This window comes from Streptomyces sp. NRRL B-24484, assembly GCF_000717715.1.
Classification (GTDB): domain Bacteria; phylum Actinomycetota; class Actinomycetes; order Streptomycetales; family Streptomycetaceae; genus Kitasatospora.
In genome coordinates this window covers 1-109,498 of the sequence record NZ_JOAI01000037.1, presented here as the reverse complement: position 1 = coordinate 109,498, position 109,498 = coordinate 1, and the positions used below count along the sequence as shown (strand labels likewise).

115 protein-coding genes and 8 pseudogenes (1 of these 123 cut by a window edge) are annotated in these 109,498 nt (G+C 74.8%); 71 read left to right on the top strand and 52 right to left on the bottom strand.

Going from position 1 to position 109,498, the window contains the following annotated elements; translation table 11 throughout:
* From IE98_RS45170 to IE98_RS0128655, 4 genes are all read right to left on the bottom strand, one after another.
* On the bottom strand, positions 1–1,701 hold the 5' portion of the coding sequence (locus tag IE98_RS45170) for an Hsp70 family protein (RefSeq protein WP_052391083.1). The gene continues 843 nt to the left of window position 1, outside the view; the window shows 1,701 of its 2,544 coding nt (coding positions 1–1,701); it begins with the start codon at positions 1,699–1,701; its stop codon lies beyond the left edge, outside the window.
* A gap of 27 nt (positions 1,702–1,728) precedes the next feature.
* The gene (locus IE98_RS0128665; protein WP_030273877.1) at positions 1,729–2,451 is read right to left on the bottom strand and encodes a nucleotide exchange factor GrpE; all 723 of its coding nucleotides are present in this window, start codon (positions 2,449–2,451) and stop codon (positions 1,729–1,731) included.
* 5 nt (positions 2,452–2,456) lie between these two features.
* Complete coding sequence (locus IE98_RS0128660; RefSeq protein ID WP_030273876.1) at positions 2,457–2,879, bottom strand: hypothetical protein; 423 nt, start codon at positions 2,877–2,879, stop codon at positions 2,457–2,459.
* Positions 2,880–3,050: 171 nt separating this feature from the next.
* The gene (locus tag IE98_RS0128655) at positions 3,051–7,265 is read right to left on the bottom strand and encodes a hypothetical protein (RefSeq protein WP_030273873.1); all 4,215 of its coding nucleotides are present in this window, start codon (positions 7,263–7,265) and stop codon (positions 3,051–3,053) included.
* Between the two features lie 188 nt (positions 7,266–7,453).
* Between IE98_RS0128655 and IE98_RS0128650 the strand changes: the two genes are divergently transcribed.
* A complete protein-coding gene (locus IE98_RS0128650) occupies positions 7,454–9,247 on the top strand; it encodes a serine/threonine protein kinase (protein WP_159401102.1) in 1,794 nt (597 codons plus the stop codon).
* A 96-nt stretch (positions 9,248–9,343) separates the two neighbouring features.
* Here the strand turns inward: IE98_RS0128650 and IE98_RS0128645 are convergent, their stop codons facing one another.
* Positions 9,344–10,069, bottom strand: a complete 726-nt coding sequence (locus IE98_RS0128645; RefSeq protein WP_030273870.1) for a class I SAM-dependent methyltransferase — start codon at positions 10,067–10,069, stop codon at positions 9,344–9,346.
* 226 nt (positions 10,070–10,295) lie between these two features.
* Here IE98_RS0128645 and IE98_RS49505 point away from each other — a divergent pair, with 226 nt between their 5' ends.
* Positions 10,296–10,655: a hypothetical protein gene (locus IE98_RS49505; RefSeq protein ID WP_159401101.1), complete on the top strand. Its 360-nt coding sequence runs from the start codon at positions 10,296–10,298 to the stop codon at positions 10,653–10,655.
* On the opposite strand, the gene IE98_RS0128640 is transcribed toward IE98_RS49505, so the two are convergent.
* Entirely contained in the window at positions 10,621–11,157 is a 537-nt protein-coding gene (locus IE98_RS0128640; protein ID WP_030273868.1) for a hypothetical protein, read from the bottom strand. The genes IE98_RS49505 and IE98_RS0128640 overlap by 35 nt on opposite strands.
* Positions 11,158–11,289: 132 nt before the next feature.
* On the bottom strand, positions 11,290–11,865 hold the full coding sequence (locus IE98_RS0128635; protein ID WP_234443711.1) for a DUF6529 family protein: 576 nt from the start codon (positions 11,863–11,865) through the stop codon (positions 11,290–11,292).
* 925 nt (positions 11,866–12,790) lie between these two features.
* On the opposite strand from IE98_RS0128635, the gene IE98_RS0128625 reads away from it, so the two are divergent.
* The 5 genes from IE98_RS0128625 (at position 12,791) to IE98_RS0128595 (ending at position 19,605) form a co-directional block, all read left to right on the top strand.
* Complete coding sequence (locus tag IE98_RS0128625; protein WP_030273863.1) at positions 12,791–15,478, top strand: hypothetical protein; 2,688 nt, start codon at positions 12,791–12,793, stop codon at positions 15,476–15,478.
* A 232-nt stretch (positions 15,479–15,710) separates the two neighbouring features.
* The gene (locus IE98_RS49500; RefSeq protein WP_030273861.1) at positions 15,711–15,941 is read left to right on the top strand and encodes a hypothetical protein; all 231 of its coding nucleotides are present in this window, start codon (positions 15,711–15,713) and stop codon (positions 15,939–15,941) included.
* A 306-nt stretch (positions 15,942–16,247) separates the two neighbouring features.
* The gene (locus IE98_RS43240; RefSeq protein ID WP_052391082.1) at positions 16,248–16,457 is read left to right on the top strand and encodes a hypothetical protein; all 210 of its coding nucleotides are present in this window, start codon (positions 16,248–16,250) and stop codon (positions 16,455–16,457) included.
* A 1,173-nt stretch (positions 16,458–17,630) separates the two neighbouring features.
* Positions 17,631–18,236: a lipopolysaccharide biosynthesis protein gene (locus IE98_RS0128600; protein WP_030273855.1), complete on the top strand. Its 606-nt coding sequence runs from the start codon at positions 17,631–17,633 to the stop codon at positions 18,234–18,236.
* 130 nt (positions 18,237–18,366) lie between these two features.
* Complete coding sequence (locus IE98_RS0128595; protein ID WP_234443710.1) at positions 18,367–19,605, top strand: acyl-CoA thioesterase/BAAT N-terminal domain-containing protein; 1,239 nt, start codon at positions 18,367–18,369, stop codon at positions 19,603–19,605.
* Positions 19,606–19,647: 42 nt separating this feature from the next.
* Here IE98_RS0128595 and IE98_RS0128590 read toward each other — a convergent pair whose 3' ends face one another.
* Entirely contained in the window at positions 19,648–19,866 is a 219-nt protein-coding gene (locus IE98_RS0128590) for a hypothetical protein (RefSeq protein ID WP_030273851.1), read from the bottom strand.
* A gap of 206 nt (positions 19,867–20,072) precedes the next feature.
* Between IE98_RS0128590 and IE98_RS0128585 the strand changes: the two genes are divergently transcribed.
* Together IE98_RS0128585 and IE98_RS0128580 are read left to right on the top strand one after the other, a co-directional pair.
* On the top strand, positions 20,073–21,242 hold the full coding sequence (locus IE98_RS0128585; protein WP_030273849.1) for an alpha/beta hydrolase: 1,170 nt from the start codon (positions 20,073–20,075) through the stop codon (positions 21,240–21,242).
* A 191-nt stretch (positions 21,243–21,433) separates the two neighbouring features.
* A complete protein-coding gene (locus IE98_RS0128580; protein ID WP_030273847.1) occupies positions 21,434–21,739 on the top strand; it encodes a DUF3040 domain-containing protein in 306 nt (101 codons plus the stop codon).
* Between the two features lie 27 nt (positions 21,740–21,766).
* On the opposite strand, the gene IE98_RS0128575 is transcribed toward IE98_RS0128580, so the two are convergent.
* Positions 21,767–22,201: a DUF5959 family protein gene (locus IE98_RS0128575; protein ID WP_052391081.1), complete on the bottom strand. Its 435-nt coding sequence runs from the start codon at positions 22,199–22,201 to the stop codon at positions 21,767–21,769.
* A 169-nt stretch (positions 22,202–22,370) separates the two neighbouring features.
* Between IE98_RS0128575 and IE98_RS0128570 the strand changes: the two genes are divergently transcribed.
* A complete protein-coding gene (locus IE98_RS0128570; protein WP_063749019.1) occupies positions 22,371–22,907 on the top strand; it encodes a hypothetical protein in 537 nt (178 codons plus the stop codon).
* 171 nt (positions 22,908–23,078) lie between these two features.
* Here IE98_RS0128570 and IE98_RS52320 read toward each other — a convergent pair.
* Positions 23,079–23,204, bottom strand: a pseudogene (locus IE98_RS52320) (cold-shock protein); the annotation flags it as partial.
* A gap of 628 nt (positions 23,205–23,832) precedes the next feature.
* Here IE98_RS52320 and IE98_RS0128565 point away from each other — a divergent pair.
* Positions 23,833–24,195 carry a hypothetical protein gene (locus tag IE98_RS0128565; RefSeq protein WP_030273841.1) on the top strand — a complete coding sequence of 121 codons (363 nt, stop codon included), beginning with the start codon at positions 23,833–23,835 and terminating at the stop codon, positions 24,193–24,195.
* A gap of 213 nt (positions 24,196–24,408) precedes the next feature.
* Here the strand turns inward: IE98_RS0128565 and IE98_RS51210 are convergent.
* Positions 24,409–24,623: pseudogene (locus tag IE98_RS51210) on the bottom strand (alpha/beta hydrolase); the annotation flags it as partial.
* On the opposite strand from IE98_RS51210, the pseudogene IE98_RS46880 reads away from it, so the two are divergent.
* Positions 24,558–24,704: pseudogene (locus IE98_RS46880) on the top strand (alpha/beta hydrolase); the annotation flags it as partial. The pseudogenes IE98_RS51210 and IE98_RS46880 sit on opposite strands and share 66 nt — an antisense overlap.
* A 136-nt stretch (positions 24,705–24,840) precedes the next feature.
* Here IE98_RS46880 and IE98_RS50205 read toward each other — a convergent pair.
* The 7 genes from IE98_RS50205 to IE98_RS0128525 all read right to left on the bottom strand — a co-directional run bounded on the left by IE98_RS50205 (position 24,841) and on the right by IE98_RS0128525 (position 30,128).
* A complete protein-coding gene (locus IE98_RS50205; RefSeq protein WP_199922981.1) occupies positions 24,841–24,996 on the bottom strand; it encodes a DUF6131 family protein in 156 nt (51 codons plus the stop codon).
* 205 nt (positions 24,997–25,201) lie between these two features.
* Positions 25,202–26,413 (bottom strand): globin domain-containing protein, encoded by a 1,212-nt coding sequence (locus IE98_RS0128550; protein WP_030273839.1) that lies wholly within the window; start codon positions 26,411–26,413, stop codon positions 25,202–25,204.
* A 203-nt stretch (positions 26,414–26,616) separates the two neighbouring features.
* Complete coding sequence (locus IE98_RS49495; protein ID WP_052391079.1) at positions 26,617–27,174, bottom strand: nitroreductase family protein; 558 nt, start codon at positions 27,172–27,174, stop codon at positions 26,617–26,619.
* Complete coding sequence (locus IE98_RS49490; protein ID WP_030273835.1) at positions 27,171–27,527, bottom strand: DUF6092 family protein; 357 nt, start codon at positions 27,525–27,527, stop codon at positions 27,171–27,173. Before IE98_RS49490 ends, IE98_RS49495 begins: the two co-directional genes overlap by 4 nt.
* 174 nt (positions 27,528–27,701) lie before the next feature.
* Positions 27,702–28,892, bottom strand: a complete 1,191-nt coding sequence (locus tag IE98_RS0128535) for an MFS transporter (RefSeq protein ID WP_234443718.1) — start codon at positions 28,890–28,892, stop codon at positions 27,702–27,704.
* A 160-nt stretch (positions 28,893–29,052) separates the two neighbouring features.
* On the bottom strand, positions 29,053–29,424 hold the full coding sequence (locus tag IE98_RS0128530) for a hypothetical protein (protein WP_030273832.1): 372 nt from the start codon (positions 29,422–29,424) through the stop codon (positions 29,053–29,055).
* A 284-nt stretch (positions 29,425–29,708) separates the two neighbouring features.
* Positions 29,709–30,128, bottom strand: a complete 420-nt coding sequence (locus tag IE98_RS0128525) for a winged helix-turn-helix transcriptional regulator (RefSeq protein WP_030273831.1) — start codon at positions 30,126–30,128, stop codon at positions 29,709–29,711.
* 87 nt (positions 30,129–30,215) lie between these two features.
* Here IE98_RS0128525 and IE98_RS0128520 point away from each other — a divergent pair, with 87 nt between their 5' ends.
* Positions 30,216–31,058 (top strand): NAD(P)H-binding protein, encoded by an 843-nt coding sequence (locus IE98_RS0128520; RefSeq protein WP_052391078.1) that lies wholly within the window; start codon positions 30,216–30,218, stop codon positions 31,056–31,058.
* A gap of 38 nt (positions 31,059–31,096) precedes the next feature.
* Here IE98_RS0128520 and IE98_RS0128515 read toward each other — a convergent pair whose 3' ends face one another.
* Complete coding sequence (locus IE98_RS0128515) at positions 31,097–31,423, bottom strand: hypothetical protein (protein WP_159401100.1); 327 nt, start codon at positions 31,421–31,423, stop codon at positions 31,097–31,099.
* Between the two features lie 142 nt (positions 31,424–31,565).
* Here IE98_RS0128515 and IE98_RS0128510 point away from each other — a divergent pair, with 142 nt between their 5' ends.
* Together IE98_RS0128510 and IE98_RS0128505 are read left to right on the top strand one after the other, a co-directional pair.
* Positions 31,566–32,474: an aminoglycoside phosphotransferase family protein gene (locus tag IE98_RS0128510; RefSeq protein ID WP_043175325.1), complete on the top strand. Its 909-nt coding sequence runs from the start codon at positions 31,566–31,568 to the stop codon at positions 32,472–32,474.
* Between the two features lie 174 nt (positions 32,475–32,648).
* Positions 32,649–32,936 carry a hypothetical protein gene (locus IE98_RS0128505; protein WP_030273826.1) on the top strand — a complete coding sequence of 96 codons (288 nt, stop codon included), beginning with the start codon at positions 32,649–32,651 and terminating at the stop codon, positions 32,934–32,936.
* A 39-nt stretch (positions 32,937–32,975) separates the two neighbouring features.
* On the opposite strand, the gene IE98_RS0128500 is transcribed toward IE98_RS0128505, so the two are convergent.
* Together IE98_RS0128500 and IE98_RS50200 are read right to left on the bottom strand one after the other, a co-directional pair.
* The gene (locus IE98_RS0128500; protein WP_030273824.1) at positions 32,976–33,332 is read right to left on the bottom strand and encodes a PRC-barrel domain-containing protein; all 357 of its coding nucleotides are present in this window, start codon (positions 33,330–33,332) and stop codon (positions 32,976–32,978) included.
* A gap of 113 nt (positions 33,333–33,445) precedes the next feature.
* The gene (locus tag IE98_RS50200) at positions 33,446–33,613 is read right to left on the bottom strand and encodes a hypothetical protein (protein WP_199922980.1); all 168 of its coding nucleotides are present in this window, start codon (positions 33,611–33,613) and stop codon (positions 33,446–33,448) included.
* 729 nt (positions 33,614–34,342) lie between these two features.
* Here IE98_RS50200 and gvpJ (IE98_RS0128490) point away from each other — a divergent pair.
* Positions 34,343–34,792, top strand: coding sequence for a gas vesicle protein GvpJ (gene gvpJ / locus IE98_RS0128490; protein WP_030273822.1), 450 nt, complete (start codon positions 34,343–34,345; stop codon positions 34,790–34,792).
* A 31-nt stretch (positions 34,793–34,823) separates the two neighbouring features.
* Here gvpJ (IE98_RS0128490) and IE98_RS49485 read toward each other — a convergent pair whose 3' ends face one another.
* Positions 34,824–35,015 carry a hypothetical protein gene (locus IE98_RS49485; RefSeq protein WP_159401099.1) on the bottom strand — a complete coding sequence of 64 codons (192 nt, stop codon included), beginning with the start codon at positions 35,013–35,015 and terminating at the stop codon, positions 34,824–34,826.
* Positions 35,016–35,293: 278 nt separating this feature from the next.
* Here IE98_RS49485 and IE98_RS0128480 point away from each other — a divergent pair, with 278 nt between their 5' ends.
* From IE98_RS0128480 to IE98_RS49480, 5 genes are all read left to right on the top strand, one after another.
* On the top strand, positions 35,294–36,049 hold the full coding sequence (locus IE98_RS0128480; RefSeq protein ID WP_030273818.1) for a nucleotidyltransferase domain-containing protein: 756 nt from the start codon (positions 35,294–35,296) through the stop codon (positions 36,047–36,049).
* A 268-nt stretch (positions 36,050–36,317) separates the two neighbouring features.
* Entirely contained in the window at positions 36,318–37,472 is a 1,155-nt protein-coding gene (locus IE98_RS0128475; protein WP_030273816.1) for an inorganic phosphate transporter, read from the top strand.
* Positions 37,469–37,717, top strand: a complete 249-nt coding sequence (locus tag IE98_RS0128470; RefSeq protein ID WP_030273814.1) for a hypothetical protein — start codon at positions 37,469–37,471, stop codon at positions 37,715–37,717. Before IE98_RS0128475 ends, IE98_RS0128470 begins: the two co-directional genes overlap by 4 nt.
* Positions 37,718–37,849: 132 nt before the next feature.
* Positions 37,850–38,344, top strand: coding sequence for a hypothetical protein (locus tag IE98_RS0128465; protein WP_030273812.1), 495 nt, complete (start codon positions 37,850–37,852; stop codon positions 38,342–38,344).
* A 320-nt stretch (positions 38,345–38,664) separates the two neighbouring features.
* Entirely contained in the window at positions 38,665–38,805 is a 141-nt protein-coding gene (locus IE98_RS49480; RefSeq protein ID WP_159401098.1) for a hypothetical protein, read from the top strand.
* 88 nt (positions 38,806–38,893) lie between these two features.
* On the opposite strand, the gene IE98_RS0128445 is transcribed toward IE98_RS49480, so the two are convergent.
* Positions 38,894–39,259 (bottom strand): PRC-barrel domain-containing protein, encoded by a 366-nt coding sequence (locus tag IE98_RS0128445; RefSeq protein ID WP_043175323.1) that lies wholly within the window; start codon positions 39,257–39,259, stop codon positions 38,894–38,896.
* A 212-nt stretch (positions 39,260–39,471) separates the two neighbouring features.
* Between IE98_RS0128445 and IE98_RS0128440 the strand changes: the two genes are divergently transcribed.
* A complete protein-coding gene (locus IE98_RS0128440; RefSeq protein WP_030273808.1) occupies positions 39,472–40,056 on the top strand; it encodes an AMIN-like domain-containing (lipo)protein in 585 nt (194 codons plus the stop codon).
* 111 nt (positions 40,057–40,167) lie between these two features.
* Positions 40,168–40,569, top strand: coding sequence for a hypothetical protein (locus tag IE98_RS0128435; RefSeq protein WP_030273806.1), 402 nt, complete (start codon positions 40,168–40,170; stop codon positions 40,567–40,569).
* Between the two features lie 82 nt (positions 40,570–40,651).
* Here the strand turns inward: IE98_RS0128435 and IE98_RS0128430 are convergent, their stop codons facing one another.
* Positions 40,652–40,960: a DUF1905 domain-containing protein gene (locus IE98_RS0128430; protein ID WP_030273804.1), complete on the bottom strand. Its 309-nt coding sequence runs from the start codon at positions 40,958–40,960 to the stop codon at positions 40,652–40,654.
* A 259-nt stretch (positions 40,961–41,219) separates the two neighbouring features.
* On the opposite strand from IE98_RS0128430, the gene IE98_RS0128425 reads away from it, so the two are divergent.
* The 5 genes from IE98_RS0128425 (at position 41,220) to pip (ending at position 45,875) form a co-directional block, all read left to right on the top strand.
* Positions 41,220–42,842 (top strand): family 43 glycosylhydrolase, encoded by a 1,623-nt coding sequence (locus IE98_RS0128425; RefSeq protein WP_324605808.1) that lies wholly within the window; start codon positions 41,220–41,222, stop codon positions 42,840–42,842.
* Positions 42,843–43,055: 213 nt separating this feature from the next.
* A complete protein-coding gene (locus IE98_RS0128420) occupies positions 43,056–43,343 on the top strand; it encodes a DUF190 domain-containing protein (RefSeq protein ID WP_052391076.1) in 288 nt (95 codons plus the stop codon).
* Positions 43,343–43,711 (top strand): fluoride efflux transporter CrcB, encoded by a 369-nt coding sequence (crcB, locus tag IE98_RS0128415; RefSeq protein WP_030273798.1) that lies wholly within the window; start codon positions 43,343–43,345, stop codon positions 43,709–43,711. The genes IE98_RS0128420 and crcB overlap by 1 nt, the downstream gene beginning before the upstream one ends.
* Before the next feature lie 472 nt (positions 43,712–44,183).
* On the top strand, positions 44,184–44,624 hold the full coding sequence (locus IE98_RS0128410; RefSeq protein WP_052391075.1) for a hypothetical protein: 441 nt from the start codon (positions 44,184–44,186) through the stop codon (positions 44,622–44,624).
* 291 nt (positions 44,625–44,915) lie between these two features.
* Positions 44,916–45,875, top strand: a complete 960-nt coding sequence (pip, locus tag IE98_RS0128405) for a prolyl aminopeptidase (protein ID WP_030273794.1) — start codon at positions 44,916–44,918, stop codon at positions 45,873–45,875.
* A gap of 70 nt (positions 45,876–45,945) precedes the next feature.
* Here the strand turns inward: pip and IE98_RS0128400 are convergent, their stop codons facing one another.
* The gene (locus IE98_RS0128400) at positions 45,946–46,401 is read right to left on the bottom strand and encodes a hypothetical protein (protein WP_052391074.1); all 456 of its coding nucleotides are present in this window, start codon (positions 46,399–46,401) and stop codon (positions 45,946–45,948) included.
* 287 nt (positions 46,402–46,688) lie between these two features.
* Here IE98_RS0128400 and IE98_RS0128395 point away from each other — a divergent pair, with 287 nt between their 5' ends.
* Positions 46,689–47,150, top strand: a complete 462-nt coding sequence (locus IE98_RS0128395) for a phage holin family protein (protein ID WP_234443708.1) — start codon at positions 46,689–46,691, stop codon at positions 47,148–47,150.
* Positions 47,147–47,647 (top strand): DUF3618 domain-containing protein, encoded by a 501-nt coding sequence (locus IE98_RS45165; protein WP_052391073.1) that lies wholly within the window; start codon positions 47,147–47,149, stop codon positions 47,645–47,647. The genes IE98_RS0128395 and IE98_RS45165 overlap by 4 nt, the downstream gene beginning before the upstream one ends.
* A 271-nt stretch (positions 47,648–47,918) precedes the next feature.
* On the opposite strand, the gene IE98_RS0128385 is transcribed toward IE98_RS45165, so the two are convergent.
* From IE98_RS0128385 to IE98_RS0128375, 3 genes are read right to left on the bottom strand one after another with little or no spacing between them, the layout of a single operon-like run.
* On the bottom strand, positions 47,919–48,716 hold the full coding sequence (locus IE98_RS0128385) for a phosphatase PAP2 family protein (protein ID WP_052391072.1): 798 nt from the start codon (positions 48,714–48,716) through the stop codon (positions 47,919–47,921).
* Positions 48,713–49,681, bottom strand: coding sequence for a YihY/virulence factor BrkB family protein (locus IE98_RS0128380; protein WP_052391071.1), 969 nt, complete (start codon positions 49,679–49,681; stop codon positions 48,713–48,715). Before IE98_RS0128380 ends, IE98_RS0128385 begins: the two co-directional genes overlap by 4 nt.
* Positions 49,681–51,366 (bottom strand): diacylglycerol kinase family protein, encoded by a 1,686-nt coding sequence (locus IE98_RS0128375; RefSeq protein WP_159401097.1) that lies wholly within the window; start codon positions 51,364–51,366, stop codon positions 49,681–49,683. The genes IE98_RS0128380 and IE98_RS0128375 overlap by 1 nt, the downstream gene beginning before the upstream one ends.
* Positions 51,367–51,511: 145 nt before the next feature.
* On the opposite strand from IE98_RS0128375, the gene IE98_RS0128370 reads away from it, so the two are divergent.
* The 3 genes from IE98_RS0128370 to IE98_RS0128360 all read left to right on the top strand — a co-directional run bounded on the left by IE98_RS0128370 (position 51,512) and on the right by IE98_RS0128360 (position 54,644).
* On the top strand, positions 51,512–52,177 hold the full coding sequence (locus tag IE98_RS0128370) for an ATP-binding cassette domain-containing protein (protein ID WP_234443707.1): 666 nt from the start codon (positions 51,512–51,514) through the stop codon (positions 52,175–52,177).
* A complete protein-coding gene (locus IE98_RS52050; protein WP_267882368.1) occupies positions 52,174–54,177 on the top strand; it encodes a YhgE/Pip domain-containing protein in 2,004 nt (667 codons plus the stop codon). Before IE98_RS0128370 ends, IE98_RS52050 begins: the two co-directional genes overlap by 4 nt.
* 116 nt (positions 54,178–54,293) lie before the next feature.
* The gene (locus IE98_RS0128360) at positions 54,294–54,644 is read left to right on the top strand and encodes a WhiB family transcriptional regulator (protein ID WP_030273776.1); all 351 of its coding nucleotides are present in this window, start codon (positions 54,294–54,296) and stop codon (positions 54,642–54,644) included.
* 62 nt (positions 54,645–54,706) lie between these two features.
* Here the strand turns inward: IE98_RS0128360 and IE98_RS0128355 are convergent, their stop codons facing one another.
* The 3 genes from IE98_RS0128355 to IE98_RS0128345 form a co-directional block, all read right to left on the bottom strand.
* Complete coding sequence (locus IE98_RS0128355; RefSeq protein WP_030273774.1) at positions 54,707–55,603, bottom strand: winged helix-turn-helix transcriptional regulator; 897 nt, start codon at positions 55,601–55,603, stop codon at positions 54,707–54,709.
* Positions 55,581–56,237 carry a hypothetical protein gene (locus IE98_RS0128350; RefSeq protein ID WP_063749017.1) on the bottom strand — a complete coding sequence of 219 codons (657 nt, stop codon included), beginning with the start codon at positions 56,235–56,237 and terminating at the stop codon, positions 55,581–55,583. Before IE98_RS0128350 ends, IE98_RS0128355 begins: the two co-directional genes overlap by 23 nt.
* 150 nt (positions 56,238–56,387) lie before the next feature.
* Complete coding sequence (locus tag IE98_RS0128345; protein ID WP_030273770.1) at positions 56,388–57,317, bottom strand: SMP-30/gluconolactonase/LRE family protein; 930 nt, start codon at positions 57,315–57,317, stop codon at positions 56,388–56,390.
* Between the two features lie 76 nt (positions 57,318–57,393).
* Here IE98_RS0128345 and IE98_RS0128340 point away from each other — a divergent pair, with 76 nt between their 5' ends.
* The 4 genes from IE98_RS0128340 (at position 57,394) to IE98_RS0128320 (ending at position 59,670) form a co-directional block, all read left to right on the top strand.
* A complete protein-coding gene (locus tag IE98_RS0128340) occupies positions 57,394–57,870 on the top strand; it encodes an Lrp/AsnC family transcriptional regulator (RefSeq protein WP_030273768.1) in 477 nt (158 codons plus the stop codon).
* Positions 57,871–58,082: 212 nt separating this feature from the next.
* Positions 58,083–58,352: a hypothetical protein gene (locus IE98_RS0128335; protein ID WP_030273765.1), complete on the top strand. Its 270-nt coding sequence runs from the start codon at positions 58,083–58,085 to the stop codon at positions 58,350–58,352.
* Between the two features lie 716 nt (positions 58,353–59,068).
* Positions 59,069–59,401 (top strand): acyl carrier protein, encoded by a 333-nt coding sequence (locus IE98_RS51190; protein WP_234443704.1) that lies wholly within the window; start codon positions 59,069–59,071, stop codon positions 59,399–59,401.
* Positions 59,398–59,670, top strand: a complete 273-nt coding sequence (locus tag IE98_RS0128320; protein WP_030273760.1) for a DUF4235 domain-containing protein — start codon at positions 59,398–59,400, stop codon at positions 59,668–59,670. The genes IE98_RS51190 and IE98_RS0128320 overlap by 4 nt, the downstream gene beginning before the upstream one ends.
* Before the next feature lie 50 nt (positions 59,671–59,720).
* On the opposite strand, the gene IE98_RS49475 is transcribed toward IE98_RS0128320, so the two are convergent.
* On the bottom strand, positions 59,721–60,188 hold the full coding sequence (locus IE98_RS49475) for an STAS domain-containing protein (protein ID WP_052391069.1): 468 nt from the start codon (positions 60,186–60,188) through the stop codon (positions 59,721–59,723).
* 609 nt (positions 60,189–60,797) lie between these two features.
* Here IE98_RS49475 and IE98_RS0128300 point away from each other — a divergent pair.
* On the top strand, positions 60,798–61,661 hold the full coding sequence (locus IE98_RS0128300) for a glutathione S-transferase C-terminal domain-containing protein (RefSeq protein WP_043175321.1): 864 nt from the start codon (positions 60,798–60,800) through the stop codon (positions 61,659–61,661).
* A gap of 135 nt (positions 61,662–61,796) precedes the next feature.
* On the opposite strand, the gene IE98_RS0128295 is transcribed toward IE98_RS0128300, so the two are convergent.
* Positions 61,797–62,927 (bottom strand): NAD(P)-dependent oxidoreductase, encoded by a 1,131-nt coding sequence (locus IE98_RS0128295; protein WP_234443703.1) that lies wholly within the window; start codon positions 62,925–62,927, stop codon positions 61,797–61,799.
* A gap of 216 nt (positions 62,928–63,143) precedes the next feature.
* On the opposite strand from IE98_RS0128295, the gene IE98_RS46865 reads away from it, so the two are divergent.
* Entirely contained in the window at positions 63,144–63,476 is a 333-nt protein-coding gene (locus IE98_RS46865; protein ID WP_052391068.1) for an STAS domain-containing protein, read from the top strand.
* A gap of 120 nt (positions 63,477–63,596) precedes the next feature.
* Positions 63,597–64,037 carry an SRPBCC family protein gene (locus tag IE98_RS0128285; protein ID WP_030273751.1) on the top strand — a complete coding sequence of 147 codons (441 nt, stop codon included), beginning with the start codon at positions 63,597–63,599 and terminating at the stop codon, positions 64,035–64,037.
* A 42-nt stretch (positions 64,038–64,079) separates the two neighbouring features.
* On the opposite strand, the gene IE98_RS0128280 is transcribed toward IE98_RS0128285, so the two are convergent.
* Positions 64,080–64,700 carry an L-threonylcarbamoyladenylate synthase gene (locus IE98_RS0128280; protein ID WP_030273749.1) on the bottom strand — a complete coding sequence of 207 codons (621 nt, stop codon included), beginning with the start codon at positions 64,698–64,700 and terminating at the stop codon, positions 64,080–64,082.
* A gap of 492 nt (positions 64,701–65,192) precedes the next feature.
* On the opposite strand from IE98_RS0128280, the gene IE98_RS49470 reads away from it, so the two are divergent.
* From IE98_RS49470 to IE98_RS0128250, 6 genes are all read left to right on the top strand, one after another.
* Entirely contained in the window at positions 65,193–65,354 is a 162-nt protein-coding gene (locus tag IE98_RS49470; RefSeq protein WP_159401096.1) for a hypothetical protein, read from the top strand.
* Positions 65,355–65,503: 149 nt separating this feature from the next.
* A complete protein-coding gene (locus IE98_RS0128270) occupies positions 65,504–65,881 on the top strand; it encodes a gas vesicle protein (protein ID WP_043175320.1) in 378 nt (125 codons plus the stop codon).
* A 65-nt stretch (positions 65,882–65,946) separates the two neighbouring features.
* The gene (gvpJ, locus tag IE98_RS0128265; protein ID WP_030273746.1) at positions 65,947–66,393 is read left to right on the top strand and encodes a gas vesicle protein GvpJ; all 447 of its coding nucleotides are present in this window, start codon (positions 65,947–65,949) and stop codon (positions 66,391–66,393) included.
* Between the two features lie 3 nt (positions 66,394–66,396).
* Complete coding sequence (locus IE98_RS0128260) at positions 66,397–67,110, top strand: GvpL/GvpF family gas vesicle protein (RefSeq protein ID WP_030273743.1); 714 nt, start codon at positions 66,397–66,399, stop codon at positions 67,108–67,110.
* Between the two features lie 10 nt (positions 67,111–67,120).
* A complete protein-coding gene (locus IE98_RS0128255) occupies positions 67,121–67,384 on the top strand; it encodes a gas vesicle protein GvpG (protein ID WP_030273741.1) in 264 nt (87 codons plus the stop codon).
* A 165-nt stretch (positions 67,385–67,549) separates the two neighbouring features.
* Positions 67,550–69,835 carry a catalase gene (locus IE98_RS0128250; RefSeq protein WP_030273739.1) on the top strand — a complete coding sequence of 762 codons (2,286 nt, stop codon included), beginning with the start codon at positions 67,550–67,552 and terminating at the stop codon, positions 69,833–69,835.
* A 124-nt stretch (positions 69,836–69,959) separates the two neighbouring features.
* Here IE98_RS0128250 and IE98_RS0128245 read toward each other — a convergent pair whose 3' ends face one another.
* Complete coding sequence (locus tag IE98_RS0128245; protein WP_043175318.1) at positions 69,960–70,460, bottom strand: DUF5709 domain-containing protein; 501 nt, start codon at positions 70,458–70,460, stop codon at positions 69,960–69,962.
* Positions 70,461–70,953: 493 nt separating this feature from the next.
* On the opposite strand from IE98_RS0128245, the gene IE98_RS52655 reads away from it, so the two are divergent.
* On the top strand, positions 70,954–71,940 hold the full coding sequence (locus tag IE98_RS52655) for a GNAT family N-acetyltransferase (protein ID WP_420706226.1): 987 nt from the start codon (positions 70,954–70,956) through the stop codon (positions 71,938–71,940).
* A gap of 136 nt (positions 71,941–72,076) precedes the next feature.
* On the opposite strand, the gene IE98_RS0128230 is transcribed toward IE98_RS52655, so the two are convergent.
* From IE98_RS0128230 to IE98_RS0128215, 4 genes are all read right to left on the bottom strand, one after another.
* Positions 72,077–72,745: an O-methyltransferase gene (locus tag IE98_RS0128230; protein WP_030273735.1), complete on the bottom strand. Its 669-nt coding sequence runs from the start codon at positions 72,743–72,745 to the stop codon at positions 72,077–72,079.
* 100 nt (positions 72,746–72,845) lie between these two features.
* On the bottom strand, positions 72,846–73,013 hold the full coding sequence (locus tag IE98_RS49465; RefSeq protein WP_159401095.1) for a hypothetical protein: 168 nt from the start codon (positions 73,011–73,013) through the stop codon (positions 72,846–72,848).
* A gap of 113 nt (positions 73,014–73,126) precedes the next feature.
* Positions 73,127–73,663: a DUF6193 family natural product biosynthesis protein gene (locus IE98_RS45155; protein WP_159401094.1), complete on the bottom strand. Its 537-nt coding sequence runs from the start codon at positions 73,661–73,663 to the stop codon at positions 73,127–73,129.
* A gap of 384 nt (positions 73,664–74,047) precedes the next feature.
* Positions 74,048–74,668: a GPP34 family phosphoprotein gene (locus IE98_RS0128215; protein WP_030273732.1), complete on the bottom strand. Its 621-nt coding sequence runs from the start codon at positions 74,666–74,668 to the stop codon at positions 74,048–74,050.
* Between the two features lie 213 nt (positions 74,669–74,881).
* Between IE98_RS0128215 and IE98_RS0128210 the strand changes: the two genes are divergently transcribed.
* Positions 74,882–75,382, top strand: coding sequence for a DUF1203 domain-containing protein (locus IE98_RS0128210; protein ID WP_030273730.1), 501 nt, complete (start codon positions 74,882–74,884; stop codon positions 75,380–75,382).
* Between the two features lie 72 nt (positions 75,383–75,454).
* Here IE98_RS0128210 and IE98_RS0128205 read toward each other — a convergent pair whose 3' ends face one another.
* Together IE98_RS0128205 and IE98_RS0128200 are read right to left on the bottom strand one after the other, a co-directional pair.
* Positions 75,455–76,825, bottom strand: coding sequence for an MFS transporter (locus IE98_RS0128205; RefSeq protein WP_030273728.1), 1,371 nt, complete (start codon positions 76,823–76,825; stop codon positions 75,455–75,457).
* 111 nt (positions 76,826–76,936) lie between these two features.
* Positions 76,937–77,293 (bottom strand): ArsR/SmtB family transcription factor, encoded by a 357-nt coding sequence (locus IE98_RS0128200; protein ID WP_030273725.1) that lies wholly within the window; start codon positions 77,291–77,293, stop codon positions 76,937–76,939.
* 403 nt (positions 77,294–77,696) lie between these two features.
* Here IE98_RS0128200 and IE98_RS51185 point away from each other — a divergent pair.
* The 5 genes and pseudogenes from IE98_RS51185 to IE98_RS0128180 all read left to right on the top strand — a co-directional run.
* A pseudogene (locus IE98_RS51185) lies at positions 77,697–77,894 on the top strand (NUDIX domain-containing protein); the annotation flags it as partial.
* Positions 77,895–77,941: 47 nt separating this feature from the next.
* A complete protein-coding gene (locus IE98_RS51180; RefSeq protein WP_052391067.1) occupies positions 77,942–78,181 on the top strand; it encodes a hypothetical protein in 240 nt (79 codons plus the stop codon).
* A 200-nt stretch (positions 78,182–78,381) separates the two neighbouring features.
* Positions 78,382–78,681 carry a hypothetical protein gene (locus IE98_RS0128190; RefSeq protein WP_030273723.1) on the top strand — a complete coding sequence of 100 codons (300 nt, stop codon included), beginning with the start codon at positions 78,382–78,384 and terminating at the stop codon, positions 78,679–78,681.
* Between the two features lie 126 nt (positions 78,682–78,807).
* The gene (locus IE98_RS48385) at positions 78,808–79,278 is read left to right on the top strand and encodes a hypothetical protein (protein ID WP_030273721.1); all 471 of its coding nucleotides are present in this window, start codon (positions 78,808–78,810) and stop codon (positions 79,276–79,278) included.
* A 47-nt stretch (positions 79,279–79,325) separates the two neighbouring features.
* Entirely contained in the window at positions 79,326–79,913 is a 588-nt protein-coding gene (locus IE98_RS0128180) for a histidine phosphatase family protein (RefSeq protein ID WP_030273719.1), read from the top strand.
* Here the strand turns inward: IE98_RS0128180 and IE98_RS49460 are convergent.
* The gene (locus tag IE98_RS49460) at positions 79,888–80,172 is read right to left on the bottom strand and encodes a hypothetical protein (RefSeq protein ID WP_159401093.1); all 285 of its coding nucleotides are present in this window, start codon (positions 80,170–80,172) and stop codon (positions 79,888–79,890) included. The two genes, IE98_RS0128180 and IE98_RS49460, sit on opposite strands and share 26 nt — an antisense overlap.
* 72 nt (positions 80,173–80,244) lie before the next feature.
* Here IE98_RS49460 and IE98_RS43220 point away from each other — a divergent pair.
* The 6 genes and pseudogenes from IE98_RS43220 to coaD form a co-directional block, all read left to right on the top strand.
* Positions 80,245–83,213 (top strand): annotated as a pseudogene (locus IE98_RS43220) (Tn3 family transposase).
* Between the two features lie 123 nt (positions 83,214–83,336).
* Positions 83,337–83,813 carry a hypothetical protein gene (locus tag IE98_RS0128170; protein ID WP_030273717.1) on the top strand — a complete coding sequence of 159 codons (477 nt, stop codon included), beginning with the start codon at positions 83,337–83,339 and terminating at the stop codon, positions 83,811–83,813.
* A 71-nt stretch (positions 83,814–83,884) separates the two neighbouring features.
* Entirely contained in the window at positions 83,885–86,146 is a 2,262-nt protein-coding gene (locus IE98_RS0128165; protein WP_052391066.1) for a tetratricopeptide repeat protein, read from the top strand.
* 113 nt (positions 86,147–86,259) lie between these two features.
* Complete coding sequence (locus IE98_RS0128160) at positions 86,260–86,829, top strand: recombinase family protein (RefSeq protein ID WP_030273713.1); 570 nt, start codon at positions 86,260–86,262, stop codon at positions 86,827–86,829.
* 409 nt (positions 86,830–87,238) lie between these two features.
* Positions 87,239–87,979 (top strand): hypothetical protein, encoded by a 741-nt coding sequence (locus IE98_RS0128150; protein WP_159401092.1) that lies wholly within the window; start codon positions 87,239–87,241, stop codon positions 87,977–87,979.
* A 75-nt stretch (positions 87,980–88,054) separates the two neighbouring features.
* A pseudogene (gene coaD / locus IE98_RS46845) lies at positions 88,055–88,432 on the top strand (pantetheine-phosphate adenylyltransferase); the annotation flags it as partial.
* 10 nt (positions 88,433–88,442) lie between these two features.
* Here the strand turns inward: coaD and IE98_RS51175 are convergent.
* The 4 genes and pseudogenes from IE98_RS51175 to IE98_RS46840 all read right to left on the bottom strand — a co-directional run.
* The gene (locus tag IE98_RS51175; protein ID WP_234443701.1) at positions 88,443–88,604 is read right to left on the bottom strand and encodes a hypothetical protein; all 162 of its coding nucleotides are present in this window, start codon (positions 88,602–88,604) and stop codon (positions 88,443–88,445) included.
* A gap of 74 nt (positions 88,605–88,678) precedes the next feature.
* Positions 88,679–90,151: an MFS transporter gene (locus IE98_RS0128140; protein ID WP_106976731.1), complete on the bottom strand. Its 1,473-nt coding sequence runs from the start codon at positions 90,149–90,151 to the stop codon at positions 88,679–88,681.
* Between the two features lie 49 nt (positions 90,152–90,200).
* Complete coding sequence (locus tag IE98_RS0128135; protein ID WP_267882370.1) at positions 90,201–90,875, bottom strand: AvrD family protein; 675 nt, start codon at positions 90,873–90,875, stop codon at positions 90,201–90,203.
* A 49-nt stretch (positions 90,876–90,924) separates the two neighbouring features.
* A pseudogene (locus IE98_RS46840) lies at positions 90,925–91,316 on the bottom strand (carboxyl transferase domain-containing protein); the annotation flags it as partial.
* Between the two features lie 303 nt (positions 91,317–91,619).
* Here IE98_RS46840 and IE98_RS52315 point away from each other — a divergent pair.
* Both IE98_RS52315 and IE98_RS0128125 read left to right on the top strand, forming a co-directional pair.
* Positions 91,620–91,868: a TetR/AcrR family transcriptional regulator gene (locus IE98_RS52315; RefSeq protein WP_078661366.1), complete on the top strand. Its 249-nt coding sequence runs from the start codon at positions 91,620–91,622 to the stop codon at positions 91,866–91,868.
* Positions 91,865–92,524 (top strand): TetR/AcrR family transcriptional regulator, encoded by a 660-nt coding sequence (locus IE98_RS0128125; RefSeq protein WP_043175315.1) that lies wholly within the window; start codon positions 91,865–91,867, stop codon positions 92,522–92,524. The genes IE98_RS52315 and IE98_RS0128125 overlap by 4 nt, the downstream gene beginning before the upstream one ends.
* A gap of 30 nt (positions 92,525–92,554) precedes the next feature.
* Here IE98_RS0128125 and IE98_RS0128120 read toward each other — a convergent pair whose 3' ends face one another.
* The 3 genes from IE98_RS0128120 to IE98_RS0128110 form a co-directional block, all read right to left on the bottom strand.
* Complete coding sequence (locus tag IE98_RS0128120) at positions 92,555–92,917, bottom strand: hypothetical protein (RefSeq protein WP_030273702.1); 363 nt, start codon at positions 92,915–92,917, stop codon at positions 92,555–92,557.
* 476 nt (positions 92,918–93,393) lie between these two features.
* Positions 93,394–95,991 carry a rifamycin-inactivating phosphotransferase gene (rph, locus tag IE98_RS0128115; RefSeq protein WP_030273700.1) on the bottom strand — a complete coding sequence of 866 codons (2,598 nt, stop codon included), beginning with the start codon at positions 95,989–95,991 and terminating at the stop codon, positions 93,394–93,396.
* A 401-nt stretch (positions 95,992–96,392) separates the two neighbouring features.
* Positions 96,393–96,818 (bottom strand): VOC family protein, encoded by a 426-nt coding sequence (locus tag IE98_RS0128110; RefSeq protein WP_030273699.1) that lies wholly within the window; start codon positions 96,816–96,818, stop codon positions 96,393–96,395.
* 230 nt (positions 96,819–97,048) lie between these two features.
* Here IE98_RS0128110 and IE98_RS0128105 point away from each other — a divergent pair, with 230 nt between their 5' ends.
* From IE98_RS0128105 to IE98_RS52045, 4 genes are all read left to right on the top strand, one after another.
* Positions 97,049–98,080, top strand: a complete 1,032-nt coding sequence (locus IE98_RS0128105; protein WP_030273698.1) for a DUF6881 domain-containing protein — start codon at positions 97,049–97,051, stop codon at positions 98,078–98,080.
* A gap of 116 nt (positions 98,081–98,196) precedes the next feature.
* Entirely contained in the window at positions 98,197–99,102 is a 906-nt protein-coding gene (locus IE98_RS46830) for a Crystal protein ET79 (protein ID WP_159401090.1), read from the top strand.
* Between the two features lie 4 nt (positions 99,103–99,106).
* Positions 99,107–99,664, top strand: a complete 558-nt coding sequence (locus IE98_RS48380) for a hypothetical protein (RefSeq protein WP_030273689.1) — start codon at positions 99,107–99,109, stop codon at positions 99,662–99,664.
* A 130-nt stretch (positions 99,665–99,794) separates the two neighbouring features.
* Complete coding sequence (locus IE98_RS52045) at positions 99,795–102,473, top strand: AfsR/SARP family transcriptional regulator (RefSeq protein WP_030273687.1); 2,679 nt, start codon at positions 99,795–99,797, stop codon at positions 102,471–102,473.
* A 223-nt stretch (positions 102,474–102,696) separates the two neighbouring features.
* On the opposite strand, the gene IE98_RS52040 is transcribed toward IE98_RS52045, so the two are convergent.
* Positions 102,697–102,828, bottom strand: a complete 132-nt coding sequence (locus IE98_RS52040; RefSeq protein WP_267882367.1) for a hypothetical protein — start codon at positions 102,826–102,828, stop codon at positions 102,697–102,699.
* A 214-nt stretch (positions 102,829–103,042) separates the two neighbouring features.
* Positions 103,043–103,627, bottom strand: a complete 585-nt coding sequence (locus IE98_RS0128080) for a helix-turn-helix domain-containing protein (protein ID WP_030273685.1) — start codon at positions 103,625–103,627, stop codon at positions 103,043–103,045.
* Between the two features lie 117 nt (positions 103,628–103,744).
* Here IE98_RS0128080 and IE98_RS0128075 point away from each other — a divergent pair, with 117 nt between their 5' ends.
* From IE98_RS0128075 to IE98_RS0128065, 3 genes are all read left to right on the top strand, one after another.
* On the top strand, positions 103,745–104,581 hold the full coding sequence (locus IE98_RS0128075) for an EamA family transporter (RefSeq protein ID WP_030273683.1): 837 nt from the start codon (positions 103,745–103,747) through the stop codon (positions 104,579–104,581).
* A 155-nt stretch (positions 104,582–104,736) separates the two neighbouring features.
* Positions 104,737–105,039, top strand: a complete 303-nt coding sequence (locus IE98_RS0128070; RefSeq protein WP_030273682.1) for a hypothetical protein — start codon at positions 104,737–104,739, stop codon at positions 105,037–105,039.
* A 185-nt stretch (positions 105,040–105,224) separates the two neighbouring features.
* Positions 105,225–105,647: a carboxymuconolactone decarboxylase family protein gene (locus IE98_RS0128065; protein WP_030273680.1), complete on the top strand. Its 423-nt coding sequence runs from the start codon at positions 105,225–105,227 to the stop codon at positions 105,645–105,647.
* 24 nt (positions 105,648–105,671) lie between these two features.
* Here IE98_RS0128065 and IE98_RS45140 read toward each other — a convergent pair whose 3' ends face one another.
* Positions 105,672–106,313 (bottom strand): hypothetical protein, encoded by a 642-nt coding sequence (locus IE98_RS45140; RefSeq protein ID WP_030273679.1) that lies wholly within the window; start codon positions 106,311–106,313, stop codon positions 105,672–105,674.
* 205 nt (positions 106,314–106,518) lie between these two features.
* Between IE98_RS45140 and IE98_RS0128055 the strand changes: the two genes are divergently transcribed.
* The 3 genes and pseudogenes from IE98_RS0128055 (at position 106,519) to IE98_RS52650 (ending at position 109,387) form a co-directional block, all read left to right on the top strand.
* Entirely contained in the window at positions 106,519–107,025 is a 507-nt protein-coding gene (locus tag IE98_RS0128055) for a hypothetical protein (protein ID WP_030273677.1), read from the top strand.
* Positions 107,026–107,242: 217 nt separating this feature from the next.
* Positions 107,243–108,931: pseudogene (locus tag IE98_RS0128050) on the top strand (NPCBM/NEW2 domain-containing protein); the annotation flags it as partial.
* A gap of 30 nt (positions 108,932–108,961) precedes the next feature.
* Positions 108,962–109,387, top strand: coding sequence for an NPCBM/NEW2 domain-containing protein (locus IE98_RS52650; protein ID WP_234443715.1), 426 nt, complete (start codon positions 108,962–108,964; stop codon positions 109,385–109,387).
* Positions 109,388–109,498: the final 111 nt, after the last annotated feature.

Genomic DNA, 109,498 nt, shown 5'->3' with positions numbered 1-109,498 from the left:
CACTTCGAGGCGCTGCTGTCCGCCGCCGGAGACGACGAACTCCCGGCTGACCGGCGTGCTCGTGGGGTAGCCGGTGCCCTTCGGGATGATCACCGCCAGGCGGCCGTCGTTGAGTTCGATGCCCAGGTCCTTCGGCGTGATGTCGAAGGGGTTGGTCACCTGCATCAACTGGCCGCAGGACGGGCAGACCTCGGTGCCGGGCGGGTTCACCGCCGTGCAGCCGCCGCAGCGCAGACCGATGTCCTGCGCGGCCGAGGCCGCCGCGGCGCCGCCACCGGAGTCCGGCAGCGCCTCACCGCAGAGGCTGCAGGCGGTCGCCTCGGCCGCCGCCGGGGTGCCGCAGCGCGCGCAGTCGCGGGTCCGGGCGACGGCCGCCACGACCGGCGCGGCCGCCTCGCCCTCCACCTGCTGCCCGCACTTGGGGCAGGCGCCGGCGGCGGCGTCCACCGGCAGGTGGCAGCCGGTGCAGGTCACCCGGGCGCCGCCCAGCAGCGAGGCCGAGCACTGCCCGCACGAGGCCGCGGACAGTTCGGCGGGCGTCCGGCACTCCGGGCACTCCACCTCGGCGACCAGGGCCGACTGCACCGCCGCGCCCAGCGCCACGCACTGCATCGGGTTGACGCCGCGCCGGATCCGCTTCGGCCCGAAGACCTCGCCCAGCCGCCGCGCCACCAGCGGGATCGACGTCGAGCCGCCGACCAGCAGCACCTCGTCGATGTCCCCGACGGTCAGGTTGGCCTGCATGATCGCCTTGTGGGTCAGCTCGATGGTCCGCTCGATCCGGGCCTCGATCAACTCCTCGAACCGGGGCCGCTCGAACACCGTCTCCAGCACCAGCTGACCCGCGCCGAGGCCCGCCAGGACGACGTCCGACGCCTCCTGGTTGGACAGTTCGATCTTGACCACCTCGGCGGCCGAGGCGATCCGCGGACGGTCCCGCCGGTCCGGCTGGTAGTCCGAGCCGAACTCCTCCCGGATGTCCTCCAGCAGCGCCGTGGTGATGGCGCGGTCGAAGTCGTCGCCGCCGAGCAGGTTGTCGCCCTCGATGCCGAGCACCGACACCGAGCCGGGCACCAGCAGCAGGATCGAGATGTCGAAGGTGCCGCCGCCCAGGTCGTAGACCAGGACGGTACGCCCCTCGTCGCCGGCCTCGGCCGTCATCCCGTAGGCCAGGGCGGCGGCGGTCGGCTCGTTGATCACCCGCAGCACGTGCAGGCCCGCCATCCGGCCGGCCTCCCGGGTCGCCGCGACCTGGCGCTCGCCGAAGTACGCGGGCACCGTGATGACGGCCCGGTGCAGCGGTTCGCCGAGGCGCTGCTCGGCGTCCTCCTTCAGCCGGTGCAGGATGATCGCGGAGATCTCGATCGGCGTGTACGAGCGGCCGTCGAACCAGACGTTCACGTCGCCGTCGGTGCCCGCGGTCACCTTGTAGTCGAGCTCGTCGAGCGCCGCCTGCACCTGCGGGTCACGGAACTTGCGGCCCATGAAGCGCTTGACCGACCGGATCACGTTCTCGCCGTCGAGGGCGAGCCGGCTCCGCGCGGTCGACCCGACCAGCAGCTCCCCCCGGCGGCCCCGGCCCACCACCGAGGGCGTGCCCTCCTGGTTCTGCCGGTTGAAGACGATCTCCGGCTCGCCCCGGCGCAGTTGGGCCACCACGGAGTTGGTGGTGCCCAGGTCGATACCGAGAGTGCGGTACATGTCGTTCCCCTCTTGTCCCCTGTGTGTCTAGCGCTTGCGCCGCTTGGCCCGCGACGACTTCGACCAGGTCTTGCGGTTCCTGCCCGCGGTGCCGGCCCTGCCCGTGCCTGTGCCCGTGCCTGTGCCTGTGCCCGTCGCGCTGTCCGTGCCCGCGGGAGCGGTCGGTGCCGGTGCGTCGGCCGTCCGCTCGGTGCTCCCTGCAGCCCCTGCAGCCTCGGCGGGTTCGGTGCTCGGGGCGGGCCCGGGGCCGTCCAGGGACTGCGGCGGGGGAGTGGTGGCGACCACCACCTGGGCCCGGCGCAGCACCTCCTCGTTCCAGAAGAAGCCGGTGACCACGCTCTGGACGACCGTCTCCGGCTCCAGTTCGGCCCGGGCCTCGGTGCCGACGATCTCGGACAGCCCCGGATCCGCGGCCATCCCCTCCAGCCGCATCGGGCGGACCCCGGCCTTGGCCAGCTTGCCGAGCAGCCGGCGCCGGGTCGCCTCGATGCCGGAGGTGCGGCCCAGCCGGGCCAGCTCCGGGTCCAGGCTCAGCGCCGCCAGGGCGTCGTCCACGTCGACCAGCAGGCCCAGCAGGTCGCGCTGCGCGGCCCGGGCGGCGCGCGCCTCGTCGTCCCGCAGCCGCTGCAGCAGCGACGCCCGGAAGAGCAACTGGCTGAACGCCTGCGCCAGGTCGACGTCGAGGGCCCGCTGCGGCACGTCCAGCGGTGCGGCGGTCGGCACCGGTGTGCCGGATTCCTGGGTCGTCATGGCGTTCACTCCGGGATCTCGATCGGCGGCAGTACCGACAGGTCGGCGGCGAACCGCGCCGGTACGGGCGGTTCGGCGGCGGTGGAGGCGGGGGCCGGCTCCGCGAAGTCCACCGTGAGCTCCTCGCGGCGGACGACCAGCAGCGCCGCCGGTGTCGCCGGCGGCCGGTCCACGACCAGCAGCGGCTCCTCCAGCACCGGGTGGAGCAACTCGGCCACCCCGTCGACCGGGTCGGGCGGCAGCAGCTGCTGGATGTCCAGCTCCAGGCGGCGGTCGGGGTTGCGCAGCAGCGCCGCGGCGTCCTGGATCTCCTGGCGGGTGTGGCGGCCCTGCCGCATGGCCGGGCCCACCGCGAGGTTGATCTCGCGCACGCCCGCGGTGGGCGGGATGCCCAGGACCTCGTACGGGGACGGTTCGTGCAGGGGCATGGCGGCGGTCTCTCCTCCTCCGGCTGCAGCCGGCCACGGACGGGCGCAACCGGCTGCGGGAACGGCTGTCGGAACGGCTTCGGGACGGCTCCGCGACCTCTCCGGAGGGTCGTGGGGACTCGGGCGGTCGTCGGGCGGTCGTGGGGACTCGGGCAGGGGCGGTCGGATCCGTCAGCGCAGGCGGTCGATCCGGTACTTGAGGCTGCGCAGGCCCGAGTCGTCCGGGTCGCGCGCGACGGCCTTGCCGATCAGCTTCCGGGCCTCCACGAACCGGCGGGCGTTGGCGTTGCGCACGGCGTGGGCGCCGTAGACGACACCCAGCTCCTTGCGGATGTTGGCCTTGGCGTCCGCAGACCCCGCCATCTCCAGGGCCTGCTCCAGCAGCGTGGCGGCGTCGGTGAACCGGTCGGCCTCGAAGTCCGTCGCGGCCTCGCTGCGCCACACGTTGACGAGCACCGCCCGCATCTCGCCGGAGTCGTCGTACGTCTGGGCGCGCCGCAGCATCGAGGCACGCTCGTTGAACGGCCGGTCCTGGTACTTCTCCAGCACGTGGTTGGCCAGCACCACCGAGACGCGGCGCGGTGCCTCGGCGTCCGGGTCGCCGTCGAACTCCGGGTCGGCCGCCAGCGCCTCCGCCATCCGCGCGACGGCCTCGCCGCGCCGGTCGTCGAGGGCGGCGGTGAGCGAGCGGAGCTGCAGCACGTACACCAGGCCCGCCCGGTCCTCGGGTTCGTCGTCGAGCTCGGTGAGCTCCTGCCACAGGTCGGTGGCCTCGACCAGTTCGCCGCCGGGGCCGAGGACGCTCACCTCGGTGGCCAGGTTGCGCAGGGCGGCCACCAGGAAGTGGTGGGCCGTCGGGTCGTCCGGGGCCAGTGCGAGCGCCTTGCGCAGCAGGACCAGCGCCTGCCGGTAGTCCTTCGTCTCGTTGTTGACCTTGCGGGCGAGCTGGGCGTACGCGGCGCCGAGGTTCTCCCGGACCTCGCGGTGGCCGGGGGACAGCGCGAGTGCCTGCTCCAGCAGTTCGGCCGCGCCGGCCTGGTCGTCGTCGTGCTCCTTGAGCAGGGCGCGGGCGGCGCGCAGACCGGCGTCGGCGCCGAGGGCGGCGAGTTCGCCGGTGAGTTCGGGGCCGGGCAGGGTGCAGGCCCGGGTCAGGCACTCCAGGGCCTCGCGCCACTCCTGGTGGCGGTGGTGTTCGGCGGCCTGGCTGGTGAGGGCCTCGCGCAGCAGCTGCTGCCGGACCTCGTCGGGCTCCGTGCCGTCCGCGGTCTCCAGGGCGGAGACCGCCGCGGCGTGCCGGCCCTGGAGCAGAAGGTAGCGCTGCGGCCCGAGGTCGTCGAACAGGCCGAGGGCGTGCGTCAGCGGGTGGACGCCGTACGGCCCGGGCTTGCGCCACGGGAGCACCGCGTACTCGAACGCGCCCTGCCAGGCGGAGAGTTCGCTGCTCGGCGGGGAGGTCCGCAGCAGCCGTTCGAGAACGGGGCCGACGACGAGCCGGTGGCTGCCGCCGTCGGGCCGACCGATCCCGACCTCGTCCTCGGCGAAGGCCTCGGCGCAGCGGACCTCCATCCCGAGCCGGACCGTCCAGGCGTCGACCTCGTCGCCGCTCCGGCCGTCGGCCTGGTCCAGGGTGCGCAGGTCGGTGCGGAGCCGGTCGGTGAGGGCGGCCCGGGCGGCCGCCACCCGCGGCGGTTCGGCGTCCCGGCCGGTGACGTGGGCGGCGGCGTCCCACACGTCGGGCAGGTGCAGGGAGGGGACGAGGCAGCCGATGACCCAGTGCCACAGGTCCTCGGCCCGGTCGTCCCGGTCCGGTGCGGTGGGACGGGCCCCCGCGGCCTCCTGCGGGCCGCGCTGCGCCGGGATGCCCCGGGCCGGGGCGGCGGCCGCGAGGCGGTAGCTCACCAGGCCGAGCGCGTGCAGCAGCCGCGGGTGCGACGGGTCCTTGAGCAGCAGCGCGTGGTAGCAGTCCCAGGCCTCCTGGTAGCGGCCCTCCGCGGCGTGGCGGGCCGCCTCGTGCTCGGCGAGCACCCCGAGGGCCTCGGCCGCGAGCGCATGGCCGGGCGTCAGCCGGACGGCCTCGCGCAGGTCGCCGGCGGCGTCCCCGAACCGTCCCGCCCCGACGGCGCGGGCGGCGCGCCGGACCAGCACCGTGGTGCGGGCCCTGTGCGCGGCGGCGGGGAGGGCGGCGAGTGCCGCGTCCAGGTCGTCGTCGTCGGCCTGCAGCAGGCAGAGCGCCGCACGGACGGTGACGCCGGCCGGGCTGTCGCCCAGGACGGCGGCCCAGGCCGCGAGCGTCCGCTCGCCCTCCTGCGGCAGGCCCGCCCGCAGGGCGCAGTCCAGCACGGCGAGCAGGGACCGCTCCGCGCAGCGGCTGCAGCGCGGCGAGCCGTCGGACTGAAGCCGGTACAGGTGGGTGTCGCAGCCCTCCCGGCCGCAGCCGCCGCAGGCGTCCTCGGCGGCCCGGTCGCAGGGGGTGTCGTGCGCGGCCGCGCAGCCGCCGCCCCGGGCCGCGGCCGGGGCCGGGTCGGCGGGGTTCGCCAGGTGGCTGCGGTACCAGTCGACGGCGCCGGCGTGGTTGCCGGCGCGTTCGGCGAGCAGCGCCCGCAGCTGGGCGAGGGCCGGGTCGCCTGCCGGGTCGGGCTCGACCGGGGCGAGCAGGGCGACGGTACGGACGGCACGGCCCGCCAGCAGGCCGCCCGAGGCCCGGTGGTAGAGGTCGCGCGGGCCGTCGGCGTCGGCGGGCAGGGCGTCCGGCCCGTCCGCGGAGCCCCGGGCGAGGGCCAGCGCGGCCCGCAGCCTGCCCTCCCGGGCGGAGGCGGCCGGGCCGTCCCCGCCGGAGGCCGGGGAGCCGGCCAGGGCGAGGGCGTTGGCGGCGTCCTCCAGCGCCTGCGGGTCGTCGCGGCGGGTGAGCAGCAGGTGGGCGGCCTCGCGGAGGGCGGCCTCGCGCAGCGAGCGCCGCAGGCCCGGCTCGTCCGGGGTGTCGAGGACGGCCTGCTGCCACAGGGCGCGGGCCGCGCCGGGGTCGGCGTCGAGCAGACGGCGGGCGAGCACGTCGCGCTGCCCGGACAGCAGCGCCGGCAGGGCGGGCAGGCCGGGGTCGCGCAGCGGCTCCCAGTGCTCCACCGCACCCTCCGGGTCGCCGCCGCGGGCCAGCGCCAGACCGAGGTGGAAGGCGGCGGCGGGGCTCCACGGGTGGCCGGCCCCGGCCTCCGTGCGCAGCAGCGGCTCGGCCTCACCGGTGCGGCCGGCGGCGAGCAGGGCGGCGCCGAGCCGGACCTTGGCGGGCTGCCAGTGCGGGTACGCCTCCAGGGCCGTCCGGTAGCCGGCGGCGGCCTCCGCGGGCCGGCCGGCCCGTTCGTGGAGCAGGGCGAGGCCGAGCCGGGACGGCGTGTGGCCGGGCTGCGCGGCCTGGGCCGCGGTGAAATGGCCGTGCGCCTCGTCGTCCCGGTCGAGCAGCAGGGCGAGCCGCCCCAGCGCGTAGTGGGTGCGGGGGTCGGCCGGGGCCGCCGCCGCGGCGTCCGCGAGATCGGTGCCGGCGCCGGCGTGGTCGCCGAGGAACTGCCGGGCCAGGCCGCGGAAGAGCAGCGCCTCGGCGCGCAGCGACGCCCCGCGGGCCCACGGCGAGGGCTCGCCGGTGCCGCGCTCGACGGCACGGCCGAAGGCCTCGACGGCCTCGTCGTTGCGTCCGGCGCCGTGCAGGCGGGCGCCGTGCCGGAACCAGAGTTCGCCGCTGCCGCCGGGCGCGGCCGCGAGCAGTACGGCCTCGGCCTCGCCCGGCCGCCCCGCGTCGCGCAGGAACGCCGACCTGGCCAGGACCGGCCAGTCCCGTCCGGGGAGCGCCTTCAGCGCGGCGGCGGTCGCGCCGTCGCGCTCGGCGGCGGCGGCGTCCCGGCAGCGGCGCTGCAGCCAGTCGAGGACGCGCGCGGCGGAGTCGGCCTCCTCGCCGGGCTCCGGGCCGCGGTCGACGGCGCGCAGGAAGGCGAGGACGGGCGCGAGGTCGGGCCGGCCGGCCGCGGTCTCCGCCTCCGCGAGCCCCCGCAGGCCCCAGCGGGGGATCTGCGTGTCGGGCACGCCGACCAGCGGGAAGGCCTCGCGGCACAGGCCGAGGGCGGTCGCCCGGTCGCCGAGCGCCTCGGTGGCCTGGGCCAGGCCGGCCAGCGCGGTGCCGCGCAGCGGCCGCAGGTGCGGCGGCGCCAGGGCGAGCCGCTCGGCGATCCGGGCATACCGGCGCCGGGCCTGTTCCGTCCGCCCGGCGGCGAGCCGGGCCGACGCCGCGGCCAGTGCCTTGGCCGCCGAAGCGGTGTCGAGGGCACGTCTGCGGCGGACGAGGACGAAGCCCCCCACACCGGCGAGTGCCACCGCGATCAGCAGCAGCGCGAACAGCGCCATGCAGTCTCCCCCTGCGGTCCGTTCGATCGGGTCCATGAACAACTGAGCATGGAACCGGCCACCTTGACGTACTGTCAACCGGTGTTCTGGCGAGATCAGAATAGGCCGCCCCCAGGACATCCGGGCAGGAAAAAGCACTATCGTGGGGGTCGGGAGGGCAGGACCGACCGGTTCAGGCGGGGGGCGGAGTGTCGGAGTCACGCTGGGTGCCGGGGCTGCGGTTCGGGCCGGAGTTCGATCCCGAGCAGTACGAACTGTCGGAGTTCGTGCACCGCGGCGGAGAGGCCGAGGTGTGGCGCGCGGTGCGCACCGGCCGCAGCGGGCTCAAGGAACTCGTCGCGGCCAAGATCATGCTGGAGCGCGACCCGTCCGAGGTGCGCCGCTGGCTCGGCCGCTGGGACGACGTCTCGCACAACGCCCACCGCCTCGCCGTCACCGACCTCGTGGTGCCGAGCTTCCTGCTCGGCCCCTCGCCGCACCGGCCCGGCAGCCCGCCCGGTGACGGGGTGATGGGCTACCAGATCTCCCCCTGGGTCGAGGGGGTGCCGCTGCACCGGTGGGCGCGGGCCAACCGGGACGGCCTGCCGGCGGTCGCCGACGTGCTCGTCCGGCTCTGCCGGATCGTCGACGAACTCCACCGCAAGCGCTGGGTGCACCGTGACATCTCGCCCGCCAACGTGCTGGTGGAGCCGGAGGGCCGGGTCAAACTGATCGACCTGACCTTCCTCGCACCGCTGGACCGGACGCTGACGGTGGCGGTCTTCACCCCCGGGCACGTACCGCCGGAGGCCGAGCAGGTCGGAGGCTTCCCGGCCACCGCGAAGGACCTGTTCGCGGTGGGCACGCTGGCCCGCAGCCTGCTGCTGCCCGAACACGGCCGGCTCGACCAGCGGACGGCCGTCGAGCAGGCCCGCCGCGAACTGGTGGCGGCCGGCTTCAGCACGGAACTCGCCGACTGGGTCGCCGAACCGCTGCACCACGACCCGGACCGCCGCCCCGCCCCGCTCGGCCCCTGGGCCGCCCGCGGACGCGAACTCCTGCGCGCGCACCGGCCGCTGCCGCGCACCTCCTGCCTCGCCGTGCTGCCGGACACCGCGGGCCGGCCGCTGGTCGTCTCCGGCGGCTCGGACGGCGTCGGCTACACCGGCCCCGGGCTCGCACCGCCGGAACTCCCGGCCACCCGCACCAGCCAGGGCCCGCCGACGGTCCGCGAACTCGTGGTCGGCCGCGCCGGCCGGGCCGCCGAACTCGCCGTCTTCGCCGAGGACGGCGCGGGCGCGCTCTGGGTCGGCAACCGCTCCGGCTGGTGGGAGGTGGCGCGCGGCGTCGCCGGTGCGGCCGGTGCCGTCAACTCCTCCGCGGAGCTGGTGGTGTGGACGGCGCGGTCCGGCGCCCTGCAGTCCTTCCGCTGGTCGCCGGGGGTCACCGTCACCGGGCAGGAACTGTCCGGCTGCCCGGCCGACCGGGTGCTCGCCGCCGCCGAGGACCGGGCGGGCACGTGGTCCGTCCTCGTGGAGCACCAGGACCGGGTGCTCTGCTGGCGGATCGGCTCCGGCAGCCGGCCCGAGCGGATCGCCGCACCGGCCCGCGCCCGCGGCGCCGCGCTGGCCCGGTCCTCCGCCGGGCCCCAGGCCGTCGTCCTCGGCCCCGACGGCACCGCCCGGCTGTACCCGCTCGGCAGCGGCGCGGCCCCGGTCGAGATCGGCGAGTCCGAGCCCGCCCTCGGCGTCGCGATGGCGGGCCACCGCGGCGGCCCGACGATCGCGCTCGCCGGCACCGGCGGCGTCCGGCTGCGCCTGCCCGCGTCCGGCGGGGCACGGCGGCCCCGCTGGTGGCGGCCCACCCTGCGGCCGGCCACCCGGGTCGCGCTGACGGTCGGCGACGACTGGCGGCTCTGCCTGGCCGCGGTGGTGGAGGACGAGCTGCAGTGCTGGCAGGAGGACGCCGCCTACCGCTGGCAGCCCGTCCGGCTGGACGGCTGAGGCACCGCGGGAACGCCGCCCCGGCCCGGGAGACGGGGCACACCCGCGCCGGCCCGGGACGGCCGCCCCGGCCCGCGAGGCCCCGGGCCCGTGCGGTCAGGGCCGCCGGGCGACGAAGACGAGCTCCCGGCCGGGGCGGTCGGGTGCGTCCCGGACCTCCTGCACGGTGAAGCCCGAGGCCGCCAGGTCGGCCTCGATCTCCCGGCGGTCCCGGAACCGCAGCGTCGAATCGGAGGTGAGGCGGTCCCCGTCCGCGGCGAACACGTAGGTCCAGCGGAAGGTGACGAGGTGCGGCCCCGCCTCGACCAGGTCGACCCAGCTCTCGACCGGACCGACGCCCCGGACCTCGGTGACCCGCCGGGAGGCCGCGCGGTTCCACGACTCCCAGGCGCGCGCGGCGGGGTCCCGGCTCTCGAACACCAGATACCCGCCCGGCCGCAGGGCCGCCCGGGCGGCGGCCAGGGTCCGCCGCCAGTCGTCCGCGGCCACGATCGCCTGGGCGACGTTCGCGGTCATCGTCACGAGATCCACCTGCAGCGGTGGGAGGGCCGTCACGTCGCCGCAGACCCAGCGCACGCGTTCGGCGCCCGGCTTCGCCCCGGCCACGTCGACGGAGGCCCGGGCGGGATCGAGGCCGACCACGTCGATGCCCCGTTCGGCCAGCAGGAGCGCGAACACGCCCGTGCCGCAGCCGATGTCCAGCACCCGCGTCGCGCCGATCCGTCCGGCGAGGTCGAGGTAGGCGTCCAGGTCGGTGCGGTCCGGGTCCAGGGCGTCGTGGATCGCCGCCAGCCGGGGGTGTCCGAAGATCTCGTCAGCCATGCGGGCGACCGTACAGCGGCGCTGCGTGACGACGGCGCCCGACTGGGGCACCGCGGCCGCACCGGCGCGGCCGCGGTGGGCCCGAGGGGCCCCGCGGAGGAGGGCCGGACGGCCCTCCCGGACCGCCCCGTCGACCCTGGTGGCCGGGCCCGCCGCACCGAGGATCGAGGCGAGGGTGAGGCGCCTTCCCACTGCGCGTCTCACTGGCCGAGGGGTCGTGAGGACGATGGACGAGATCGGCCGGGTCGGGTGGCTCACCATTGGTGTCACCGGCATGGCGCTGGCCGGCGCCGCACACGCCGTGGCCGGGGTGGGACACATCGCGAGGGACATGCTGCGGTCGCCGGCCCCCGAGGGCAGCGATGCGGCACCGGGCGGCTGGTTCCTGTTCAGCGCCCTGACCGTGGCGGGCTGGGCGGCCTACCACGGCCATGTCGGGCACCGAGGGGATCGTGAAGGAGATCCTGCACCCGTCGCCCCGCTGACCCGGCCGTGGGCGGCCGTCGCCGCCCCGCCGTTCCCGGCCCGGTCCGCGGGGACCGGCGCCGGGCTCAGCTGTTGTCGATCTTGTTGCCGCTGGGGTTGAGCACGTACCAGCCCGCGCCGAAGGCGGTGGAGCCCTCGCCGTTGGTGTCGCCGGCCTGGTGGTCGCCCGCGTAGTAGTAGAGCGGGTGGCCGTGGTAGGTGACCTCGGTGCTGTGGTCGGACCGGGTGATGGTGCCGAGGTCGGCGGCACTGACCCCGGTGCCCGGCTGGGGTGCGCCCGTGGTGGTCAGCGGCGGCCACGCGGCGGCGCAGGCACCGTCGCAGGCGGACATCGTGGGGCTGTCCTTCTCGAACAGGTACAGCGTGCGTCCCTGGTTGTCGGTCAGGATCTTCCCGACCTTCGAGTCGTGCACCACGACGAGGGCGCCCGTGGCGCCGGACTGGCCCGGCATCGTGGACCCGGACGCCGGGGCGGAGGCAGCCGGCGGGTAGGCGTTCGCCGGTGCCGTGGAGGCCTTCGAGCCGCCGCCGCTGCTTCCGCAGGCGGCTGCTCCCAGAGCGAGGGCGGGCAGGATCGCGGCCGCCCAGACGAGACGTCGCATGGTCGTCCCTCCTTTCGGCCGGCCGCCCGGCCCCGGTACGGCGGCCGGGCGGACCGTGCACCCTCCAGTACGTGGCGGAGGGCTCCGGCGTTCACCCGCGCCCGGGGCAACCGGGCCGCGACCCGCCGGCGATCACAGGCCGGGCGCCTGGTAGCCGTTGAGGTACCAGAGCGCGCCGGTGTACCACAGCACGCCGATCGCGCAGACCAGCACGCCGCCGGCGAGCGGCAGCGCCCAGCCGGGCAGCCGGCGGTGCCGCACCACGATCACCTTCGCGACGAACGCGCCGTACAGCACGCACCCGGTGATCGAGTGCAGCGCCACCCGGGGGCTGCTCAGCTGCACGCCGTAGGTGACCAGGCAGTGCTGGGCGATCGGCAGCGAGAGGAGGAAGGCGATCAGCCCGCCCAGCCGGTGCGCGGTCGGGACGCGTCGCGGGGCCGGGCTGGGCGCCCCCGGCAGCCGTCCGTAGATCCACAGCGCGAGCAGCAGCTGGACGAGCGCCAGGGCGAACAGCGCGCTGCCCAGCTGGGACTTCAGCCGGGTGGCGTCGTTGCCCTGCTCGCCGAAGAGGCTGCTGGTGTAGTCGGGCGTGAGCGCACGGCCGTACCAGTAGAGGCCCAGCGTGACGGCCACCGGCAGGAGCGTCCACAGCAGAACCTGCCACGGCCGGCGCTTGGGCACGTCATCGGGAACGGGTGGTCGCATCGGAGCTCCTCGGGCGGTCGGCCGGACCTCTCACCATCTGCCACAGCCCCCGCCCCGCATCCACCAGGCGCGCCGAAGCGTCGGCCACCGGGCGCACGTCCTCGCCCCGAAGCGGCCCCGCAAGCCCGCCGGGCCTGCTTGTGCACGGCGATCCGCTCGGCCGTGCCGTGCCGTACCGCGGCAGCCTCGCCGGCCCGGCGCCGTGCGATGTGCGTCGCGTCCAGGGCGGCGCCCCCCGATCCGGCAACGGACCCCGGGAACCGGCGGGCCGGGCGGACCGTCCAAGACGCACAGCGGCATCGACGTCGGGAGGCCCGGGGAATGCCCGGACGGAAGGCAGCGCGCGCGACGGCGGCCCTGCTCCTCGTGCTCGGCGGTGCGGCGGCGGGCTGCGGGCCCACCCACGGCCCCGCCGGACGACCGCTCCCGCCGTCCTCCGCCGCAACGGACCCCTCCCGCCCCGTCGGGACGGATCCCGCCGCCACCCCGGCGCCGGACGCCCCGGCCCCGGCTCCGTCCGGCGCCGTGAGCGCACCGACCGCTCCGGTGTCCCGTCCCGCTGCGCCCCTCCGCACGACCGCGCCGACCGGTGACCCGGAGAACCCGGTCGACCTGCAACACCGCCCGACCCGGTAGCCGGAAAGGCCATCGCCCCGACCGCTGCTGACGGCCGCTCGCCTCCGCGGCACGCTCCCGCCGTCGCCCCGCTCCTCCGGTCACCACCATCGGGCTCCGACGCCCCGCGCCCGGCCTCGGCCGGGACGGCGGGGCTTTCCGGTATGCATGGATGTATTCACCGTTTTGGATTTTGACGATTCATTACATCCCGGCGCCTTCACGCCGCACGGTGCGACCGGAAGGCTTCGACCGACCCTTCGCCGAGGCGCGAGACCGGCGCCCGGCCATCCCGGGAGGAAACCGCACCGTGCCCAACAGGCAACGACGCCAACCGCTCCTGTGTGCCGTCATACTGACCGCACTCGGCCTGACCACCGGCCAGGCCGTCGCCGCTCCCGCCCACGCCCCGCGTCCCCGGCCGGCGCGTCACCTCGCCGACCTCGCCCGGCAGCACGCCGCGAAGACCGAGGCGGGCCGGCCGGGCCCGCTCTCCGCCGTCAGGGCCGAGGGCGGCGGTGAGGACGAGGGCGACGAGGCCGAGAACTCCGCCGAGGCCACCGAGCAGTTCACCGAGGCCCGCACCGCCCCCGGCGTCGTCGCCCCCGGCGCGTACGGCGCCGCCTGGGCCCGGCTGCAGTCGATGCCGCACACCGCCGGCTCCTGGGACCACGTCACCGACAGGGCGTACGACGCCGACGACCCGCGCTACCGCGACGTCAGCTCCAACTCCAGCGGCGGCTCCGGCAGGGTCACCGGCCGGATCACCGGCATCGCCGCCGACGACGACGGCTACGTGTACGCGGGCGGAGCCAACGGCGGCGTCTTCCGCTCCCGCACCGCCGGCGGCCACTGGGAGGCCGTCTCCGACCGGCTGCCCTCGCTCTCCACGGGCGCGCTCGACCTCGACGGCTCGGGCCGGCTCTGGTACGCCACCGGCGAGTCCAACACCGGCGCCACCTCGTACGTCGGCACCGGCGTGTACGTCCTCGCCGACCCGAAGCACGGCGAGTTCCGGCCCGGCGACCGGGTCGGCGGCCCCGAGCTGGAGTCGACCACCGTCCACGCCCTGCGCTTCGCCGACAGCAAGGTGTGGGCCGCCACCAGCCGCGGCGTGTGGAGCCACTCCACCACCGACCTGCGCGGACCGTGGACCCTCGAGTTCGCCCCCAACCCGAGCTACCTGCCCGGCGGCGCCGACGCCGAGGACCCGAGCGCCCCCTACAAGAACATCGCCAACGACATCGCCGTCGACCCGAAGGACCCGTCGAAGGTCCTGCTCGCGATCGGCTGGCGCAGCGGCGACACCTACAACGGCTTCTACGCCAGGGCGGCCGACGGCAGCTGGCAGCGGGTCGGTGCGCTCGGCGACCTGCCCTCCGGCGCCGGGGACGTCGGCAACGTGACCTTCGCCCGCTCGAAGGACGGCTCGCGCTACTACGCGATCGAGCAGTCGCCGACCAAGCAGGCCACCGACCCGGACAGCGGCCTGCAGGGCGTGTACGTCTCCCGGTCCGGCTCGCCGTTCGGCCCGTGGACGCCGATCGCCGACAAGGACAGGCTCAAGGGCTCCGGCTCGGCGCTCCAGGACGACGGCTACCAGCCCGGCATCCAGTCCTGGTACAACCAGTTCCTCCAGGTCGACCCCACCGACGCCGACCACGTCTACCTCGGCCTGGAGGAGGTCTTCGAGACCACCGACGGCGGCAGCACCTGGACCACGCCCGGCCCGTACTGGAACTTCGGCTTCGCCTGCTGGTCGATCGACCCGGCCCGGCAGACCGGCGACTGCTCGCCCACCACCCACTCCGACCAGCACGCCGTCGCCATCGGCAGCAACCACGGCAGGACGAGCGTGTACGTCGGCAACGACGGCGGCATCTACAGCCGCCCGCTCAAGGGCGCGCTCGACGCCGGCGGCCACGCCAAGGACTGGAAGTCCCTCAACGACGGCACCATCGACACCCTCCAGTACTACTCGGTGGGCGTCGGCACCGACCCCGCCGGCCACGGCGTCGTCGTCAGCGGCGGCCTGCAGGACAACGGCGAGTCGGTGCTCCGCGCCCGCGACCGGGTGATGGGCTCCGACTTCGGCGGCGACGGCGCGGACACCCTCGTCGACCCGCGGAATGGCTGCAACATCGCCGAGGAGTACGTCTACCTCGCCATCGCCGTCACCCAGAACTGCGCCGTCAACGACGGCTCCTGGACGACCGACCCGACCAAGGCCACCAGCTGGTCCGTCGCCCCGCCCGACAGCGCACTCGGCGGCGCCGGCGCCCGCTTCATCGCGCCGATCACCACCGACGACAAGAACGGCGACAGCTGGATCGCCGGCGGCCGCCACGTCTGGGTCCAGAACAAGGGCTTCGCGATCCGCAGCGGCGACGAGTGGAGCGCCGCCTACGACCTCGGCGCCGGCCACGTCGCCACCGCCGTCGCCTCCTCCGGCGGCACCGTCTACGCCGGCTGGTGCGGCCCCTGCAACAACCAGGGCTTCACCCGCGGCATCGCCACCGGCAAGGCCGACGGCACCGGCTGGCACCAGCTCGCCCTGCCCGTCGACGGCGCCCTGCCCAACCGGTACGTCTCCTCCCTCGCCGTCGACCCGGCCGACGCCCAGCACGTGTACGTCGCCTTCAGCGGCTTCTCCCGGGCCTGGACGGAAGGCCCCGGCGCCGGCGTCGGCCACGTCTTCGAGAGCCGGGACGGCGGCACCACCTGGACGGACCTCTCCGCGAACCTCCCCGACGTACCCGCGAACTCGCTCCGCCTGCTGCCGGACGGCGGCCTCGTCCTCGGTACCGACCTCGCCGCCTTCCACCGCGCCCCGGGGGCGAAGGACTGGCGGGTCATCGGCGAGGACCTGCCCACCACCACCGTGATGCAGCTGAGGACCGGCCCCGACGGGCAGCTCTACGCCGCCACCCACGGCCGCGGCATCTGGTCCATCGACCTGCGCCGCCTCGGCCGCGGCCACCGCGGGACCGAGGACTGACCGACCCGAACCACCGGTGTCCGGCCCGCGTGCACAGCGGGCCGGACACCGCTGCGCCGCCCGCCGGTGCAGGTGGGACCGCGGCCCGTCGGTCGTGCAGCACGGCGAGACCCGGCAGGGCGCCGGACCGGGTACCACGGCAGCCCGCCGACGCCGGGCCGGGAGCGGTTCACTGCTCCGTTCGAGTGACACGGAGGTTCGTCGGACCGCCAGGGCGGGCAAAGCCTGCGGCATGACGACACCCTCACCGAGGCGCCCCCGCCGCCCCCGCCGCCGTCCGGCCTCCCCCTCCGCGGCCGTCCCCACCGCCCCCGCCTGCGGCGAACGGCTTCCGGCCCCGGGCCGGGTCGCCGTCGCCCGCGCCTGCTGCCGCACCTGGTCGAGCGAACGCATCTCCCAGGGCGGCACCGTCGTCCGCACCACCTGGCACGAGCCCGCCTGCCGGTCCTGGGGCCGCGGATGACCGCACCCGTCGTGCCGGGCACCCGGTTCGGGCCCGGCGCCACGGTCGTCCGCCGCGACGTCCACCACGGGCGGGTGTGGTCGGCGCAGCCCTACCGGGCGATCGCCGACACCGGCACCGTGCTCCACCTCGCCCACCGGCCCGGCGTGCGCTCGCTCGCACCGACCTCCTGGACCACCGCCGTGCGCACCGGCGACACCGCCGCGCGCACCGGCGTGGTGCAGGACCTCGCGGCCGGCACCTGGGAACTCGGCCCCTGGACCTGGCAGGACGCCGCCGTCCGACCGTCCTGCCGGCGAGGAGGCCGTGCTGACGGCGGCCGAACCGCCGGCGAACGCCGCCGAGCACGCCGGTGGACCGCTCGCCCTCGAAGTGGCCCGGCACGGCGGCCGGCTGCGGGTCGCCGTCACCGACGCGAGCGCGGCGCCCGCACACCTGCTGGTGCCCTACCGCCCCGTGGCCCTGAAGGGCCACGGCCTGCGTGTCGTCGACCGCGTCGCCACCGCCTGGGGCTGAGTCCGGAGCGGCAACGGCAAGACGGTCCGGGCCGACCTCCGGCTCCCGTCCTGGCCCGATATCCGCCCCGCCCGGCACACGTCGCACGCCGCCCCGGCCCCGCTCGCCCGTCACTGAACCCGCGCCACCGGGAGTCGCCCCACCCCGAAGCGGGCCGGCGGGTCCTGCCACTGCCCCGACCGGGCAGGAGGGATCCGCGCGCGCCGATCCGCCGGCCGGGCCGTCAGGGTGCCGCCGGCGCCGCCGTCTCCGCTCTCCCGCCCCGGGCAGCGCGTGATCCCGGGTGGGAAAGCCCGTGTCTGGCACGGTTTGTCCATGTCTCAACTCTTCGCTCCACCGACCCCGGTTCCCGTCCCGCCGTGCTGCCCCGCGCAGGGCACTCACTCCGATCGGGTCGTGCTCGCCCGGAGCGCGGCCTGCCCGGCCCGGCCGGCCCCGGGACAACCGGCCCCGGGAGAAGGAGGGCCGGCATGAGGGAGCGGTTCGGCGTCGCGCTCCTCCGGGTGAGGCAGCGTCTGCAGAGCGGAACCGGGCCCGCGGCCGGGACGGCGCTGGTGCGCAACGGGCGGATCCTGGCCGCCAGCGCCGTCCTGGCGGCCGGCCTCGGCGCCCTGTTCTGGCTGCTGGCGGCGAGGTGGTTCAGCACCGAGGAGGTCGGCCGCAGCCACGCCCTGCTCTCCGCCGCGATGCTGCTCGCGACGCTCGGCTCGCTCAACCTCGGCGACGTGCTGGTGCGGTTCCTGCCGACGGCGGGGGAGCGGGGCCGGTGGCTGGTCGTGCGCTGCTACACGGTCGCCACCGCGGCCGCCGCCGCCGTGGCGGTGGGGTTCGTCCTGCTGGCCCCGCGGCTCTCGCCCGGCCTGGCGGAGCTGCGCGAGCCGGGCTTGGCGGTGCTGTTCGTCCTGGCGACGGCCGGCTACGCGGTCTTCGTCCTGCAGGACGGCGCCCTCACCGGTCTGCGCCGGCCGGGCTGGGTGCTGGGCGAGAACGTGGTCTTCGCGGTGGCGAAGGCGGTCGGCCTGGCCCTGTGCGCGGCGCTGGCCGTCGGCGCCGGCATCCTGCTCTCCTGGGCGGTCGGCCTCGCACTGGCGGTCACGGTGGCGAACGCCGTGCTGTTCGCCCGCGCCCTGCCCGCCGCCCGCCGCACTCCCGGCACCGGCGCCGCCCCGCCGGATGGCCAGGTACGCCGCCGCGGACTACGCCGGCCAGCTCGGCCAGGTGGCCGTCTCCAAGTCCCTGCCGCTCCTCGTCCTCGCCCGGCTCGGCGCCGAGCAGACCGCCTACTACTCCCTCGCCTACCTGGTCACCGACACCCTCTACCAGGCCGCCTACGCCATGGGACAGTCCCTCACCGTCGAGGGCGCCGCCGAACCCCACCGCCTCGCCGAACACGCCCGCCGCATGCTCCGCCACACCACCGTCTTCATCGCCCCGGCCACGCTCGTCGTGGTCGCCGCAGCCCCCTGGATCCTCAGCCTCTTCGGCACGGACTACGCCGACCACGGCACCACCGTCCTGCGCCTCATGGCCCTCTCCGCACTGCCGAACATCCTCTTCGGCATCGCCGTCCACGTCGCCCGCGTCCGTCAGGCCCTGGTCTTCCTGACCGGCCTCCAACTCGCCTTCGCCGCAATGCTCCTGGTGTCCGCGCTGGCCCTGATGCCCGGCTACGGCCTCACCGGGGTCGGCGCGGCCTGGCTGTTCACCTCGACCGCCGTCGCGCTGGCCCTCGCCGCCACGGCCCCGCGCTGGCTGTTCACCCCGCCCGGCCGGCCCTGAACCCCTCCCGCCGACGGTCCGGTACGGGCCGCCAACCCCCCTTGACCAACACCCGAGCCCGGCGCCGACAATGACCGGTCGTCACTCGTTCGGGGGGAAACCGATGAAGGCAGCAAGGCGATCGGCGGCCGTGGCACTGGCCGTGGCACTGGCCGTGGTGTTCGGGCTCGCGGGGGCGGGCTGCTCCGCGGAGTCGGACGGCCCCGCCGAGGTCGGGGTCGACGCGGTGAGCAGCCTCGCCGACGCGCCGGTGCACCTGCGGATCACCGGACTCGCCGGGGGCGAGCAGGTCACCGTCACCTCGTCCGCCGACGACTACCGCGGGCAGCAGTGGCAGGCCCACGTCGACTACCGCGCGGACCGGCACGGCACCGTGGAGCTCGACACGGCCGTCCCGCTCGCCGGCGGGTCGTACGCCGAGGCCGACGGCATGGGGCTGTTCTGGTCGATGGACCCGGTCGGCCAACCCGCCGACCGGGCCGGATTCCTTCCGGTCGTCCCCGAGCAGCGGGCCTCCTTCGACGTGCGGATCACCGTCACGGCGCACGGCCGCGAACCGGCCGCCCGCACGCTCACCCGGCAGTGGACCGCCGCCGGAGTGTCCACCGAGCGGCTGTCCGCGGCCACCGACCACGTCGACGGCCAGCTGTTCCTGCCGCCGCCGGGCACCCGGGCACGGTCGGCGGTGCTGGTGTTCGGCGGCTCGGAGGGCGGCGACAGCCAGCGGTACACGGCGGCGCTGCTCGCCTCGCACGGCCATCCGGCGCTCGCCGTCGCGTACTTCGCCGAACCCGGGCTGCCGGCCACCCTGCACGACGTGCCGCTCGAGTACTTCCGGACGGCCGCGCGGCTGCTCGTCGCCCGGTCCGCGGCGGCGTCGGCCCCGGTGGTCGTGATGGGGTACTCGCGCGGCAGCGAGGCCGCGCTGCTGCTCGCCCAGGACTACCCCGACCTCGTCCGGGGCGCCGTGGTCTACTCGCCCTCGGCGCAGGTCAACCCCGGGCTGCCGGGCGGCGGCAGCGCCTGGACGGTCGACGGCCGGCCCGTACCGCAGCAGGTGATCCCGCTGGACCGGGTCAGCGGCCCGATCCTCGCCGTCGCGGGCGGGGCCGACCTGCTCTGGCCGGCGCCGGGCTGGGCGCGGGCGATCGGTGCGGCCGTACCCGGCGCGAAGCCCCGGCAGGCACTGGTGTACCCGGCCGCCGGCCACGGCGTCGGCACCTTCCCCTACCTCTCCGCCCCCACGCAGTTCGTCAATCCCACCAGCGGCCGGGTGGACCTGCTCGGCGGCACCCGGGCGGGCAACGCCGCCGCCCAGGCCACCGGCTGGCCCCGGGTGCTCGCCTTCCTGGACGCGGTGCCCGCCTGATGCCCGACCCCCCCTGACCTCGTCCCCCCCGGAGACGGTGGATCAGCCCCGGCAGCCGGGGCAGTCGGCCGGGACCGGTGCCGCGGGCGGTTCCCCGGTACCGTCCAGCCAGCCGGAGAGCCGTTCGGCCAGGGTGAAGTCCTCGGGGAACAGGGCGTGGTCGAGGCAGCGCACGTTCGGGTCCCAGCCCCACATCCGCCCGTCCGCGGTGCTGTGGTCGACCAGGGACCGGATCGCGCAGCCCCAGGTCAGCAGCGGCACGACGGAGGCCGGATGCCCGGGACGCGCACGCCGGCCGAGGTACTCCCCCAGCAGCGGCTCGCCGTCACCGAAGGCGAAGCTCGTGTCGGTCGGCGAGAGCGCCTCGCGCCGCGAAGGGAGCGGCGGGCGCGGCCGGTGCCCCGCGGACCCGTTCCGGGGGCACAGTGGAAGCAGGCCCGCTCGTACGGACGGCGGTGATCGGAGCCATGGGACTGACCGGCCGCGCGCTGCTCGTGCTCGTCGCCGCGACCACGGTGCTCACGGTGCTCGGCACGCTGTGGATCTGGCCGTACCTGGCCGTCCGCAGCTGGCCCGCGATGTTCGCACGGCTGGGCACCGTCCTCCTGACCCAGATCCTGCTGCTCAGCACGCTCGGACTGCTGGCCAACGACTACTTCGCCTTCTACAGCAGCTGGAGCGACCTGCTGGGCCGCAGCAAGGACTCGGTCGTCGTCCAGCTCTCGCACTCCGGCACCGGCACCGGCACCGGCACCGGCACCGGCGGAGGCGGCGGGGTGCGGGGCGCCGGCGTCCAGCAGCTCGGCAGCGACGGCGTCACCGCGCAGGGCGCCTTCAGCCGGGATCCGGCCCGGGTGGGCCGGCTGGAACGGATCCGGATTCCCGGGCCGAGCAGCGGTCTGTCCAGTGACGGCTACGTCTACCTCCCGCCGCAGTACTACCGGTCCGCGTACAAGGACGCCCGCTTCCCGGCGATCGTCGCGATGACCGGATTCCCCGGTGAGGCGAGGAACCTGGTGACCAAACTGCGCTACCCGGCCACCGAACTCCGGCTGATCGAGGACGGCGCCGTGAGACCCGCCGTCCTGGTCCTGATGCGGCCGTCCCCGACCATGCCCAGGGACAGCGAGTGCGAGGACGTCCCGGGCGGCCCGCAGGCCGGGACCTACTTCGTGACGGACGTGCCGCGGGACCTCAGAGCCGCCTACCGGATCGCGGCGGGGCCGGGCTCGCTCGGCATCATGGGCGACTCCACCGGCGGCTACTGCGCGGTCAAGCTCGGCATGGAACACCCCGGGGTGTACTCCGCGGCGGTCTCGCTGTCCGGATACTTCGCGGCCGCCCACGACCCGACCACCGGCGACCTGTTCGCCGGGAACCGGCACCGGCGGGCGGAGGCCGACCTCGGCTGGCGGCTCACGCACCTGCCGCCGCCGCCGGTGGCCGTGCTGCTCGCCGACAGCAAGCAGGACGGCCGCACCTATGCCGACGCCCGGGCCTTCGCCGCCGCCGCGCATCCGCCGATGACGGTCGACCAGGCCTTCGTCGCCACCGGCGGCCACAACTTCACGACCTGGGTGCGGCTGCTGCCCGCCTCGCTCACCTGGATGAGCGCCCACCTGACGAACCCCGGCTGACCCGTCGCACGACCCGGCTGCCCCCGCCGACCCCGCCGACCTGGACGGCCCGGGCGGCAGCATCGGCGCTCCCGCGGGCGGAGCGCGCCGACACGCCGCTTCGGACGCCGTCCGTTCGGCATTGTCCGCCGCCCACCGGGTACAGGATCCATACCGGATGTGCCGTGTCGAGCCGATTCGGGAGGCGCCCCATGCTCACTCAGCGTGAACTGCGTCTGCTCGCCGAAGCCGAGGACGACCTCGCCCGCGACCGTCGGCTGGCCCGGAGGCTGGTCCGGCACCGCGTCGGCCCCCGCTGGTGGGGGAGTCCGCGGACGCTCTGCGCACTCCTGGTGGTGCTCGGGATCAGCGGCGCGGTGGCGGTCGTCGCCGGATGGGCCACCGCCACGGCGACCGGGGTGCTCGCCGGCGCCGCCGTGTGGGGCAGCACCTGGGTCGTGGCCGGGGTCTTCGTGGCCCGGATCGCCGTCCTGTCCCGGACCGGCCGGGCCCGCTGAACCACCACCGGATGCCCGTGCCCGGGCTCAGCCGCCGTCGGCGAGCCGGGTGCGCAGCCGGTCGAGCCGGGCCGCGGCGCGGCCGGCCCAGCCGTCGCGCAGGTGCAGCGGCACGCTCACCGTCACCCCGCTCTGCACCGGGTCGCGGATCTCCACCACGAACGGGTCGGCGGCGTGCAGCCGGAGGTAGGCGCTGCGGCCGGCCTCCGGCCAGTCGGTGGTCGAGCCGTCGGGCAGGGCGCCGGAGTCCTCGGCCGCGGCGCGGGCGGCGAGGTAACCGCCGAGGTCCGCGAGGTCGGCGTCGGTGAAGCGCAGCGGCAGCAGCGTGCGGACGAAGCCGGTCTCGATCACGATCTCGCCCTCGTGCCAGCCCTCGTACGGACCGCCGCCCGCCGTGTTCGCCAGCTCCACCGCGACGCTCTGCGACCGGTCCGCGAACCTGACGACGTCCAGATCCCCCACGTGTACCCCACTCCTCGAATCCGTTCCGGCAGCCCGCCGTCCCATGCGGGTTGCGGCCGGGGTCGCCCGGTGCCGGCCCCGGACACGGCATCCTGCCAGGTCCGCCCGACAGTGCGCCGAAATCCCCGCGAGCGCGGACACGACCCTGCGCTAACATCCCTGATCGATCATGGACGAGAGGGATGCGGTGCACGTGGACCAGCAGAGCGCGGAGCGAGTGGAGCTCGCCTACACCCTGACCGTCGAGGACTTCCGCCAGGCCCTGCGGGCCCGGGCGAAGGTGTCCGCGGCGGCCCGGCGGCAGCGGGTGCTGTTCCCCCTGATCGCGGCCTTCGCCGTGGTGGCCGGCGGGCTCTCGCTCGCGCAGGGCGAGGGTGTCCCCGTACCGCTCGTGGCGATGCTCCTCGCCGTCGCATTCGCCCTCGTCGGGGTGCCGTGGCTGCAGGCACGGCAGTTCCACCGGCTGACCGCCGACAAGGGCGAGTTCCGGGTCGTGGCGGATTCCACCGGGATCACCGTGGCCAACCTGCACTCCACGACGACGCTCGCCTGGGCGGCGGCCCCGCGCCACGTCGAGACCCATGAGCTCTTCGTGCTCTTCAGCGGGGACAAGAACGCGTCCTGCCTCACCGTCCTCCCCAAGCGCGGCACCGACGACGTGGACGGCCTGCGTGCCCTCCTCGCCCGCCACCGGCCCGCCGACTGACGGGCAGGCCCGGCTCTCGGGCCGGCCGGCTCACCGACCGTCACTTCCGCTGCGGAACCGGGACGTTCTGCGTGGGCACCATCGAGGGCGGCCGGACGCCCGGGCCTGGAGTGCGGCGCGACGCAGAGGGGCCCGCACCGCGCATCTGCGCGGTGCGGGCCCCTCACCGAGCAGCTCACGGAAGCCGTTGGCGTTGATGTTCGAGTAGTGGGCGAAGACGTCCGGGCCGCCACCCTCCTGCTCGATGAAGCCGAAGCCCTTTTCCGAGTTGAACCACTTCACGGTGCCATTAGCCATAAAAACTTCTCCTTCAAGGGGCTTTCCGGAGCGCGCACCGCGCGAGCTCCGCGTCGCCGTGATGAGCACCCGCCCGGGGAACAGCCGGGAAACAAAAATGCGCCTGCGCAATACATCAGCAGGCGCACACAAAGTTCATGGGAACCACTACTGCAACTGAATCCAGCCTAACAGGCCGGGAGCCGTCGCGGGAGTAAAAGCCACGCCCGGTTTCGCCGGTCCCTCGCGCCGGGGCACCGCCCCGGACCGCCCGGGCCGTCAATGCACCCGGGGTGCAGGACGGTTGGGACCGCCGGGTGCTCCGTTCGTACGCAGGACATTTCGATCGAGTCACCCGCCAGGTGCGGCGTGTCGGCCCCCTTCGCCGGGCTGACCGTCACCGACGGTGATTCCGGCCCGACCGGCGAACCCGCAGGAAAGGCCGGCCCCCGTACGTCCGGCGCACAGGATGGCAATCGGCTCGCCGGCACCGCGCCGTCGGCGCCCGCGGCCCCCGCGGTCACCGGCCCTCCGTGCCGACCGGCCCCGCCCCGCCCCGGCCCCGCAGCCTGCGGGAGGGCGGTCGCCACCACGGTCACCGCCCGGGAAGGGGCGAGGGGCCGCGGGGTCGTGTCCTAGTCTGGGATTCATGCCGAACCCTGACGGGCTGCTCGTCGACATCGCCGCAATGGTCGAGTCCGAGCACAGCAACCAGATGTCCCTGACTGTGGTGGTCCCCGGTGCGGTGATCACCGGCCGGCTCGCGCCGGTTGCGCTGTGGCGGGAACGGGTGGCAGAGGTGCTCCAGGCCTCGGACCACCTGAAGCCCTTCGCCGCACTCTTCGCCCCGCTCGGCGAGGGGCCGCCCTCACGGCCCACCCACCTCCACCTCCACCGGGCGAAGATCCTGCAGGGCGACTTCGGGCTGCCCCACACCGGCGGCATGTACCGCATCGCCATCGAGGAGATCAACAGCTGGACGGTCGGCGACCTCAGCTACTCCACCACCTGAGAGCCGTGCCCGGCCGCGCCGCTGCCGGCGCGGCCGGAGCCGGGAACCGGTGCACCGTCAGGTCCGCCGGGCGGGGCGGCGCCCGGCCGGCCGTGGCGGCTTCTGCACCGCCGTGCGCCGCTGCGCATTCGAGGAGGTGGGACCCGTCAACGCCGTGACAGGTCGGGCCTCCCTCCCCCGCACGGCCCGGGGACGCCCGCACCAGGCATCCGGCCGGCGCGCCGCCATGGCCTGGAACTCGGCGATGAGCTGCGCCAGGTCCTCGCCCGCCTCGACGCGGGCCGGTTCCCGGTCACGATCCGGTCGAACTCCTCGTCCACCGGCCGGTCGCCGTGGCCGGGGACGTCCACCGCGACCACCGCACTCGGCCGCGGGCCGCCGCCCCGGCCCTCTTCGACGCATTCGGTTCGGCCGAGAAGACCCTGCACGCCGATCCCGGCCGGCACGGCGAGGTGCCGGCCGTCGAGCTCGACAGCACCGTGCGGTTCTTCGCCCGCCACCTCGGCTGACGGCCGCACCCGGTCCCGTCCCGGCCGGCTCCGACGACCGCCGGCCCGGCCCGTCCACGAAGGACGGACCGGGCCGGGCGGACCTCAAGGGTCAGGCTGCCCCGAGGGGGTGAGGGAAGGAAACCACCGCAGGGCGTCAGTAGTAGTGGCGCCGGCCACCGACGGCGTGGCCGAGCAGTCCGGCGACCCACAGGACGAGGCCGATGAGGACCAGGATGATGCCGATGGTCCAGAGGAACGAGAGCCCCGTGACGAAGCCGATGATGAGCAGGATGATGCCGAGGACGATCACAGTGGCCTCCTTGGGACGTGCTGTGGGCCGGGCGAGGGAGGCGACCCGGGGAGATGCCTGGAGCCGGGCCGCCTCCCGGCAGGGGCCGGGAGTCCGTTCCGGCCCGCTGCCTGCTGAACAGCGCGTATACCGCCCCGCACGCAGGTCAAACCACCGGACCCCCGGGGCGGAGGCCCACCACCGCCGGTACCCCGGCGAGGGACCCTCAGTCCAGGTCGGCCTGCCACAGGTCGGGGCCGAACACCTCGTACTGGATGTCGTGCGGGGCCACCCCGCGGTCGATCAGGCTGCTGCGGACGGCCTGCATGAACGGCAGCGGCCCGCACAGGTAGTACAGGGCGTCGGCCGGAAGGTCGACCGCCGTCGGGTCCATCAGTCCGTGGAAGACCCCGTCCACCGGCTCGTGGCTCTGGGCGTCCTTCTCGAACCACAGGTACATCCGAGCGTTCTTCAGGGCGAGGACGTCGCCGACGACCTGGCGGCGCAGCGGGAAGGACGCGTCGTCGACGTCGGCGTGGAGCAGCGTGACCGGCAGCCCGGACTCGGCCGCGACCAGGTGCGAGAGCATCCCGGCCATGGGGGCGATCCCGATGCCGGCGCTGGCGAACACCACCGGCCGGCCGGCGTCGTCCAGCACCACGTCGCCGTAGGGCAGCGAGAGCGTCAGGGTGTCGCCGACCTCCACGGAGTCGAGCAGCAGTGCCGACATCTCGCCGTCGGGGTCGCCGCCCTCGCCGCGCACCCGCTTCACCGAGAACTGGCGGTGCTCGCCGTCGTCGGCCCGGGTCAGGCTGTACTGGCGCGGCTGGAGCTTCCCGTCGGGCATCCGCATCCGGACGGTGACGTACTGTCCGGGCAGCGAGGTCTTCACCAGCCGGTCGTCGGTCCGCTTGACCACGAAGGTGACCACGTCGGCGGTCTCCCTGACCTTCCGGATCACCTGCCAGTCCCGCCAGACCGTCTCCGGACGGACGCCGCGGGCGCTGTACAGTCCGCGTTCCTGGTTGATCAGGGCGTTGGCCATCAGCCAGTAGACCTCGTCCCAGGCCGCGGCGACCTCCGGGGTGACCGCGTCGCCCAGGACGTCGACGATCGCCCACATCAGGTTGTCGTGCACGACCCCGTACTGGTCGGGCCTGATGCCGAGCGAGGCGTGCTTGTGGGCGATCCGGCGGAGCAGCTGCTCGGGCACCCGCTCCGGCGTCTCCACGAGCGTGGTGGCGAACGAGGCCACCGAGCCTGCCAGCGCCTGCTGCTGGTGGCCGTGGACCTGGTTGCCGCGGTTGAAGACACCGTCCAGCAGCTCGGGATGCTCGCCGAACAGGTGGGTGTAGAAGCGCTTGGCGATCTCGCCGATGTGCTCGGCGACGACGGGCAGCGTGGCGACGATGACGGGCCTGGACTTGTCCGAGAGCACGGGACGCTCCTTCACGGATCGCGTGGTGGCCGGCGGTGGGCGGGCTCCGGACACGGGACCGGGCGGCTGCGCCCGCCCCCGTGCCGGCGCCCCCGGCCACGCTGCCCGCGCCGGGCCCGCGGGGCACCTCCGTGCGGCCGTTCGGGGGACGGGACGGAGCGGTTCGCCCGTGCTCCGCGGGCGGGACGGTGGTGGGCGACCGGTCAGGAGCGTTCCCACCGGACGAGGTCGTCCCAGGCGGGTCCGCCCCGGCGGTGGACGGGCGGCGGCTGCTGTGGTGAGGGGTGCCCGAGGCAGACGATCAGTTCGGGCCGGACCCCGTCCGGCAGCCCGAGCAGCTCGGCGACCGCCGCCCGGCTGAACGAGGTCACCGGCCCGGCGCCCAGCCCCAGGCCGTGCGCCGCGAGCAGCATGGTCGCCGCCGCCGTCCCCACGTCGATGTACGGACCGGGGTTGTGCTCCGGGAAGCCGTAGGCGCGCACCCGGTCCCGGTCGACGCAGACGACGACCGCCGCCGCCGGGCGCTGGAGCATGCCGGGGGAGACCATGCGGAGCGCCCGCAGCAGGCCGGGCCGGGTGACGACCACGTACCGGTGGAGGCGCCGGTTCCCGGCGTGCGGTGCGAACCTTGCGCTGTCCAGGACGGCTCGCAGTTGCTCGGGCCCGACCGGGGTGTCGGCGAGTGCGCGGACCACGCGGCGGGTGCGGATCGCCCGCAGGACGGCCTCCCCGTCGCCGCCCGCGCCCTCCCCGCCGTTCACGCGGCGCCGCCGTCCGTCGGCCCGTCCGGGTCGAGCGAGTCGCGCAGGTGGGCCGCCACCGTCCGGCAGAGCGCGTCCAGCCGGTCGACGTAGCCCTGCGGATCCCCGGCCCGGACGGAGGTCTCGGCGTGCCCGTGGCGTACCGCGCGGAGGAGGACCCGCAGCCGGTCGTCCGCCTGCGGCTCGATCATCTCGGCGAGCCGCCCCGCCGCCGTGAGCAGCCGCAGCGGTGCGTACTCGGCGGCCTCGTCCAGCTGGGTGCGGGCGGAACAGACCAGATAGGCGAGGAGTTCGACCGCGCCGTCCTCGTCCAGCACCCGTCCGGTCCGCTCCGCGGGTCCGGAACCGTCCATGGACTCGCCTCCCTCCGTCGTCGCCCTGCGAGCACCGGCCGCCAGCAGCTCTGGCGCCGGGCCGCCTCTGCCTGCCCCCAGCGTCGGCCGCACTCCGGTGGTCCGCACGCCGCCGTGTTCGCACGCCGCCGCCCTGCCGGGCGTACGGGTGTGCCGTGTTCCCGTGCGGCGCGGTCAACCGTTCGGTGGGTGTCCGCCGGCGGTCCGGCGGGCGACCGCGGGGGTGGCGAGGGCGATCAGGACGGCGAGGACGGCGAAGCCACCGGCCACCGTGGTCGCCGCGGCGGCTGACGCGACGACCAGCGGGCCGCCCGCGTCGCCGAGTTCCCGGCCGAGTTCGGCGGTGCCCATCGTCCGGCCCAGCCGCTCGGCGGGCGTCGCGGCGGCGAGCGAGGCGAACGCCAGCGGTGTGACGGTGCCCGTGCCGGCGCCGACAGCCATCGCCGCGAGCAGCATCCCGGCCAGGCCGGGGACGGCTGCCAGCGCCAGGCCGGCGGCGGTGACCGACAGGCCCGCGGTGATGCCCGGCGCGGCCCCGATGCGGCCGCTGTCCAACGCCAGTCCCGCGCGCGGCTGGACGACGGCGGTGCACAGCGCCAGCAGTGACACGGTGGCCCCGGGCGCCACCGGTCCGAGGCCGGCGGTGTGCCCGAGCACCGGCAGGAAGCCGACCCCTGCGGACAGCGCGGCCGTCGCGCAGGCCAGGGCCAGCGTCGGTCGGAGGAAGGCGCCGTCGGCCAGCTGCCGGGCCAGGTCGAGCACGGTCGCCCGGGCGCGCGGCAACGGCGCCACCGCCGGCACCGCCCACGCCGCCCACACGGAGACCGCGCCGGCCAGCACCGCCGTCACCGCGAACAGCAGCACCAGCCCGCCCAGCCACACAAGCGCCCCGCCCAGCAGCGGGCCGGCGGTGTAGCCGAGGCTCTTCCAGAAGCCGTACGAGCCGAACGCCCGCCCCTGCCGGGCCCGCGGGTCGAGCCGCGCCACCAGTGCGGACGCGGCGGGTGAGAAGGCGGAGGCCGCGGTGCCCTGGCCGAGCCGCGCCGCCCAGAGCAGCCCGGCGCTGTCCCGCAGCGCGAAGACCGCCGACGCGACCGCGGAGGCCACCAGCCCGCCGGGCAGCACCGGCCGCGCCCCGATCCGGTCGGCCAGCGCACCGAACAGCGGCTTGAGCAGCACCTCGGCCCCGTCGTACAGCGCCAGCAGGCCGCCCAGCGTCAGCCAGGAGTCGTGCCGTTCCGCCGTGAACCCGGCCAGGTTCGCGGCGACGCCGTGCGCCCCGAAGGCCGTGGTGAAGCCGGCCGCGTACAGCGGCCGCGTCCGCCACCGCGGCACCCCCTCCTCGGGGGTCGCCTCCGGCACGATCACCCACCTCCTTGCGGGCGGGCCCGGCGGGGCCTTCCGGTGGGGGCTACGAGCGGTGGGCCCGACACCGGGTTCGCCTCGGGACCATGGTCCGGCGGGGGACCGGGCGGCCGCACACCCGCGGAGGTGCGGCGCGGGGCAGGGGCTCGCGGCCGGTGCCTCAGCCGGCGGGCGCGGCCGGGAAGGCGTCGATCCGCTCGATCGCCTCGACCGCCTCGATCAGGTCGGCGCGGAGCCTGAGACGGGATCCGTAGCGGCGGGCGAGTTCGGCGAGGTCGGCCCACCGGTCCTCGGACCAGGCGCGACCCGCCGCGGCGCGCAGTCGGACCATCTCCTCGTGTTCGGCCAGCGCACGCCGCCCGTCCTCGTCCAGGAGCAGTTCCCGCCGGTGCCGGTCGGCGGCGTTCGCGGGCAGCGGCCCGAGGGCGGGGCGCAGTTCCGTGATCCGGTCCGCCGCTGCCGCCCGCAGTCCGGCCGCGAGCAGGTCGGCTAGCCGGAGCACCGGCTTCAGGTCGATGATCGGCGCGGTCATTCGGTCACCGTACCGGCGCCGCCCCGGCGGACCGTCGAACCTCGCCACCGCCGTCTGACGTGTCGCCAGATCGGGTCGGCCGGCTGTCGGGCGACCGCGCGGCCGCGCCTGCCGGAGGAGGTCGTGCAGCACGGACGACCCCTCCTGTCGCGTCTTGTCGCGCGGGCGGACCGTCGCCGGGGCGGCCTTCCGGGCACCCGGGAGAAGAGGAGCCCGAGGGGACGGAGGCGGCCGAAGGGGCCGACCGGTCCCGATAGCCCGGCCGCGCGGGACCCGCACCGTCCTCAGCGGATGTCGTGGTCCGGGTGGGCCAGGTCGTACGCCTGCCGTGCCTCGGCGATGCCGTCGCGGTGGGCGAGCGACCAGTCGGCGAGCGCCCGGACCAGGTGGGTGAGGCCGGCGCCGGTGCCGGTCAGGCGGTAGTCGACCTGTGCGGGGACGGTGGCGTAGACGGTGCGCAGGACCAGGCCGTCGCGTTCCAGCCTCCGCACGGTCAGGGTCAGCATGCGCTGGGAGATGCCCTCGACGGCGCGCTGGAGTTCGCGGAAGCGCCGCGGCCCGTTGGCGAGTTCCACGATCACGAGCACCGACCACTTGTCGCCGATGCGGTCCAGGACGTCGCGGATGCCGCAGTCGGGATGGTCCTTCGCCCCGCACGGGTCGAGAGCGGCGGGGGTGGTTACTCCGGTGTGCGTGACTGACATGCAACTGCCTTCTTGTGGCCGGTGATCGCGCGGTCGAGGATCGACCGCAGTCACCGAAGAGAACCACGACGAAGGGCTGCGAACCACATGATCCTCGTGACCGGAGCGAACGGACAGCTCGGCTCGGCCATCCTCCGGGCGCTGCACGGCCGCGGCGCCGCCGCGACCGGAGGCAGCCGCACGCCGGCGGACGGCATGCGGCACCTCGACTTCGACGTACCCGGGAGCCTCGATCTCCGGGAGGTGTCGACCCTGGTCCTGGTGTCCGCCGGCTATGCCGAGGACGACCGGGTGGTGGAGCGGCACGCCGCCGTGCTGGACGCGGCCGTCCGCGACGGTGTCCGCCACGTCGTCTACACGAGCCTGACCACGGCCGGCGACCACCTGGCGTTCGCTCTCGCGCACCGCGCCAGCGAGCGCCTGGTGCAGGCGGGCGGACTGCCCTGGACGATCCTGCGCAACGGCCTGTACGCCGAACTCTTCGGAGCCCTGCTGACGTGGACGGAGGACGGCGTCGAGTCCGCGTTCGGCGACGGCGCGCTGGCCGCCGTGGCGCGCCGGGACCTCGCCGACGCCGCAGCTGCCGTCGCCGCCGATCCGGCGCGGCACCGCGACCGCGTCCACGACCTCGTCGGGACACCGATCACCGCGGGGCAGGTCGCCGAGCGGCTCGGGGTCACCCACCGCACGGTCGGCCTGGGCGAGTACCGGCGCAGGCTCCTCGACGGGACGCCCGGCCTCCTCCCCTTCCAGCCCCCGATGCTCTCCTCGATCGCCACCGCCGTGCGGCACGGCTTCCTCGACGGCACCGCCCCCGACCTGACGCGGCTGCTGGGCCGCCCGGCCCGCGACCCGCTGGCCGTGGCAGCCGGCGCAGCAGCGGCCGTGCGACCGCACCTCCGGCGGCACGGGACCACCGCTCCGGTGTGACGCGGCGCCCGGCGGGGCCCGTAGGCGCCCGGCGACCGTCAGGCGGTGGAGTGCGGGCCGGTGTCCGCGACGAGTCGGGCCATCCGGTGGAGTCGCTGCCAGACGTGCGGACCGTCCTCCTCGGTGAGCTCGGGGAGGGCCCGTTCGAGATCACGGAGGAGCACCTCGACGGTGTACAGGTGCCGCTCGCCGAAGGACTGGCGGTGGTACAGCCAGGTGTGGATGCAGCCCGAGAGCCTGACGTCGAGCGCCGCGAGGTCGACACCCGCCGGTTCGGTCCCGTTCGACCGTGCGGGCGGGCGTTCGTCGCGGGATTCCTGCCAGAGGCGGGCCACCACGGCCTCGGCGTCATCGGGTGCGGGCACGGTGCTGATTATCGGGCACCCGTCGGCGGCCTGTCATCCGGGTTGCGGGCGTCGAGGTGCGAGGGCCTGCGCTGCCGGGAAACGGGTTGACGGTCGGCGGCGTCCGGCGGTCGGATGGCGTGTCATGAGCACAGGGCCGTCCATGCACCCGGGCATGCATCCCGTCGACGCCGACCTCGTACGGCGATTGGTCGCCGGGCAGTTCCCGCAGTGGGCCGGGCCGGCGGTGGAGCGGGTGCCGTCCGGCGGCACGGTCAACGCCATGTTCCGGCTGGGTACGGACCTGGTCGTGCGGCTCCCTCTGGTGGCGGGCGGGGCCGACGACGTGTCGCTCGAACGCACGTGGCTGCCCCGGCTCGCGCCCCACCTGCCCGCGTCCGTCCCCGAGGTGCTCGGCGCAGGGCGGCCGGCCGAGGGGTATCCGTGGCCGTGGTCGGTGTACCGCTGGCTCGCGGGGGAGAACCCCGACGTGGGGGCGCTGACCCGGCCCGTCCTGCTGGCCGAGGACCTGGCCGGATTCGTGGCGGCGATGCGGCAGCTCACCCTGCCGGCCGCGCCGGCCGCGCCGCAGGCCCACCGCGGCGGTCCGGTCGCCTCGCTCGACGCGGACACCCGGGCGGCGATCGAGCAGCTGCGCCGGATCCCGCAGGAGGGCGTCGACTGCGACGCCGCCGCCGCGGTCTGGGAGGAGACGCTGCGGGCCCCCGCCTGGGACGGCCCGCCGGTGTGGCTGCACGCCGATCTCATGCCGGGCAACCTGCTGGTGGCCGACGGCAGGCTGACCTCGGTGATCGACTTCGGGTGCCTGGGGGTCGGCGATCCGGCGTGCGACCTGTTCCCGGCGTGGAACCTCCTGCCGGCCGAGGGCAGGGAGGCCTTCCGTGCCGCGCTGGACGTGGACGACGCGACCTGGGTCCGGGGCCGCGGTCGGACGCTCTCCCAGGCACTGGTCGCGCTGCCCTACTACCGGCGGACGAACCCGGCGATGGCGCACAACGCCCGGCACGTGATCCGGACGGTGCTCACCGAGGTCGGCGCAGCCCCGGCGTGACGGGGGAGTCGTCGACGTCCCGGGCGGCCCGGACGGGCGGCGGGCCCGGCGACGCCGCGTCCGGCGGGCGGGCGGGACACGCCGGTGGCGTCCATCGGCGGGGTGCGCCACCTCTGCGACCACACTGGGACGAGAACGACCCGATCCGGCAGCAGTCGAGAGAGGACCAGGCCCATGAGCGCGGACATCCAGGTCGAACCGCTGGGTGATCACGAGTACCTCGTACGCTTCCCCTCGGACGACGACGTGGTCCTCTCCCGCTTCCGGGCCACCGAGGCGACCGTCGAGCAGCTGCGCCTGGTCCGCGCCGACGAGGAGCGGATCGTCGAGGAGACCGCCGCCTTCCTCACCGAACGGCAGCCGACCGCCGACCTCCCCCCGATGATCGACCTGGCCGACGTCGCGGCCGCCTACGGCGACGACTACCTGGAGGAGCTCGGCCGCCGCCTCGGCGCACCGTGACCCCGACCTCATCGGGCCGGGCACCACAGCTGCGCCGCCTCACCGCCGCGCGAGGCGGCGTTCGCCGCCGGCCCCTGGCTGGTAGTCGAGCCGGTAGTGGGCGAAGACGGCGGGCTCCTGTTCGGCCGTCAGGACGCCGTCGGTGTCGATGGACGGCGCGTCCTTCACGAGGCCCTTGGGGTACGCGACCCTGAGGTAGCCCGGCCCCGCGGTGGCGCCGTCCAACGGGACGAAGACGAGCCGGTGGCGCGTCGGCAGGCCGACGGTGACGGTGGCGAAGGACGCCTCGTCCGTTGCCGTGTCGACGTAGACGGACTCCAGCACACCGATCTTCTTGGCGTCCTGGTCGACGACGTCGTGCTGGCGCCACTCACGGATGTCAGCCAGCTGGATCATGTGGTCCTCCGTTCCACCGGGTCCGGTGCGCTGCCGCGACCGACCGCGCGACGAGGGACGTCTGCCCGCTCCGCCGGGCGGTAAGCGCCGCGCGTACGTGGAGGTCCACGGTGCTAGCGGGTGGGCGGGCGGCCGCCCTGCCGGAACCGTGCGCCACCGAGTGCGACGGCGACCAGCAGGACGAGGATGCCGATGAAGAGGAGGTAGAGCAGGCCCTTCGCGGCCACGCCGATGAGGCCGAGCACGATCGCGACGAGCACCAGGAACAGGATCCAGGCCATGGGAGTTCGCCTCCGCCGACGGAACGGTCGCACCGGGGCCGCCGGCGTACGGGTGGCACTGGGCAGCGGTCCCCGGCGGCGGACCCTCTGCCCGGGCCCGCTCGGGGCTCGTGCCCAGCCTGCCGCGATCGATGCCCCGTCCGGCCGGGTCCGTGGTCACCGGTGTTGGCGGGTTTGCTCCGGTGGGACCGGGTGAGAAGGGCACGGGGCGACACGGGACACGGTCCGCGGTGGTGCGCCCCCGTGCTGCTGCGGGCCGTGAGCCGGACCGCCCCCGCATCGAGGAGAGGACCGTCATGAGCATCCCCGTACCGCCCGCTCCCGACACGTCGCCGCGCCCGCCCGAGCCGCCCCGCCCGGGCCGGCCCCCGGTGAAACCGCTGCCGCCCCTTCCCGACCCGCCGCCGGACCCGGACGCACCGGACGCACCGGACGAACGGGAAGCACCGGCCGACGCGAGAGCGTGACGGGCAGGCGGCCGATCCCTCGCCCGCATCCCTCCCCGTACCGCGCGACCGTCGGTGCGTAGACGGCACCGGCCCGGGCAGACGCACGGACCGGAGAGCCGTCGACCCGACCGGGAACCACCACGCGTCCTTCACCGCTCCGCGCGGTGGCCGACCGCCACCGCCCGGACCTCGCGCCCCGGTCCGGTCCGGGCCGACCCCGGCCGGCCGATCGGCTCCGCTGCCCGCAGGCCGGGACTGGGAACGGTGGAAGGGAGACGACATGACCGTGGTGCCGCCGAGCGGTGGCGGGAGCGCCGCCCGGGCCGGAGGCGCAGCCTCGGGCACGCTCTACGACGTCGTCGAGCTGATCCTGGACCGCGGACTGGTCATCGACGTGTTCGTGCGGGTGTCCCTGCTCGGGCTGGAGATCCTGACGATCGACGTGCGGGTGGTGGTGGCCAGCGTCGACACCTACCTGCGGTTCGCCGAGGCCTGCAACCGGCTCGACCTTGAGTCCGGACGCAACGCCCCCGCCAAGCTCACCGACATGATCGGCGGTGCGACCGGCAAGGCCGTGGAGGGCGTCGCCCACAAGAAGGCCAAGGGCGCCGTCGCCGGTGTGGTGGGGTCCATCGCCGACACGCTGAGCGGGCGCGGCGAGGACCGCGAACCGGCCCCCGCGGAGAAGCGGCGCCCGTCGCACCCGCCCTCCCGGCACCGGGACGGATGACCGGTGCGGGGGTGCGCGAATCCCAGGAGCCTCAGAACCGGCCCGCCGGGAGGGCGGTGGTGGCCCGGTCGGGGTCGAGCGCGGCTCCGCGCCTGCGGGCCGCGGCGTCGGCCGTGGTGGCGCGGCGGGTCGCCAGCGTGAGCGCGTCGTGGACGGACGAGGCCGGGACGGCGAACAGCTGCACGCCCTTGCGGCCGTCGGTGGCGGTGGTGGGGATGCTCACCAGCCACACCGGCGGCGGCGGGGGCACGAGCGAGGTCACATCGGTGCCGCACGCCGCCCGGGTGGGCGCATGCGTGCGGGAGGCGGAGGCGAGTGTCACGGCTGGCGCCAGTTCCACCGGCCATGGCGGTGACCGGTTCCTGAGGTCACCGTAACAAGCAGTGCGCAAAAATTACACAAGAGAGGGAAAATAACTTGCATGAAATGGAGAGCGGGCGTGTGTGAGAGACCTCGCCCCGTTTCCCCGCCCGGCCGCCTCCGGTGGGGGAGGATGCCTCCATGGCAGATGCCGCGACCCGTCAGCTCCTCGACCGCTTCGTCGGCCTGCTGCGGCCGGTGCCGTCGCTGCTGGCGGTGTGGGCCCACGGCTCGCTGGCCGGAGGCGACTACCGGCAGGGCCGCAGCGACCTCGACCTGATCGCCGTGCTGGAGCACCGCTGCACGCCGGTCGAGGAGGAGCGGCTCGTCCGGGTCCACGAGGTGCTGGCGGCCGAGACCCCGCTCGCGTCCAGGCTGCACTGCAGCTACGTCGCCGCCGACGAGTGGGACGACCTCGCCCGGCCGCACCTCACCTGGGCCCACGAAGAGCTGATGCGGCGCCCGGTCACCGCCGTGACCCGCTGTGAACTGCGGCGGTTCGGCACGGTCCTGCACGGGCCCCCGCCGGCCGGCCTCGTACCCCCGGTCACCGACCGGCAGCTCGCGGACTCCGTCGCCGCGGACCTGCGGGCCTACTGGCGTCCCGCCCTCGACCACCCCGAGCGGTGGCACCGCGACATCTGGGTCGACCTCGGGCTGCTCACCCTGGCCCGGGCGGCGACGACGCTCGACACCGGACGTCTGATCACCAAGTCCGAGGCGCTCGACGTCCTGGCCGATCTCGGCGCTCCCGCGGAGGTGGTGCACGACATCAGGCAGCGCCGCTACGGAACCCCCGCCCCCACCCCGCCGGAGTGGGCCGCCCGCCGGGCCGACCTGGCACGCACCTTTCTGAGGTCGGCCATCGACGAGGTCCTGATCTCTCGTCAAGGGTAGGAAGCGTTCCCGTGCGCGGCCGGCCTCCGTGCGAGTCGTTCACGGGGGCGCCGATCCGGTACGGGGAGGCTCCTCGGACTCGTCCGTGCACGTCAGGACGCCGTGGTCGGGGCGGGTGCGCCGGGGCGTGGCCGGGCACGGACTGCCGCCCGTCACCGGCCGCGCCGGGTACGGCGGGCCGTGCGGGTACGACCGGAGGCGGCCGGGGAACGCGCCCGTGGAGTGTCGCAGTCCGGTGCTTGCGGTGCGGGCGGTTAGGTTCGTACACGTGACCGGCAATGATGTGGTCCTGGCGCTGGTGGTGGTGACCGCGCTGGGCTTCGACTTCACCAACGGATTCCACGACACGGGCAACGCGATGGCGACCTCGATCGTCACCGGGGCCCTCCCTCCGCGGGTGGCGGTCGCCGTTTCGGCGGTGCTGAACCTGGTCGGCGCCTTCCTCTCGACCGCGGTCGCCGCGACCATCGCGAGCGGTCTGGTGGACGAGCAGGACGTGACCCTGACCGTGGTCATGGCGGGGCTGACCGGCGGCATCCTGTGGAACCTGACCACCTGGTACCTCGGGATCCCGTCCAGTTCCTCGCACGCACTGATCGGCGGTGTGGTCGGGGCGACCATCGCGGCGGCGGGCACCGGCGCCGTCAAGTGGCAGGGGCTGGTCGCCAAGGTGATCGTGCCCGCCGCCCTGTCACCGTTCATCGCCGGCTCGGTCGCCGCGCTCGGCACCTTCCTCGTCTACCGCTTCACCCGCGGCGTGGCGGAACGCCCGCGAAGACACGGCTTCAGGATCGGCCAGGTCGGTTCCGCCTGCATGGTGTCGCTCGCCCACGGCACCAACGACGCGCAGAAGACCATGGGCGTCATCACCCTGGCCCTGATCGCCAACGGCTCGCTGCACGCCGGAGCGAGCGCCCCGACCTGGGTGATCGGCACCTGCGCGGTGGCGATCGCGCTCGGGACCTACATCGGCGGCTGGCGGGTGATCAGGGCGCTCGGCAAGGGCCTGGTCGAGATCGAGTCACCGCAGGGGATGACGGCCGAGTCGGCCTCCGCCGCGGTCATCCTCTCCTCCACCGACTTCGGCTACTCGCTCTCGACCACCCACGTGGCCACCGGCTCGATCCTCGGCACGGGGGTGGGCAAGAAGGGGGCGGTGGTGCGCTGGCACGTGGCGCACCGGATGGTGGCCGCCTGGCTGATCACCCTGCCGGCCTCGGCCGTGGTCGGCGCCCTGGCCTACTGGGCCGCGGAGGGGATCGGCGGCACCGCCGGAGTGGTGGTGATCTTCCTCGTGCTGGCGGCCGCCTCGATCGCCTTCTTCGTCGCGTCCCGCCGTCCGGCCGTGACACCGGAGAACGTCAATGCCGCGTGGACGGGTTCGGTCGTCCCGACGACCCCGAGGGACGAGGTGGCGTCGTGAACTCCTGGGTCAACCTGGAAGCCCTGTGGAAGATCATGGTGGTGGGGCTGCTCGCCGGCGCGGGTCTGCCCGCCCTGTTCGCCATCGGCGTGCGCGCCCTCAACCCGCCCGCCCGGGCGGGCGCTCCCGCCGCCGGACGCCGCACCTCGGCCGGCCCGCTGAACTACGCCGTCGCCGTGCTGTGCTTCGCCGTCGTCCTCGCCGCGATCGGCTGGGGCATCTCCGTCATCGTCAACCACCGCTGACGGCCGCGGGCGTGTGACCCGGGCTGCGGACGCGGTGTGCCACCGGTGCGCCGGGGCCCGGGAAGATCGTCAACTTTCCTCCGGCGGTGCGGACCTGGCAGTGTTGTCACTCTTCGACCATGGGGGGATTCCATGCGCCTTCGCGCCGTACCACTGACCGCCGTCCTCGCCGTCGCCCTGCTCACGGCCTGCAGCAGCGACCCTTCGTCCTCGGCCGACGGTGCCGGGCGGACCACCACCGCCTGGTACACGGCGGGCGGCAAGGACAAGATCTCGTCCATGGTGTCCGACGCGACCCGGGTCATCGACGCCGTCAAGGCGATGGACGCGTCCGGCTACAGCCAGTTCGGCCTCACCGACCTGAGCACCCGCTGCCTCGTCCTGGGCCACGACGTCAAGAACGCGGAGGCCTACACCCCCGTGCCGGACGAGAAGACCCAGTACGCGTGGACGGCGGCCCTCGGCCAGCTGAGCCAGGGCGCGGACGCGTGCAGGGACGCCGTGCACGCGAGCGGCGACGTGCCCGCCGCCGTCACCGCGAGCATCTCCACCGTGAAGTCGGGGCTCGCCAACCTCGACACCGTGCTGGGGGCCGTCGACACCTCCGCCCCGAGCCCCAAGGGCTGACCCGCCGTGAGTGCCGCCCCTCACCGGCCCGCCGGTGAGGGGCGGCACTCACGGGTGGTAGAGGGCGGTGATCCGGGTGAAGGCCGGGCGGGCCGCGGAGGCGCTGGAGATCCACCGGCGCAGCGAGGCGATCTGCCGGACCGGCCGGTCCGGGCAGCCGGTGGACCTGGTGGGGCTGCACCTCGCCGTCGCCCGGCAGCAGATCGGCAACGACCTCGCCGCGCTGGAGCGGTGGAGCGAGGCGGAGGAACCGCTGCGGCACGCCCTGGCGCACTTCGAGGCGGCCCGGACGGAGGCGTGGAGCGAGTCGGCGCGGCCTGGTGCTGCGGCGGCTGGACCGCCACGAGGAGGCGCGGCGGACGCTCTCGGCGGCCGGGGACTCGCTCGGCCGGCTGAACAACCCGCGGCCCGACGAGGCCGCCGACGAACTCCGCGAGCTCGACGGCGTGACCGGCACCTGATGCCGGTGGCCCTCCGCCGCCCGCCGGACGGACGCCGGGCCGCCGCCACCTCGGCGGGTGGCGGCGGCCCGGTGCTCCGGAGGGCCGATCAGACCGGGCCGCCGTAGTAGGTGCCGTAGTAGGAGGAGTACGCCTCCCGGTAGTCCTCGTCGGCGGGCCCGTGCCGGTCGGGGTCGTACTCGGGGCTGTTCTTGATCTCGTCCTTGGTGCGGTCGAGGTAGACCTTCTTCTCCTCCTGCTCGACGCGCACGACGGTGCCCGCGGGGAGCAGGACGTGCTTGCCGAAGATCCACGGTCCGGTGTCCACCACCAGGTACTGGGAGCCGGTCTCCTCGGACAGCCGGTCGACCTTGCCGATCGGCCCGTCGGTGGCCTCGACGTGGAAGCCGACCAGGTCGCTCCCGGCGACGTGGCCGGACGTGGTGCGGAAGTCCCAGATGACGATGTCGCTCATCGTGCCTCCTTCGTGGTCGGGGGCGCCGCACGGGCCGGTCCCGCCGCGGCGCGTTCCCCGTCCGACCGGCTGCCCCGGAATCGGCCGGTCACACGGCCGGACCCCTCACCGCCCGGAGCGTCGCGCGGAGGATCCGCCCGCGCCGTGAGACCTCCGGCGGCGACGGGGCGTTTACACGGGTGAACGATCAACACATCGAACGGGGGAATCACATGCGACGTTGGACGGCACTGCCGGTGGCACTCGTGCTCGTGGGGCTCGGTGCGGCGGTGACACCGGCCGCAGCCGTGACCGGGACGGCGGCCACCGCCGCGGCGTGCGAGTCCGGCTGGGGCAGCCTCGACAGGAAGGGTGCGGCCAGGACGGACGACTACCGGTCCATGACGGGCATCAGGACGGGGACGCAACCCTGCTTCGACCGCATGGTCGTGGACGTGCCCGGCTCGTCGCCCGCCACCCCGGTGGCGTACTGGATCGACTACCGGGACTCGCCGATCGGCACCACCACCGACGACCGCCGGATCCCCGTCGCGGGAGGCAAGGTCCTGAACATCGTCATCGGCGCGCACACCACCGACGCTGGCTGGAACCCGACCTACCCGCTGCGCACGGGGGAGAAGCTGCCCGGCCTGGACTTCACCGGCTACCCCACCTTCGTGGAGGCCCGGGGCGGCGGGACGCACGCGGGCGAGACCCAGATCGGGCTCGGGGTCCGGGCGCGGCTGCCGTACCGCGTCTTCCAGCTCGACAACCGCCTGGTGATCGACGTGGCGCACACCTGGGGCAGCACGGGCTGATCCGGCGGACGGACGCACGCCCCTGTGCCGGCAGCGGCCCGCACGGGGGCGTCGCGGAACCGCACGCGGGCAGCAGGCGTCCGGAGGCAGGGGACGATCAAGGGGGGTGGCGTGGAGCTGACCAAGGACCGCCGGAGGGCCGGCGGCTGTGCATGGGTGGCGCTGTGGGTCCTCGCGGCGTTCGTCCTCGCCACCGGCGGCGTCCTCTACGGCACCTCGCAGGTGGTGGACGCCTGGCACTGGTGCCTGACCCAGGACCACGAACCCGATCCCCGACTCGGTGCGGCCACCCGCTCCGTGTGGGCGGTCCTCTTCGTCACGCTGCTGGTGCTCGGCGCGGTGCTCTCCCCGCTGCCGCGCAGCCGCCGGTACCTGCTGCCCGTCATGGTCCTCACCGCCGCAGCCCTGACCTGGCTCTACGTCATCGGCATGGGAACACCCGCCCCGTCACAGCCGGGAGTACCCCCGGAACTCGCCTGCTGGCGCCTCCCGAGCTTCCCCTTCACCGGCTGACGTCCCGGCACCCGCCAGGACGTCCCGACCCGAACGCGCCCCGGATCCCGCCCGCCCGTCGGCGCACCCGCGGGCGGTGGGGTCAGGTGCGGGCCGGGCGGGGGGTGAGTCGGACCGTCATCTCGACGGTCACCTCGTCGCCCGGAGAGAGGGCGTGCGGGGTGCGTACGGCGGTCTTGAGCGGGAGGAGGTAGGCGCCGTCCTTCGGGAAGAGCGAGGTGGTGAAGGCGACGTCGCCGATCCGGGCCTCGACGGGGATGACGCCCCAGCCGTAGCTGGCCCGGGTCGCGACCTCCTGGATGTCGGCGGACTGCTCGTCCGGTACCGGGACGAAGTAGTACGGCGAGGGCCCGCGCCATTCGATGACGTGGCCGGCGAAGACGAGGTCCATGGGACGGGTCCGTTCTGACGGGGAGCCTGCCGACCGCAGCGTAGCGGTGAGGCGGCCCGGACGGGACCGCGGCCGCCCGTCCGCACCGGCCGTACCCGCACCCGTCCGGCTCTGACACCCCCGCTGACGGCGGTCCTGACGGTCCGTCGGCGGCCGGGGGAGCCGGGGCGGTACGACGGCGTTGCCCGCGAACGTGTTCGACACTAGCCTTCCTCCCGCCCGCCGGTGCCGGCGGCCTGCCGGCGCGGGAGGGGCACGGGTGGACGGGGACGGCCCGGAGCGGGCAGCGGGCGTGATGGTCAATCCAGTGCTGCCCGGTTCGCATCCGGACCCGTCGATCCTGCGCGTCGGCGAGGACTACTACCTCGCCACCTCCACCTTCGAGTGGTACCCCGGCGTGCGGCTGCACCATTCACGGGACCTCGTCCACTGGCGTCCGCTCGGCGGTGCCCTGGACGGCCCGCGCCTGCTGGACCTCACCGGCTGCCCGGACTCGGGCGGCGTCTGGGCCCCCCACCTCACCCACGCCGACGGCCTGTTCCACCTCGTCTACAGCAACGTCTCCACCTACAGCGGCGGCTTCACCGACTGCCCCACCTACGTGGTCACCGCCGCCTCGGTCGACGGCCCGTGGTCCGACCCGGTGCTGCTGCACGCCCGCGGCTTCGACGCCACCCTGTTCCACGACACCGACGGCAGCTGGCTGGTCAACCTCGTCCACGACTGGCGGCCGGGCCACGGCGGCAGCGCCGGACTGGAGGCCACCCGCTACGACCGGGCCCGGCGCCGACTCGTCGGCGAACCCGTCCGCCTGCTGCTCCCGCCGCGGGCCGGCTGGGTCGAGGGCCCCACCCTGCACCGCCGCGGGCAGTGGTACTACCTGATCACCGCGGACGGCGGCACCGGATACGGCCACCAGGTCACCGCCGCCCGCTCCCGGAGCCTCGCCGGACCCTACGAGCCCGACCCGGCCGGCCCGCTGATCACCGCCCGCGACCACCCCGACCTGCCCCTGCAGAAGGCCGGACACGGCAGCCTCGTCGACACCCCCGACGGCGCCACCCACCTCGCCTACCTCGTCGCCCGGCCCGAGGGACGCCGCGGCCCGTGCATCCTCGGCCGGGAGACCGCCCTCGCCCCCGTCCACTGGACCGGCGACGGCTGGCCGCGCACCCCCGGCGGCCTCCCCGAGACCTCCGTCCCGGCCCCTCCCGCCCGCCTGCCCCGCAGCGGCGGGACCCCGCCTCCCGGCCACGCCGCAGCGCCCCTGCCCGGGCCGGACTGGTCCACCCTGCGCCGCCCCGCCACCCCCGACTGGATCTCCTCGACCGCACGCCCCGGCCGGCTCCGGCTGCGCGGCGGCCGCTCCCCGCAGAGCCTCACCGGAGCCTCCCTGGCCGCCCGGCGCGTCACCGCCCGGCACTGCTCCTTCGAGACCTCCGTCGACTTCGCACCCACCGGCTTCCAGCACCTGGCCGGGATCACCGCCTACTACAACACCCGCAACTGGTACTTCCTGCACCTGACCGCCGACGACACCGGCCGCACCGTGCTGCGCCGGGCCGCCTGCGACCGCGGCGTGACCACCCTCGACGAGACGGGAGAGGAACCCGTCCCCGCCGGCGCCCCGGTGGGCCTAGGCCTCGACCTCGACGGCCCCGCCCTGCGCTTCCGCCGCGACTTCGGCGACGGCTGGCGGTCCTTCGGCCCCCCGCTGGACGCCACCGTCCTCTCGGACGAGCACGCCGAGGAACACGACCCCGGCGGCATCCGCGCCCTCGGTTTCACCGGAGCCTTCGCCGGCCTGTGGGTGTGGGACCTGACCGGCCGCGGCCTCCACGCCGACTTCGGCGACCCGCAGTACCGCACCCGCAGCCGCTGAGTCCGCCGTCCCGCGGCGGGCCACCGGCCCCCGGGTGACCCCCGCCGGGACGGCCGGGACCGGGCCGGTGGGCTGGTGTCGTCGGACGGCGGAGGGGCTCGCCGCAACCGCGACCGCAGGCCGGTCGCCAACGGTCCCTACCTGACGCCCGCGGCACGCGCGGGCGCATTCCAGGTAGGAGACGCATGCCGCGCCACCCGCACACCCCGCCCGGTGCTCCCGGCAGTCCACCGGCCGGTGCCGTCCCGCCCGCCCCGGGCACCCCTCGCCGGTGCGAGCGCCTTCCGCGGCATCGAGGGCTTCGGCGGCACCTCGCACATCCACACCACCCGCCTGCTCGACCTCGCCGAGGACCTGCCCGTCGCCGTCGTGATCGTCGGCGAGGAACCCCGCATCCGGCCCTTCCTCCCCGAGGCCGAACGGATCCTCGTCCAGGGCCGCGTCACCCTCGACCCCGTCGAGATCGCCACCCACCGCACCGACACCCGGGGGACCGCCTGATGGCCGTGCTCGTCGTCTTCCTCGGCGGCATGATCGGCGCGCCGCTGCGCTACCTCGCCGACCGGGCCGTCCAGGCCCGCCGCGACACCGTCTTCCCTTGGGGGACCTTCCTGATCAACGTGTCCGGCACGTCCGTCCTCGGTGCCCTCGCCGGTGCCACGCACGCCCACGGACTGCCCGACGGCGCGATGCTGCTCCTCGGCACCGGCGTCTGCGGGGCGCTCACCACCTTCTCCACCCCCACCTACGAGACCGTCCGCCTGCTGGAGGACGGCTCCCTCGCCGAGGCCGGGGTCAACACCCTCGGCAGTCTGCCGGCCGGCCTGACCGCGGCCGCCGCGGGCTTCGCGCTGCTGACCCGGCTGTGAGCCGACTCCGGGCACGGAGTGTTGACAGGAGGTCACCCCGCGGGCGCGTGCCGCCGTCGACCGACCGACCGACCGGCAGGTCACGGGGACGCGCGCCGGGTCACCCTGCGTGCCGACGGCCACGGTCCGCGTGCGGGGCAGCCGCATTCCGACCGGCATTCCGGCGAGGCCCGGGCCCCGCAACTCGGGCCCGGTGATGCTCCGGTGCCCGCACCTGCCAGGCGGGGCACGACACCGGGTTCGCTCCTGCCCGGTGCTGAGTGGCGGTCATGCTCAGTGGTCGTACGGCAACGGGAAGTCGGCGCGCCGAAAGGGGTGTTGCGCACGCCGTTTCGCGCGGACACTGGAGTGGTGGGGGTGCGAACCGAGCACTGAGGAAGCCGCCCATGAACACCGAACACGGCGCCACCGCGGCGCCCGCGGACCGTCACGATCCGCGGGCCGTCCGTACCGTCCGCGAGAGGCGCCCGTCATGACCGTCCGATCAGCCCTGCACCCGTTCGGGGCCCGCGCCGCCCGGCGTGCGACCGTGATCACCACCGCGCTGGTGACCGCTGCCGCGCTGGGCACCGCCACCCCGCTCGCCGCCGGAGCCACGACCCCCGCCCCGCAGGCCCAGGTGTCCGCCTGGGTCAGCGACGGCTGGGGCGGTGGCACCGTCACCAGCCAGCCCGCCGGCATCAACTGCCACCAGGCCGCTGCCGACCCGTGGAACGGCGTCGGGCAGGAAGCCCCGACCGGCACCTGCTACGCCTCCTTCCCCGTCGGCACCAGGGTCACCTTCACCGCAACGGCCGACCCCGGGTCGAACGTCAACTCGGGCCCCGACCCGGCCAGCCTGACCGTGCAGCCCGGTTACAACCCGGTCTGGACGATGTTCTGTCCGAACGACGACCTCTGCTCCGCCGGGTGACACCGGACGGAACCGTCGAACCGTCAACAACACCGCCCGGTGCCACGGCCGCCCCCCGTGCGGGGCCGTGCACACCGCGGACACCCTCCGTGCAACGACCGCCCCGTCGAGTGGGGGAGCACGCACGCCGGAGACCGCGGCACCGGGCCCGGGCCGGACCCGCAGCCGGCCGCCGCCCCCTCGCACGGCGAGGAGCGGAACCCGGCCGCCCGGTGCGGCCCCCGGGGAACGCGCGGGGCGCGGGCGAAAACCCCCTGACCTGCCGTCAGCCACGGCCTAGGATGAACGGTCGTGGTTGACTTCTACCCTCCGACCGGCCCTTACGACAGCGGGTTCCTCGACACCGGGGACGGCAACCGCATCTACTACGAACAGCTCGGCAACCCCGAGGGCAAACCCGCGCTGAACGTGCACGGCGGCCCGGGATCGGGCGCACCGCGCAGGCCCACCCGCGCCTGGGACCCGGAGCGCTACCGCCTCGTCCGCTTCGACCAGCGCAACTGCGGCCGCAGCACGCCGCACGCGAGCGACCCCGCGGCCGACATGCGGCTCAACACCACCCGGCACCTGATCGACGACATCGAGCGGCTGCGCGAACACCTCGGCATCGAACGGTGGTTGCTGAACGGTGGCTCCTGGGGCGCCACCCTCGTGCTGGCCTACGCGCAGCAACACCCCGAGCGGGTCACCGAGATGGTCGTCCCGGCGGTCATGACGACCCGCCGCACCGAGATCGACTGGCTCTACCGGGGCGCCGGCCGGTTCCACCCCGAGGCGTGGGACCGCTTCCGCGACGGCGTCCCCGCCGACCAGCGGAACGGCGACCTGCTCGCCGCCTACGCCCGGCTGATGGAGCACCCGGACCGGAGCGTCCGGGCGAAGGCCGCCGCCGACTGGCTCGCCTGGGAGGACGCCGTCGTCTCGAACGAGCCCAACGGCGTACCCGGCATGTACAGCGACCGCGAGGTCGACGCGCAGATCGCGTTCGTACGGATCTGCGCCCACTACTTCAGCAACGGCGCCTGGCTGGACGAGGACCAGCTGCTCCGCGACGCCCACCTCCTGGCCGGGATCCCGGCCGTCCTCGTCCACGGACGGCACGACATGGGGTGCCCGGTGCAGACGGCGTGGGAGCTGGCGAAGGCGTGGCCGGACGCGCGGCTGCACATCGTCGAGGACTCGGGGCACGCCGGCAGCGAGGCCATGCAGCGGGCCGTCCGGACGGCCATCGAGGAGTTCAAGGACCGCTGACCCCCGGGGCCGGTCGGTGGGCAGGGACCCCCCACGGGCCCCTGCCCACCGGCCGGCCCCGAGGGGCAGCTCACCCGACCGGGCCGGGTTCGGCGTCCTCGGGCGGCGCCTCCGCCACGCGGGTGCCGATGCCGCCGAGCACCGCGTGCAGGCGGCGGATCGCGTTCTCGGCGTCGGCGAGTTCCTCCGGTGCGGGAACGACTGTGCCGAAGGACTGCCCGTGCTCGGCGGGCAGGACCCGCCAGTGCAGGACCGGCGCGAGCGCGGTGCTGGCCCCGGCGAGGAACCAGGCCAGCCGGCCGTGCGTCCGGGCGATGCCGATCGCGAGCACGGCCAGCGCCTCGCGCAGGCACTCCAGCCGTTCGATGCCCGGGAGCACCGGCGGCTCGCCGCCCCTGCCCACGGCCTCCACCAGACCCGACGCGGTCTTGAGGGCCAGCGCCGCGTCGCCCGGCGCCAGCTCCCACAGCCCGTCGCGGATCTGCCGCTCGGCCTCCGCGACCAGGACCTCCACCTGCACGGACATCCCCGGCCCGGCCGCCTTTGAGAACGGCGGGCGCCCCCCGGGGGCGGGCCCCCCCCCCCGCGCGGGTGCACGGTGCTGTATCCCCCTGGGGCGGGCGTGTCGATCATGTGTCGCCCCCGACTCTCGCGCTCCCGGACCGCCCGCCGCAGCCGGGCCAGCGAACCCCCGGGCACCGCGAAGGACGCAGAACGAAGCGTCCGGGTGTGGAGTGCAGGGGTTTGCGTCGCCTCCTTCCGGTCAGTCGCACCAGGGGGAGACCGCAGAACCGGAGGAAGGGAAGCGGTGACGTGAAGGCGAGTGTGAACGGCAGCGGGCCCGCCACCACGGGACGGCCGGACCGGAGCGGAGGATTCCGCACCGACGGCCGTCCGCGGCCGGTCGACGAGCTGGTCCACGAGGCCGCCGAACTGGCCTCGCAGCTGGTGCGCCAGGAATGGCAGCTGGCCAGGACGGAACTCACCGCGAAGGGCCGACGGGCCGGGCGCGGCGGCGGCCTCTTCGGCGGCGCCGGCCTGCTCGCCGTCATCGGCCTGCAGGCCTTCGTGGCGGCCGCCATCGCCGCGCTGGCGCTGGTGATACCGCTGTGGGGCGCCGCCCTGGTGATGGGCGGCCTGCTGACCGCCACCGCCGGCCTGCTCGCACTGGCCGGGCGGGGAGAGCCGCGGAAGGCGGGTTCGCCCGTGCCCGAGCGGGCGGTCGAGACCACCAGGACCGACACCGACGTGATCAAGGAGCGTGCACACCGATGAGCCACAGGCACAGCACGGACGAGGCCGCCCCGGGCGTGGCCGAACTGACGGCGCAGATCGCCGACACCCGCGACCGGCTCGCCGGCACCGTCGGCGAACTGGCCGCCAAGGCCGACGTCGGCGCCCGGGTGCGCGGCGCCGCCGACCAGGCGAAGGAGAGCGCCGGCCAGGCCGCCGAGCGCGCCAGGCGGCGGATCGGCCGCAGCGGCAGCCGACTCAAGGACCGGGCCGGCCGCACCGGTCACCGGGCCCGCCACGCCGTCGAGGCCCGGGCCGGGGACGCCGCGCACCGCCTGCGCGCCGGCACCTCCCACGCGAGCGAGCTCGCCGCCGGCCTCGCCGACACGGCCGGCGCGGCCGTCGGACGGCACCCGGAGACCTCGGCCCGCGAGCTCGTCCTCCAGACGGCCCGGTACGGCGCGCCCGTCCTGGCCGCGCTCGGCGGAGCCATGCTCGGAACCGCGGCCTACCTGGCCCTGTCACGCAGGAAGCACTGACACAGGCCTCCCCTGATACGGGCTCGCTCGTCGGGCGCTCCGGGGCAGCCCGACGGGCGTGGCGTTCACGGACCGGGCACCGCCGCTCAGTGCCCGGTCCGTGAACCTGTCGGCGCATTGCTGCGCGGGGCGGCCTCGGGCGTTCCGGGGGCGGCCCGGCGGGCGTGGCTGCTGCCACCCGCCCTGCCCAGCGCCCCGCCACCGGCCGGTCCCGCCCCGCCCGTCCGCCCGTACGTAGCCGGGCCACCGTTCACGGACCGGGCACCGCCGCTCAGTGCCCGGTCCGTGAATGCGTCGGCGCATCGCTGCGCGGGGCGGCCAGCTCCGGCTCCAGGCCGTCGACGGCCGCCGGCACGCCCAGGCCGAGCTCGCGCCGCCAGGCGCCGAAGGCCCAGGCCGTCGCCCCGACCAGTGCGGCACCGATGAGCCAGCCGCCGATCACGTCGCTCGCCCAGTGCACGCCCAGGGCGACCCGGGTGAACCCCACCCCGAACACCGACACCGCGGCCGCTCCCCAGACGGCGGGCCGCAGCCGCCGCGGTACCAGCGGTGCCGTCACCAGCAGCAGGATCCCGCAGGACACGGTCGCCGTCAGGGTGTGCCCCGACGGGAAGGAGAAGCCCGGCGCGTGCGCCACCGGGGCGTCCAGGTGCGGCCGCACCCGGGCGACCGCGGTCTTCGTCGCCAGCCCGACCGCCGCCGCGGCGGCCTCGGTGGCGGCCGACCACGCCGCGAGGCGCCAGGCCCTGCGCCACAGCAGCCAGAGCACGGCCGCCGCGACGGCCAGCCGCATCGTCACCGGGTCCCACACCCCGTTGCTGAGCACGTCCAGGACCTGCAACAGCCCCGGGTGCTGCAGCACGACGGTGTGCAGCCGCTCGGCCGCACCGGAGTCGAACTCCCGCAGCGGCCGCCACTCGGCCTCGATGAGCGCGATCAGCACCCCGGCCGGTACGGAGGCGACCACGAAGGCGGCGGTGGCCGCGGCCAGCCGCTCGCCGAGGTGCAGGTCCGCCGTCCGCAGGGCGGCCCGCGCGGGCCACCGTGGACGTCGATCTCCGCGGGTCACGAGAGAGCTCCCTTCTCGGCCGGTCTCCCGGCCGGGTCCGGCTCCACGGGGGCGGTCCGGCCCGCCCGGTCCGCCTCCAGCTGCGCCGCGAAGGCGATGCCGAGGAAGAGGGCGATCGCCGTCAGGTACGACCACACGAGGAGCGAGAAGACCGCGCTGAGCGGCCCGTACACGGCGTCGAAGGAGCCGCTGAGTCGCAGGAACGCGCCCAGCAGCCAGGTCGAGACCACCCACAGCACCAGGTAGAAGGCGGCGCCGAAGGCCAGCCAGCTGTACCCGGGCTGGCGTCGGCGCGGCGCGCGGCGGAAGATCGCGCTGGCCGCGACCACGGCCAGCACCACGCCCGCGGGCCAGCGCAGCACGGCCCACACCGCGGTCGCCCCCGGACCGAGGCCGTACACCTCGGCGACGGCGGCACCCACCTGACGGCCCGCCACCAGCACGACGAACCCGAGCCCGAGCGGCAGACCCGCGGTCGCCGCCATCACGATGCCCCGGCCGTACTTGCGGTGGAACGGCCGGTCGCGTTCGATGCCGTAGATCCGGTTCGCGCCGCGCTCGATCTGGCAGAGCCCGGTCACCAGGTTGACCAGTGAGAACAGCACCCCGGACCAGAGCGCGACCGCGCCGCCGTCACCGGCCCGCCGACGGCTGCGTTCGAGGACCTCGCGGACGAGGTCCGTACTCGCCCCGGAGACGAGGCGCTGCAGGCAGGCCTCGATCAGCTCGCCCAGCCGTCCCGTGTGCGTCACGGACGACAGCCCGACGACGGCGATGGCGAACGGCACCAGCGCCAGCACCGTCTGGAAGGCCAGGGCGCGGGCATGGCTGAAGCCGTCGGCGTACCGGAACCGCAGGAACGCGTCGCGGAACAGGGACCAACTGCCGTGGTCGCGCAGGGCGGCGACCGCTTCGTCGGCGGCGAGCGGTCCACCGCCGCCGCGCACCCGGGTGGCGGTTCCCATCAGGCTGCCGCTCCTTCCGGGCCCACTTCCGTGCCGGGTTCCGTGCCGACTTCCGGGCCGGCGGGTGCCGGCCGTGGTGCCGGGGCCCGGACGGTGATCGCGCCGGGACGGACGGCCAGCCGCAGGCTGCGGCCCTCCGGCACGGGATCTCCGTCCAGTTCGCGCGGGCAGGCCCGGTCGGCGAGGAGTTCGATGCTGCGGGCCCGGAAGTGCTCGAAGGGGCCGTCCGGTCCGCGGTCCGTGCGGCCCCGGCCACGGCCGGTCAGCAGGGCCGCCAGCACGGCGAGCCAGCCGGCCGGCCCGCGCGGGTGGAGCAGCACGAGGTCCAGGACGCCGTCGTCCGGCTCCGCGTCCGGGAGCAGCCGCATGCCGCCCTGGAGGGCTCCGACGTTGCCGATCACGGCCATCCGGACCCGGCGTTCGAAGGGTTCCGCGCCGTCGAGACGGACCGTCAGGCGGACGGGGCGGTCGCCCAGGTGGCGGGCCGCGCCGATCGCGTAGGCCGGCCAGCCGAGGCGCTGCTTGAGCCGCCTGCCGGTGCCGGCCATCACGGCCGCGTCCAGGCCCATGCCGGCCATCGCCACGACCACGGCGGGCGCCATGCCGTCACCGGAGGCCTCGGCGAGGTCGAGGCGGCGCGGCACGCCGTCCAGTGCCGCCGCCAGGGCCGGGCCGGGTGCCGACGGCAGGCCGAGGTTGCGGGCGAGCAGGTTGCCGGTGCCGCAGGGGACGACGGCGAGGTCCGCGTCCGTCCCGGCGAGGGCCGCGGCGCAGGCTGTCACGGTGCCGTCGCCGCCGCACGCCACCAGCAGGGTGGCGCCGTCCGCGACCGCACGTTCGGCCGCCGACCGTCCCGCGTCCTCGGCGCCCGTCTCGGCCGTGGCGGACACCGCGATGCCGTGGGCCGCCAGGACGGCGCGCACCTCGGCCACCGCCCCGGCGGTGGCGACCACCGGGTTCACCAGCACGACGGCCCGGTCCGCCGGGCGGTCCACCGGCCGCAGCGGCCGGCCCGGGGCGGGAGCCCGCACGGGGGAGGGGCGGTCGAGCACCGCACGGTGCATCACCCACAGTGCGGCAGCGCCGTTCAACAGCCCCGCGACCACGTCGCTCGGGTGGTGCATCCCCCGGTACAGCCGGCTCGCCGCCACCAGCGGCGGAAGCAGCCAGAGCGCCGCGCAGAGCACGAACCGCCACCGTCCGCGTCCCAGCAGCAGCGCCAGGACGCCGAGGCCGCCGTACAGCGCGGTCGCGGCGCCGACGTGCCCCGACGGATAGCTGGAGGTCGGCAGCGCCCCGTCCAGCCGGAGGACGTCCGGCCGGTCCCGGCCCACCAGCGCGGCGGCCAGCACGAACAGGACGGCCTGTGCCGCCACCGCCCCCGCCAGGAACACGGCCTCCCGCCACCGCGCCGGACGGCCCGCCACCAGCAGCGCCAGCACCGCCAGGGCCGTGACCGCCACCACCGCGGGGGTGAAGGCGGCCGCCGACAGCCACGCGCTGCACGCCGTCGCGGCGGCCCCGCGGTGCGCGGCCAGCCAGCCGTCGACCGCCGACTCCCGCGCGTCCCACAGGCCGAACGGCGGATGGACGATCAGCAGGCCTAGCAGCACCAGCAGACCGGCCTGCACCACCAGCGGCCCCACCACCCGACGGGCCAGCCGCCCGCCCACATGCGTCGTCATGCCTGCCCGTGTCCCCCGAGCCGCGGGCGGTATCCGTCCCGGCGGGCGATCCGCGAGGCGCGGCGTGACCGGCATCTCACCACCGCGGGGGAGTGGAAGCCGCCGCGGCGGAGAGCAGGCGGCCATGGAGATCCAGGGATTACCGGTGACCGCACACGGCCTCGCGGTGCACGGACCGCGCGGACCGGTGTTCGAGGGCGTGGACCTGGAGGTCCCGCCGGGCGGCCTGCTCGTCGTCCACGGCCCCGGCGGCTCGGGCCGCACCAGCCTGCTGCTCGCCCTCGCCGGACGGATGCGTATCACGGCGGGCGGCGTGCAGGTGGGGCGGCACCGCCTGCCCGGCCGCCGACGGGACGCCGCCGCCGTCCGGGCCGCCGCCGCCGTCGCCCGAGCGGAACCGGCCGTCGCCCTGGAGGGCCGCCTCACCGTCGCCGAGCACATCGCCGAACGCACCTGGCTGCACCCCGGGACCACCCGGGCACAGGTGGCCGAAGCCCTCGCCCTGACCGGCACCGATCCCGACCCCGCCGCCCTCACCGAGGACCTGCCCCCGGCCGACCGGGTCCTGCTCGCCGTCGCCCTGACGCTGGCCCAGGCCCCCGCCGTCCTCGTCGTCGACGACCTCACCCGGGACTGCCCGCCCACCGACCACGACCGCATCCGGCAGGCCCTGCGCCGGGTCGCCGGCACCGGCTGCACCGTGCTCGCCGCCGACACCGCGCCCCCACCGTCCGGCCCGCACCTCGCACCGGCCCTGCCCCTGCCCCGCGCCCACTACCTGCCCGAGGCCGCCGGAGGCGAGGCCGCATGACCGCACGCCGCCCGACCGCGCCGCGCCGGACCGCAGCACGGCTGAGGGCGCCACGGCTGACGGCCCTGCGCCTGGCCGCCCTCGAACTGCGCCGCTTCCGCGGACCGCTGCGCCGCTTCGTGCCCCTGCTGCTCTGCCTGATCCCGCTGCTGTACGGCGCCATGTACCTGTGGGCGAACTGGGACCCGTACGGCAGGACCTCGCGCATCCCGGTGGCCGTCGTCGACGAGGACCGCCCCGCGCACAGCGTCACCGGGGAACCGGTCGACGCCGGCGCCCAACTCGTCCAGCAGCTCAAGGCCTCCGGCGACTTCGGCTGGCGCCTCGTCGGCGCCGACGAGGCGCACGCCGGCCTGAGGTCCGGACGCTACGCCTTCGTCCTGCACGTCCCCCGCGACTTCAGCGCACGGCTCGCCACCGGCGGCACCGACCGGCCGGAGCGGGCCGGCATCACCATCGAGCTCGACGACGCGAACAACTACATCGCGGGCATCATGACCGAAGTCGTCCAGTCCCGCCTCCAGGCACAGGTCGACTCCGCCGCGCACGCCGCCTACGTCCGCGCCCTGTACGGCGAACTCGGCGGCGTCCGCGACCGCCTCGCCACCGCCTCCGACGGCGCCCACCGCCTCCGGGACGCCACCGACACCGCCGGCCGGGGCGCCGCCGCGCTCACCGCCGGCACCGCCGCCCTGCACACCGGATCCGACCGGATCGCCGCGGGCAGCGACAGCATCTCCGCCGCCGTCGCCCAACTCGACCGGGCCACCGACCTCCTGGACCGCAAGGCCGCCGCCGACCTCCCCGCCGCAGCCGCCGCGCTCGTCCGCACCGCCGAACTCGCCGCCGACGGCACCCGCGCCGTGCACGACACCACCGGCCGCACCAAGGCCGCCACCGGCGAGCAGGCCGCCCGCCTCTCCGCCCTCGCCGACCACCACCCGGGCCTGGCCGAGGACCCCGCCTACCGCACCCTGCTCCAGGAGGCCCGCCGACTCGACGACACCGCCGGCCGGCTCGACGGAGCCTCAGCCGCCGCCGACGACGACGCCCGGCAGAACCTCGACCGCGCCCACGGGCTGCAGGACGGCGTCACCGGCCTCCGGCAGCAGATCCAGGACGCCCGGACGCCGCTGCGCCTGGTCGACACCGGCACCCGCGACATCGCCGACGGCGCGCACACCGCCACCGACGGACTCGGCGCACTGCAACAGGCCGCCGAGACCCTGCAGACCGCCACCGGCCAGGCCCACGACGCCGCCGGCACCCTCACCGCCACCACCGACGAGGCACTCCGGACGATCCCGCCCACCGACCCCGACCACGTCGCCCGCGCCGCCGACGTGCTCGGCACCCCCGTGCACATCGACCGGACGAACCTGCATCCCGCGGGCGTGTACGGCCGCGGCCTCGCCCCCTTCTTCTTCGGCATCGCCCTGTGGGTCTTCGGACTCTTCGCCTACCTGCTGCTGCGACCCCTCAACTCCCGGGCCCTGGCGGGCCCGACCCCCGCCCGGACGGTCGCCCTCGCCGGCTGGATCCCCGGCGCCGCGCTCGGCTGCGCCGGAGCCGTGGTCCTCTACGCCGTCGTCGACCTCGCCCTCGGCCTGCACCCCCGGCACCCCCTCCTCACCCTCGCCCTGCTGTTCCTCGCGGCCGGCTCCTTCGTCGCGGTGGACCACCTCCTGCGCACGGCGCTCGGAGCCCCGGGCGACCTGCTCTCCCTCGTCCTGCTGATCCTCCAGCTCACCGCCTCCGGCGGCCTGTACCCGATGCCCACCGCCCCGGGCTTCTTCCAGGCCGTCAATCCACTGCTGCCGATGACCTACCTGGTCGACGGCCTGCGGGTGACGATCTCCGGCGGGGAACCGACCCACCTCGTCCGCGACGTCCTCGTCCTGGCCGCCTTCGCCGCCGCCGCACTCGCCGCCACCACGCTGACCGTCCGGCGCCGCCGCACCTGGACGGTCGCCCGGCTGCACCCCGACGTCGCGCTGTAGATCCGGTCACGGCCGTGCATTCGCACGTGTAGGCCGGAGGTTTCGGGCAAGGCGTCGCAAACCAGGCGTGCCGGCGGGGGCGTTGCCGCCGCCGGCCGGAACGAGAGGAACGAAGCATGGCCGTGATCTCCCGACTGCCCGGTCCGCTCCACCAGCGCTGGGACTGGCAGCTGCAGGGCGCCTGCCGCCGGTCCGACGCGCGGCTGTTCTTCCATCCCTCGGGAGAGCGGGGCCGGGCCCACGACGAGCGGGAGGAGGCGGCGAAGCGGATATGCGGGGACTGTCCCGTCCGTGCCGAGTGCCTCGCCCACGCCCTGAGCGTCCGTGAGCCCTACGGGGTGTGGGGCGGCATGGGCGAGGACGAGCGCCGGGCCGTGATGGGGCCCGCGCGGCGCCGGGCGTACCGGGCCGCCACCCGGGCCCGCGACGCCCGGACGGAGCGGCCTGCGCAGCGATCGGCGGAGTGATCGGTGGAGTGATCGGTGGAGTGAGCGGCGGAGCGACCGAACAGCGTGATCGGACGGCGTGATCAGGCGGCGTGATCAGGCGGCCGGAGGGAGTCGAGCAGGGCGAGCGCGTCCTCGACCGAGCCGGCCGGGTCGGTGACGGGGTAGAGCACGCCCCGCACGGTGCGGGTCGCGTCGAGGACGAGGGTGAGCCGCTTGAGACGGTCCACGCCCGCGGCGCGGAAGGTGGGCAGCCGCAGGGCCGCGGCCAGCTGCAGCTCGGCGTCGGACAGCAGCGGGAAGGGGATCCGCGCGTGGTCGGCGAACGCGGCCAGCTGGTCCGGGCGTTGGGTGCTCACGCCGTACACCGCGGCGTCGCGGGCGGCGAACTCGTCCATCCGGTCGCGGTAGGTGCAGGACTCCAGGGTGCACCCGGCGGCGCCCGGGACGGTGTTCCAGCCGGGCGGGTAGTCCGGGCCGCCTGGCGCGTAGGCACCGGGGTAGCAGTACAGCACCGTCCAGGTGCGGTCCGCCGCGACCGGGTCGACCCGGCCGCCGGAGGCCGCGGGGAGGTCGAGACCGGGCAGCCGGCGGCCCGTCAGCGCCAGCACCCGGCGGGTCTCGGCGGAGTCGGCGGTGCTGGTGCCGGAGAGCGAGCCGTCGCCGAGGACGTACCGCCCGCCCCAGTCCTGCAGCGCCACCAGGACGGGCAGCAGGCCGCGCCCGCTCCCCGTCAGGTGGTACTCGTACCGCGGCGGACGGGATCGGTACAGCCGCTTCTCCAGGACGCCGTCGGCGACCAGCGCCTTGAGGCGCTCGGTGAGCACCTTCCGGCTGATCCCCAGAGCGCCCTGCAGTGCGTCGAACTGGTGCGTGCCGCCGGCGACGTCCCTGATCAGGAGCAGGGTCCAGGCGTCCCCGACGACCGCCAGGGCCTGGGAGATCGCGCAGTCGGGGTCAGCCGCTCCGGTGTGCCGCATGACCACCGAGTATAGGGAGTTCCCCCAAGAGACCCACTTGCTGCGGCCCGCCCGCGGGGTCTCCCGGTTCGGGTGGTGGAGCAGGGTGCGGCGGCCGTGTGGGTCCGCGGTGGGTGCGGGTCAGGGGGAGGGGGGTGGCCTCGGTGGCGAGGAGGGCGAGGAGTGCCGGGCGGTGGAGCGCTGCCACGGGGTCGACCAGGTCCGGGTGGCGCAGCAGGGGTGCGGCGTCCGTGTCGCGCTGCGTCGGGAGGGTCAGCCGCCGCGGGTCGCCGGCGACGCCGGCGTGCTCGGTCGTGGCGAGGGCCCGGTGGGCGCGTGCCGCCAGCGCCCCGTCGGCGAGCAGGCAGGCGGCCCAGCTCACGACGGTCTCGTCGACCCAGGTCCGCCAGCCGGTGTCGGCGTCACCAGGGTGGTGACCGGTCAGCTCGTCGAGGCGGTCGCTGCCGCCCGGGCCGAGCAGGTGCAGGAGCTCGGCGTCCAGCCCGGTCGGGTGGCGGAGCGCCGCGGCGACCGTGGCGGCCTGCCAGGCCTGGGCCTCGGCGGTGGCGCGGCTGAACGCACCCGGAGGCGGCGGGAAGGCGGTGAGCAGCCAGCGGGCGCAGGCGGCGACGACGGGGGCCGGATCGGCGGTCATGGGCGGTCCTCGGACGCGTGCCGGCGGGTGACGGCAGTGCCGGCTGCTGCACGGGGCGGCACTGCCCCGCTCGTGGCAGGCCAGTGCAGGCAGCCCACGACCGGGAACGGGATGACGCGGATCACCCCGCCCGATCCGCCCTCCACGGGCCTAGGTGCGGGTCCGGGCGACCCGGGGGGTGCCGGTGACCGCCATGACGGCCGAGTACAGCGAGGTCGTCGCGGTGATGAAGAGGCGGTTGTTCTTCGGCCCGCCGAAGGCGAGGTTGGAGACGGGCTCGGGGACGCGCAGGCGGCCGATGAGCGTGCCGTCCGGGTCGTAGCAGTGCACCCCGTCCTCCAGGGCGGCGGCCCACAGGCGGCCCCCGTCGTCGAAACGGATGTTGTCGAAGCCGCTCTCCGGCGACTTCGCGAACACCCGGCCGTCCGACAGGGTGCCGTCCTCACGGACGTCGAAGACGCGGATCAGGCGCTGCCGGCTGTCCGCCACGAAGAGCTGCCGCTCGTCGGGGGAGAAGACCAGGCCGTTGGGGCCCTCGAAGCCGTCCGCGACGAGCCGCACCTCGCCGCTGTGCGGGTCGATCCGGTAGACGTGGCAGGCACCGATCTCGCTCTCGGCGCGGTGGCCCTCGTAGTCGCTGGTGATGCCGAAGTCCGGGTCGGAGAACCAGACCGAGCCGTCGGAGCGCACCACCGCGTCGTTCGGCGAGTTCAGCCGCCGGCCCCGGTAGCGGTCGGCGAGGACGGTGACCGAGCCGTCGTGCTCGGTGCGGGTCACCCGGCGGTTGCCCTGCTCGCAGCTGACCAGCCGGCCCGCGCCGTCCAGGGTGTTGCCGTTGCTGTGCCCGGCGGGGGAGCGGAAGACGCCGACCGTGCCGGTCGTCTCGTCCCAGCGCAGCATCCGGTCGTTCGGGATGTCGCTCCAGATCAGCTGACGCCAGGCCGGCAGGTAGACCGGGCCCTCCGCCCAGCGGCAGTCCCCGTGCAGCTTCTCCAGACGGACGTCGCCGTTGGCGCACCGCCCGGTACGGAAGCGGTCGTCCAGAACCTGGTACAGGCCCTGCTCGGTATCGCCGGACATCATTATCTCCTCACCATATTTTGCCGAATTTCATTCGGTCCTGACGGAGTATGACAGAAGACGATATGGTTCCACCATGGCATCGGAGAACCTCGACGAGACCGACCGCGCACTCATCGCACTGCTCCAGCAGGACGCCGGGCAGGCCTACGCGGCCCTCGGCAGGGCGGTCGGGCTGTCCGCCGGCGCCACCCACGAACGCGTCCGCAAACTCCGCGAGCGCGGCGTTGTCCGGCGCACCACCGTCGAGGTCGACCCCCAGGCCCTCGGCCTCGGCGTCCTCGCCTTCGTGATGGTCGACTCCTCGGCCTGGATGGGCGACTCCGCCGAGGCCTTCGCCGCGATCCCGGAGATCGAGGAGGCGCACGTCATCGCCGGCAGCGCCTCCGTCCTCGTCAAGGTCCGCACCGCCACCACCGAACAGCTCCAGGACGTGCTGCGCCGCCTCTACGCCATCGACGGCGTCAGCGGCACACAGGCGACCGTCTCCCTGGAGACCTTCTTCGAACGCCCGCCCTCGCCCGCCGCGCCGTCCCCGAAGCCTTCCTCCTGAGCGCCGACGGCCCGCGACCGGCCGACCGGCCACTCCGCCCGCTGCGCACCTCGAACCGCGGATCCTCGGGAGGGGCCCGGGCCGGCGCGGGAGGACCGTCGATGCGCAGTCGATGCGTCCGGGACCGGTCCGGCATTCGCTGTTCGTCCTCCCGGGGGCGGGTAGGCGCGGCGGTGCCCGTGACTGCCGCGGGAGCCGAGAGGAGCGAAACCATGATCATCAGGAAGCTGCACGAGGCGGGGCTCAGGTCCGAGCACGCCTACCTGGCCGGCGTCGCCTCGATCGGGCTGTCGTTCCTGTCCTGGATGGCCTCGGTGAAGGTCGAACAGGCGGGCGTCGACCGCGCGGACCGGTGGGGGATCTTCGTCGGGGAATGGGCACCGACCTTCTTCTGCCTCGGACTCGCCCTCGCCCAGTACGAGCACGCCGGCGCCGACAACCCGCTGTGGTCCGACGACCCGCGTGCCACTGCACCGGCGTGAGCGGACCGACGACGAACTGCCGGGCCGTCAGCGGTCGGGCCGAAGCCGTCAGGAGGAGCGGACATGAAGCGACACGGACCGGAGCCGCCCGACACCCGCGGTGCGGAGCCGCAGCCGCGGCGGGCGGTGCGACCGGCGGACGAAGCGGCAGGTGACCGCTCGTACGGTGACCGTGCGTCGGCCGCGGACCCGTCGCCCGCACCGGCGCGGGAACGGTCGGCGGACGGGCAGGACCTGCGCGAGCGGTACGACGCGACCGTCGAGGCCGCGGGCACGGTACGCCGTGGCCGGGGCGTCCGCCGTACGCGCGGGCAGGAGGGCCCGGCCGGCGGGCCGTGATCCGGGGCGGCGGTGTGCCGAGGCCGGAGGGGCACGGGTGAAGAGCTCGTGTGCACCGGGATGGGGGCTCACGCGACGGGCAGACGCGCCGCGCGAGGCCGGGCGGACGGCCCGGTCCGGACACGGGAGAGGTCGGTGCAGTGGCCATAGCGGGAGTGTTCGCGTTCGCGGTCATGCTCTTCGGAACGGGACTGGGGCTGGCGGTCGCCGCGGTCGGGCTGGCGGGCCGGGTGGCCTCCACCCCTGTCCGCCGTGCCAGGCCGGGTGCCCGGCCACGCCGGTGAGCACGGCCGGAGGGCCCGTCGTCGTGGGCGGTTCGGCGGTTGCCGGCCCGGGCACGCGCGGGGCACCGCACCCGACAGGAAGGAGGCCGGGCGATGGCCACCGGAGAGACCGTATTCAGTGATGTCGCCTTCGATCTGATCTCCGTTCAGTACCACGCGCTGAAGGCCGGGTACGAGGCCGGCCGGTACGTGCGGGACGCCGAGCACGCGGGCGACCGCGAGGCGGCGGCCTTCTTCCGCACGGTCATGGCCGAGGACTCCGCCCGCGCCGAGCAGTGCCACCGCCTCCTGAAGCGGCTCACCGCCACCGCCGGCGCCGTACAGCCGGGCGGCCAGGACGTCGGCGGTGGCGGTGACGGCGCGCGCGCCGGGGAGGAGCAGGACGGGGACGGCGCCACCTGGTTCCAGGAGGCTGGTCGCGCATGAGCCTGGTCAAGATCGCCTACAAGCCCGTGGGCTTGCTGGTGGGCGCCCTCGGCGGCCTGCTGGCGGGCGCCGTGTTCAAGCAGGTCTGGAAGCTCGCCGGACACGAGGACGACGCCCCGGACGCCACCGATCGCAACCGCGGCTGGGGCGAGATCCTGCTCGCCGCAGCGTTGCAGGGGGCGGTGTTCTCCCTGGTGAAGGCCGCGGTGGACCGGGGCGGGGCGGTGGCCGTCAACCGGATGACCGGCCACTGGCCCGGAGACGGGTGAGCCGGCGGAGCGTCCGCCCGGCGACACGCCCGGATCCCGGCCGGTGCCGGTCAGTGTCGGCGGACCGGATCGGCCGCGATCGTTCCGCCGTGGACCGGCGGGGCCGGTGGGGCCGTCGGGTGCGGCCGGCCGTTGCGGCGTGGCGGAGCGTAGGCGGTCGTTCCGTGCTCGGCGGGGACGACCGTGGGGCGCGCCCGGTCGACGGTGAACACCCGGTCGGTCTCGGTCAGCCGCAGCAGCTGGCGCATCTGCCGTCGCGGCGCCGCCAGCCGGAAGTCGACGCCGGCCGCGAGAGCGGCCTCCCGGGAGCGCAGCAGCACATTGAGCCCGGCGGCCGCGCAGAACTCCAGCCCGCTGCAGTCCACCACCACCGCCACCGGAGCCGGCCGGGCGCCCACCGCCCTGTGCAGGGCCGTCCGGAGCGGGGCCGTGGTGTCCATGTCGGCGTCGCCGGCGACCTCCACCACCCGCACGCCCTCCGGGCCGTTGCGGTGGGCGGTGCGGAGCACGGGTTGCACGGGTTGTACGGGTTGCACGGGTTGCACATCGGTCTCCTGCCGATCGGGCGCATGCCTCGGACCGTCCTGCTGTGAAAGCCTGAACGCCGCAGCCGCCCGACCGCAGCCCCGGGGGCGAAGTTCCGGCCACCGCGGCAGGCCGCACGGCGAAGCGGGCGGGTCCGCCGAACCCCGGCACGACGGCCGGTGCCCGACCCGGCCGGCCGCGGTCCGGCGGCGGCCTTCCCGGATTCCGGTCGGTTTCCGTCCGAGGGGTGGGACGGATCGGCCTCCTGCGCCGGGCGCCCTTGACGGCGTCCGCCGGTGGGTCGACACTCCGGCAGGGGAGTCCTCGGATGCGGACGGAGGGGTCGTGGGGCGGACGGAGCAGGTCACCGGGTGCGTCGCGCGCACCGTCCGGCTGCTGCCCGTCCTGACGTCCCGTCGCCACATCGACCTGCTGCGGGTGTGCAGCAGTCTGGCAGGCAGACCTCGCCCTCTCGGCGGCCGCGGCCCGGTGCCCGCCGCCCACTGACGCCGTCCCGGGCGTTCCGCCCCGGCCCGGCCGTCGTCCCGTTCCCGCCGGATACCGGCACGCGTGAGCGTGCCCGCGCAGTCTGGGAGACCCTCATGTCCGCAACGTTCCCGTCCGCCGTGCCCTCCTTCCGCGGGAGGATCGGGCACGACGCCCGCAGCGGCTACAGCGCCGTTCCGCACCGCTACCGGCTCCACCTCGCGAGGTCCTGTCCGGACTGTCTCCGGATCGCCGTCACCCACAGCCTGCTCGGCCTCGACGAGACCCTGCCGATCGGCTGGCTGCCGGCACTGCCCGACGGAGGCGACGGCGGCTACCGGGCCCTGCGCCCGCTCTACGAGGCCAGTTCGCACGGGTACCGCGGACCGGCCGCCGCACCCGTGCTCAGCGACGACTGGAGCGGACGGATCGTCAGCACCGACAGCAGCGCGATCCTCACCGACCTGGCCCACCGCTTCGACCGGGACGGCGCGAACCTCCGGCCGCCCGCGGACGGCGCTGCCGTCGAGGCGGTCGCCCTGCTCTGCGCCCGCGGCCTCGACGCACCCGCCCAGCGGGCCGGCCTGGCCGGTACCGCCCCGGCCGAGCGCGAGGCGGCCCTGCGGAACCTGCTGGACGGACTCGGTGCGATCGAGCGGCGCCTCGCCGACCGCAGCCACCTGCTGGACGACGGCCCGACCCTGGCGGACGTGCAGGTCTGGGCTAGCCTCGTCGAGCTGGACACCGTGCACCGCTGGCACCTGACCGCCGCCGCCGTCGACCGGGTCGCCGACCACCCCCGGGTGTGGGAGTACGCCCGCCGGCTCGCCCGCCACCCCGCCTTCGGCCGCCACCTCGATCTGGAGGGCATCGACCGCCGCCACCGGGCCCGCTGCCGGGGTGAGGAGGACGCGGGGGCGGCGATGCCGATCGTCGACTGGGCGCAGTACGCGCGGCCGCGGGCGGCCGTGTCCGGCTGACCCGCCCCGGCGTGCACCGGCCGGCCCCACCCGCGGGGCCGGCCGGGCCGGGCACGCGTCCGGCCGCGGTGCCGCTGCGGTGCACATTCCTTCACGTGGACTGCGACCTCGGTGCCCGGCGGCCCCACCCGCGGCTCAACGCCCGGCCCGCTCCGGCTGCTCGGAGTCGGCGCGCGGGCGGTTCGGCGCGTGGTCGGCGCCGGTGCCGCCGGGCGGGTGCGGCGTCACCACCGGGATGCCCTCGGTCCGTCCGGCGAGCAGCGCCGCGATGTGGTCCGCGCAGCGGAGCGCCGCCTCGGCCATGGCGCTCCTGGTCATCCCGGCGACGCGCGGGGTGAGCAGGGCGTGCGGGACGCCGAACAGCGGCGAGGCGAACGCGGCGTGCTCGTGGGCGAAGGTGTCGACGGCGGCGGCCGCCAGCGGATGGGCCGGGTCGCGCAGCGCGTCGGCGAGGGCCTGCTCGTCGACGATGCCGCCGCGGGAGGTGTTCAGCAGGATCGACCCCGGCCGCATCGTCGCCAGTTCCGCGCGGCCGATCAGCCCCGCCGTGTCCGGGGTGAGCGGCAGGTGCAGGGAGACCACGTCGCTGGTGGCGAGCAGGGCGGCGAGTGAGTCGGTCCGCCGCACCGGCGCACCGCCCGGGCGGCGCGCGTAGCCCTGGACGGTCATGCCCAGCAGACGGGCCCGCTCCGCCAGTGCCAGGCCGATCCGTCCCAGACCGGCGATGCCCAGGGTCAGCTCCGGGAGCTCGACCGCGGGGGCCGACGGTGCGGCCCAACGGCCTTGGTGCGCTGCCTCGTTGTGGGCGGCCAGGTTCCGCGTCAGACAGAGCAGCTGGGCGAGGGCGAACTCGGCGACGGCGTTCGCGTTGGACCCGGGCGTGTGGGTGACGGCGACGCCGTGCCGCGCTGCCGCGGCCAGGTCGACGTGGTCGGTACCCGCACCCGCCCGGCCGATCACCCGGAGCGGACGGGCCAGTGCGGCGTCGGTCGCCGCCGCGACGAGCGCGGCACCCAGCGGAACGCCCGCGCGGGACTTGAGCGCGTCGTAGCCGCTGCCGCCCCGCACCACCTCGTCGATCAGCGCCGACTCGTCGAACAGGTCGACGTCCGTGAAGTCCACCCGGCCCGCCCACGCGGCCGTCGCAGCCGCCGGGTCGCCCACCCGCCGCAGGTTCAGCGTGACGGCCAGCCCGTGCCCGACCAGACGCTCCAACTCGCGGTCGAGCAGCTCCCCGGGCGCCGCGTCCAGCAGCAGGATCCGCATCCGCCCCACACCCTCCCCCTTCGCTCCGCACGCGACCCTATGCCGCGCGGCGGGGACGGCGGAATTCCGGCTCGTGACGCCCGCCTCCGGGCGGGAGCGGTCGATCGGGGGCGGCCGTGGCGGTTCGGAACCGGGCCCGACGGGGTAGACGCCCGGGTCGGCCGAACGGAAGTCGCCGGAACGGAAGTCGCCCGAACGGAAGGGGAGTGGTCGGCCATGGCCGGACTGACGGTGACCAGGGGCTCGATGCCGCAGGGCCCCGTGCTCTTCCTGGACGGGGAGGTGGACCTGTACAGCGTCCCCGAACTGACCGAGGCGCTCACCGACGCGGTGGACACGTGCCCACCCGGTGCGCCGGTCACGGTGGACATGGCGCGGGTGGAGTTCTGCGACTCCTCCGGTCTCAACGCCCTGTTGAAGGCCCGAACCCGGGCCACCGGCCGCAGCGTGGCCGTGCAGGTCGCACGGCCCTCCCCGCAGGTGGCGCGCCTGCTGAGCGTCACCGCGACCGCGGAACTGCTGCTGCCCGCGGCCCGGGACGCCGACTGAGCCCGGCCGGTGCGTCCACCCGCCGCACGACGGGACGGACCGATCCGACCGGCCGTCGGCTCCGAACGCGAGGGGCGGGGGCGCACACCGCGCCGACCGCCGCCCCAGGGAGGAGACGCCATGGTCACCGTCGAACGCCGCATCCCGGTCCACCGGCCCGCCGAGGACGTGCTGCGCTACCTCGCGGACTTCGGCCACACGCCCGAGTGGGACCCGGGCACGGTCGACTGCGTCCGCCTCGACGCCGGCGCCGGCCCGGTGACCGAGGGCTCCCGCTGGACGAACACCTCCCGCTTCCGCGGCCGCACCACGCAACTCGAGTACCGGCTCGTCCGCCGGGAGCCGGACCGGCTGCTGTTCGTCGGGGAGAACCGGACGGTCACCGCCACCGACGACATCACCGTCCGGCCCGCCGCCGGGGGCGGCTCGGTCGTCGACTACCGGGCGCAGCTGCGCTTCAAGGGCGTGGCGCGGTTCGCCGCGCCGTTCCTCAAGGGCGCCTTCGAGGACCTGGCGGACGGCGTCGCGGACCGGCTGCCGCAGGTCCTCGCGGTGCGCTGAGACCGGGCGCGGCCGCCGGGCCGACGGGCGGCCGCGCGGGGCTCACTCGAAGCGCGAGGGGTCACCGGCCCCGTGCCGGACGACCTCCGCCTCCCCGCTGGAGAAGTCGATCACCGTCGTCGGCTCGGTGCCGCAGTCGCCCGAGTCGACGACGGCGTCCAGCACGTGGTCGAGCCGCTCCTTGATCTCCCAGCCCTGCGTCATCGGCTCCTCCTCGCCGGGCAGCAGCAGGGTGCTGGAGACCAGCGGCTCGCCGAGCTCGGCGAGCAGCGCCCGGGCCACGGTGTGGTCGGGGATCCGGACGCCCACCGTCTTCTTCTTCGGGTGCTGCAGCCGGCGCGGCACCTCCTTGGTCGCGGGCAGGATGAAGGTGTAGCTGCCCGGAGTCGCCGCCTTGATCGCGCGGAACACGTCGTTGTCGATGTGGACGAACTGGCCCAGCTGCGCGAAGTTCTCGCAGACCAGCGTGAAGTGGTGGCGGTCGTCCAGCCGCCGGATCGACCGGATCCGCTCCAGGCCGTCGTGGTTGTCCAGCCGGCAGCCGAGCGCGAAACAGGAGTCGGTGGGGTAGGCGATCAGCGCCCCGGCGCGGAGACTGTCGGCCACGGTGCCGATGGTGCGCGCCTGAGGGGTCTGCGGGTGCACGTCGAAGTACTTTGCCATTGGCCAAACTTACGGCATCGGCCCGGTGCCGGGGCGGGACGCGCCGACCACCGCCGGGCCCCCGCCCGGGCCGCCCCGGACCGCTGCCCGGGCCGCTGCCCGGCAATGCGGCACGGCTGCGGAGACAGCCCCGGCGGACCGCTCCTCGGCCCCGAGCGCCTCGAAGTCCCGGACGGCGAGGGCATCGCCGTGGCGGCAGGTCCGGCGGCCGCGCGGTCGCCCCGGCCCGGTGCGGGGGAGAAGCGGGTGAAGACACCGACCGGACCGCAGGCCGTCCCGGTGGGTGCGCGGGGCCGTCCGGCACCGGTGCCGGACGGCCTCCCGGACGCTGCCCGTCCCGGGCTCCGACGGCTGCCCGGCGCGCCGGGCGGCAAAACCTGCCGTCCGCGGCCGCAGGTCGCCCAAACGGCAGGTGGCGGACGCCGGGGGAGGAGCGGTCCGCACCGGCGACGGCGGGCGCGGCACCCGCTCCGTCGGCGGGAGGTGGTCACGATGACGACGGACGGCGAGCGGCCGGGCCCCCGGACCGCTGCGGCGGCCGCCGACGGACTCCCGGACCTGCTGCTCGCCGCCCTCCGCCGCCCCGACACCGACGACGACGTCGCCCTGCTCATCGTCCGCGTCCTCCCGACCCCGGCCCGGCCCCGCGCGTGACGCCCCGCCCCGCACCCGGCCGGGTCCCGCGCGGGCCCGGTCCGGCAGCGGCCGACCCCGCGACGGCATTCACCGGAATGGAAAGTTCCGTTTGAAGTCGCCGAGCTGGGTAGGCGCGGTGCGACCCCACCCGACGGAGGGACCTGGACATGCCCCGCGAAGCCCGCGACGCCGAGCCCGCGCCCCGGCGCACCGGCCGCAGGGCCGGCTCCGCGCGAGCCGCCGAGGACGGCGGATCCCCGCCCGCCCGCACGGGCGGACGGAAGGTGTCGGCCGCCCGCGCCATGCGCACCGCGGCGTCACAGCTCGCCGAGCTCCTCGGCAGAACGCCGGAGTCCGTCTCCGGAATCCGGCCCACCGACGACGGCTGGCAGGCCGAGGTGGAGGTCGTCGAGGTCGAGCGGATCCCGGAGACGAGCAGCGTGATGGCGAGCTACCGGGTCCTGCTGGACGCCGACGGCGAACTGGTCGGCTACGAGCGGACGCGCCGCTATACCCGCGCCGAGGTCGACCGGCCCCGGGGCTAGCAACTGCACGCGCAGGACGCACCGAAGCGCAGCCGCGTCGAGCGGGCGCGACGAGAGGAGACATCGTGACCGTGGTGCCGCAGAGCGGCGGAGGCGGCGTGACCACCGGAGGCGCGAGCACCGGCACGCTGTACGACGTCGTCGAGCTGATCCTGGACCGGGGCCTGGTCATCGACGTGTTCGTCCGGGTGTCCCTGGTGGGGATCGAGATCCTGAAGATCGACGTGCGGATCGTGGTGGCCAGCGTGGACACCTACCTGCGCTTCGCCGAGGCGTGCAACCGGCTGGACCTGGAGTCCGGCCGCAAGGCCCCGACCAGACTCCCCGAACTGGTCGGCGACATGACCGAGGGCGGCGCCCGCGGCAAGAGCAAGGGAGCGATCACCGGTGCCGTCGAGGCCGTCACCGACACCATCCGCGAGAAGCCCGAAGGCGGCGACGCGGAGCCCGAACCGCAGGAACGGCGCGAACGGCCGCGCGCCAGACGGACCTCCCGGTCGAGGGAGGACTGACCCATGCCCGTCTACGTCTACGCGATCACGGCCGACACCCATCCCGCACGGCTTCAGCGATTGACCGGCGTCGGCTCGCCGCCCGAGGAACTGCGCGCCCTCACCGGCTCGGGCCTGAGGGCCGTCGTCAGCCACGCACCCGAAGGGCTCCGGGCCCGCCGCCGCGACCTCGTGGCCCACCAGGAGGTCCTCGAACGGCTGATGTCCGAAGGCCCCGTCCTACCCCTGCGCTTCGGCGCCGTCGCCACCGACGACCAGGAGGTCCTCGGCATCCTCCACGAGCAGGTCCATGCCTACCGGGAACGCCTCTCCGCCCTCGACGGCTGCACCGAGTACCTCGTCAAGGCCTCGTACGACGAGGACGCCCTGCTGCGGCAGATCCTCCGGGACTCCGCCGAGGCCCGGCGCCTGAACGAGGAGACCAGGCAGAGCCCCGACCCCCAGCCGAAGATCAGACTGGGTGAACTGGTGGCCGCCGGCATCGAGGCCCGCACCCGGTCCGCCGCCGTCGAACTCCTCGACGAACTGAGCCCCGCGGCCCGGGAGGTGCGCGAGAACGACCCCGCCGGCAACGACTTCGTCAGCGGCTCGTTCCTGGTCGAGGCGGACCGGCAGGAGGACTTCCGGGCGGCGGCCGCGGAACTCGCCGAGCGTTGGGGCGAGGACTGCACCGTGCGGGTCCACGGGCCGCTGCCGCCCTACAGCTTCGTCCAGTAGGCGGTACGCCATGGGCCTGCTGACCGGGCTGCTCACCCTCCCGCTCGCCCCCGTCCGCGGGGTGGTGTGGGTCGCCGAACGCGTCGCCGAGGCCGCCGAACAGCAGTTCTACGACCCGGCGCCGATCGAGGAGGCGCTCAAGGCGCTCGAACAGGACCTGCTCGCCGGGCGGATCGACGAGGCGACCTTCGAGGAGCGCGAGGACGAACTCCTCGACCGCCTCGACGAGATCCGCCTCCACTGGGCGTCCCGGGGCATGCCCGGCCCCGGGTAGCCCCGCACCGAGGGACTTGTTCGTCCGGCCGCCGACCGGCCGACCGCCCCCGCAGGCCGCCACCGCCCCGGGCACATCTGACGATCCGTCAGATGTGCCACCGTTTCGTCCGGTCCGCGGGGGTAGGCGCACAGTGGCCCGCGACCAGGAACCCTGGAGGACGAGATGAACGAGCGAGGACCCATCGGGAAGATCGCGGACAAGGCGGTGGACGCGGCGGAGGAGGTCCTGCCCGAGTCGCCCCCCGAGGTGCCCGGAGCTCCCGGCCCCGAGCCGCCGCAGCCGGCGGAGCCCACCGAGCCGCGGCCCCCGCTGCCGGGCAAGCCCGACCAGGCCGCCCCGCGGACCGTCTCCGCGACCGGCCGGGCGGACGGTTCGGAACCCGACGCGCGCACCCAGAACGGGGAGTTCCTCACCACGGCGCAGGGCACCCGGCTGCCGGACTCCGACCACTCCCTCAAGGCCGGGCCGCGCGGCCCCGTGCTGCTGCAGGACCACCACCTGCGAGAGAAGATCACCCACTTCGACCACGAGCGCATCCCCGAACGCGTGGTGCACGCCCGCGGCGCCGGCGCCCACGGCGTCTTCCGCAGTTACGGCAGCGCGGCGAACGTCACGAAGGCGGCCTTCCTCGCCGAGGACGTCGAGATGCCGGTGTTCGTCCGGTTCTCCACCGTGCTCGGCTCCCGCGGCTCGGCGGACACCGTCCGCGACACCCGCGGCTTCGCGACGAAGTTCTACACCGACGAGGGGGTCTTCGACCTGGTCGGCAACAACATCCCGGTGTTCTTCACCCAGGACGCCGTCAAGTTCCCGGACGTCGTCCACGCCGCCAAGCCGCACCCCGACCGGGAGATCCCGCAGGCGCAGTCGGCGCACGACACCTTCTGGGACTTCGTGTCGCTGCACACCGAGGCCACCCACCACACGCTGTGGAACATGTCCGACCGCGGCATCCCCCGCTCGTACCGGACGATGGAGGGCTTCGGCGTGCACACCTTCCGCCTGGTCGACGCCGAGGGCGGCACCAGCCTGGTCAAGTGGCACTGGAAGCCGAAGCTCGGCGTGCACTCGCTGACCTGGGAGGAGGCCCAGCTGATCGCGGGCGCGGACCCGGACTTCCACCGCCGCGACCTCTACGACGCCATCGAGGCGGGCGCGTTCCCGCAGTGGGAGCTCGGCATCCAGGTGCTCCCCGACACTCCGGAGCAGACCTTCGAGGGCATCGACCTGCTCGACCCCACCAAGATGGTCCCGGAGGAGCTGGCCCCGGTGCAGCCGGTCGGGCTGCTCACCCTCAACGCCAACCCGACGAACTTCTTCGCCGAGGTCGAACAGGTCGCCTTCCACCCCGGCCACCTCGTGCCGGGCATCGACGTCACCGACGACCCGCTGCTCGCGGGCCGGCTGTTCTCCTACCTCGACACCCAGATCAGCCGGCTCGGCGGCCCCAACTGCGCCCAGATCCCGGTGAACCGCACCCACGCACCGGTCAACGACATGCTGCGGGACGGCCTGCACCAGGACGCCGTGCACAGCGGTGTGGCCCCCCACAAGCCCAACTCGCTGGACGGCGGCTGCCCGTTCTTCGCCGGAGCGGACGAGCGCGCCTTCATCGAGCACCCCGTCCCGGTGCCGGCCGCGGCCAAGGTCCGCGAGGCACCCGCCTCCTTCGGCGACCACTTCGGCCAACCCCGGCTGTTCTGGGCGAGCATGAGCCCGCCCGAGCGTGAGCACATCATCGCGGCGTACACCTTCGAACTCGCCAAGTGCCACGAACAGGCCGTCAAGGAACGCACCCTGCGGGTGCTGGCCCGGATCGACGTGCAGCCGTGCGCCGCGGTGGCCTGCGGACTCGGCCTGCCCGCACCGGAGTCGGACGGACACCCGGCCCCGGAGCCCAGCCCCGCCCTCTCCCAGGTCGGGCGGGCCTGGCCGACCGCAGGCCGGGTGATCGGCATCGTGGCAGGCCCGGACGGCGACCTCGGAGCGCTCACCGCCGCCCGGCGGGCCGTGCTGGCCGAGGACATGGTGCCGCTGGTCGTCGCCCCCACCGGAGGCCGGCTCACGGCGGACGGCGCCGACCCGGTGGACGTTCAGCGGACCTTCGCCACGGCCCGCTCGATCGAGTTCGACGCGGTGCTGCTGGCGGGTGCCCCCGCCCCCGCCGCCGATGCCGACGGCGGCCGCGACGCCAAGGCCGGGCTCCCGGCCGGCACCGCCGTCGACCCCCGCGTCACCCTGATGCTCACCGAGGCCTGGCGCCACGCCAAGGCGATCGGCGGCTGGGGCGGTGCCGACCGGGCCCTGCAGGCCGCAGGCATCCCCGCCGACGCCCCGGGCGTCGTCCTCGGCGAGGACGGCGAGTCCGTCCTGAACGGGATCACCGAACTGCTCGCCGCCCACCGCGTCTGGGAGCGCTTCCCGGCACCGTCCGACACCGCGTCCTGAGCGGACGACCCCCTCGGCCGACCGGAAGCCCGCACCGCACCGCCCCGCCCCGAGCGGGGGCGGTGCGGCCGCGCAGACCGCCGGCCGAGGAGCCGGGCGCCGAACGACCGCCGGGCGCGCGGCGTCACGGCCAGGCGCTGTCCTCGTCCAGGCCGCCCTGCCCGTCCAGGGCGCTGTCCGGCACGATGTGCACCGCCGCCTCCTCGGCGCAGGCGGCCCCGGCGTCGATGCCGACGTCCTCGGCGAACAGCTCGGTGGTCCTGTCGTGGGCGCCCTCGTCGGGGGCGACCAGGCGTCCGGCCCGCTCGGTCCCCGCCTCGGGATCGACGGGCTCGCCGTCGCCGCCGGGCAGGTCACCGATCCGGTCGCCCCCGTCCGGCTCCTCGTCGGGCAGCTCACGGGCCAGCCGCTGGTCGAGCGTCTCGCCCTCGCGCTGCTCCCCGGCCGTGGTCCCGGCCTGCCGGACGCCGAACGGCCGCTCGGGCGGTGACCACCCCTCGTCGAGGATGTCGTCGTAGGTCCGCTCGTCCAGGGCGTTCTGCAGGTCCAGCGCGGAGGCGTCGGCCTGCTCGTCGGCGGTGTCCGCAGGCTGGTAGACCTCGTCCGCCCTGCCGCTGTCGCTCATCACGGCCTCCCGGTCGTCTCGGCTGCCCCCTCCCTCCGGCGTCCCTTGTGCCCGCTCGACCGACGGTCATCCGCACCGGGCACATGGCCCGGGCGACCCGCCGGCGTGCTCGGATTCCGGTCCGGGGCGGCCTGCGCAACGGGCCGACCCACGATCGGTCCCGCCCCTCGACGGTACGTCCGTCGCCCCGGGAGCGAAACACGCGGGCTCCACCACCCCGCCCCGGGGGCGCCCGCCCCCGCGGGGGAGAGCCCGCTGCACGGTGCACGGGAGGCGGCACGGCGGCGCACGGGAGGCGGTGCGACCGGGGGAGCGCGGCGTGCGTCGCGCCCCGCCCCCGGACCCCCGCCGCCGGGTGACCGCGCGCACACGGACCGCCCCGGAGCGGCCGCCGCGGAGCGGCTGGCCCCGCGTCAGGCGGCCCTGCCGCCAGGTGCGTTCGACTTGACGCAGCCATGTTGTAACTGGAACTGTTCTGTCAGGAGGGGGGATCATGGCAGCGAACAGCAGACTCACCGTCGCCGTGCACGTCCTGGTCTGGATGGCGCTGGTCCGTCGGCTCGGCCGGGACCTCGTGACGTCCGAACAGGCCGCGGAGAGCGTCAACACCAACCCGGTCGTCCTGCGGCGCTGCCTGGGCGACCTGCGCAGGGCCGGACTGGTCGAGGTCCGGCACGGTGCGGGCGCCGGATGGCGGCTGGCCCGCGATCCGCGGGCGATCACGCTCCTGGACGTCCACCGGGCCGTCGGCGACGAGCCCCTGTTCGGCCTGCACCGGGCGGCCCCCAACCCCGCGTGCCCGGTCGGCGCGGGAATCCGGCCCGCCCTGCGACAGGTCTACGACGCGGCCGAGGAGGCCGCGCACTCCGCACTCGCCCGGACGACCGTCGAGGACGTCCTGCGCGAGAGCCTCGCCACCCGGCCCGTGCAGGCCGCCGCCGGAGCCCCGACCGCCGACGACGAGGCCCGGACGGCCCTGCTCAGCACACCGCGCCTGCGGCTGCGCCCCCTCACCGAGGCCGACACCGACTGGTGGGTGCGCCTGCACGCCGACGACGAGGTGAACCGCTTCGTCGGCGCGTACACCCGCGACGAGGCCGCCGAGCGCCTGCGCGGCATCCACCGGCAGTGGGCCGAACGCGGCCACGGCCTGTGCGCCGTCGAGCTCGCGGCCACCGGCGAGCCGATCGGCCGCTGCGGCCTCACCTGGTGGGAGCAGTTCGGCGAGACCGAGGTCGGCTGGACCTTCGCCCGCCGCCACTGGGGCCACGGCTACGCCACCGAGGCGGCGCAGGCCGTCCTCGCCTGGGGCTTCGGGGCGCTCGGCCTCACCCGGATCACCGCGATGATCCACCACGGCAATGCCGCCTCCACCGCCGTCGCCGCCCGCCTCGGGTTCGCGCCGCTGCGCGAGGACGTGGTGCTCGGCCGCCCCTGCACCGTCCACGCCCTGCACCGGGAGGACTTCACCGCGCCCTGAGCCGCCCTTGAGCCGCCCTGGGCTGCCCTGGTCGCTCTGTGGCGTGCGGAGCGGCTCCGGGGGTGGTCCCGCCGCGCTCAGGGGCCCGGGCGCGGCCGCCGGCGCCGCGGACGCCGCCCCGCGGGCTGCTCGGTGACTACTCGGTGACCAGGGCCAGCGTGAAGCCGTCGTAGCCCTTGGTGCCGACGGTCTGCAGGGTGGTCGCCGTGAGGCGGGGATGGGCGGCGATCAGCTCGGTGAAGCGGCGCACCCCCTGCACCCGGGGGTCGCTGCTGTCCGCGTCGGTGACCGCGCCGTCGCGCACCACGTTGTCGCCGACGATGACGCTGCCGGGCCGGGTGAGCCTCAGCGCCCACTCCAGGTAGTCGGGGTTGGACGGCTTGTCCGCGTCGACGAAGACCAGGTCGAACGGGCCCGCGCCCTCCTCCGCCAGTCGGGGCAGGGTGTCCAGGGCCCGGCCGAGGCGCAGGTCCACCCGGCCGTCCAGGCCGGCGCGGGCCAGGTTGCCGGCGGCCACCGCGGCGTACCGCGGGTCGGCCTCCAGCGTCACCACGCGGCCGTCCTCCGGCAGGGCCCGGGCCAGCCAGATGGTGCTGTACCCGCCGAGGGTGCCGATCTCCAGGACGGTGCGGGCGCCCACCATCCGGGCGAAGAGGTGCAGCAGCTTGCCCTGGTTCGGGGCGACCTGGTGCGGCGGCAGGCCGGCGGTCTCGCTGGTGGCGTTGGCCGCGAGCAGCGCGGCGTCCTCCTCCACGAGCAGGTGGTTGAAGTAGTCGTCGACGGCTGTCCAGGTCGGTTGCGACATGCGGGGCTCCCTTTCGGCACCGAGTGAGTTCCGAAAGGAAACCTACTGGCCGGGCCGCCCGGCCCGTCGACCGGGGTGGCCGCGGCACCCGCCGGTGCCGCTACGGCGCCACCGTGTCCGCGGCCGGCGGCTCGGGCTCCTCCCCGTCGTCGTCCTCCGCCTTGGCCCGGACGTCCGCCGGGGTGGGAGCCGTGATGCTGCGCTCCTCCGCGGAACGCTCCCGCGTCTCCTCGTCCGGGTGCGCCCGGTCGTCATCGGGTGTGTTCATGGCCTGATCTCCTCCTGGTCCGGTCCTGGTCCGAGCAGGGCCACTGGGCGGCTGCCCCGTTCCCCCGCACCCACACGGGGAAAGGAGGGCGGAGGCTCCGCGTGCCCGGACGCTCACTCCTCGGGAAGCCCGGCGACCACCAGCGCGACGGCCTCCTCCGCGGTCGCGACGGTCGTGACCACCCGCACCGCCCTGCTGCGGACGAGGAAGGACCCGTCGCGCTGCGGGTCGACGGCATGGCCCACCGGCTCGTACGGGCGGGTGGCGGAGGCGGAGAACCAGAGCGTGTAGTGGCTGGTGACGGGCGTCAGGCGGCGCAGCCGCGGCTGCGCGTGGGCGGCCTCCAGCAGCGCCCGGGCGCCGGACGAGCAGGGGTTGGTCGGCGGACTGAGCAGGTAGTGGTCGAGCCGGTGCCACCACTCCAACTCGACGGGGTCCAGGGGCTCCCGTTCGTGGGCGAGGGCCCAGTCGCCGTAGCGGAGGAACGGCGCGGCCACCTCGGCCGCCGCGAGATCGGCGCCGCCCATCCAGGCCGCCACGGCCGCGGCCGCCGCCGCCGGGTCGGCCGTCCGTCCGTTCGCCAGCCAGGCCCCCTGCTTCCGGCAGCAGACCAGGAACTCCGGGGCCCCGCGGAATTGGTGCACGTTCACGCGGCGACCCTGGGCATCGGTGAACGCGGCATGGCCCGCCTGGTTCGGATCGCGCGGGGGCAGGACGATCCCCGCCTCGTCGGCAGCACGCCGCAAGCGGGCCAGGACGGCATCGGCACGGGAGGGTTCGGCGCAGGACGGTTCGGCGCAGGCTGCACGGTCCGGGACTGCGCCCGGGGTGGCGGAGGTCATTCCCCAAGTCTGCAGGGGAATCCGCTCCCGTCACGACCGAATACGAGCGGCCCGCGGCCACGCCCCGCGCAGTGGGCCGCCTCGGTGACGGTCCGTCATGGAGCCCGCGGCCGCGCCCGGCCGACGCGCCGAAGGACACGGCCTCCGTGGCGGTGGCGGCGGACCTCGGCCCCGCCCCCCGGGCGTCCGCCGTCAGCCGACCGCGCCGCGCCAGATGTTGTTGAACGCCGCCTGCTCGATCGCGCGCCGCTGCCGTACCGCGTCCAGCTCCCGGACCGCGTCGTTGACCGCGGCGAGTACGGTCGCCACCTCGTCGTCGGCGATGTCCGGCTGGTCGTCCTGCGACAGTCCGCCGATCCCCACGGCCGCGGCGAGCGCGGTCAGCACCGGCTCGCGCGAGGCCCAGCGGTCCACCGCCGCGCGACGCCCGGCGGACTCGGTCGGAGCCGGAGCACCGGCCTGCGTCCCGTGCGTCCGGTGGAAGAGCGGCCGGCGGACCCGCCCACCGGCCCCGAGGAGGACGGCCGCGTAGGCCGCCGCGAGCCCGCGGCCACGGCGCCAGAGCCAGTCCTCGACCGATTCGAACGGCGGAACCCCGACGAGCGCCGCCGCGGCCTCGCCGAGCAGCCGGTCCGCCAGGGCCGGCGGCCCGAGCGGCAGGATCCGGGTGTCGGCCAGCCGGACGGTCCGCACGTCGAGCAGGTCGATCAACTCGGCCCCGGCGAGCGCCAGCGACAGCTCGCCCTGCTCGGGACGGTGGCCCGCGCCCGCGTCCAGGGCGACGATCAGCAAGTCCTGCGGTGTGGTGTCCATCGGCGGCCCAACGTCCGGCGGATCGGCGGCGGTGCGCGGCACGTGGTGCCGTGCCTGCTGCCAGTCTGCCTCGCCGCGGCCCCCGCCGGAGGCCGATTTCCGGTGCCCGCACCGCGGCCGGAGCCCTCCTGCGCACACGCCCGACCGGCCTCGAACGCGCCGTCGCAATCCCGCCGGTACCTCACCGGCCACCGCGCGATGCTGGTGGACATGATCAGCGCCTACCGACCGCAGCCCATCGCCCCCGCCGTCCTGCGGCAGCTCCGCGACCGCGACGACGCCGGCCGACCGATGAACCCGTACCGGGACGACGAGGGCGGTTCGCCGCTCCGCTGCTGCCTGCGGCCGAGCGCCGTCGGCGACCTCATCGCGCTTGTCTCCTACGCCCCGCTGCGCCGCTGGGCGGCCGAGACCGGCGCCGAACCCGGCGCGTACGACGAGCAGGGACCGGTCTTCGTCCACGCCGAGGACTGCGGCGGTCCGGACCGGGACCGCACCGGCTACCCGTGGGCCCGCCCCGGCGCCCTGCGGGCCTTCCGCCGCTACGACCGCCGCGGACACATCGCCGGCGGCCGCATGGTGGAGCTGACCGAGGACGCCGATGCCTGCTTCGACCGCGCGCTCGCGGAGGCCTTCGCCCACCCGGAGACCGTCCAGGTCCACGTGCGGGCCGTCGAGTACGGCTGCTACCACTTCCGCGTCGACCGGCCGTGAACGGCCGCCGCCCGGCCGGGCGTCAGGACCCGTCGAGGCGGGGCAGCGGCGGGGGCGGGAGCCGTCCGCGGGCTACGGCTCCGTGCGCGCGGGCGTGCGGGTGCGGGGCCAGGCGTGGTGGTGCTCGTCGATGACGTAGTGGTGGCCGTGGCTCCAGGCGCCGGCCGTCGACGGTGCGGCGCCGACGAGGTGCGGGTGGCCGGCCGGCAGGTCGGTGTGCTCGTGCCGGAGCGCGTCGGGGTCGCGCCGCGGCCACAGCACGGCCGCGGCCACGGCCCCGGCGAGCGCGAGCACGCCGAGGGCGAGGGCGGTGACGGGCAGGCCGGCCGCGGCGGCGAGCCAGCCGGCCAGCGGGTACGTCAGCAGCCAGCAGGAGTGCGAGAGGGAGAACTGGGCGGCGAAGGCGGCCGGCAGGTCGGCCTCGCCCGCGGAGCGGCGGATCACCCGCCCGCCGGGCGTGAGGACGGCCGAGCCCGCCGCGCCGACCAGGGCCCAGGCCGCCAGCAGTGCGGACCACGTCCAGCCGCTGGGCGGTGCGGCGGTGACCGCGGCGACGGCGGTGAGGACGGCGGGCATCACAAGGGCGGCCGCCAGCATCACCGCACGGTCGCCCACCCGGACGAGCACGCGCGGCAGCAGCAGTGCGGCGGCCATCGAACCGGCGCCGTACGCCCCGAGCGCGAGCGAGACGTCCCCGGCGGGCCGGTGGAAGTGCTCGCGCACCACCAGGACGGTGTCGACGAAGACGATCGCACCGGCGGCGGCGACCGCCAGGTCCAGGGCGAGCAGCGCGCGGAGCCTGGGCGTGGCCAGGAACAGCCGGGACCCGAACGCGGCCCCGGTGCGGACGCCCGCCGGGCGGTCGACCGGGGGAGCCTTCGGCAGGACGGCGGAGACGACCAGGGCGGCGGAGCCGAGGAAGCCGACGACCGTCCCGGCGAACAGCCAGTCGTAGCTCACCACGGTCAGCAGCAGGGCCGCCAGGGCCGGGCTGAACAGCGACTCCAGGTCGTAGGCGAGCCGCGACAGCGACAGGGCGCCGGTGTAGTCCCGCTCGGCCGGCAGCACCCGGGGGACGGTCGCCTGGAACGTCGGCGTGAACAGCGCGGAGGCCGCCTGCAGCAGGAACACCGTCAGGTAGACCTGCCACACCCGCCCGACGAACGGCAGCGCCAGGGCCGTGCCGGCCCGGGTGAGGTCCGCCGCGACCATCAGGGCCCGCTGCGGCACCCGTCCGGCGAGCGCGCCCGCGACCGGTGCGACCGCCACGTAGGCGACCATCTTGATCGCCAGGGCGGTGCCCAGCACCGCGCCCGCGTCGGCCCCCGCGAGGTCGTACGCCAGCAGGGCGAGCGCCACGGTCGCCAGCCCGGTGCCGACCAGGGCGACGACCTGGGCGGCGAAGAGGTGGCGGTAGGTGCGGTTGCGCAGAACGGACAGCATGGGCCCCGGTCCCTCGCTCGGCTGGGCGCTACCCGGCCATCATAGGCAACATGTGCGTACTCGCGCACATGTTGGGCGTGGAGCCGGTCCCGGAGCCGTCCGCGGCACGCGTCAGTCGTGCGGTGCCAGCGAACCGATCTGGTGGTCGGCGACGTTCAGCGCCTCGTCGACCAGGCGGCGCAGATGGCCGTGGCGCAGCGAGTAGACGACGCGGCGCCCGTCCTTGCGGGTCGACACCAGCCCGGCGAGGCGGAGCTTCGCCAGGTGCTGGCTGACGGACGGCCGGGCGGCCCCGGTCGCCTCGACGAGCGTGGTGACGTCCGCCTCGCCGCGGCCCAGCCGCTCCATGAGGGCGAGCCGGGTGCGGTCGGCGAGCAGGGCCAGGACGGCGGCCGCGACCTCCAGGCGCTCGCCGCCGGAGCGCTGCTGCGAGCCGTGTGCATCTGCGAGCGGCGGGCGTGGATCCATGGGGACATCGTAGGGGCAGCGCCGGGTGCGCAGGTGCGCACGTGTTGCAGCACGCTGCACCGCTCCGGCGGCCACCGCGGCGGCCGCCTCTTCCGCCGGATGCCGGGTGCCCTCCGCAGGGCCCGGCGGGGGAGCACGTCACGCGGGCCCGCGCCGACGGACTGCCCGAGGACCCCTGGCTGCGGGTCCACGTGACGGCAGGGGCAACGTCGTCGAGGTCGCGCCGGCCCCTCGACCGCGACGGTGCGACCGAGGTGCCCGGCGCACCGGTGCCCGTACGGGTCGGCCTCCCCAGGACCGGACCGTCCACGTCGAACCCCGCGTCCGGGTGCATGCCGGTGCGTCGGTCACCGCCCCCGACCGCCCCCTGACGGGGGACGATGCTCCGGAGAGGGGTGGAGACATGGTGCCGATCCGGGTCGGTGCGCTGGTGGTGGCCGACGGCGGGGTGTGTCTGATCCGGCGGGAGCGGCCGGACGGGGTGCAGTACTCACTGCCCGGCGGCCTCGTCGAGGCCGGCGAGGACGCGTTCGCGGCGCTGGACCGGGAACTGCGCGAGGAACTGGGGCTGGAGGCCGCGGCCGTCCCCGCGGCTCCGGTGCTGCGACGGGTGCAGGACCAGGCCACCACCCGCCCGGGTGCGACGGGGTGTTCCGGCGCCGGCACCTGGTCTTCGTCCTCCACCTGCCGCTGGCGGCCCGGGAGGGCCCGGCGGCCGTCGAACTCGACGCCACGGACCGGGCGACGGTGGAGTGGCACGATCCGGTCCGGGCGGCCGGCCTGCACCTCTACCCGGCGGTCGGCAGCGTCCTCGCTCCGGCGGCGGCCCCGGCGACACGTCCGGTACGGCTGTCGCCGATGACGGACGCGACCTACCGCTGGCGCTGACGACCCCTCGGGTTCCCGGGTGCGTGGTGTACCGGGCGTTCGGGGCTCGCGCCGTCCCGCGGGTGCGCTCGCACGCCCTGCCGGCCGGGGCCCGCGCTCCGCGACCATGGACGGACCGGTCCCGACGGGGGATCCGGTCCACCTGCGGGTGCGGCCGGTGCGGGACCGCCGAACCACCACTTCAGGGCAAGGGGACGAACATGGCTGTGGTGATGTCGATGCGCTGGACCGGCGTGACGCCCGAGCAGTACGACGCGGTGCGGGACGCCGTCGACTGGGAACAGGTCCCGGCGGCCGGGGGACAGGTCCACGTGGCCTGGTTCGACGCCGACGGCCTCCACGTGACCGACGTGTGGCACTCCGAGGAGGCCTTCGGACAGTTCCTCGCCGAACGGCTCGCCCCGGCCGTCGAGAAGGCCGGCATCACGGGCGCACCCGAGGTCTCCTTCGCCCCGCTCCACCGGCGCTTCGTCGCCCCGGACGTCACCGGCGCGGAGTAGCGGGCCGACCCGAAGGGGCCTGCTGCCGCACCGGCTTCGCCGGACCCGGTGCGACAGCAGGCCCGGCACGGCCGGGGCCGCGGCGCGGCTTGGTGACGAGCCGATCCGCACCCCAGGATCCGTCCCGTGAGCGACTACTACGACCTCTTCCTGGCCGTCGACCTGGAGCCCGACCTCTCCGAGGCGGCGGTGCGGGAACCGAGGTGGCTGGTGGGGCAGGCGGAGGCTCCGCCGGTGCCGGAGTCGGCCGACCGGGAGACCTGGGGTCACCCCTGGCCGGTCTTCGCCGGAGGGACCGCGAGCCACTCGTTCGACGGGGCGGACACGTCCGTGCTGCTCCGCGCCGTGGCCCGGCCGGGCCCGGCCGGCAGGGCTCCCTGGTCGCTGACCGTCCGGGTCTGCATCCACGAGGACGACTTCGGCATCCTGATGGAGGTCGTCGAGTGGGTCCTCCGGCGGGCGACCACACGGGGGCGGGCGGGGTTCCTCAGGGACTCCGCCCTGGAGGACGTCCGGTACGTGGTGCGGCACGAGAACGGGTTCGAGCTGGTCAACACCCGGACGGTCCGTGGCGGGACCCGGGCGGTGTGGTCGTAGCGGCCCCGGAACGGTGACCCGACGCACCGTCAGCTATCGTCCGTGCCATGGGCGAGCTGATGGTGATCCGACACGGCCAGACCGAGTGGAGCCTGTCGGGCCGGTACGCCGGCCGCACCGACGTGCCGCTGACCCGGGCGGGCGAGGCCTCGGCCGAGGCGCTCGCCCCGAAGCTCGCAGGGCGCCCTCCGACGGCCGTGTTCAGCAGCCCGCTGAGCCGCGCCCTGCGGACGGCCGAGCTGGCCGGCCTGACCGGCGTCCGGCCCGATCCCGACCTGCTGGAATGGGACTACGGCGGCTACGAGGGCCACACCGCGGAGCAGATCCAGCAGGACCGACCCGGCTGGGACCTGTGGCGGGACGGCGTCCTCCCCGGTGACGCCGACCGTCCCGGCGAGACGCTCCACCAGGTCGCCGCACGGACGGACGCGGTGCTGAACCGGATCCGGCCGCTGCTGGACGACGGCGACGTCGCGGTCGTCGCCCACGGACACCTCGCCCGCGTCCTCGCCGCCCGCTGGCTCGGCCTCGACGCGTACGCCGCCAGGCTGCTCGGCCACCCGCACCCGGGCACGCTCGGCTTCCTCGCCACCGAACACGGTCAGCCGGTCATCGCCGCCTGGAACGTTCCCTGACGCCCAGAGCCTGACGGCTGCCCTGTGGCCAGGAACCCGGGAGGGCGGCGAGGGCGGCTTCGGCGGCGCAGGTCCGGGGACGGCCGGGGCCGAAGTGCTCGCGCCAGGCGGTCGCGCAGCGGGTGAGGTGCTCCCGGGGGTCGGCGTCGCGGCGCTGGGCGGCGAGGGCGCTGCCCGGGGTGGTCGCGGCCTCCGGGGCGTTGTGATGGGTCGGTCCGAGCGGCTCGGCGAGTTGGGGTGCCGTTAACGACCGTGTCACCAGCCCCAAATGCGGGTGATCTTTGGCCGTTTGTCCGCGTTGGCCTGGGGTTGTCCGGCATGATGCGGGGCCATGGGGCGGCAGCCGGTAAGCATGGACGAGCTGGTGGAGTACTGGACGGTGCTCGATGACGAGGCGGACCTGGTCGCGGGGAAACGCGGCGGGACCAGGTTGGGCTTCGCGCTGCTGCTGAAGTTCTACACCCGGCACGGCCGGTTCCCCCGGGGCCGGGTGGACTTCCCGGACGAGGTGGTGGAGTTCGTCGCCCGGCAGATGAGTGTGCCCGCCGCCGACTTCGAGTCCTACCAGTGGACCGGCAGCATGATCGAGTACCACCGTGCCCAGATCCGCGAGCACCTGGGCTTTCGGGTGTGCTCGGTGCAGGGCGCGGAGAAGCTGACGGCCTGGCTGGCCGGCAACGTCGCGCACGCCGAGCGGAACGCGGACCGGGTACGCGAGGAACTGCTGAAACGGTGCCGGGAGGAGTTCATCGAGCCGCCGGCATCGGACCGGATCACGAGGATGGTCCGCTCCGCCCTGCACACTGCGGAGGAGACCTGGTTCACCACGGTCTTCGCCCGGCTACCCGAGGAAGTGCGGGAACGGGTGCTGGCCCTGGTGGCGACCGCACGGGAAGCGGCCGAGGACTCGGACGGCACCGAGGACGACCGGGACGAGGAGTCGGTGCTGGCTCTGGTCAAGGCGATGCCGGGCAATGTGAGCCTGGAGTCGATGCTGCGGGAGATCCGCAAGCTGACGGCAATTCGGGCGATCGGCCTGCCAGCGGGGCTGTTCGGGGACGTGGCGCCCAGGGTGCTGACCTCCTGGCGGCAGCGGGCGGTGGTCGAGTCCCCTTCCCACCTTCGCCGACGCTCGCCGGAGTCCGCAGTCACCCTGCTGGCCGCGCTGCTGGTCGAGCGGGAGCGGGAGGTGACGGACTGCCTGGTGGACCTGCTGATCGCCACCGTGCACAGGATCGGCGCCCGCGCCGAGCAGAAGGTGACCAACGAACTGATCAACGCCTTCAAGCGGGTCTCGGGCAAGGAGAACCTGCTGTTCCAGATCGCCGAGGCCTCGCTGGCCGCGCCGGACGGTGAGGTCCGCGAGGTGGTGTTCCCGGCGGTGCGCGGGGGCGAGCAGACGTTGAAGGAGCTGGTACACGAGTACCGGACGAAGGGCCCGGTGTACCGGCGCACGGTGCAGACCACGTTGAAGGCGTCCTACACCAACCACTACCGCAAGGGCCTGATCGAGCTGCTGGGCGTGCTGCAGTTCCGCTCGAACAACTCGGCCCACAGGCCGGTGACCGAAGCGCTCGCCCTGGTCGAGCGGTACGCGAAGGCCGGGAATACCACCTACTACCCGCTGGGCGAGACCGCTCCGGAACACCGGGGCACCAGGGGGCAGTGGGCGGAGCTGGTCTACCGGGCGGACAAGCGCGGCCGACAGCGAGTGGTGCGGATGGTCTACGAGGTGGCCACCTTCCAGGCCCTGCGCGAGCAGCTGCGCTGCAAGGAGGTGTGGGTGGTCGGTGCCGGCCGGTTGCGCAACCCGGACGAGGACCTGCCGAGCGACTTCGAGGCTCGCCGGATCGAGCACTACGGCGAGCTGCGCAAGCCTCTGGACGGCGGGCTGTTCATCGACCAGCTGCGCGGCGAGATGACCCAGGCCCTGGCCACGCTGGATGCGGTGGCGCCGGGCCTGGACTGGCTGGAGATCAAGGAGCGCGCTGCGGGCGCGATCAGGTTCACCGGGCCCGAGGCGCAGGAGGAGCCGCGCAACCTGCGCCGGATCAAGGCCGAGGTGGGGCGGCGCTGGAGCGCGGTGCCGCTGATCGACATGCTCAAGGAGGCGATCCTGCGCACCGGCTGCTTGAAGGCGATCACCTCGGTGGCCGGGTCGCGGACGCTGCCGGAGGAGGTGTTGGCCGAGCGGCTGATGCTGGCGATCCACGCGTACGGCACCAACACCGGCATCAAGTCGGTGGCTGGCGGCGAGCACGGGCACACCGAGGAGGAGATCCGCTACACCCGGCGCCGCTACCTCACCCTGGTGTCGGCCCGCCAGATCGCGGTGGAGATCGCCAATGCCACCTTCGCCGCCCGCGACGCGGGCCTGTGGGGCGCCGGGTCGACCGCGGTGGCCTCGGACTCCACGCACTTCCGCTCCTGGGACCAGAACCTGTTCACCGAGTGGCACTCGCGCTACGGCGGCCGGGGCGTGCTGGTGTACTGGCACGTCGAGCGCGGCTCGGTGGTGGTGCACTCCCAGACGCTTCGGGCCTCCGCCTCGGAGGTCGCCGCGATGGTCGAGGGCGCGATCCGCCACGGCACCACGATGAGCGTGGAGGGTAACTACGTCGACTCGCATGGCCAGTCCGAAATTGGCTTTGGGGTGACGCGGTTGCTCAACGTCGACCTGCTGCCTCGCATCAAGCAGATCAACCGGGTCAAGCTCTACCGCCCGGCGGCCGGGGAGAGCGGCGCCTACCCGAACCTGGCGGCGGCGATGACCCGCCCGATCCGCTGGGAGGTGATCGCCGCGAACTGGGACCAGGTCATCAAGTACGCCACCGCGATCCGCACCGGTACCGCCTCCACCGAGGCGATTCTGTCCCGCTTCACCCGCGCCGCCTACCAGGCGATGCTGGAGATCGGCCGCGCCCAGAAGACCATCTTTGTCGCCCGCTACCTGCGCGACCGCGCCCTGCAGCGCGAGATCGAGGAGGGCCTGAACGTGGTGGAGGCCTGGAACCGCGCGAACGCGGTGATCTCTACGGCAAGGGCGGAGAGATCTCCAGCAACCGGCGCGAGGAGGTCGAGATGGCCGCGCTGTGCCTACGCATCATCCAGGCCAGCCTCGTATACGTGAACACCCTGATGCTGCAGGCTGTCCTGGCCGAACCCGCCTGGGCCGACCTACTCGGGCCGGCCGACCGGCGTGGCCTGACCCCGCTGTTCTGGGGCCATGTCCGCCCGTACGGCGAAGTGAAGCTCGACATGAGCTCGCGCCTGACAATCGGCATCGGCCCAAGGGGCTGAGCCGCCGAGGCGACCGGACCGGCAGCAGCACCTTCGGACGCGTGTTTGCTCAAGACGCTGCTACGGCGCCAAATGCGGCGCTACGGTTCTGCAGACAGCACGATCTGGGGAAGGGACTCGGGGATGCTGGAGCAGGCACTCGTTGCGCTGGCCGCCTCCGGCGGCACCGCGTTGGTCACGGCAGCCGGGACAGACACATGGAACGGTCTGCGGCAGGCGGTGGCCCGCTGGTTCGGCCGCGGCGACGTGCAGCGGGAACAGGCGGAACTGGAACGCCTCGACCAAACCGCGGCTGCCCTCGAAACCACCGAAACGGCCGGGGCGGAAGCGGCACGAATCCGCCAGGAGGCATCCTGGCAAGCCCGCATCGAGGCCGCGCTGGAGAACCTCGCCGGACCGGAACGCGACCAGGCCGCAGAACAACTGCGCGACCTACTGGCACAGCACGCCCCGCAAGGTGGAGTGTTGGCCGCGCCGGGCGGGATAGCGGTTGGCGGAAACATGGAGGTCCACGCCGAGAAGGGCTCCATCGCGGCCGGGGTGCTCTACGGAGGAGCGCACCTCACAAACCCTCAGATGCCGGATCCGTCCCAGGGCTAAACGGACCGGCCACCAACAGTCCAACGCCCGCCAAGGCACGGTCCGCCAATGGCCGGCCAACGAGTGTCACGGTGCATGCCGATGGCGGCAGCATGGCGGTCGGCTATGTCGCCAGCGGCGGCCAAGTCGCGTACTACGCCGCGCCGAGCTTACCCGCCCCATGGCCTTACGCAGTCGGCGCGCTCCCGCCCGCAGCGGACTACTTCCAGGACAGGGCCGAGGCGGCTCGGCTGCGGCAGGTCCTGGCCGGCGGCGGGACGACGGTGCTGCAGTCCCCTGGCACGGTCCCAGCTGGCGCGACCCCTGGCGGTGCGCTGGTGGGCGGGGTGCTGGCCGGGATGGGCGGGGTCGGCAAGACCCAGCTCGCCGCCCACTACGCCCGCACCACCTGGGAGGCGGGCGAGCTGGACGTACGGGTGTGGGTCACCGCCACCGACCGCGCCTCGATCGTCGCCAGCTACGCGTACGCCGCGTACCAACTCCTGGCGACCGACACCGACGACCCCGAGCTCGCCGCGCAGGAGTTCCTGGCCTGGCTCGAACCCACCCCCGGCCGGCCGGCGTGCCGCTGGCTGATCGTCCTCGACGACGTCACCGACCCCGCCGACCTGAACAAGCTGTGGCCGCCGACCGGCCCCACCGGACGGGTGCTGGTCACCACCCGCCGCAAGGACGCCGCCCTGATCGGCCGACACCGTCACCTGGTCGAGGTCGGTCTGTTCACCGTCACCGAAGCCATCGATTACCTCACCCGCGTACTGGCCGATCATGGCAGAACCGAGCCTATCGACCAGCTCACCGCCCTCGCCCACGACCTCGGCCGCCTGCCGCTGGCCCTGGCCCAAGCCGCCGCCTATCTCGTCGACGCCGGCCTCTCCTGCGCCGCCTACCGCACGCTGCTCGCCGACCGCGCCACCACGCTCGCCGCTGTCTCCCCCGACACGCTTCCCGACGGCCAGACCCACACCGTGGCCGCCGCGTGGGACCTGTCCGTCGACCGCGCTGACACACTGCGCCCGGCCGGCCTGGCCAGGCCCATGCTCCAGCTCGCCGCTTTCCTTGACCCCAACGGCATCCCCCAGGACGTGCTGACCAGTGTGCCCGTCCTCATCCACCTCGGGCGCGACCGCGCCAGCGACCACACGGCCGCCACCGGAAAGGTGGCACAGGCCCTGCGCGCGCTGCACCGGCTCAACCTGCGCCGCCATCGCGGCGGCGACCACCCGATCAGCACTGACGAGGCGGTAGGTGCACTGCGCGCGCTGCACCGGCTCAGCCTGATCACCCATACTCCTGACACCCCCCACCAGGCGGTCCGTGTCCACCAGCTCATCCAACGCGCCATGCGCGACCGGCTCGCCCCTGACCAGTACAACCAACTCGCGCGCACCGCCGCAGGCGCCCTGACCGCCGCCTGGCCCAGCATCGATCGCGACACCCAGCTAGCACATGCCCTGTGGGCCAACACCGACGCCCTCACCCACAACGCACAGAATGCCCTCTGGCAACCCGACGCCCACGACGTGCTCTTCCGCGCCGCCCGCAGCCTCCGCGAAAGCGGCCAGGCCAGCACCGCCGGCACCCGCTACCAACACATCGCGGACACCGCCCACCAGCTCCTGGGCCCGAACCACTCCGACACCCTTTACGCCCGGCACGAACTCGCCCGCTGTCTGGGGGAGGCTGGGGACGCGGCCGGCGCCGCAGCCGCCTACGAACAACTGCTGGCGGACCGGGAACGGGTACGAGGTTTGGACCCCGGCACTCTTGTTGCCCGGGCCGACCTCGCCCGGTGGCGGAGGGAGGCCGGGGATGCGGCCGGTGCCACGACCGTTCTCGAACAAGTGCTGGCGGACGCCACCCAGATGCTGGGGCCCCACCACGACACCCCCCTCGGGATCCGGATCACTCTCGCCCAGTGGCGAGGGGAGGCCGGGGATGTGGCCGGTGCCGTAGCCGCCTTCGAGCAGCTGCTGGCGGACACCCTGCTGGTGCTGGGTCCGAACCAGCCTGGCATCTTGATGTGCAGGGCAGAACTCGCCCGGTGGCGGGGGGAGGCCGGGGATGCGGCCGGTGCCGTGACCGCTCTCGAACAAGTGCTGGCGGAGGCCATGCAGCTGGTGGGCCCAGGAAGCGCCGTCACCCTTGGCTGCCGGCACTTCCTCGCCCGGTGGCGGGGGGAGGCCGGGGATGTGGCCGGTGCCGTAGCCGGCTTCGAAGAGCTGCTGGAACACAACGTGCGGGTGCTGGGCCCGCACCATCCCGGCACCCTGATGGCCCGGCGCGACCTCGCCCACTGGCAGAGAGCGAGGGAGAGCGCCGATGACCGGTAACGATCGTTCGCGTTACACGAAGATCGACATGGGGTTCCCGCAGATCAGACGTGTAACGATTCCCGTGTACGCACCTATGTAACGCGTCCCCTTGTTTGCGATACGGTCCGGGCATGAGAATCGGCGTCGCCCGGGTCAGCACCCGCGACCAACACCCCGAAGCCCAGCAGGACGCACTCCGCGCGGCCGGCTGCGAGAAGGTCCTCACCGACAAGGCCTCCGGCAAGCTCGCGCGTCGACCCGAACTCGACAAGGCCCTCCTCATACTGCGCGAGGGCGACCAGCTCGTCGTCACCAAGCTCGACAGGCTGGGCCGCTCCCTAGAGAACCTGATCGAGCTCTCCAACGAGCTGCAGGAACGCGAGGTCGGCCTGGTCGTCCTCGATCAGGGCATCGACACCACCACCCCGGTCGGCCGTATGTTCTTCCAGATCCTCGGCGCAATTGCCGAGTTCGAGCACGCCCTAATGTCCGAGCGCACCATGGACGGCCTGGCCGCCGCCCGCGCCCGAGGCCGGACCGGCGGCCAGAAGCCCAAGCTAGGCCCCCGCCAGGTCCAGCTCGCCCGGGCGATGTACGACTCCGGTGACTACACCGTCCAGCAGATCGCCGATGAGTTCGGCGTCACCCGACCCACCATCTACCGCCACCTGGGCAAGACCGAATCTCTGTCGAAGCAGTAGAACTGCTGTCACAAGGAGCTTCTTGCCGTTTGGGGCTGGTGACACGTTCGTTAACGGCACCCCGAGTTCGACGGCGCTGCGGCCGGCGGCTTTCGGCCCAACGTTCCTGCTCCCCGAGCCGGCCGCTCTCGTCGTGCAGCCCGTGGGCGGGTTCCAGGTCCCGCCGTTCCCCACGGTTCCGTAATGCCGCGAACATGCCCGCTTCCTCACCCGTGCCCGAGGTGGCGATGATCGTACTCGCACGGGCCGGGCCACTACCCCGGGCGGCCCGCACACCTGCGGACGCCTGCGCGGCTCCGCCGTCCGGGAGGCCGGCCCGGAAGCTCCTACGCGGTCGGACGACGGCTCACGGCCGATCGCGACCCGCGGGATACCGTTCCCCTGATGAGGGCCGAAGGTGCCGGCGGCAGTGCATCAGGGCACAGCGGGCTTCGGGCGAGGCGACGGAGGATTCGTGCACATCGGAGAGGTTGCGGTCGCAGAGGTTGCCGCGCAGTGGTTCGGCCGCAGGAGGCCGGACGAGGCGGTGCCCGAGTGCCTCGCCTGGCTGCCGGAGCCGGTCCGGCGCACCTACTCGACGACTTCGCCCGTGCTGTGGGAAGCGGGAGGCATCTGGCAGGTGGACGTGCCCCGGCCCGCCCGATCCGATCCCGGGAAGAGGGTCTTCATGAGCGAGGACGAGGGCGAATGGGTCTGGGCGTACGACGCGAACGACACCGATCGGTTCTTCGACCTCGGCCCGGACGAATCGGACTGGAAGGCGGTCGACGCCGGGCTCGCCGAACTGCTGGCCCAGCGGAGCCTTCTCGAGATCGCCCACGGCCCGGTGTCCCACCGGGCGATCTCGCAGATCCCTCCGGCGCTGCTGCCCGACGTCGTCACCGGGCTGACGGAGGTCACCGCCTGTCCGTGGCGATCGATGCCGGGCCTGCGCCTGCACCTGGGCGATGGCGTACTGGTGGTGTCCAGCTTCGGCCGGGAGGACGTCGCACCCTTCCACCACGTCGACGATGCCCTCGCCGTCCACGTTGCGGTGACGCGCCCGGAGAAGGCCGACTACTTGGCGGATCGTGAGTGGCCCCGTCCCTGGGACGTCCGGCCGAGCCGTTCCCCGGAATGGATCAGGGCGTACGCGGAGCGCGCTCGGTGAGCTGATTGTCGGACATCGATCGTCCGCTGTCCCGGCACTTCGCTGCCGGGGTCGGCCGCTTGTTAGTCTCCGATCATGCGAGCCCTCTTCCCAGGATCCTTCGACCCGGTCACTCAAGGGCACCGGGACGTCATCCGCAGAGCCTCGCTCCTGTTCGACGAGGTCGTCGTGTGCGTGATGGTCAATGCGAACAAGAGCGGCCGCTTCCCCGTCGCCGAACGGCTGGACCTGCTCCGCGCGGCAGTGGCCGACCTGGGCAACGTCACGGTCGACTCTCACACCGGTGGCCTGCTGGTCGATTACTGCCGCGGAGCCGGAGTCGACGTCGTCGTCCGCGGAGTCCGCGACGTTCACGATGTGGAGTTCGAGATGCCGATGGCCCGCATGAACCGCGAACTGGCCGGAGTGGAGACGTTCTTCATGGGCGCGGACCCGACCCTGCGTCACGTCTCCTCCACCCTCGTCACCGCGATGCGGTACTCAGGTCGAACTGCGGCCAGTGGAAGTCCTCGTGGAACAGCTCGTCGGCGAGGTCCAGCTCGCCCTTGGTGATGACGTTCCCGAACAGCAGGGCGATCTTCTGCTTGCGTGCCTCGGGGGTGGTGCCCTGTGCGACGGTGGCCATGAGGTGTCCTTTCCGGACGGTGTCCGGGCGGTGGGGTGCGGCCGCCCGGGACGGCCGCACCCGCGGGGCGGTGGCTACTCGGCGGCGCGGGCGGGGCGGGGCAGGGAGAGGCTGACGGCGGCTGCGATCAGCACCAGCACCAGGTCGATCACACCGACCCACTGGAAGGCGGCGGCGTAGGAGCCGACGCCCTTCGGGGTGCCGAGGCCGGCGAAGAAGACCGAGCCGATCACGGCGACACCGGCGGCGCTCGCGAACTGCTGGGCGGTGGTGAGCACACCGGCCGCGGCGCCGGCCTGCTGCAGGCGGACCCCGGCGAGCACCGAGCCGACCAGGGCGGGCACGGCCAGGCCGTTGCCGAGGCCGATCAGCACCATCGGGCCGATCAGCCGGGCCGGGCCGGTGTGGTCGCCCGAGACACCCAGCACGATCAGCAGGGCGACGAAGCCGACCGCGGCGATCGAGCCGCCGGTGGTGATCATGCGGCTGCCGTACTTGGCGGTGATCCGCTGGGAGGCGATCGACGCGCCGGAGAAGGCCAGGCCGAGCGGGGTGAAGACGAACCCGGCGGCGAGCGGCTTCAGACCCAGCCCCGACTGGAGCACCAGGGTCAGGGTGAACATGAAGCTGAAGAAGCCGGAGAAGGTGGCGATGCTGACGGCCAGACCGCGGCTGAACGCCCGGTCGGAGAAGAGCGACAGGTCGAGCAGCGGCTGCCCGCCGCGGCGGGCCAGACGGCGCTCCCAGAGCAGGGTGAGGGCCATCGCGGGCACCGAGGCGACCAGACTGACCCAGGTCCACGCAGGCCAGCCCTGGATCCGGCCGAGGATGAGCGGGACGAGCGCCAGCGCCAGACCGACCGGCACGCCGATCGCGCCGACCGGGTCGAGCGAGGGCTTCGCGGTGGGCTCGCGGTGCGGCAGCAGCCGGGCCGCGAAGCCCAGCATGACCAGGCCGATCGGCAGGTTGACCAGGAAGATGACCCGCCAGCCGAGGCCGGCGACGTCCGCCTCCAGCAGCGCGCCGCCGAGCACCTGACCGGCGACCGCACCGACGCCGACGGTGACACCGAACCAGGAGAGCGCCCGGGCCCGCTCGGCGGGCGGGAAGACCGAGGTGATCAGGGCGAGCACCTGCGGCACCATCGCGGCACCGGTCAGGCCCTGGACGAGCCGGGCGGCCACCAGCTGGCCCGGCGACTGGGCGATGCCGCAGAGCACCGAGGCGACGGTGAAGGCGACCGTGCCGGTCAGGAAGACCGCCCGGGAGCCGTACAGGTCGCCCAGCCGGCCGCCGGTGATGAGGCCGCTGGCGTAGGTGAACGCGTAGCCGGCGACGATGAGTTCGAGGGCCGCCTGACCGGCGGAGAGGTCGTGCGCCAGGGACGGGGCCGCGACGTTGACCACGTACAGGTCGAACTGGGCCATGAACATGGCCGCCAGGATCACCGGCAGCATCAGCCAGCGCTTGGCGTAGGGGGCCGGGTCGGCCGCGGGGGCCGCGGTGGCGGCCGGACCGGCGGCGGCCCCGTTCCGGGTGAGAGACATGGCAGTGAGTCCCTTCGGGGAGTTCGCGTCTGTCGGTGGAGCGGTGGTTTCAGGGGCGCGGGGAACTGCGCGGCCCAGGGGTGGTGATGTGGACTGCATGGGCCGAGCCGTGATCTGTACGGCGGCCCGCATCCGAATCGCGCAGTTCCCCGCGCCCCTCGCCGATGCCGGCCAGGCCGCCGCTCGGTTCGGCGTTGCGCCAGGTGCCGCCGCGCAGCGGCAGCAGCCGACGGCCCGTCAGGGCGGCCCGGGTGGTGGACGGCCGGCCCTCGACGAGTCCGACCGCGGGCTCCTCCTCGGGGGCGGTCAGCACCGTCTTCATCGTCCAGAGCGTGTTGCTGTCGGAGCGGCTGAGCCCGTCGAGCTCGTACATCAGCACCTGCGCCAGCCGGAGGTTGACGACGAAGCAGTCGATCAGGCTGACGGTGGGACGGTCGCCGGCGGCGATGCCCTCGACCGGGGCCGGCGCGCCGGCTCTGCGGGTGAAGCGGACGAGGGCGGAGGCGCTGTGCTCGCGGTTGTCCACCGCCACGTCGGTGATCTCGTGGTGGCGGTACGTGAAGCCGGCGCCGTAGAAGCGGTACTCGCCGCGGCCGAGCGCCGCGTCGAGGCTGCCGAAGCGGGCCTCCTCGGCGGCCCGCTCGACGATCGGGTGCTCGGTCTCGACGCGCACCCGCAGGTTGCCGGCGGCGCACCCGTGAGGGTGTGCAGCAGGGTGTTCGATGCCGCCGATGTGGTCCGGGTTCAGGAAGGCCGGCGTGCGGGCCGGCCGGGTCGGCTCGCACCGCCTGGACGACGTCCGGGCCGGTGATGAACATCTGGGAGATGCCGCGGACCATGAACACGAAGTCGGTCAGCGCGGGGGGAGTGGGCGGCGCCGTCCGCGCAGGGGCCGAGCATCACCGAGATCTGCGGGATCACGCCCGAGGCCTTGGTGTTCCGCCGGGAGGTGCCGCCGTAGCCGGCCGGGGCCATGTCCATGATCGTGTGGATCTTCTGGGCGTGGGCCTCGCCCAGCGCGCCGCCGAAGATCCGGAAGTCGTGCGCGTGGACGAAGACCGTCCGGCCGTGCACGGTGCCCCGGCCGACCACCACGCCGTCGGTGTGCGGCTTTCTGGCCTCCAGGCCGAAGCCCTTGCGTGCGGTGCCGGCGCAGCGGCTCCAGGTTCGGACGGTGCGGTGCGGTGCGGTGCGGTGCCGTCACGCCGGGGCGGGCGCGGGGACGGGTCGTCATGGGTTGCCTCCCCCTGGGGCAGGCCCGACCGGGTCGGTCCGGGCTCGATGGCCCAAATGTACACTCAAGTTCATTGTCTGGCCAGGGGGCTAAAAATGTATTTGAGTCCATGTGTTGCGCTCGCGGCGATGGAGGACCTGTGTGCGCACCTTCGTCCGGCCCGGTCCGGGGCGGTTCCGGACCTTGACATGGACTTCGCCCCATGTTTGAGTTGAGGATCATCAATGCACTCCAGTGCAGCAGTGGCGATGTCACCTGGAGGCCTGTGTGCGTCCGCCCTCGGACGCCCCGACGGGCGTGACCTCGTGGCGGGCCCGAAACAAGGAGCGCGCCAGGGAGCGCGTGTACGCCTCGGCCGGGACCCTATTCGGCCGCAAGGGGTATGCGGACACGTCCGTCGCGGAGATCGCGGAACGCGCGGGCACTGCGCGTGGCACCTTCTTCAACTACTGGTCCCACCCAGCAGATCGGAGACACCGGTGAACACCACGCAGACCGCCCCGGCCGAGCAAACCGCCGCCCCGCTCGGCCGCCGGGAGCGCAACAGGATCAGGATGAGGGAGCGCCTCTACGACGCGGCCCTCGCCCTCTTCACCGAGCAGGGCTACGACGAGACCTCCATCGACGAGATCGCCGAACGCGCCGACGTCGCCCGCGGCACCTTCTTCAACTACTTCCAGCGCAAGGAGGACCTGCTCGGCACCTGGGGCGAGAAACGCCGCGCCGCGCTCACCACCGCCCTCGTCGACGACGGCCCCGACATGGACACCGCCGCCGGCCGGCTGCGCCGCTGCATGACCACGCTCGGCCGGATGAGCGAGGAGCACCGGAAGGAGACCGGTGCCATGCTCATGGCCTGGGTCCGCGCCGGCCACCCGCTCGTCGAGGAGCCCTACCTCGCCGACCTGTTCGCCCAGATCGCCGCCACCGGCCTCGAACGGGGCGAACTCCGCGAAGGCACCGTCGCCGAACAGGTCGGCAACGCCCTGCGCGACCTCTACCTCGGCACCCTCTACCGCTGGTGCGGACGCCCCACCGACCCCTCCGGCGCGCTCACCGAGGAACTGCTCGCCACCCTCGACCTCATGCTCCACGGCGTCCTCACCACTCCCGCCCCCGAGGAGGCCGCCGGGCGGTGACGGTGCACCCGCGCGGCAGGCGACGCCCCGTCAGAAGATCCGGGGTTCCTCGTCGCGCTGGCGCTGGGCCATCATCTCGTCCCACCGGACGTCCTCGTCGGAGCGCTTGGGGCGCGGCTTCTTCACGTAGTCGTCCCGGGGCGTGAGGAGGCTGCGGGGGGTCGGATACTTCCGCTCCATGTACGTCTCGTGGACGATCACCGTCACCACGAAGGCGACCACCCCCAGGACCAGCAGCGGAATCCACGCGCCGGACTCGAACAGCCAGTACAGGGCGCCCGCCGTCGCGAGGACCATGACGACCCGCCCCGGCACCGGGAGCCGCTTGAACAGCCGCTTGTACTGCTGCTCCGGCCACGCACTCGCCCGGATGAGCAGGCCGAGGAACTCCATCTCCTCCTCCTGCCGCGAGCTGTACGCCGACCGCCGCCGAGGCGGCGCGCTCCCGGCCGCCCCGGCACCCCTGGCCGCGGCCGGCCGGCCCGAACCCTTCGCCCCCCGGGCGGACCCGGAGGCCTTTCCGGACCGGCCGGACGGTGTGGCCCCGGCGGGTCTACGGGGCTTCGCGGGCTGCTTCGCGGCGCCCGGGGCCTGCTTGCGCGGCGGCCTGCCGCCGCGCGACGGAGGGTTCTGCGAGTGCGGGGCCACCGATCACCTTTCCGGGGATGGTGTGCGGCCGGGGCGCGGTTCCCGGACCGTCCGGCCCGTGGGCGCACCGTGGCCGTCCCGGCCACGGAAGTGCATCCTAGGGTCGCGGTGTCCGCCCCCGCTCCCATCGACCGAACCGGCCGCCGTCCGGACAATTCCGGTCGCCCGGAAGGCCGTTCCGGTCGTTCCGTGATCGATTCCGTCACGCCGGTTCGGACCGGTCAGGACAGCAGCTCGACGTACCCGTCGGTGCCGTGCACGCGGATCCGCTGCCCGTCCCGGATCAGCCGGGCGGCCCGCTCCACGCCCACGACGGCCGGCAGGCCGTACTCCCGGGCGATCACCGCGCCGTGGGTCATCAGGCCGCCCACCTCCGTCACCAGGCCGGCGATCCCGACGAACAGCGGCGACCAGCTGGGGTCCGTGAAGGGCGTCACCAGGATGTCGCCCGCGTCGAGATCGGCGTCCGCCATGTCGAGGACGACCCGGGCCCGTCCCTCGACCGTCCCGGCGGAGACCGGCAGGCCGACCAGCGCGCCGGCCGGCACGTCGTCCCGCCGGTACGCCCCGGAGAGCGCCTCGCCGTCCGAGGTGAGCACCCGCGGCGGCGTCAGCGCGTGGTACGACCGGAAGGCCTCCTTGCGCCGCGCGACGAGTCCGTGATCCACCCGGTTCGAGCGCACGGCCTCGTGGAACTCCTGGAAGGTGAGGTGGAAGACGTCCTCCCGCTCGGCGACCACCCCGGCCCGCACGAGGCGGTCGGCCTCCGCCAGCAGGGCCTGCTTGTAGACGAAGTAACGGCTGACGATGTCGTACTTCGGGTACTCCCGGTACCCGATGAAGGTACGGACCCGGTCGACCATCTGCGCGGTCTCGTCGGCCTTCCGCTCCCCGTCCGGCAGGGCCCGCAGCCGTGCCAGGACGTCCCGTTCCTTCTGCAGCGCCCGCTGCCGTCCCTGTTCGAAGCGCCGCCCGGCCGCGCCCGGCTCGAAGTTCCGGACGTTGTCGAGGATCACGGGAACCAGCGTGCCGGGGCGTTCGCGCCACCGCGGCCGCGTGATGTCGATCTCGCCGACGCAGCGCATCCCGTACCGGTCGAGGTAGCCCTCCACGGCCTCGCGCGCCGCGCCGCCGCCCGGCAGCGCCGCCAACCCGTCCAGGAAGTCCCCGTCCTCGACGCCCTCCAGGAACGCCACCACCTCCGGCAGCGGGCGGATGACGTCCGCGACGTCCAGCAGCGCGAGGCCCATCTCCGAGGTGATGTTCCCGGGGGCGGACAGGGTGAGCGTGTCGGCCGCGTTCTTCTCGCCCAGCCACTCCTGCAGCTTGTCGTTGAGCCACCACGTCGCCTCCATCCCCGCCATCACCGCCTGCAGGTTCAGCGGGTCGCCGAGAACGCGCTTGTGCTCCTCGAAGGCCTCCAGCAGGAAGGCGAACAGCGCCGGTCCGCTCTTCGTCCGGATCTCCCGCTCCAGGGCGGCGACGGACTCCCGGCTGCGCCCGATCAGCGCGGCGACGACGGCCGGATCGGTCTCGATCGGTGCGGGCGCAGTACCCGCAGGGGGACCGGCGGGAGCGGTGTCGGGGAGCGTCGGGACGAAGCCGTCCCGGGTGAGGACGGTCTCCAGGGCGTCCCTGACCAGCGGATCGCCCTTGCCCAGGACGGACAGGAGGCCGTCGCGGCCCGCCGGTGAGGCCAGCCGCCGGGTGACGTCGACGAACAGCCGCCCACCGGCCTCGTGCATCGGCACCATGGCCGTCAGCCGCCACATCGACAGCCCGAGCGGCTTCATGGGGTCGGTCATCATCTGGCCGTGCCCGACGGAGACGTACACGTGGTTCTCCCCGTCGGTGGACTCGGGGACGGGGAACAGCGTCGTGATCGGCCGGCTCTGGACGATCCGGAAGCCGTCGTCGACCAGGCACCATTCGACGTCCTGCGGCCGGCCGAAGTGCGCCTCGATCCGCCGGCCGAGCCGCACGAGCCGCACGGCCTGGTCGTCCGTCAGTGCCGGCTGCTCCCGGCGCTGCGGGTCGACCGCCACGTCGTGGGTCCCGCCGCCCGGCAGGGCCTGCACCGCCCGCCGCTTGACGGCGATCGTCCTGGTCACGACCCGGCCGTGGCGGACCGTGAACACGTCCGGGTTCACCAGGCCGGAGACCAGGGCCTCGCCGAGGCCGAAACCGGCGTCCACGGTGGCGACCGTCCGGTCGCCGGTGACGGGGTCGGCCGTGAACAGGACCCCGGACGCCTGCGGCACCACCATCCGCTGCACGACCACGGCCATGCGGACCGCGCGGTCGTCGATGCCGTTCCGCCGGCGGTAGGTGACGGCCCGCTCGGTGAACAGCGAGGCCCAGCACCGGCCGACGTGCCGCAGGACGGCCGCCGGACCCACGACGTTCAGGTAGGTGTCCTGCTGGCCGGCGAAGGAGGCCGTCGGCAGGTCCTCCGCCGTCGCGCTGGAGCGGACGGCGTACGCGGCCCGTTCGCCGTGCCGGGCGAGCGCGCGGGTGATCGCCGCCGCGAGGTCGTCCGGCACGGCGGTCCCCTCGATGATCCGGCGGATCCGGGCGCTGAGCGTGCGGACCGCCTCCCGGTCGTCCGGGTCCACCCGCGACAGCCGGTCCAGCAGGTCGTCCAGCGACGGCACCCCCGCCGTGATCCGCCGGAAGGCGTCCGTCGTCACGCAGAAGCCGTCCGGCACCTCGACGCCGTCGATCCGGGTGAGCGCGCCCAGGTGCGCGCCCTTGCCGCCGACGAGGGCGACCTGTGTCTCGTCGACCTCGCGCAGGTCCCTCACGTACCGGTCGATCACTTCGACACCTCCGAGGCGGCCGCGCTCCGCCGCGCCGCCCTGGCCGGTCGCATCACCGGCACCACCCGCTCCGCCCGACCCCGTCCCGGCCACGTCATCGTCCACAGGTCCGACCCCACCGCATTTCTCGTACGCCGACCACAGGACACGCGCGTCGTGCTCCCTCTTCCGCAGGTTGTGCCGTCGGCCGACGATTCTGCGCCCGCACCGGGGCCTTGCGGCAAGCCCCCCGGCGCGCTATACGTTGAGAGTGGCAAGGAGAACTCTCCTTGCCTTTCGTGTTTCCCGGTGCGTGGGTCGGGCCGGGGCGTCCGCGAACGGCGAAGCGCCACCCCGCCGGAATGCCGCGGGGTGACGCTCGGGGCGGCGGTGCCGGTGCCGGACCGCCGTTCCGGGAATGCTCAGTCGACGCAGAACTCGTTGCCCTCGACGTCCTGCATGACGATGCAGGAATCGTGACCGTCGTAGAGCAGGTTCACGCGGACGGCGCCGAGCGCGAGCAGCCGCGTGCATTCCGCCTCCAGCACGGCGAGGCGTTCTTCGCCCACGAGTCCGGTGCCGACCCGCACGTCGAGGTGCACCCGGTTCTTGACGACCTTGCCTTCCGGAACGCGCTGGAAGTACAGCCGCGGACCCACCCCCGTGGGATCGACGCAGGCGAACCATGAACCCCGGTCCTCGGGGGCCTGGGAGCGGTCGTAGTCGTCCCAGCTGTCGAACCCCTTCGGCGTCGGTGCGACGTACCCCAACACCTCGCACCAGAAACGGGCGACGCGCTCGGGCTGCGCACAGTCGAAGGTGACCTGGAACTGCTTGACCGATGCCATCCGCCCACCCTAGAGGCTGTTCCGCACCCGCCGCGGCGATTTTCTTCGACCACGACGGACGGCGGGGACGACCGCGGCGAGAGCCGGCCCGCAACGGCGGTCGTGCTCCGAGGGGCGGCGGGCTCGGTAGGGTCGGGGCCGCAGTCGAGCGAAGAGGACGATCCAGTGGTGACGTACGACCAGCTGACCGGATGGGCCGGCACCGGCCGGGTCACACGGATCGGGGCACGGTGACCGCGGACGGCAGGCCGAGGGCCGGCGTGGTCGGCGGCGCGTTCTGCCTGATGCGTCTGCTGCCGCTGCTGGACGTGCTCGGGTCGCCGGTGCGGCAGCCGGTGGAGGCGGTCGTCGACGGGTGCCTGGGCGCCGGCGGGATCGCGGACGACGTGCTGATCGCCCTCGACGACTTCTGTCAGGCGGTCGGCCCGCTGCAGGACTTCGACCTTCCGGCCTCCTTCGAGCAGGGCATCGCCGCCGTCGCCCTGCTGGCGGCCGGGGCGGGCCGGCCGTACCCGGCACCGGTGGACGAGCGGATCGCGGAGCGGGCGGTCGGCGAGTGGAACGCACTGGCCCGGCTCCTGGCGGACCGGTCGCCGCCGAGCGCCTCCGCGGTCCCCGCCGACCTGGTGGAGCGCGAACGCAGGGCCCGGCGCGAGGACGTGCGCGTGCTGACGGCGAGCGAGCACGATCCGACGGCGGTCCTGCGGCGCGCCGATCGGCTGGCTGCGGAGCGCGCGGCGATGCGGGCCGAGCTGTCGGTGGTCCCGGCGCTGTTCGGGGGGTGCCCGTCCGGGGCGTGCGGCCGGGACTGCACCTGGCCCGTCTGCGGGTCGTCGGCGGCGAACTGCGTCCGCAGCCGGGCCTTCCGGCCCCAGCAGACGCTCGCCGCCCGGCTGCGACGCGAACACGGTGCGGAGGCCGAGCCCTGGTACCTGGTCACCCTCGACCTCGAAGCGGCCGACGACGAACCGTTCGAGTACCTCGCGGAGATCGGGACGGACGGACACGAGCTGCGGAAGGTCGCCCAGTACATGGACGGCAGCCTCGTCCGCGTCGACCGGGCCCACCCCGTGAGCGGCGGGGTGCACCTCGCACCGGACCGTCTGCCGCCCTGGCCGGAACTCGAAGCCGACCCCGATCGGCACGTCGAGGAGACCTCGGCGGAGTTCTTCGAACGGCGCTGGGAGGAAGGGCTCACCGGGTTCGTCGGACGCGGAGCACCCGCGCCCGAGGCCGCTCCCGGGGCCCGTCCGTCCTGGTAGCGGAGGCCGGGTCGGCGGCCCGGCCGTGCTGCGGCAGCCGTTCGGTAGTGAAGCGTTAGCGGGGCCCGCGACCTTGGGAGCACGCCGTACGGAGCGGCGGTCGACGAGGAGGCGTGATGTTCCGCAAGGGGAGTGCCGGCAGGCGGGGTGCAGGAGCGGTGCGCGGGGCCGGGGGAGCGGCCGCCGTCCTGGCGGCGATCGGCGCGGTCGTGCTCGCGGGAGCGCCGGCGGCGGTGGCCGCGGGCGGAGGCGGTGCGGCCGAGGGACCGGCCGCGGTGCGGTCGGCGCGCAGCACGAACGTCTCGCTGTACAACGGCACCGCGGACGTGATCTACCGGAACTACAGCGCGCTCTCGCACGGCGTGTGGGACGACTCGACCCCGCCGGAGTCGATCGGGAACGCCGCGACGGCGTTCTGGGGATCGCACTCCTCGGGCTTCATGACGGGGACGGAGGGCGAGGTGCGCTACCAGCTGGCGCGGGGCGAGGTGGTGATCCACTGGGACAACCCGTACGCGGGCGGCAACTCGTACAGCTGCTCCGTCCCGCGCGGCTACACCTGCTCGTGGAGCGGTGGCGGCGGCAACAACGCCTCGGTGGCGTTCACGGTCGGCGGCAGCCCGGCCCTCGCCGCCGCCGGAGCCGCCGGGCAGCAGGCCCCGGCCGTGCAGGCCGCGGCGAGGAGTACCTACGTCAGCCTGCAGAACCGGACGACGTCGGTGCTGGAGCGCACGTCCTCCGCCCTGCAGCACGGCACGTGGACGGAGAACATGCTGCCGCCGGACGCGGTGTACCCGATGTCCAACGGCGCCTGGCAGTCCGAGTCCAACGGCTTCATGACCGGGACGGAGGGCCGCGCGGTCTACAACATGTACGGCGTCGGGAACGTCTCGATCTGGTGGGACAACCCGTACTCCGGCAGCAACACGTACGGCTGCAACGCGCCCGAGGGCTACTCCTGCAGCCGGGACGGCGGCGGTGGCGACAACGCCTACGTCACCTTCACCGTGCGGAAGGGCTGATCCGATGACCCGCATCCCGCACACCCCTCCGGGTGCCCGCGCCCTGGCCGTCGCCGCGCTCGCCGCCGTGACCCTGCTGCCGCTGGGCACCGCCGGGGCCGCCACCGCGTCCACCGTCTCGGCGTCCACCGCCTCCGCACCCGCCCCGGCCACCGCCGCACCGGCGGCGATCAGCGACGGCCAGCACTACGTCCTGGCGCCGCAGCACGCGCCCGACCAGTGGCTGGGCGAGGTCAGCTGGAACTCCGTCGTCACCAGGGCCAGCCGGCTCTGGTACGGCAACCAGTACCACCACGCGCTGTGGACGGCCCGGGTCGCCGGCGACGGCACGGTCGAGCTCCAGAACGTCGACTTCGGCGGCAGCCTCCAGGACGACAACGGGGCCGTCGAGGCGAACTGGGGCCAGGGCGGCACCTGGGACTGGACGGCGGTCGCCGGCCCGGGCGGCACCGTCGCGCTGCGGAACCGCATCACCGGCCGCTACCTCGCGCTCAACGCGGCGAACGTCGCCGTCACGGCCGCGACCGCGTACTTCTGGTACGTCGTCAACGCCCACCTGTAGCAACCCCGCCCCGCCGCTCGCCCCCGGTCGCGTCCCGTGGCCGGGGGCGAGCGGCGCGGATTGAATGAATGAACACGGTCAAGCTCGGGTAGCTCCCCCTCGTTCAGCAGACGAACCGTGGGGAGAACGCGTGCTCGACTTCCGCCTGCTCGGCCCGGTGGAGGCGCACGGCGACGGGACGGCCGTCGACCTCGGCCCGCCCAAGCGCCGGACCGTCCTGGCGGTGCTGCTCCTCGCCGACGGCGCCCTGGTGACCACCGACCGGCTGACCGAGGCCCTCTGGCACGAGCGGCCGCCGACCCACGCCAGGACGGCCGTCCAGGGCCACATCTCGAAACTGCGCCGCGCGCTCCACCCGACCGGCCGGGCCGCGATCGTGACGGCCGGCGACGGGTACCTGCTCCGCACGCCCGCCGACCGGGTCGACGTCCGCCGCTTCCGGGCCGGAGTCCTGGAGGCGAGGCGCATCCACCGCGGCGCCGCCCCGGCCGCCGTGCCCGTGCTGCGCAGCGCCCTGCGGCTGTGGCGCGGCCCCGCCCTCGCCGGGCTCTGCCCCACCCCGTTGATCGCCTCCCTGGCGGCCGAGTTGGAGGACGCCCGGCTGATCGCCGTGGAGGAACTCGGCCAGGCCCTGACCGCCGGGCACCTCGCCGAGGAGGCCGTCGGCCTGCTGCGCGGCCCGGCCGGCCGGCATCCGCTGCGCGAGTCACTGGTCGCCCCACTGCTCGACGCCCTGCTCGCGACCGACCGGCAGGCTGCGGCCATCGAGCTCTACCACGAGACCGTCCGACGGCTCGCCGAGGAACTGGGCGTGGGCCCCGGCCCCGCGATGACCCGCGCCTACGCCCGCATCCTCGCCGCACCCGACCACGCGCACCCCACGGCCGCAGCCCCCGCCCGCCCCGGCACCCCTGCGGGCGGCCGCGGTGCGCCGCCGCTGCTGCTGCCCCGCGGCCCGGCCGGGTTCACCGGCCGCACGAGCGAACTCGCCGCCCTGGACGCGACCTTGACCGCAGCGCCGGACGCTCCCGTCTGCCTGGTCACCGGACCGGCCGGCGTCGGCAAGAGCGCCCTCGTCGCGCACTGGGCGCAGCACGCCGCCCCTGCCTTCCCCGACGGCGTGCTCTACGCCCGGCTCGGCGGATTCGCCGGCACCGTGCCCGCCGCCGACCCCGCCTTCGTCCTGCGGGACTTCCTCGTCGCCCTCGGCACCCGGCCCGACGACGTCCCGCAGAACCCGGTCGCCGCCGAGAGCCACTACCGCACGCTGCTCCGCCACCGCCGCACCCTGGTCATCCTCGACGACGCCCTGGACCACGACCAGGTGCGCCGGCTGCTGCCCGGCGCCGCGGGCTGCGCCACCGTGGTCACCAGCCGCAACCGGATGGAGAGCCTGGTCGCCGGCGACTGCGCCCGCCCGCTGCTGGTCGACCGGCTGGGACCGCAGGACGGCGCCGCGCTGCTCTCCGCCGTGCTCGGCGCGGAGCGGGTGGCGGCCGAACCCGATGCCGCGGCCCATCTGGTCCGACTCTGCGACGGCCTGCCGCTGGCGCTGCGGCTGACCGGCGCCCGCCTCGCGACGCGGCCGCAGCGCCCGCTGCGCGAGGCCGCCGACGAGCTGCACGACGAGCAGCAGCGGCTCGCCCTCCTCGCCGCCGGCGACGTCGACCTGGCCTCCGTCCTGCGGGCCGGCGTCGCGCACCTGCCGCCCGCCGCCGCCGACCTCCTCGGACTGCTGGCTCACCACCTCGGCCCCGACATCGACCTCGGCGGGGCGGCGGCGCTGGCCGCCGCCCCGCCGGCGGACACCCGTGCGGTGCTGGACCGGCTGGTCGCCGCCAACCTGCTGGAGGAACGGCCCGGCGGACGGTACGCCCTGCACGACCTGGTCCGGCTGTACGCGCGAACGCTGCGCCCGGCGCCCGGCCCCGAGCGGATCCTGCCGCTGCTCGACCACTACCTCCGCAGCGCCCTGGCCGCGTCCGCGGCCGCCGTTCCCGGCAGCCAGCCCTGCTGCGCCCTTCCCGCCGACGTCCGACCGGCCGTGGTGGTGCCGGACTTCACGGACCGGGCCGGGGCGATGGCCTGGTACGCGCGGGAACGGGTCACCCTGGTCGCGGCCGTGGCGGCGGCCGCCGGCGCGGGCCACCACGACCGGGCCTGGCGGCTCGCCGCGCTGCTGTGGCCGCTGGTCGTGCAGCAGCCCGAGGCGCAGTGGGACGGCCCGCTGGGCCGCGCGCTCGCCTCCGCGGCCGAACTCGCCGATGCCGACGCGGAGTCACGGGTGAGGACGCTCCTCGGCTGGGTCCTGACGCAGCAGGCCCGGCACGAGGAGGCGGCCCGGCACCTGGAACCCGCACCGGACCTGGCCCGGCGGGCCGGCGACCTCGAGGGCGAGGCCATCGCTATCGTGAACCTGGCCCAACTGCACGACCGGCTCGGCCGCCCCGCCACCGCCGGCCGCGGCTACGAGCGCGCGCACCTGCTCGCCCGGGACGCCGGCAGTCCGCAGACGCAGATGCTCACCACCTACTACCTCGCCCGCCACCACCTCGACAACGCCCGCCCCGCACGGGCGCTCGCGCTGGCCCGCGACGGCCTCGGCCTCGCCCCCGCGGACCAGGTGCCCGCCCGCCGCGCCATGCTCACCGACCTCTGCGGTCAGGCCCTGCTGGCGCTGGACCGGCAGGTCGAGGCGTCCGAGCACTTCACCCGCGCCGCCCGGCTGGCCGAGCAGGACGGCTTCACCGCGGACGCGGCCGCGTACGACGCCCGCGCGGCCGAGACGGGTGTCCCGGGGCGGACCTGACAGTCGGTCCGGCGGTTCTCGAGCGGCTCGGTCCGCTCGGGCCGGTGGGCTCGGGGCGCCGGGCGAGGTCACCGCTCGGGGCGGAGGCGGGAGACCGGGTGCGGGCCCCGGGCGCGGAAAACACAGAGGCCCCGTCCGGCCGACTGGACCGGGCGGGACCTCGTCATTCGCTCCCGAGCCGACTCGGGGACACCTCCCGTCGGGGGACGGGACGGCGGGGTGCTCAGGCCTTGCGCGCCTCGGCCCGGGTGGTGGTGCGGTTCTTGCGCTGCGCCTTGCGGACGAGCCGGTGCTGCTCGGCCTGCCGGAGCCGCTCGTCCATCGTGGCGCGAGCCGCATCGAGCTGGTAACCCATGGTGGTCTCCCCCTTGGCGGGCGGCTGCGGGCATCACCGTGATGCCGGTCCAGGAGGCCGCCCTCGTGTCTCAGATTCTACACCCATCTGCGCACGATTGCTTTCATTTAGTTGGCACTTGCTCGCTGGAGCCTTTCGATCGAAGGTCGATTGGGTTTCTGGCCTGGTGGGCCGGGACGACGCCCCGGGCGCCGGCGCAGCCGCACCCGCAGGGTCAGGCCGTGGAGGCGGGGCCGGGGGGCAGGTGAACGGTCATGATCAGGGTGCAGGGGGCGGTGCCCGCGCCACGGTAGGTGTGGGCGGTGTCGCCGTCGAAGGTCGCGGTCTGCCCGGCCTCGACGGTGTGCTCGGTGCCGTCGACGACCAGGGTCATCCGGCCGCCGGTGACACTGACCGTCTCCACGACGCCCGGCGGGTGGGGGTGGCTGGGGTACTCCTCGCCCGGCTCCAGGCGCCAGCGCCACACCTCGACCGGGGCCGGGCCCGAGGTCGTCAGGACGAGCCGGGCCTCGCCGCCCTGCCCGCCCGTCCACAGCGGCGCCACGTCCTCGGCGGAGACGATGCGCACCCGGCCCTCGGACGGCCCCTGCATCAGCGCGGACACCGAGATGCCGAGAGTGTCGGCGAGTCGGACGAGGGTCGCCAGGTTGGGGTTGCCCTGGGCCTTTTCCAGGGCGACCAGGGCGCCCTTGCTGACCTGGGCGCGCCGGCCGAGCTCGTCCAGTGAGAGGCCCGCCCGCGTCCGGGCCGCCCGGACGTTGTGCGCCACCGTCCGCAGGGCGTCGGCTGTCTCCGCCACCTGGTCACCATCCCCTTATTGGTCCAATGGAATGCACTGTGAAGTCACTCCATTGGACCATCCCGGTCGATCCGATGTATGTTGCAGTCGTTCCACTGGCATCGTAGGGGATGAACCGTGATCGCTCTGCTCCTCGCCCTCGGCAGCTCCCTCGCCTACGGCTGCGCCGACTTCCTGGGCGGCCTCGGCTCCCGCAAGGCCCACGTGCTGCGCACCGTGCTGATCGCGGCTCCCGCCTCGCTCGCCGTCGAACTGCTGCTCTGGCCGGTCCTGGGCGCCACCTTCAGCCCCGGGGCGGTCGGCTGGGGCGCGGCCTCCGGCGTCGCCTCGGCCGCCGCCTTCGCCCTGCTCTACCGCACCCTGGCGATCGGCCCCATGAACGTGCTGTCCCCGGTGACCGCACTGGTCTCCGCCGCACTGCCCGTCGGGGTCGGCCTGCTGCAGGGCGAACAGCTGAGCACCGCCGGGATCGTCGGCCTTCCGCTCGCCCTGCTGGCGGTGGTGCTGGTCAGCGCGGGGCCCGGCACCGGCGCGGCCCGCCCCTCGCGGGCCGCCCTGCTGCTGGCCTTCGGCGCGGGCGCCGCCATCGCGCTGCAACTGGTCTGCCTGCACCAGGCGCCGACCGACAGCGGCGTCGCCCCGCTGATCGTCGGACGCGCGGTCTCCTCGGCGGTCACCCTGGCCGCCGCGGGCCTGCTGCGGCGGCGGCTCGGGTCCGAACGGCCCGCGTACGCGATGTCCGCGGGCGCCGGCGTGCTCGACTCCGTGGCGAACCTGCTGTTCCTGCTCGCCGCCCGCAGCGGGGACCTCACGGTCGTCGCGGTGATCACCGCCCTGTACCCGGCGAGCACGGTGCTGCTGGCCCGCGCCGTGCTGGGTGAACGCATCCACCGCGGCCAGCTCGCCGGCCTGGGCGTCGCCGCGCTCGCCGTCAGCCTGCTCGCCCTCGCCTGAGCCGGGCGACCCCTGTGGCGCGTCCACCGGCCGCCCGCCGTGCCCGGGCGCGGGCGCACACCGGCCCGGCGCCCGTCTGCCTTTGCGGCCCGCCGGTGGCAGGGGGACGCTGGACGGGCGGACGGCCGACGTCCGCCGAGTCGAGGAGGCCGTACGTGACGTTCATTCAGATCATCGAGTACAGGACGAGTCGGATCGACGAGTTCAACGCCCTGCTGGACAGCTGGGTGGAGAAGAACGAGGGCAACCGCGTGGCCACCAGAGCCGTGCAGGCCAAGGACCGCGACGCCGAGAACGTGTACCTGAACATCGTGGAGTTCCCCTCCTACGAGCAGGCGATGGAGAACTCCCGGCGCCCGGAGACCGGGGAGTTCGCGGCGCAGGCCGCGGCGCTGTGCGACGGCCCCCCGGTGTTCCGGAACCTCGAAGTGATGAACGAGCGGGGCTTCGAGGGCTGACGCCCGCCCCGGGGCCGTACGGGCCGTCCCGCCGACCGGGACGGCCCGTACGGCCGGGCGCCGGACCGGCGCCGGGCCGGGCGGCCGTAGCAGGGCGGAGCCCGGAGGCCGCCGGCCACCGCCGTCGCCCTCCGCGACGGCCCCCGGACCCGCCCGACGGACCACGAGACGCAACGGAGCTCCGCATGACAGCCGACGGCACGACCGGGCGCACCCGCCGGGACCGCTACGAGCACGGCATGGAGGTGCTCAGACAGATCGACGGCGAGGCCGGCGAGCGGGTGGTGAACGCGCTGGCGGACGTCTCCCCGGAGATGGCGCACCAGATCGCCGCCTGGGGCTTCGGCGAGATCTACTCGCGCCCCGCCCTGCCGCCCCGCGACCGCCAGCTCGTCACCCTCGGCATGCTCACCGCCCTCGGCGGGTGCGAGCCCCAGGTGGAGGTGCACGTCCACGCCGCCCTCAACGTCGGCCTGACACTCGAGCAGATCGTCGAGGCGCTGCTCCACGCCGCCGCCTACTGCGGGTTCCCGAAGGCGATCAACGCGACCCTCGCCGCGAAGCGGGTCTTCGCCGAACGCGGCCTGCTGCCCGTCCACGGGGACTGACGGGCGCGGCGGGCCGGGCCGGGGTCACTTCGGCGATGCGGTGTTGAGGGTCGACCAGGGGCCCTGGCCGAGGAAGTCGATCCGGCCGGATCCGTCGAGGCGGACGGTGAAGACGTTGCCCTTCCAGCCGAAGGCGCCGGTGCCGGCGCGGCCCGCCGCGTGGGCGGCGAACAGGTCGGCGAGGTCCGCGGGCCTGCCCGGGGCGGGCCAATTGTCGGGGCTCTGCAGGTGGACGGCAGCGCCGGCGGCCAGGTGCAGCGTCCGGGCGCCGGTCCCTCCCGCGCCCGCCACCACCGGGTCGAGCCCGTCCGCGCTGCAGGTCACCGCGGTGTCGGACACCGCGAGGTCCGCCCCGCCGTCACCGGTCTTCGCGGCCGAGGAGACGAAGACCCAGGCCGCGCCGGCCGGCGCACCGCACCCGGCGCCCGCCGCCCCGGCCGGAGATCCGGACGCCTTGCCGGGCGCCTTCCCGGACGGGTGGCCGGTCGCCGGGCCGGACGGAGCGGCGGTCGCCGCCGCGGACGCACCCGCGGTCGGGCTCGCCGCCGTCGCGCCCGCCCCGGCGGCCACCGGGTCGGGCCCGTCGCAGGCCGCGAGCGCGAGCAGGACCGAGGCGGCCGCCGCGGTGAGGAGCGAGGCGCGGCGCACGGACATGGTGTCGTTCATGGATCCCCCTGAGAAAGCTGTGCCGAGTCGGCACCTCTGAAAACGCCGTGAGGGGACGTCGGGTCTCACACGGATCCGCACCGGGGCAGGTCGCCCCGAGGGCCGTGCCGGAAGCCGATCGGGCTCTGCGATGATCCCTCCACGGGACACGGGGGCCTGCCGCCCCGGACCGGTCCCGCCCCGGGGTGATGCGGAGGATGCCGTCGTGCGGAATGTCAGGGTCGAGCTCTCGGCCGAGCGCGAGGACCTCTACGAGCCGCTCATGCGCGGTGCCTGCACGGTCGCGCAGGTGGAGGCGGCCTACCGGCTGGTGTTCCAGGTCGAGCCCCTCTGGGAGTGGCTGCTGGAGCGCGGGTTCGTCGAGCTGTGCTCGCGCGAGAGGTACGACCTCCTGGAGGTCAAGCTCGCGTCGGCACTCGACCACGTCTGGCGGAACCGGGACCTGCCCGTCCTGGACGCCGGGGCGTCGGGCACGTCCGCCCGCGCGGTCCTCACCGTCGCGGCGAACCTGGCCGGCAAGGACCACACCAGCCTGCGGAACACCCTGTACGACCTCGACGAGGACCACATGCGGCCGGTGGCCGAGGCGATGATGTACGCGGCCGGCTTCCTGGACGGATCGGCCGACCCCTGGGGCAACGAGGATCCGGGTGCCGAACGCGGCTGGGGGCCGAACAGCCTCGCCCGGGAGGAGCGGCTGGAGGAGATGTAGCCGCGGTGGGCCGGGGATCGCCCGGCCGCCCCGTCCGACGCATGGTCGAGAACCGGCCAAATTCCCTCCGCTGCAAGGGCAGTGGGAGTGCGCACGTTCTCCAGCGGGCCCCTGTCGAGTCTCTTGACAAGTGGACGTCAACGGGCTGACGCTCTCCACTGCTCGATTCCGTTGGATTCAGTGCCTTTGTGTGCTGATTGAGTCCCGGAGGCCATGCATGACTTCGATCCCTCACACGATCCGACAGCGGGCCGTCGGCCTGGCAGCGACCCTGGCCGTGCTCTGCGGCGGCGGCACGCTGGCGACCGCCGCGGTGGTCGGCCTGGAGGTGGCGACCGCAGCCCCGGCCGCCGCGCTGCAGAACTCCCAGGCCGTCACCCCGCAGATGGGGTTCAACAACTGGAACTCCACGCACTGCCGGGCCGAGTTCAACGAGGCCATGGTCAAGGGCATCGCCGACATCTTCGTCTCCAAGGGACTGAAGGCGGCCGGCTACACCTACGTCAACCTCGACGACTGCTGGGCGATGCCCACCCGCGACGCCGCCGGCGACCTCGTGCCCGACCCCGTGCGCTTCCCGAACGGGATCAAGGCGGTCGCCGACTACGTCCACGCCAAGGGGCTGAAGTTCGGCCTGTACTCCAGCGCCGGCACCAGGACCTGCGACGTCGCCGGGTTCCCCGGGGGCCTCGGCCACGAGCAGCAGGACGCGAACCTGTGGGCGTCCTGGGGAGTGGACTACCTGAAGTACGACAACTGCAACAACCAGGGCGTCGACGCGAAGCAGCGGTACCGGGCGATGGGTGACGCGCTGAAGGCCACCGGCCGTCCCATCCTCTACAGCATCTGCGAGTGGGGCAGCAGCGAGCCGTGGAGCTGGGCCCAGGAGACCGGCAACTCCTGGCGGACCACCGGCGACATCTCCGACTCCTGGTCGAGCATGATCTCCATCGCGCACGAGAACCAGGCCCTCGCGCCGTACGCCGGCCCGAACGCCTGGAACGACCCCGACATGCTGGAGGTCGGGAACGGCGGCATGACCGACACCGAGTACCGCACCCACTTCAGCCTCTGGGCGGAGATGGCCGCGCCGCTGCTGATCGGCTCCGACCTGCGCACCGCGAGCGCCGCGACGATGGCCGTCCTCACCAACGCCGACGTGATCGCCGTCGACCAGGACCCGCTCGGCCGGCAGGGCGCCGTGATCTCCTCCGGGGACGGACTGGTCGTCATGAGCAAGCCGCTCGCCGACGGCGGCCGCGCCGTCACCCTGACCAACGAGACCGCCGCCACCAGGACGATCGCCACGACCACCGCGGCCGCCGGCATCGGCGGCGCCGCCTCGTACACCCTCAAGGACCTCTGGTCCAAGCAGACCACCGGCACGACCGGCGCGATCAGCGCCGCCGTCCCCCCGCACGGCACGGTGATGTTCCGGGTCACGCCCGGCGGGCCGACCGCGCTGCCCGCCGGACTGCACTGGCTCGGCGACCTGGCCTGGTCCGGGACGCCCGCCAACGCCTGGGGACCGGTCGAACGGAACCACAGCAACGGCGAGACCGGGGCCGGCGACGGACGGACCCTCACCATCGGCGGCACCGCCTACGCGAAGGGCCTCGGCGTGCACGCCGGTTCGGAGGTCCGCTACCACCTCGGCGGCACCTGCACCGGGCTGGTCGCGGACGTGGGCATCGACGACGAGGTCGGCAGCAAGGGATCCGCGGTGTTCCAGGTCTACCGCGACAACACCCTGGTGGCCGACAGCGGAATCCGCCGCGGCAGCGATCCCGCCCTGCGCCTGAACGCCGACCTCACGGGCGGCAGCGACCTGCGGCTGGTCGTCACCGACGCCGGCGACGGCAAGGACTACGACCACGCGGACTGGGCCGGCGTCCGGGTCGGCTGCGGGACGGCACCCTCCGCAGGCACCCACGCCCTGAGCGACCTGGGGTGGACGGCGTCCTTCAACGGCTGGGGTCCGGTCGAGCGCGACCGCAGCAACGGCGAGGCCGCGGCCGGCGACGGACGGACCCTCACCATCGGCGGCACCGCCTACGCCAGGGGCCTCGGCGTCCACGCCACCTCGACCGTCACCTACTACCTCGGCGGCCGGTGCACCGCGCTGAGCACCGACGCAGGGGTGGACGACGAGGTCGGCTCCAACGGCTCGGTCACCTTCCAGGTCCTCGCCGACGGAGTGAAGGTCGCCGAGAGCGGCACGGTCACCGGTGCGGGCGGCGCCGTCCACCTCGGCGCGCCGCTCACCGGAGCCTACGAACTGACCCTCCAGGTCGGGCCCGCCGACGGCGGCAACACCTACGACCATGCGGACTGGGCTGCACCCCGGCTGACCTGCAGCTGATCCCGCACCCGGCCCGGCGCCGTGATCCGCGCGGGCCTCGGCCTCGCCCCCGAGGAACGCAAGGCCCAGGCCCTGTTCCTGCACCGCTCGATCCGCGACAACACCTCCACC

Bases quoted from the DNA above. Each gene is read 5' to 3' on its own strand.
- IE98_RS0128665 (WP_030273877.1), bottom strand. From the start codon at position 2,451: ATGACGACCCAGGAATCCGGCACACCGGTGCCGACCGCCGCACCGCTG.
- IE98_RS0128660 (WP_030273876.1), bottom strand. From the start codon at position 2,879: ATGCCCCTGCACGAACCGTCCCCGTACGAGGTCCTGGGCATCCCGCCC.
- IE98_RS0128655 (WP_030273873.1), bottom strand. From the start codon at position 7,265: ATGGCGCTGTTCGCGCTGCTGCTGATCGCGGTGGCACTCGCCGGTGTG.
- IE98_RS0128645 (WP_030273870.1), bottom strand. From the start codon at position 10,069: ATGGCTGACGAGATCTTCGGACACCCCCGGCTGGCGGCGATCCACGAC.
- IE98_RS49505 (WP_159401101.1), top strand. From the start codon at position 10,296: ATGGACGAGATCGGCCGGGTCGGGTGGCTCACCATTGGTGTCACCGGC.
- IE98_RS0128640 (WP_030273868.1), bottom strand. From the start codon at position 11,157: ATGCGACGTCTCGTCTGGGCGGCCGCGATCCTGCCCGCCCTCGCTCTG.
- IE98_RS0128635 (WP_234443711.1), bottom strand. From the start codon at position 11,865: ATGCGACCACCCGTTCCCGATGACGTGCCCAAGCGCCGGCCGTGGCAG.
- IE98_RS49500 (WP_030273861.1), top strand. From the start codon at position 15,711: ATGACGACACCCTCACCGAGGCGCCCCCGCCGCCCCCGCCGCCGTCCG.
- IE98_RS0128600 (WP_030273855.1), top strand. From the start codon at position 17,631: ATGGCCAGGTACGCCGCCGCGGACTACGCCGGCCAGCTCGGCCAGGTG.
- IE98_RS0128585 (WP_030273849.1), top strand. From the start codon at position 20,073: ATGGGACTGACCGGCCGCGCGCTGCTCGTGCTCGTCGCCGCGACCACG.
- IE98_RS0128580 (WP_030273847.1), top strand. From the start codon at position 21,434: ATGCTCACTCAGCGTGAACTGCGTCTGCTCGCCGAAGCCGAGGACGAC.
- IE98_RS0128570 (WP_063749019.1), top strand. From the start codon at position 22,371: ATGGACGAGAGGGATGCGGTGCACGTGGACCAGCAGAGCGCGGAGCGA.
- IE98_RS0128565 (WP_030273841.1), top strand. From the start codon at position 23,833: ATGCCGAACCCTGACGGGCTGCTCGTCGACATCGCCGCAATGGTCGAG.
- IE98_RS49490 (WP_030273835.1), bottom strand. From the start codon at position 27,527: ATGGACGGTTCCGGACCCGCGGAGCGGACCGGACGGGTGCTGGACGAG.
- IE98_RS0128530 (WP_030273832.1), bottom strand. From the start codon at position 29,424: ATGACCGCGCCGATCATCGACCTGAAGCCGGTGCTCCGGCTAGCCGAC.
- IE98_RS0128525 (WP_030273831.1), bottom strand. From the start codon at position 30,128: ATGTCAGTCACGCACACCGGAGTAACCACCCCCGCCGCTCTCGACCCG.
- IE98_RS0128520 (WP_052391078.1), top strand. From the start codon at position 30,216: ATGATCCTCGTGACCGGAGCGAACGGACAGCTCGGCTCGGCCATCCTC.
- IE98_RS0128510 (WP_043175325.1), top strand. From the start codon at position 31,566: ATGCACCCGGGCATGCATCCCGTCGACGCCGACCTCGTACGGCGATTG.
- IE98_RS0128505 (WP_030273826.1), top strand. From the start codon at position 32,649: ATGAGCGCGGACATCCAGGTCGAACCGCTGGGTGATCACGAGTACCTC.
- IE98_RS0128500 (WP_030273824.1), bottom strand. From the start codon at position 33,332: ATGATCCAGCTGGCTGACATCCGTGAGTGGCGCCAGCACGACGTCGTC.
- IE98_RS50200 (WP_199922980.1), bottom strand. From the start codon at position 33,613: ATGGCCTGGATCCTGTTCCTGGTGCTCGTCGCGATCGTGCTCGGCCTC.
- gvpJ (WP_030273822.1), top strand. From the start codon at position 34,343: ATGACCGTGGTGCCGCCGAGCGGTGGCGGGAGCGCCGCCCGGGCCGGA.
- IE98_RS0128480 (WP_030273818.1), top strand. From the start codon at position 35,294: ATGGCAGATGCCGCGACCCGTCAGCTCCTCGACCGCTTCGTCGGCCTG.
- IE98_RS0128465 (WP_030273812.1), top strand. From the start codon at position 37,850: ATGCGCCTTCGCGCCGTACCACTGACCGCCGTCCTCGCCGTCGCCCTG.
- IE98_RS0128445 (WP_043175323.1), bottom strand. From the start codon at position 39,259: ATGAGCGACATCGTCATCTGGGACTTCCGCACCACGTCCGGCCACGTC.
- IE98_RS0128440 (WP_030273808.1), top strand. From the start codon at position 39,472: ATGCGACGTTGGACGGCACTGCCGGTGGCACTCGTGCTCGTGGGGCTC.
- IE98_RS0128430 (WP_030273804.1), bottom strand. From the start codon at position 40,960: ATGGACCTCGTCTTCGCCGGCCACGTCATCGAATGGCGCGGGCCCTCG.
- crcB (WP_030273798.1), top strand. From the start codon at position 43,343: ATGGCCGTGCTCGTCGTCTTCCTCGGCGGCATGATCGGCGCGCCGCTG.
- IE98_RS0128410 (WP_052391075.1), top strand. From the start codon at position 44,184: ATGACCGTCCGATCAGCCCTGCACCCGTTCGGGGCCCGCGCCGCCCGG.
- IE98_RS0128400 (WP_052391074.1), bottom strand. From the start codon at position 46,401: ATGTCCGTGCAGGTGGAGGTCCTGGTCGCGGAGGCCGAGCGGCAGATC.
- IE98_RS45165 (WP_052391073.1), top strand. From the start codon at position 47,147: ATGAGCCACAGGCACAGCACGGACGAGGCCGCCCCGGGCGTGGCCGAA.
- IE98_RS0128380 (WP_052391071.1), bottom strand. From the start codon at position 49,681: ATGGGAACCGCCACCCGGGTGCGCGGCGGCGGTGGACCGCTCGCCGCC.
- IE98_RS0128375 (WP_159401097.1), bottom strand. From the start codon at position 51,366: ATGACGACGCATGTGGGCGGGCGGCTGGCCCGTCGGGTGGTGGGGCCG.
- IE98_RS52050 (WP_267882368.1), top strand. From the start codon at position 52,174: ATGACCGCACGCCGCCCGACCGCGCCGCGCCGGACCGCAGCACGGCTG.
- IE98_RS0128360 (WP_030273776.1), top strand. From the start codon at position 54,294: ATGGCCGTGATCTCCCGACTGCCCGGTCCGCTCCACCAGCGCTGGGAC.
- IE98_RS0128355 (WP_030273774.1), bottom strand. From the start codon at position 55,603: ATGCGGCACACCGGAGCGGCTGACCCCGACTGCGCGATCTCCCAGGCC.
- IE98_RS0128350 (WP_063749017.1), bottom strand. From the start codon at position 56,237: ATGACCGCCGATCCGGCCCCCGTCGTCGCCGCCTGCGCCCGCTGGCTG.
- IE98_RS0128345 (WP_030273770.1), bottom strand. From the start codon at position 57,317: ATGTCCGGCGATACCGAGCAGGGCCTGTACCAGGTTCTGGACGACCGC.
- IE98_RS0128340 (WP_030273768.1), top strand. From the start codon at position 57,394: ATGGCATCGGAGAACCTCGACGAGACCGACCGCGCACTCATCGCACTG.
- IE98_RS0128335 (WP_030273765.1), top strand. From the start codon at position 58,083: ATGATCATCAGGAAGCTGCACGAGGCGGGGCTCAGGTCCGAGCACGCC.
- IE98_RS51190 (WP_234443704.1), top strand. From the start codon at position 59,069: ATGGCCACCGGAGAGACCGTATTCAGTGATGTCGCCTTCGATCTGATC.
- IE98_RS0128320 (WP_030273760.1), top strand. From the start codon at position 59,398: ATGAGCCTGGTCAAGATCGCCTACAAGCCCGTGGGCTTGCTGGTGGGC.
- IE98_RS0128300 (WP_043175321.1), top strand. From the start codon at position 60,798: ATGTCCGCAACGTTCCCGTCCGCCGTGCCCTCCTTCCGCGGGAGGATC.
- IE98_RS0128295 (WP_234443703.1), bottom strand. From the start codon at position 62,927: ATGCGGATCCTGCTGCTGGACGCGGCGCCCGGGGAGCTGCTCGACCGC.
- IE98_RS46865 (WP_052391068.1), top strand. From the start codon at position 63,144: ATGGCCGGACTGACGGTGACCAGGGGCTCGATGCCGCAGGGCCCCGTG.
- IE98_RS0128285 (WP_030273751.1), top strand. From the start codon at position 63,597: ATGGTCACCGTCGAACGCCGCATCCCGGTCCACCGGCCCGCCGAGGAC.
- IE98_RS0128280 (WP_030273749.1), bottom strand. From the start codon at position 64,700: ATGGCAAAGTACTTCGACGTGCACCCGCAGACCCCTCAGGCGCGCACC.
- IE98_RS49470 (WP_159401096.1), top strand. From the start codon at position 65,193: ATGACGACGGACGGCGAGCGGCCGGGCCCCCGGACCGCTGCGGCGGCC.
- IE98_RS0128270 (WP_043175320.1), top strand. From the start codon at position 65,504: ATGCCCCGCGAAGCCCGCGACGCCGAGCCCGCGCCCCGGCGCACCGGC.
- IE98_RS0128260 (WP_030273743.1), top strand. From the start codon at position 66,397: ATGCCCGTCTACGTCTACGCGATCACGGCCGACACCCATCCCGCACGG.
- IE98_RS0128255 (WP_030273741.1), top strand. From the start codon at position 67,121: ATGGGCCTGCTGACCGGGCTGCTCACCCTCCCGCTCGCCCCCGTCCGC.
- IE98_RS0128250 (WP_030273739.1), top strand. From the start codon at position 67,550: ATGAACGAGCGAGGACCCATCGGGAAGATCGCGGACAAGGCGGTGGAC.
- IE98_RS0128245 (WP_043175318.1), bottom strand. From the start codon at position 70,460: ATGAGCGACAGCGGCAGGGCGGACGAGGTCTACCAGCCTGCGGACACC.
- IE98_RS52655 (WP_420706226.1), top strand. From the start codon at position 70,954: ATGGCAGCGAACAGCAGACTCACCGTCGCCGTGCACGTCCTGGTCTGG.
- IE98_RS0128230 (WP_030273735.1), bottom strand. From the start codon at position 72,745: ATGTCGCAACCGACCTGGACAGCCGTCGACGACTACTTCAACCACCTG.
- IE98_RS49465 (WP_159401095.1), bottom strand. From the start codon at position 73,013: ATGAACACACCCGATGACGACCGGGCGCACCCGGACGAGGAGACGCGG.
- IE98_RS0128215 (WP_030273732.1), bottom strand. From the start codon at position 74,668: ATGGACACCACACCGCAGGACTTGCTGATCGTCGCCCTGGACGCGGGC.
- IE98_RS0128205 (WP_030273728.1), bottom strand. From the start codon at position 76,825: ATGCTGTCCGTTCTGCGCAACCGCACCTACCGCCACCTCTTCGCCGCC.
- IE98_RS0128200 (WP_030273725.1), bottom strand. From the start codon at position 77,293: ATGGATCCACGCCCGCCGCTCGCAGATGCACACGGCTCGCAGCAGCGC.
- IE98_RS0128190 (WP_030273723.1), top strand. From the start codon at position 78,382: ATGGCTGTGGTGATGTCGATGCGCTGGACCGGCGTGACGCCCGAGCAG.
- IE98_RS0128180 (WP_030273719.1), top strand. From the start codon at position 79,326: ATGGGCGAGCTGATGGTGATCCGACACGGCCAGACCGAGTGGAGCCTG.
- IE98_RS0128170 (WP_030273717.1), top strand. From the start codon at position 83,337: ATGCTGGAGCAGGCACTCGTTGCGCTGGCCGCCTCCGGCGGCACCGCG.
- IE98_RS0128160 (WP_030273713.1), top strand. From the start codon at position 86,260: ATGAGAATCGGCGTCGCCCGGGTCAGCACCCGCGACCAACACCCCGAA.
- IE98_RS51175 (WP_234443701.1), bottom strand. From the start codon at position 88,604: ATGGCCACCGTCGCACAGGGCACCACCCCCGAGGCACGCAAGCAGAAG.
- IE98_RS0128140 (WP_106976731.1), bottom strand. From the start codon at position 90,151: ATGTCTCTCACCCGGAACGGGGCCGCCGCCGGTCCGGCCGCCACCGCG.
- IE98_RS0128120 (WP_030273702.1), bottom strand. From the start codon at position 92,917: ATGGAGTTCCTCGGCCTGCTCATCCGGGCGAGTGCGTGGCCGGAGCAG.
- IE98_RS0128110 (WP_030273699.1), bottom strand. From the start codon at position 96,818: ATGGCATCGGTCAAGCAGTTCCAGGTCACCTTCGACTGTGCGCAGCCC.
- IE98_RS46830 (WP_159401090.1), top strand. From the start codon at position 98,197: ATGTTCCGCAAGGGGAGTGCCGGCAGGCGGGGTGCAGGAGCGGTGCGC.
- IE98_RS48380 (WP_030273689.1), top strand. From the start codon at position 99,107: ATGACCCGCATCCCGCACACCCCTCCGGGTGCCCGCGCCCTGGCCGTC.
- IE98_RS52040 (WP_267882367.1), bottom strand. From the start codon at position 102,828: ATGGGTTACCAGCTCGATGCGGCTCGCGCCACGATGGACGAGCGGCTC.
- IE98_RS0128065 (WP_030273680.1), top strand. From the start codon at position 105,225: ATGACAGCCGACGGCACGACCGGGCGCACCCGCCGGGACCGCTACGAG.
- IE98_RS45140 (WP_030273679.1), bottom strand. From the start codon at position 106,313: ATGAACGACACCATGTCCGTGCGCCGCGCCTCGCTCCTCACCGCGGCG.